The organism is Pseudomonas sp. ANT_J12, assembly GCF_008370045.1.
Classification (GTDB): domain Bacteria; phylum Pseudomonadota; class Gammaproteobacteria; order Pseudomonadales; family Pseudomonadaceae; genus Aquipseudomonas.
In genome coordinates, this window is the sequence record NZ_VOBN01000007.1 from 57,672 (window position 1) to 173,014 (window position 115,343).

94 protein-coding genes and 1 tRNA gene (2 of these 95 cut by a window edge) are annotated in these 115,343 nt (G+C 60.5%); 52 read left to right on the top strand and 43 right to left on the bottom strand.

What is annotated here, in order from left to right; genetic code table 11:
• The 4 genes from FQ192_RS16780 to FQ192_RS16795 form a co-directional block, all read left to right on the top strand.
• Positions 1-2,752: the 3' portion of a bifunctional diguanylate cyclase/phosphodiesterase gene (locus FQ192_RS16780; RefSeq protein WP_149659579.1), read on the top strand. 995 nt of this gene lie to the left of the window's left edge; the window shows 2,752 of its 3,747 coding nt (coding positions 996-3,747); its start codon lies off the left edge, out of view; it ends in the stop codon at positions 2,750-2,752.
• A gap of 15 nt (positions 2,753-2,767) precedes the next feature.
• A tRNA-Ile gene (locus FQ192_RS16785) sits at positions 2,768-2,844 on the top strand.
• On the top strand, positions 2,833-3,378 hold the full coding sequence (locus FQ192_RS16790) for a DUF4258 domain-containing protein (protein WP_149659580.1): 546 nt from the start codon (positions 2,833-2,835) through the stop codon (positions 3,376-3,378). Before FQ192_RS16785 ends, FQ192_RS16790 begins: the two co-directional genes overlap by 12 nt.
• Positions 3,379-3,383: 5 nt before the next feature.
• Positions 3,384-3,818 (top strand): transcriptional regulator, encoded by a 435-nt coding sequence (locus tag FQ192_RS16795; protein WP_149659581.1) that lies wholly within the window; start codon positions 3,384-3,386, stop codon positions 3,816-3,818.
• 62 nt (positions 3,819-3,880) lie between these two features.
• Here FQ192_RS16795 and FQ192_RS16800 read toward each other — a convergent pair whose 3' ends face one another.
• The gene (locus FQ192_RS16800; protein WP_149659582.1) at positions 3,881-6,235 is read right to left on the bottom strand and encodes a glucose/quinate/shikimate family membrane-bound PQQ-dependent dehydrogenase; all 2,355 of its coding nucleotides are present in this window, start codon (positions 6,233-6,235) and stop codon (positions 3,881-3,883) included.
• A 174-nt stretch (positions 6,236-6,409) separates the two neighbouring features.
• Between FQ192_RS16800 and FQ192_RS16805 the strand changes: the two genes are divergently transcribed.
• The 10 genes from FQ192_RS16805 to FQ192_RS16850 all read left to right on the top strand — a co-directional run bounded on the left by FQ192_RS16805 (position 6,410) and on the right by FQ192_RS16850 (position 17,355).
• Positions 6,410-6,871 (top strand): Lrp/AsnC family transcriptional regulator, encoded by a 462-nt coding sequence (locus FQ192_RS16805; protein ID WP_007980298.1) that lies wholly within the window; start codon positions 6,410-6,412, stop codon positions 6,869-6,871.
• Between the two features lie 222 nt (positions 6,872-7,093).
• Positions 7,094-8,776: an NAD(P)/FAD-dependent oxidoreductase gene (locus FQ192_RS16810; RefSeq protein WP_149659583.1), complete on the top strand. Its 1,683-nt coding sequence runs from the start codon at positions 7,094-7,096 to the stop codon at positions 8,774-8,776.
• Positions 8,777-8,788: 12 nt separating this feature from the next.
• Positions 8,789-9,583: a carbon-nitrogen hydrolase family protein gene (locus FQ192_RS16815; protein ID WP_149659584.1), complete on the top strand. Its 795-nt coding sequence runs from the start codon at positions 8,789-8,791 to the stop codon at positions 9,581-9,583.
• A 48-nt stretch (positions 9,584-9,631) separates the two neighbouring features.
• Complete coding sequence (gene pqqF, locus FQ192_RS16820) at positions 9,632-12,049, top strand: pyrroloquinoline quinone biosynthesis protein PqqF (RefSeq protein WP_149659585.1); 2,418 nt, start codon at positions 9,632-9,634, stop codon at positions 12,047-12,049.
• A 157-nt stretch (positions 12,050-12,206) separates the two neighbouring features.
• Positions 12,207-12,281, top strand: coding sequence for a pyrroloquinoline quinone precursor peptide PqqA (gene pqqA, locus FQ192_RS16825; RefSeq protein WP_009045898.1), 75 nt, complete (start codon positions 12,207-12,209; stop codon positions 12,279-12,281).
• Between the two features lie 72 nt (positions 12,282-12,353).
• On the top strand, positions 12,354-13,265 hold the full coding sequence (pqqB, locus tag FQ192_RS16830; protein WP_149659586.1) for a pyrroloquinoline quinone biosynthesis protein PqqB: 912 nt from the start codon (positions 12,354-12,356) through the stop codon (positions 13,263-13,265).
• A gap of 129 nt (positions 13,266-13,394) precedes the next feature.
• On the top strand, positions 13,395-14,147 hold the full coding sequence (pqqC, locus tag FQ192_RS16835) for a pyrroloquinoline-quinone synthase PqqC (protein ID WP_123410558.1): 753 nt from the start codon (positions 13,395-13,397) through the stop codon (positions 14,145-14,147).
• Positions 14,144-14,419, top strand: coding sequence for a pyrroloquinoline quinone biosynthesis peptide chaperone PqqD (gene pqqD / locus FQ192_RS16840; RefSeq protein WP_149659587.1), 276 nt, complete (start codon positions 14,144-14,146; stop codon positions 14,417-14,419). The genes pqqC and pqqD overlap by 4 nt, the downstream gene beginning before the upstream one ends.
• A 4-nt stretch (positions 14,420-14,423) precedes the next feature.
• The gene (gene pqqE / locus FQ192_RS16845; RefSeq protein ID WP_178129146.1) at positions 14,424-15,566 is read left to right on the top strand and encodes a pyrroloquinoline quinone biosynthesis protein PqqE; all 1,143 of its coding nucleotides are present in this window, start codon (positions 14,424-14,426) and stop codon (positions 15,564-15,566) included.
• Positions 15,532-17,355, top strand: a complete 1,824-nt coding sequence (locus FQ192_RS16850) for a S9 family peptidase (protein ID WP_149659589.1) — start codon at positions 15,532-15,534, stop codon at positions 17,353-17,355. Before pqqE ends, FQ192_RS16850 begins: the two co-directional genes overlap by 35 nt.
• 71 nt (positions 17,356-17,426) lie before the next feature.
• Here FQ192_RS16850 and FQ192_RS16855 read toward each other — a convergent pair whose 3' ends face one another.
• Together FQ192_RS16855 and FQ192_RS16860 are read right to left on the bottom strand one after the other, a co-directional pair.
• On the bottom strand, positions 17,427-17,585 hold the full coding sequence (locus tag FQ192_RS16855) for a YqaE/Pmp3 family membrane protein (protein WP_007904205.1): 159 nt from the start codon (positions 17,583-17,585) through the stop codon (positions 17,427-17,429).
• Between the two features lie 197 nt (positions 17,586-17,782).
• Positions 17,783-19,066, bottom strand: a complete 1,284-nt coding sequence (locus FQ192_RS16860; RefSeq protein WP_149659590.1) for an aspartate aminotransferase family protein — start codon at positions 19,064-19,066, stop codon at positions 17,783-17,785.
• 169 nt (positions 19,067-19,235) lie between these two features.
• Between FQ192_RS16860 and FQ192_RS16865 the strand changes: the two genes are divergently transcribed.
• Positions 19,236-20,156 (top strand): LysR family transcriptional regulator, encoded by a 921-nt coding sequence (locus FQ192_RS16865; RefSeq protein ID WP_149659591.1) that lies wholly within the window; start codon positions 19,236-19,238, stop codon positions 20,154-20,156.
• A 227-nt stretch (positions 20,157-20,383) separates the two neighbouring features.
• Here FQ192_RS16865 and FQ192_RS16870 read toward each other — a convergent pair whose 3' ends face one another.
• From FQ192_RS16870 to FQ192_RS16885, 4 genes are all read right to left on the bottom strand, one after another.
• Positions 20,384-22,162, bottom strand: coding sequence for an acyl-CoA dehydrogenase C-terminal domain-containing protein (locus tag FQ192_RS16870; protein ID WP_149659592.1), 1,779 nt, complete (start codon positions 22,160-22,162; stop codon positions 20,384-20,386).
• Positions 22,163-22,415: 253 nt separating this feature from the next.
• On the bottom strand, positions 22,416-24,212 hold the full coding sequence (locus FQ192_RS16875; protein ID WP_149659593.1) for an acyl-CoA dehydrogenase C-terminal domain-containing protein: 1,797 nt from the start codon (positions 24,210-24,212) through the stop codon (positions 22,416-22,418).
• Positions 24,213-24,302: 90 nt separating this feature from the next.
• Positions 24,303-25,589, bottom strand: coding sequence for a GGDEF domain-containing protein (locus FQ192_RS16880; protein ID WP_149659594.1), 1,287 nt, complete (start codon positions 25,587-25,589; stop codon positions 24,303-24,305).
• 221 nt (positions 25,590-25,810) lie between these two features.
• Positions 25,811-27,889, bottom strand: coding sequence for a cytochrome-c peroxidase (locus FQ192_RS16885; RefSeq protein ID WP_372242349.1), 2,079 nt, complete (start codon positions 27,887-27,889; stop codon positions 25,811-25,813).
• A 1,132-nt stretch (positions 27,890-29,021) separates the two neighbouring features.
• On the opposite strand from FQ192_RS16885, the gene FQ192_RS16890 reads away from it, so the two are divergent.
• Positions 29,022-30,776 (top strand): hypothetical protein, encoded by a 1,755-nt coding sequence (locus FQ192_RS16890; protein ID WP_149659595.1) that lies wholly within the window; start codon positions 29,022-29,024, stop codon positions 30,774-30,776.
• Between the two features lie 84 nt (positions 30,777-30,860).
• On the opposite strand, the gene FQ192_RS16895 is transcribed toward FQ192_RS16890, so the two are convergent.
• Positions 30,861-32,666: a phenylacyl-CoA dehydrogenase gene (locus tag FQ192_RS16895; protein ID WP_149659596.1), complete on the bottom strand. Its 1,806-nt coding sequence runs from the start codon at positions 32,664-32,666 to the stop codon at positions 30,861-30,863.
• 419 nt (positions 32,667-33,085) lie between these two features.
• Here FQ192_RS16895 and FQ192_RS16900 point away from each other — a divergent pair, with 419 nt between their 5' ends.
• Positions 33,086-34,366, top strand: coding sequence for a hypothetical protein (locus FQ192_RS16900; protein WP_149659597.1), 1,281 nt, complete (start codon positions 33,086-33,088; stop codon positions 34,364-34,366).
• Between the two features lie 56 nt (positions 34,367-34,422).
• Here FQ192_RS16900 and FQ192_RS16905 read toward each other — a convergent pair whose 3' ends face one another.
• The 6 genes from FQ192_RS16905 to bioB all read right to left on the bottom strand — a co-directional run bounded on the left by FQ192_RS16905 (position 34,423) and on the right by bioB (position 39,400).
• On the bottom strand, positions 34,423-34,719 hold the full coding sequence (locus FQ192_RS16905) for a pyrroloquinoline quinone biosynthesis protein PqqE (RefSeq protein WP_149659598.1): 297 nt from the start codon (positions 34,717-34,719) through the stop codon (positions 34,423-34,425).
• A 109-nt stretch (positions 34,720-34,828) separates the two neighbouring features.
• Positions 34,829-35,509, bottom strand: a complete 681-nt coding sequence (gene bioD, locus FQ192_RS16910; RefSeq protein WP_149659599.1) for a dethiobiotin synthase — start codon at positions 35,507-35,509, stop codon at positions 34,829-34,831.
• Entirely contained in the window at positions 35,506-36,318 is an 813-nt protein-coding gene (gene bioC, locus FQ192_RS16915; protein ID WP_149659600.1) for a malonyl-ACP O-methyltransferase BioC, read from the bottom strand. Before bioC ends, bioD begins: the two co-directional genes overlap by 4 nt.
• Positions 36,311-37,042: an alpha/beta fold hydrolase gene (locus FQ192_RS16920; RefSeq protein ID WP_149659601.1), complete on the bottom strand. Its 732-nt coding sequence runs from the start codon at positions 37,040-37,042 to the stop codon at positions 36,311-36,313. The genes bioC and FQ192_RS16920 overlap by 8 nt, the downstream gene beginning before the upstream one ends.
• Positions 37,035-38,213 carry an 8-amino-7-oxononanoate synthase gene (bioF, locus tag FQ192_RS16925; RefSeq protein ID WP_149659602.1) on the bottom strand — a complete coding sequence of 393 codons (1,179 nt, stop codon included), beginning with the start codon at positions 38,211-38,213 and terminating at the stop codon, positions 37,035-37,037. The genes FQ192_RS16920 and bioF overlap by 8 nt, the downstream gene beginning before the upstream one ends.
• Before the next feature lie 131 nt (positions 38,214-38,344).
• On the bottom strand, positions 38,345-39,400 hold the full coding sequence (bioB, locus tag FQ192_RS16930) for a biotin synthase BioB (protein ID WP_123513110.1): 1,056 nt from the start codon (positions 39,398-39,400) through the stop codon (positions 38,345-38,347).
• A gap of 93 nt (positions 39,401-39,493) precedes the next feature.
• On the opposite strand from bioB, the gene FQ192_RS16935 reads away from it, so the two are divergent.
• The 5 genes from FQ192_RS16935 to rarD all read left to right on the top strand — a co-directional run bounded on the left by FQ192_RS16935 (position 39,494) and on the right by rarD (position 45,266).
• Positions 39,494-40,228 (top strand): ComF family protein, encoded by a 735-nt coding sequence (locus FQ192_RS16935; protein ID WP_149659603.1) that lies wholly within the window; start codon positions 39,494-39,496, stop codon positions 40,226-40,228.
• Positions 40,229-40,295: 67 nt separating this feature from the next.
• Positions 40,296-41,060, top strand: coding sequence for a TOBE domain-containing protein (locus tag FQ192_RS16940; protein WP_149659604.1), 765 nt, complete (start codon positions 40,296-40,298; stop codon positions 41,058-41,060).
• Between the two features lie 58 nt (positions 41,061-41,118).
• On the top strand, positions 41,119-43,020 hold the full coding sequence (locus FQ192_RS16945) for a PhoX family phosphatase (RefSeq protein ID WP_149659605.1): 1,902 nt from the start codon (positions 41,119-41,121) through the stop codon (positions 43,018-43,020).
• A gap of 220 nt (positions 43,021-43,240) precedes the next feature.
• On the top strand, positions 43,241-44,215 hold the full coding sequence (locus tag FQ192_RS16950) for a serine/threonine protein kinase (protein WP_054616850.1): 975 nt from the start codon (positions 43,241-43,243) through the stop codon (positions 44,213-44,215).
• A gap of 163 nt (positions 44,216-44,378) precedes the next feature.
• Complete coding sequence (rarD, locus tag FQ192_RS16955; RefSeq protein ID WP_149659606.1) at positions 44,379-45,266, top strand: EamA family transporter RarD; 888 nt, start codon at positions 44,379-44,381, stop codon at positions 45,264-45,266.
• A 217-nt stretch (positions 45,267-45,483) separates the two neighbouring features.
• Here the strand turns inward: rarD and FQ192_RS16960 are convergent, their stop codons facing one another.
• Positions 45,484-46,002: a glycine cleavage system protein R gene (locus FQ192_RS16960; protein ID WP_123410579.1), complete on the bottom strand. Its 519-nt coding sequence runs from the start codon at positions 46,000-46,002 to the stop codon at positions 45,484-45,486.
• A gap of 539 nt (positions 46,003-46,541) precedes the next feature.
• Between FQ192_RS16960 and FQ192_RS16965 the strand changes: the two genes are divergently transcribed.
• Positions 46,542-48,719: a malate synthase G gene (locus FQ192_RS16965; protein ID WP_149659607.1), complete on the top strand. Its 2,178-nt coding sequence runs from the start codon at positions 46,542-46,544 to the stop codon at positions 48,717-48,719.
• 227 nt (positions 48,720-48,946) lie between these two features.
• On the opposite strand, the gene FQ192_RS16970 is transcribed toward FQ192_RS16965, so the two are convergent.
• Positions 48,947-49,393, bottom strand: coding sequence for a response regulator (locus tag FQ192_RS16970; protein ID WP_149659608.1), 447 nt, complete (start codon positions 49,391-49,393; stop codon positions 48,947-48,949).
• Positions 49,394-49,652: 259 nt separating this feature from the next.
• Here FQ192_RS16970 and FQ192_RS16975 point away from each other — a divergent pair, with 259 nt between their 5' ends.
• The 8 genes from FQ192_RS16975 to FQ192_RS17010 all read left to right on the top strand — a co-directional run bounded on the left by FQ192_RS16975 (position 49,653) and on the right by FQ192_RS17010 (position 58,762).
• Positions 49,653-51,587: a putative nucleotidyltransferase substrate binding domain-containing protein gene (locus FQ192_RS16975; protein ID WP_149659609.1), complete on the top strand. Its 1,935-nt coding sequence runs from the start codon at positions 49,653-49,655 to the stop codon at positions 51,585-51,587.
• Positions 51,584-52,291 (top strand): PolC-type DNA polymerase III, encoded by a 708-nt coding sequence (locus FQ192_RS16980; protein WP_149659610.1) that lies wholly within the window; start codon positions 51,584-51,586, stop codon positions 52,289-52,291. Before FQ192_RS16975 ends, FQ192_RS16980 begins: the two co-directional genes overlap by 4 nt.
• 243 nt (positions 52,292-52,534) lie before the next feature.
• Positions 52,535-53,053 carry an RNA polymerase sigma factor gene (locus tag FQ192_RS16985; protein ID WP_149659611.1) on the top strand — a complete coding sequence of 173 codons (519 nt, stop codon included), beginning with the start codon at positions 52,535-52,537 and terminating at the stop codon, positions 53,051-53,053.
• A complete protein-coding gene (locus FQ192_RS16990; protein ID WP_149659612.1) occupies positions 53,050-54,021 on the top strand; it encodes a FecR domain-containing protein in 972 nt (323 codons plus the stop codon). Before FQ192_RS16985 ends, FQ192_RS16990 begins: the two co-directional genes overlap by 4 nt.
• Before the next feature lie 235 nt (positions 54,022-54,256).
• Positions 54,257-56,683, top strand: coding sequence for a TonB-dependent siderophore receptor (locus tag FQ192_RS16995; RefSeq protein ID WP_149659613.1), 2,427 nt, complete (start codon positions 54,257-54,259; stop codon positions 56,681-56,683).
• Between the two features lie 71 nt (positions 56,684-56,754).
• Entirely contained in the window at positions 56,755-57,885 is a 1,131-nt protein-coding gene (locus FQ192_RS17000; protein WP_149659614.1) for a PepSY domain-containing protein, read from the top strand.
• Positions 57,882-58,061, top strand: coding sequence for a hypothetical protein (locus tag FQ192_RS17005; RefSeq protein WP_149659615.1), 180 nt, complete (start codon positions 57,882-57,884; stop codon positions 58,059-58,061). The genes FQ192_RS17000 and FQ192_RS17005 overlap by 4 nt, the downstream gene beginning before the upstream one ends.
• 71 nt (positions 58,062-58,132) lie before the next feature.
• Complete coding sequence (locus FQ192_RS17010; RefSeq protein ID WP_149659616.1) at positions 58,133-58,762, top strand: glutathione S-transferase N-terminal domain-containing protein; 630 nt, start codon at positions 58,133-58,135, stop codon at positions 58,760-58,762.
• Between the two features lie 180 nt (positions 58,763-58,942).
• On the opposite strand, the gene creD is transcribed toward FQ192_RS17010, so the two are convergent.
• The 4 genes from creD to FQ192_RS17040 form a co-directional block, all read right to left on the bottom strand.
• Positions 58,943-60,313: a cell envelope integrity protein CreD gene (gene creD, locus FQ192_RS17020; RefSeq protein WP_149659618.1), complete on the bottom strand. Its 1,371-nt coding sequence runs from the start codon at positions 60,311-60,313 to the stop codon at positions 58,943-58,945.
• A gap of 258 nt (positions 60,314-60,571) precedes the next feature.
• A complete protein-coding gene (creC, locus tag FQ192_RS17030) occupies positions 60,572-61,990 on the bottom strand; it encodes a two-component system sensor histidine kinase CreC (protein WP_149659619.1) in 1,419 nt (472 codons plus the stop codon).
• Positions 61,990-62,670 (bottom strand): two-component system response regulator CreB, encoded by a 681-nt coding sequence (gene creB, locus FQ192_RS17035; protein ID WP_149659620.1) that lies wholly within the window; start codon positions 62,668-62,670, stop codon positions 61,990-61,992. The genes creC and creB overlap by 1 nt, the downstream gene beginning before the upstream one ends.
• Positions 62,671-62,729: 59 nt before the next feature.
• A complete protein-coding gene (locus tag FQ192_RS17040; protein ID WP_169372764.1) occupies positions 62,730-63,236 on the bottom strand; it encodes an ATP-dependent zinc protease in 507 nt (168 codons plus the stop codon).
• A gap of 342 nt (positions 63,237-63,578) precedes the next feature.
• On the opposite strand from FQ192_RS17040, the gene FQ192_RS17045 reads away from it, so the two are divergent.
• Entirely contained in the window at positions 63,579-64,466 is an 888-nt protein-coding gene (locus tag FQ192_RS17045) for an acyltransferase (RefSeq protein ID WP_149659622.1), read from the top strand.
• Position 64,467: 1 nt separating this feature from the next.
• Here the strand turns inward: FQ192_RS17045 and FQ192_RS17050 are convergent, their stop codons facing one another.
• The gene (locus FQ192_RS17050) at positions 64,468-65,022 is read right to left on the bottom strand and encodes a DUF2780 domain-containing protein (protein ID WP_149659623.1); all 555 of its coding nucleotides are present in this window, start codon (positions 65,020-65,022) and stop codon (positions 64,468-64,470) included.
• Positions 65,023-65,361: 339 nt separating this feature from the next.
• Between FQ192_RS17050 and FQ192_RS17060 the strand changes: the two genes are divergently transcribed.
• The 3 genes from FQ192_RS17060 to FQ192_RS17070 are packed head-to-tail and all read left to right on the top strand — an operon-like array spanning position 65,362 to position 67,326.
• Positions 65,362-65,955, top strand: coding sequence for a fasciclin domain-containing protein (locus tag FQ192_RS17060; protein ID WP_149659624.1), 594 nt, complete (start codon positions 65,362-65,364; stop codon positions 65,953-65,955).
• A 55-nt stretch (positions 65,956-66,010) separates the two neighbouring features.
• Entirely contained in the window at positions 66,011-66,655 is a 645-nt protein-coding gene (locus FQ192_RS17065; RefSeq protein WP_149659625.1) for a sigma-70 family RNA polymerase sigma factor, read from the top strand.
• Complete coding sequence (locus FQ192_RS17070) at positions 66,652-67,326, top strand: anti-sigma factor domain-containing protein (protein WP_149659626.1); 675 nt, start codon at positions 66,652-66,654, stop codon at positions 67,324-67,326. Before FQ192_RS17065 ends, FQ192_RS17070 begins: the two co-directional genes overlap by 4 nt.
• Positions 67,327-67,972: 646 nt before the next feature.
• Here FQ192_RS17070 and fdhA read toward each other — a convergent pair.
• The 8 genes from fdhA to FQ192_RS17110 form a co-directional block, all read right to left on the bottom strand.
• Positions 67,973-69,172: a formaldehyde dehydrogenase, glutathione-independent gene (fdhA, locus tag FQ192_RS17075; protein WP_007947729.1), complete on the bottom strand. Its 1,200-nt coding sequence runs from the start codon at positions 69,170-69,172 to the stop codon at positions 67,973-67,975.
• A gap of 205 nt (positions 69,173-69,377) precedes the next feature.
• Entirely contained in the window at positions 69,378-70,235 is an 858-nt protein-coding gene (purU, locus tag FQ192_RS17080) for a formyltetrahydrofolate deformylase (protein ID WP_123513155.1), read from the bottom strand.
• A gap of 126 nt (positions 70,236-70,361) precedes the next feature.
• Positions 70,362-70,994, bottom strand: a complete 633-nt coding sequence (locus FQ192_RS17085; RefSeq protein ID WP_149659627.1) for a sarcosine oxidase subunit gamma — start codon at positions 70,992-70,994, stop codon at positions 70,362-70,364.
• Between the two features lie 134 nt (positions 70,995-71,128).
• Complete coding sequence (locus FQ192_RS17090; protein ID WP_149659628.1) at positions 71,129-74,146, bottom strand: sarcosine oxidase subunit alpha; 3,018 nt, start codon at positions 74,144-74,146, stop codon at positions 71,129-71,131.
• Positions 74,143-74,472 carry a sarcosine oxidase subunit delta gene (locus FQ192_RS17095; RefSeq protein ID WP_123410389.1) on the bottom strand — a complete coding sequence of 110 codons (330 nt, stop codon included), beginning with the start codon at positions 74,470-74,472 and terminating at the stop codon, positions 74,143-74,145. Before FQ192_RS17095 ends, FQ192_RS17090 begins: the two co-directional genes overlap by 4 nt.
• Positions 74,473-74,486: 14 nt before the next feature.
• Positions 74,487-75,737, bottom strand: coding sequence for a sarcosine oxidase subunit beta (locus FQ192_RS17100; RefSeq protein WP_123410388.1), 1,251 nt, complete (start codon positions 75,735-75,737; stop codon positions 74,487-74,489).
• A gap of 23 nt (positions 75,738-75,760) precedes the next feature.
• Positions 75,761-77,014, bottom strand: a complete 1,254-nt coding sequence (glyA, locus tag FQ192_RS17105) for a serine hydroxymethyltransferase (RefSeq protein WP_149659736.1) — start codon at positions 77,012-77,014, stop codon at positions 75,761-75,763.
• 322 nt (positions 77,015-77,336) lie between these two features.
• Positions 77,337-78,053 (bottom strand): TraX family protein, encoded by a 717-nt coding sequence (locus FQ192_RS17110; RefSeq protein ID WP_149659629.1) that lies wholly within the window; start codon positions 78,051-78,053, stop codon positions 77,337-77,339.
• Between the two features lie 131 nt (positions 78,054-78,184).
• Between FQ192_RS17110 and FQ192_RS17115 the strand changes: the two genes are divergently transcribed.
• The 3 genes from FQ192_RS17115 to FQ192_RS17130 all read left to right on the top strand — a co-directional run bounded on the left by FQ192_RS17115 (position 78,185) and on the right by FQ192_RS17130 (position 81,049).
• Complete coding sequence (locus FQ192_RS17115) at positions 78,185-79,225, top strand: low specificity L-threonine aldolase (RefSeq protein ID WP_149659630.1); 1,041 nt, start codon at positions 78,185-78,187, stop codon at positions 79,223-79,225.
• Positions 79,226-79,476: 251 nt separating this feature from the next.
• Positions 79,477-80,010 (top strand): transposase, encoded by a 534-nt coding sequence (locus FQ192_RS17125; RefSeq protein ID WP_149659631.1) that lies wholly within the window; start codon positions 79,477-79,479, stop codon positions 80,008-80,010.
• A gap of 214 nt (positions 80,011-80,224) precedes the next feature.
• Positions 80,225-81,049, top strand: coding sequence for an NAD(P)-dependent oxidoreductase (locus FQ192_RS17130; RefSeq protein ID WP_149659632.1), 825 nt, complete (start codon positions 80,225-80,227; stop codon positions 81,047-81,049).
• Positions 81,050-81,166: 117 nt separating this feature from the next.
• Here the strand turns inward: FQ192_RS17130 and gbcB are convergent, their stop codons facing one another.
• Positions 81,167-82,267: a glycine-betaine demethylase subunit GbcB gene (gene gbcB / locus FQ192_RS17135; RefSeq protein ID WP_149659633.1), complete on the bottom strand. Its 1,101-nt coding sequence runs from the start codon at positions 82,265-82,267 to the stop codon at positions 81,167-81,169.
• 282 nt (positions 82,268-82,549) lie between these two features.
• Between gbcB and gbcA the strand changes: the two genes are divergently transcribed.
• The gene (gbcA, locus tag FQ192_RS17145; protein ID WP_149659635.1) at positions 82,550-83,845 is read left to right on the top strand and encodes a glycine-betaine demethylase subunit GbcA; all 1,296 of its coding nucleotides are present in this window, start codon (positions 82,550-82,552) and stop codon (positions 83,843-83,845) included.
• Positions 83,846-83,963: 118 nt separating this feature from the next.
• On the opposite strand, the gene FQ192_RS17150 is transcribed toward gbcA, so the two are convergent.
• The 10 genes from FQ192_RS17150 to FQ192_RS17200 all read right to left on the bottom strand — a co-directional run bounded on the left by FQ192_RS17150 (position 83,964) and on the right by FQ192_RS17200 (position 100,408).
• Positions 83,964-85,211, bottom strand: coding sequence for a metallophosphoesterase (locus tag FQ192_RS17150; protein WP_149659636.1), 1,248 nt, complete (start codon positions 85,209-85,211; stop codon positions 83,964-83,966).
• Between the two features lie 27 nt (positions 85,212-85,238).
• Positions 85,239-87,098: a hypothetical protein gene (locus FQ192_RS17155; RefSeq protein WP_149659637.1), complete on the bottom strand. Its 1,860-nt coding sequence runs from the start codon at positions 87,096-87,098 to the stop codon at positions 85,239-85,241.
• 141 nt (positions 87,099-87,239) lie between these two features.
• Positions 87,240-90,692 carry a GMC family oxidoreductase N-terminal domain-containing protein gene (locus tag FQ192_RS17160; RefSeq protein WP_149659638.1) on the bottom strand — a complete coding sequence of 1,151 codons (3,453 nt, stop codon included), beginning with the start codon at positions 90,690-90,692 and terminating at the stop codon, positions 87,240-87,242.
• A gap of 1,332 nt (positions 90,693-92,024) precedes the next feature.
• On the bottom strand, positions 92,025-92,591 hold the full coding sequence (locus FQ192_RS17170; RefSeq protein WP_149659639.1) for a GNAT family N-acetyltransferase: 567 nt from the start codon (positions 92,589-92,591) through the stop codon (positions 92,025-92,027).
• A gap of 88 nt (positions 92,592-92,679) precedes the next feature.
• Positions 92,680-93,450: an electron transfer flavoprotein subunit beta gene (locus FQ192_RS17175; RefSeq protein ID WP_149659640.1), complete on the bottom strand. Its 771-nt coding sequence runs from the start codon at positions 93,448-93,450 to the stop codon at positions 92,680-92,682.
• A 15-nt stretch (positions 93,451-93,465) separates the two neighbouring features.
• On the bottom strand, positions 93,466-94,686 hold the full coding sequence (locus tag FQ192_RS17180; RefSeq protein WP_149659641.1) for an electron transfer flavoprotein subunit alpha/FixB family protein: 1,221 nt from the start codon (positions 94,684-94,686) through the stop codon (positions 93,466-93,468).
• A complete protein-coding gene (dgcB, locus tag FQ192_RS17185) occupies positions 94,686-96,635 on the bottom strand; it encodes a dimethylglycine demethylation protein DgcB (RefSeq protein ID WP_149659642.1) in 1,950 nt (649 codons plus the stop codon). Before dgcB ends, FQ192_RS17180 begins: the two co-directional genes overlap by 1 nt.
• A gap of 111 nt (positions 96,636-96,746) precedes the next feature.
• Positions 96,747-98,807, bottom strand: a complete 2,061-nt coding sequence (gene dgcA, locus FQ192_RS17190; protein ID WP_149659643.1) for a dimethylglycine demethylation protein DgcA — start codon at positions 98,805-98,807, stop codon at positions 96,747-96,749.
• Between the two features lie 15 nt (positions 98,808-98,822).
• A complete protein-coding gene (locus FQ192_RS17195; RefSeq protein ID WP_008083165.1) occupies positions 98,823-99,353 on the bottom strand; it encodes a DUF5943 domain-containing protein in 531 nt (176 codons plus the stop codon).
• Between the two features lie 77 nt (positions 99,354-99,430).
• A complete protein-coding gene (locus tag FQ192_RS17200) occupies positions 99,431-100,408 on the bottom strand; it encodes a dipeptidase (RefSeq protein WP_008033250.1) in 978 nt (325 codons plus the stop codon).
• Between the two features lie 234 nt (positions 100,409-100,642).
• Between FQ192_RS17200 and FQ192_RS17210 the strand changes: the two genes are divergently transcribed.
• The 4 genes from FQ192_RS17210 to FQ192_RS17225 all read left to right on the top strand — a co-directional run bounded on the left by FQ192_RS17210 (position 100,643) and on the right by FQ192_RS17225 (position 102,268).
• Entirely contained in the window at positions 100,643-101,044 is a 402-nt protein-coding gene (locus tag FQ192_RS17210) for a lysozyme inhibitor LprI family protein (RefSeq protein WP_149659645.1), read from the top strand.
• Between the two features lie 213 nt (positions 101,045-101,257).
• Positions 101,258-101,512 (top strand): type II toxin-antitoxin system RelE/ParE family toxin, encoded by a 255-nt coding sequence (locus FQ192_RS17215; protein WP_149659646.1) that lies wholly within the window; start codon positions 101,258-101,260, stop codon positions 101,510-101,512.
• Positions 101,496-101,819 (top strand): helix-turn-helix domain-containing protein, encoded by a 324-nt coding sequence (locus tag FQ192_RS17220; protein ID WP_149659647.1) that lies wholly within the window; start codon positions 101,496-101,498, stop codon positions 101,817-101,819. The genes FQ192_RS17215 and FQ192_RS17220 overlap by 17 nt, the downstream gene beginning before the upstream one ends.
• Positions 101,820-101,851: 32 nt before the next feature.
• Positions 101,852-102,268 (top strand): DUF3010 family protein, encoded by a 417-nt coding sequence (locus tag FQ192_RS17225; RefSeq protein ID WP_149659648.1) that lies wholly within the window; start codon positions 101,852-101,854, stop codon positions 102,266-102,268.
• 121 nt (positions 102,269-102,389) lie between these two features.
• Here the strand turns inward: FQ192_RS17225 and FQ192_RS17230 are convergent, their stop codons facing one another.
• A complete protein-coding gene (locus FQ192_RS17230; RefSeq protein WP_149659649.1) occupies positions 102,390-103,334 on the bottom strand; it encodes a GlxA family transcriptional regulator in 945 nt (314 codons plus the stop codon).
• 209 nt (positions 103,335-103,543) lie between these two features.
• Here FQ192_RS17230 and choX point away from each other — a divergent pair, with 209 nt between their 5' ends.
• The 6 genes from choX to FQ192_RS17270 all read left to right on the top strand — a co-directional run bounded on the left by choX (position 103,544) and on the right by FQ192_RS17270 (position 109,081).
• Positions 103,544-104,488 (top strand): choline ABC transporter substrate-binding protein, encoded by a 945-nt coding sequence (gene choX, locus FQ192_RS17235; protein WP_149659650.1) that lies wholly within the window; start codon positions 103,544-103,546, stop codon positions 104,486-104,488.
• 88 nt (positions 104,489-104,576) lie between these two features.
• Positions 104,577-105,464: a 3-keto-5-aminohexanoate cleavage protein gene (locus FQ192_RS17240; protein WP_149659651.1), complete on the top strand. Its 888-nt coding sequence runs from the start codon at positions 104,577-104,579 to the stop codon at positions 105,462-105,464.
• A 214-nt stretch (positions 105,465-105,678) separates the two neighbouring features.
• A complete protein-coding gene (locus tag FQ192_RS17250; RefSeq protein ID WP_149659652.1) occupies positions 105,679-106,644 on the top strand; it encodes an L-carnitine dehydrogenase in 966 nt (321 codons plus the stop codon).
• A gap of 147 nt (positions 106,645-106,791) precedes the next feature.
• Positions 106,792-107,268: a thioesterase family protein gene (locus tag FQ192_RS17260; protein WP_149659654.1), complete on the top strand. Its 477-nt coding sequence runs from the start codon at positions 106,792-106,794 to the stop codon at positions 107,266-107,268.
• Between the two features lie 13 nt (positions 107,269-107,281).
• Entirely contained in the window at positions 107,282-108,445 is a 1,164-nt protein-coding gene (locus FQ192_RS17265) for a gamma-butyrobetaine dioxygenase (protein WP_149659655.1), read from the top strand.
• 372 nt (positions 108,446-108,817) lie between these two features.
• Positions 108,818-109,081, top strand: coding sequence for a hypothetical protein (locus FQ192_RS17270; RefSeq protein WP_149659656.1), 264 nt, complete (start codon positions 108,818-108,820; stop codon positions 109,079-109,081).
• 169 nt (positions 109,082-109,250) lie between these two features.
• Here FQ192_RS17270 and FQ192_RS17280 read toward each other — a convergent pair whose 3' ends face one another.
• Positions 109,251-110,354 (bottom strand): GlxA family transcriptional regulator, encoded by a 1,104-nt coding sequence (locus tag FQ192_RS17280; protein WP_123513212.1) that lies wholly within the window; start codon positions 110,352-110,354, stop codon positions 109,251-109,253.
• A 524-nt stretch (positions 110,355-110,878) separates the two neighbouring features.
• Complete coding sequence (locus FQ192_RS17285) at positions 110,879-112,255, bottom strand: L-serine ammonia-lyase (RefSeq protein WP_149659657.1); 1,377 nt, start codon at positions 112,253-112,255, stop codon at positions 110,879-110,881.
• A 435-nt stretch (positions 112,256-112,690) separates the two neighbouring features.
• On the opposite strand from FQ192_RS17285, the gene FQ192_RS17290 reads away from it, so the two are divergent.
• The 3 genes from FQ192_RS17290 to choV all read left to right on the top strand — a co-directional run.
• Positions 112,691-113,638 carry a choline ABC transporter substrate-binding protein gene (locus FQ192_RS17290; RefSeq protein WP_149659658.1) on the top strand — a complete coding sequence of 316 codons (948 nt, stop codon included), beginning with the start codon at positions 112,691-112,693 and terminating at the stop codon, positions 113,636-113,638.
• A 66-nt stretch (positions 113,639-113,704) separates the two neighbouring features.
• Positions 113,705-114,550 carry a choline ABC transporter permease subunit gene (gene choW / locus FQ192_RS17295; protein WP_123404334.1) on the top strand — a complete coding sequence of 282 codons (846 nt, stop codon included), beginning with the start codon at positions 113,705-113,707 and terminating at the stop codon, positions 114,548-114,550.
• Positions 114,547-115,343 carry the 5' portion of a choline ABC transporter ATP-binding protein gene (gene choV / locus FQ192_RS17300; protein ID WP_149659659.1) on the top strand. The gene runs 382 nt beyond the window's last position, so the window shows 797 of its 1,179 coding nt (coding positions 1-797); it begins with the start codon at positions 114,547-114,549; its stop codon lies off the right edge, out of view. The genes choW and choV overlap by 4 nt, the downstream gene beginning before the upstream one ends.

Sequence of the window (115,343 nt, forward strand, 5' to 3'; positions counted from 1 at the left end):
TTTCACCTACAGCTACGTGTCGCCCCACGCCGAGGATCTGCTCGGCTATCCCCTGTCCCATTGGCTGATTCCGGGGTTCTGGCGCAACATCATCCACCCCGCGGACCTGACCCGCGCCCAGACCTTTTGCGACCATGAAGTGCTGGCCGGACGCGATCACAGCGTCGATTACCGGGTCATCACGGCCGATGGCCGCTGCCTGTGGGTGCGCGATATCGTCAGCCTGATCGAGCACGGCCATGAACCGGTGCTGCGCGGGCTGATGATCGACATCAGCGACGCCAAGCGTACGGAAGAGGCGCTGCGCCTGTCGGAACAGAAGTTCGCCTCGGTGTTCCAGCAATGCCCGGACATCCTGGTGATCGCGCGGCTGTCCGATGGCTGCCTGCTGGAGGTCAACGAAGCCTTTGAAGAGCAGATTGGCCTCAAGGCCCGGGACGTCATCGGCCAGACTGCCACCGATTTGAACATCTGGGGCATTCCGGGGGTTGGGCCGGGCTTGCTGCAACGGTTGCAGGCCGGCAGCATCCGCAATCTGGAGATGCCCTTTCGCCGCAACAACGGCCAGGTGTTCACCGGCCTTATTTCCGCCGAGCCGTTCGATCTCGATACGACGCCCGCACTGGTGGTCGTGGTGCGGGACATCAGTCAGCTCAAGGAAACCCAGCAACAGCTGCAAACCTCCGAAGAAAAGTTCGCCAAGGCCTTCCACGCCTCGCCTGACGGCTTGTTGCTGTCGCGGCAGAGCGATGGCCTGCTGCTGGAGGTCAACGAGGGTTTCAGCCGCATTACGGGCTTCAACAGCGCGATGTCAGTGGATCGTTCGGCGCTGGACTTGGGGATCTGGGTCAATCTGAACGAACGCAAACAGATGCTCGACTTGCTGCATCGGGATGGCTTTGTCCGGGATTTCAGCTGCCACATCCGCCGCAATGACGGGCAGATCCGCCTCTGCGAAGTGTCCAGCCGGCCGCTGCCGATCGGCGATGAAGATTGCATGCTGACCATCGCCCGGGACATCACCGAGCGCCACCTGATGCAGGAGAAACTGCAACAGGCCGCCACGGTATTCGAGAGCACCGCCGAAGGCGTGTTGATCACCGACACCCAGCAGCACATCAGCGCGGTCAATCGCGCTTTCACCGAAATCACCGGTTACAGCGAGAGCGAAGCACTGGGCCACACCCCTCGCCTGCTCGCTTCGGGCCTGCATGACAGCGCGTTCTACGCGGCGATGTGGCATCAATTGACCGACGAGGGCCATTGGCAGGGCGAGATCTCCAACCGGCGCAAGAACGGCGAACTGTACCCGAGCTGGCTGACCATCAGCGCCGTGCGCAACCGCGACAAGTTCATCACGCACTTTGTCGCCGTGTTCGCGGACATCTCCAGCCTCAAGCACGCCCAGGCCAAGCTCGATTACCAGGCGCACCACGACCCGCTCACCGGCCTGCCGAACCGCACGCTGTTCGAAAGCCGACTGCTGACCGCGCTCAACAACCAGCAGGAAAACGGCGGCCAAGGCGCGGTATTGTTCCTCGACCTCGACCGCTTCAAGCACATCAATGACAGCCTCGGCCACCCGGTCGGCGACCTGCTCCTCAAAGGCATCGCCGTGCGCCTCAAGGAGCAGCTGCGGGACATCGACACGGTCGCGCGCCTGGGCGGCGACGAGTTCATCATTCTGCTGCCCGGCTTGCAGCAAGCCAGCGATGCCGACCACATCGCCACCAAACTGCTCAACTGCTTCTGCGCACCGTTCCAGGCCGGTGAACACGAGTTCTTCATCAGCGCCAGCATCGGCACCAGTCTTTATCCGAAGGACGGTTGTGACGTCGCCACGCTGGTCAAAAACGCCGATGCGGCGATGTACCGCTCCAAGGCCAAGGGGCGCAACCGGGTCGAAAGCTACACCCGCGACCTCACGGCCCAGGCCAGCGAGCGCATAGCGCTGGAACACGAACTGCGGCGCGCCATCGAGCGCAATGAATTGCACCTGTACTACCAACCGAAGATCAGCCTCGACGACCATCGCCTGGTGGGCGCCGAAGCGCTTATACGCTGGCGCCACCCGACCTTCGGTGACGTGCCCCCTGAGCACTTCATTCCCCTGGCTGAAGAAAACGGCATGATCCTGCAGATCGGCGATTGGGTACTCGAGACCGCGTGCCGGCAGATGTTTGAATGGAACCAGCTCTACGAAAGCCTCGGCCCACTGTCGGTCAACCTCGCCGGCGCACAACTGCGCCAGCCGAACCTGCTCGGCCGCATCGAACAACTGCTCAAGGACAACCGCCTCAAGCCCGGATTTCTGCAACTGGAAATTACCGAAAACTTCATCATGAGCCAGGCTGAAGAAGCGCTGGCCGTGCTGCACCAACTCAAACACCTGGGCGTACAACTGGCGATCGACGACTTCGGCACCGGTTATTCGTCCCTCAGTTACCTCAAGCGCCTGCCGCTGGACATCCTCAAGATCGACCAGTCCTTCGTCCGCGGACTGCCGGATGACCCCCACGACGCGGCCATTGTGCGAGCCATCATCGCCCTCGGCCGCAGCATGCAATTCACCATCATCGCCGAGGGCGTCGAAACCCAGGCCCAGCAAGAATTCCTCGCCCTCGAAGGCTGCGAACAGATCCAGGGCTACATCGTCAGCCTGCCCTTACCGCCTGAAGAATTCGCCGCGACGTTTCTTCGTATAGCCGTATCGGATTTTTCGGATAGCACAGCCGAGAAACCATCGCTATAATCCGCGGCCTACTGAGGGCCTATAGCTCAGTTGGTTAGAGCAGAGGACTCATAATCCTTTGGTCCACGGTTCAAGTCCGTGTGGGCCCACCAAACAAAAAAGCCGCGCTGATGCGCGGCTTTTTCGTGTCTGGCATTCTGGTTTTTCAGATGAGTTTTGCTTCAATAAAGCAGCGGAAATGTCCACAAAGTGTCCACATCGATTTCCAGCGACACGAAGTCATCCGTAGACACAAATTTGAAATTGACAAACCGACCTTGAACTTTAGGACGGCTCAACCTATAAATACTATAGAAAAACACATGAGCCCTCTTCTTCCTTTTCCACTGCCAAAAAAGAAAGCGCTTGAAATTATTCGTGAGCTTTCAGAGGTATCGGAACGCATCTTCTACTCCCCACACGCTAAGGCGCGGATGATTGAACGAGGCGTGAACATGCCGGACGTGATGGACTGTCTGGGTAAAGGGCAGATCACCGAGGGGCCGTTTCAGCAACCGGGAGGTGATTGGAGATTTACTATTTCCTGGTTCAAAGCTGGGTCACCTCTCCAGGTCGTCGGGGCAATCGACATCGATGACGACGGGACATTTCTCGTCATAGTGACCACGATACAAAAGAAGGGATGAATTTTATGTACCACTACGTAGAAAGCGGCCTACCGAACGTATGGCTTAGCAATGGCTTCGTGGTGAAGGAGACCGCCTATGGCGAGTCTGTCGCCATCACGGATGTGAAGGGCCTCCATGACGTAATCGGCAAAGCCATCGCGGAGAAACCTTCAGTACTAACAGGTGCTGAGTTCAGATTTTTGAGGAAGGAGCTTGGCCTGTCCCAGGAAAGCCTCGCCGAGATTGTTGGTTTGACAAGTCAGGCTGTAGCGATCTGGGAAAAAACCGACAAGATCCCGATGGTAAACGACCGTTACTTGCGAGGCCTTTATCTTGAAGCCAAAACGGGTGAAGCGGATCTGATGGCGGCTATCAATACCATCAACAAAATGGACCACGAACTCTACAAACTGAATCTGGAGTTTGAAGGCGAATGGCACAACCAAGCATGCGCTTGAGTCTGAATGTTCTGTAAAGCCCGGCAAAAAATGCCGGGCTTTTTCTTCACCTGCGACTCCCCTTACTCAGGCAACGCATAAGCAATCACATAATCCCCGCGATCCGATGACTGTCGCGCCCCACCCACCGTCAGCAAGATGTATTGCTTGCCAGTCTTCGGTGAAACGTAAGTCATCGGCCCGGACTGACTGCCCACCGGCAAGCGCGACTTCCAGATCTCATTGCCATTACCGGTATCAAACGCCCGCAGATAGAAATCCTGAGTGCCGGCAAAGAACAACAACCCCGACTGAGTCGCCAGCGAAGCGCCCAGCGTCGGCATGCCAATCGGGATCTGCAAGTGCATGCGAATGCCCAGCGGCCCCGTGTCTTGCACGGTGCCGACCGGAACCTGCCACATCAGTTTGTGGGTCTTGAGGTCGATGGCGGACATCGTGCCAAACGGTGGTTTCTGGCACGGGATACCGGCCGCCGAGAGGAAACGTTCGCGCATGGCGCCGAATGGCGTGCCTTCCTGTGGCACAACGCCCATTTCAATGCCGCTGGCCCCCGCGGCGATTTTGTTGCGCGGGATCATGTAGTTGGCCAGGCCCAGGCGCATGTCGTTGACGAACATGTAATTCGTGTTCGGATCAACCGACACGCTGCCCCAGTTCATGCCGCCCAGGGAGCCCGGGAATTGCAGTGCGCGATCAAGGCCCGGCGGGGTGTAGACGCCTTGGTGGCGCATGCCTTTGAACTGGATGCGGCACATCAATTGGTCGAACGGGGTGGCACCCCACATGTCGGATTCGGTCAGTGTCTGGTTGCCGATTGACGGCATGTCCACCGAGAACGGCTGGGTCGGCGAATAACGTTCGCCGGGGACGTTGCCTTGCGGTACCGGGCGTTCTTCGACGCGGGCGATGGGCACGCCGGTTTCGCGGTTGAGCAGGAAGATCTCGCCCTGTTTGGTGACTTGCGCCAAGGCTGGCTGAGTGCCGCCCTTGTCGTCCGGCACATCGTAGAGCAGCGGTTGCGCCGGCAGGTCGAAGTCCCAGAGGTCGTGGTGGGTGGTCTGGAAGTGCCAGCGCACCTGACCAGTCTTCACGTCGATGGCGACGATGGATGAGTTCCACTTGTCATCGAAGGCCGTGCGTTGGCCACCGAAGAAGTCAGGCGTAGCGTTGCCGGTTGGCAGGTAGACCAGACCGAGCTTGGCGTCGTAGGACATGGCCGACCAGACGTTGGGCGTACCACGGGTATAGGTCTCGCCGGCCGGCGGGCGCTTGGTGGTGTTCGGGTTGCCCGGATCCCACGCCCACACCAGTTCACCACTGCGCACGTCGTAGGCACGGACCACGCCTGGTGGTTCACCGGTGGAATAGTTGTCGGCCACGCGTCCGCCGACGATCACCACATTGCCCGCGACCAGCGGGGTCGAGGTTTGCTGGTAGTAACCCGGTTTGACTTCGCCCATGTCGGTTTTCAGGTCGACGGTGCCTTTGTCGCCAAAGTCCTCGCACGGCTTGCCGGTATCGGCATTGATGGCGATCAGACGGGCATCGCCGGTCGGCAGAAACAGACGTTTCGCACAGGCCGTTGGCTGGTTATCCGACGACACAGGGGTTTCGGAATAACCCAGGCCACGGCAACGCTGCCAGTTCGGCGCGGTGCCTTGAGGGTCGAACTTCCAGCGCTGGGTGCCGGTGTCGGCGTCCAGGGCGAAGACTTTGCCGTAGGCGGTGCAGGTGTAGACCGTGTCCCCGATTTGCAGCGGGGTGTTCTGGTCTTCGGCGCCGGCGCCGGTGCTTTGCGGGATGTCGCCGGTGTGGAAGGTCCACGCCACCTGCAACTTGTCGATGTTGCCTTTGTTGATCTGGTCCAGCGCGGCGAAACGATTGCCCGCGGTGGTGTTGCCCCAGTGGGCCCAGTCTTTCTGTTCGGTGCCCGGTTTCACCGGGGTCACCGCAGGTTCAATGCTGGCCGTGACCACGTGGGTCGGCACAAACATGTAGGCCAACGTGGCGACGACGCCCACCCCCAGAATGCCTGCCAGACCGTAGGCGCCGCGCCCAGCATGAGCGCCGGAAGCACGCACCAGTGTGGGATAAATCAGCGCGACAACCAGGCCGATCACGGCAAACGTCAGTACCCGCGAAACCAGCGGCCAGTAATCGAAACCGCTGTCCCACATCGCCCAGATCGCCGTCAGAATCAGCGCCAGAGCGTACAGCCACGCTCCTTGCGGCTTACGACGGGCAATCATCAGCCCGGACACCAGCATCGCCAGGCCCATCAGCAGGAAGTACCAACTCCCTCCCAACGCAATTAGGTAACCACCGCCACCGGCCAGACCGAGCCCGATCAACGCAATCAGGACACCCAGCCCCCACAGCAACCATTTGCTGCCGGCGGCAGCCCCAGAATTATTCATGTCGGAAGTTTTCCCCATTTGTGACAAGCACGAAATGATGTACTACCTAGTTACTTATGGCAATTTGTCGCAGATGAAAAAGTTCTGAACGGTCCTGAGGCCAGATCAAACCTCCGCCGGGCAAGCCGTGCTGTAACATGCCAACCCACCGATTTATGTTGCTGGAGACGACCTTTGCCTGACACCCGCCCACCCGTGCTCGACGAAATCGACCGCCAGTTGATCGCGGCCTTGCAGATCAACGCCCGTGAAAGCGTGGCCATGCTCGCGCGGCAATTGGGCATCGCGCGCACCACGGTCACTTCGCGGTTGGCACGGCTGGAGAAGGCCAAGGTCATCACCGGTTACGGCGTGCGCTTGGGTCAGCGGGTGGTGGATGGCGGGTTGCAGGCGTATGTCGGCATCACGGTGCAGCCGCGCTCCGGCAAGGAAGTGTTGCGCCGGCTCAGTGCGATGGCTCAGGTGCAGCAGCTGTGCGCGGTGAGTGGTGAATTTGATTACGTGGCGTGGTTGCGTACGGATTCGCCGGAGCAACTGGATCAGTTGCTGGATCAGATTGGCAGCGTGGATGGGGTGGAGAAGACGACCACTTCAATCATCTTGAGCAGCAAGATTGATCGGGGGCAGCCGGTTTGAGTTTTGGACTGGTTGTTTTGTAGTGTCTTTGAGGGCCTCTTCGCGGGCAAGCCTTGCTCCTACAGGGTCGATGTGTAGCGATAGATCGTCATATTGATCTATAAGATGGCAAAACGACGACACATTGCGTCTTATTAACGTGTTCTACGCTCTCTAGAATGGCTGCCATCTTTTCCTATACTCAGACGCGCATCCCGCGTCGGGTCGCCAGCAAGGTCAGCCATGAACAAGAATAATCGCCATCCTGCAGACGGTAAAAAACCAGTCACCATTTTCGGCCCGGATTTTCCGTTCGCCTTCGACGACTGGATCGAGCACCCGGCCGGCCTGGGCAGTATTCCCGAGCACAACCACGGTGCCGAAGTGGCAATCGTCGGTGGCGGGATTGCCGGTCTGGTGGCGGCCTACGAGTTGATGAAACTGGGCCTCAAACCGGTCGTCTATGAAGCCTCGAAGATGGGCGGCCGTCTGCGCTCCCAGGCGTTCAATGGCGCCGAAGGCATCGTCGCCGAGCTCGGCGGCATGCGCTTCCCGGTGTCGTCCACTGCGTTTTATCACTACGTCGACAAACTCGGCCTGGAGACCAAACCGTTCCCGAACCCGCTGACACCGGCGTCGGGCAGCACGGTGATCGACCTGGAAGGCCAGACCCATTACGCACAGAAGCTGTCGGATCTTCCTGCACTGTTCCAGGAAGTGGCTGACGCCTGGGCCGATGCGCTGGAAGACGGCTCGCGCTTCAAAGAGATCCAGCAAGCGATCCGCGACCGCGATGTACCGCGCCTCAAAGAACTGTGGAACACCCTGGTGCCGCTGTGGGACGACCGCACCTTCTACGATTTCGTCGCCACCTCCAAAGCCTTCGCCAAGCTGTCATTCCATCACCGCGAAGTGTTCGGCCAGGTCGGTTTCGGCACCGGCGGCTGGGACTCGGACTTCCCCAACTCGATGCTGGAAATCTTCCGCGTGGTGATGACCAACTGCGACGATCACCAACACCTGGTGGTCGGCGGCGTCGAGCAAGTGCCGCTGGGCATCTGGCGTCATGTGCCGGAGCGCTGCGTGCATTGGCCGGCAGGCACCAGTCTCAGTTCGTTGCACCGTGGCGCCCCGCGTTCCGGGGTGAAGAAAATCGCTCACGCGCCGAACGGCCGTTTCACCGTCACCGACAACTATGGCGATAGCCGCGAATACGCTGCCGTCCTGACCACCTGCCAGAGCTGGCTGCTGACCACCCAGATCGAATGCGATGAAACCCTGTTCTCGCAAAAGATGTGGATGGCCCTCGACCGCACTCGCTACATGCAATCGTCGAAGACCTTCGTGATGGTCGACCGCCCGTTCTGGAAGGACAAGGATCCGGAAACCGGCCGCGACCTGATGAGCATGACCCTCACCGATCGCCTGACCCGTGGCACTTACCTGTTCGATAACGGCGACGACAAGCCGGGGGTGATTTGCCTGTCGTACTCATGGATGAGCGACGCGCTGAAAATGCTGCCGCACCCGGTGGAAAAACGCGTGAAGCTGGCGCTGGATGCGTTGAAAAAGATCTACCCGAAAGTCGACATTGCCGCGCGCATCATTGGCGATCCGATCACTGTGTCGTGGGAATCCGACCCGCACTTCCTCGGCGCTTTCAAAGGCGCCCTGCCCGGCCACTATCGCTACAACCAGCGCATGTACGCGCACTTCATGCAGGACGACATGCCGGCCGAGCAACGCGGGATTTTCATCGCCGGCGACGATGTTTCGTGGACGCCAGCCTGGGTCGAAGGCGCGGTACAGACCTCGCTCAACGCGGTGTGGGGCATCATGAAACACTTCGGCGGTGAAACTCACGCCGAGAACCCGGGTCCAGGAGATGTGTTCAACGAGATCGGTCCGATCGCCCTGCCCGAGTAAGAGGAATCCGAAATGCGCGTAGCCCTTTACCAATGTCCACCACTGCCCCTGGACGTCGCCGGCAATTTGCAACGTCTGCATCAATTGGCGCTGGAGGCCAAAGGCGCCGATGTGCTGGTGCTGCCGGAGATGTTCCTGACCGGCTACAACATCGGCGTCGATGCGGTCAGCGTCCTCGCCGAGGTGCACAACGGTGAATCGGCGCAGCAGATTGCGCGCATCGCGAAGACGGCCGGGATTGCCATTCTTTATGGTTACCCCGAGCGCACCGAAGACGGCCAGATTTACAACTCGGTGCAACTGATCGACGCCCATGGCGAACGCCTGTGCAACTACCGCAAGACTCATCTGTTCGGCGACCTCGATCACTCGATGTTCAGTGCCGGCGGGGATGATTTCCCGATTGTTGAGCTCAACGGCTGGAAGCTTGGATTCCTGATCTGCTACGACATGGAATTCCCGGAAAACGCCCGGCGCCTGGCCCTGGCCGGTGCCGAGCTGATCCTGGTGCCGACGGCGAACATGATTCCCTTCGACTTTGTCGCCGACATCACCGTTCGCGCCCGGGCCTTCGAAAACCAATGTTATGTGGCTTACGCCAACTATTGCGGCCACGAAGGCGATATCCAGTACTGCGGCCAAAGCAGCATCGCCGCGCCGGATGGCAGCCGTATCGCCCAGGCCGGTCTGGATGAAGCGTTGATTGTCGGTGAGCTGGATCGGCAGTTGATGGTCGATTCCCGCGCCGCCAATCGCTACCTCATTGATCGCCGTCCGGAGCTGTATGGCGAGCTGAACAAGCGCTGAGTTACCGTTATCCGCTAGCATTAGCGCTTCTCTGCTCTGGAAGTGCTCATGCCTGCGTTGAATCCCCCCCGCCCTCACACTGAAACCCTGGCCAACGGCCTGCGGGTGACGCTGCGCCATGCCCCGGATTTGAAGCGCAGCGCTGCGGCGTTGCGGGTCGCGGCCGGCAGTCATGACGTGCCATTGGCCTGGCCCGGACTGGCGCACTTTCTTGAGCATTTGCTGTTTCTCGGCACCGAGCGCTTTCCTACCGGCGAAGGGCTGATGGCCTACGTCCAGGGGCATGGCGGGCAGGTGAATGCGCGCACCAGTGAACGCACCACGGACTTCTTTTTTGAGTTGCCGCCTCAGGCATTTGGCGGTGGGCTGGAGCGTCTGTCAGACATGCTCGCTCACCCGTGTATGAATCTGGACGATCAGTTGCGGGAACGGGAGGTGTTGCAGGCGGAATTTGTGGCCTGGTCCCAGGACGCTGCCGCGCAACAGCAACTGGCCTTGTTTGATGGGCTATCCGGGGCGCACCCATTGCGGGCGTTTCATGCGGGCAACCGAGATAGCCTGCCGGTGCCGCAGCCTGAGTTTCAGCAGGCGTTGAAAGACTTTTATCAGCGGTTCTATCAGACCGGGCAGATGACGTTGAGTCTGGCAGGGCCGCAAAGTCTTGATGAGTTGAGGGCGATGGCCGAAGCGTTCGGCGCCGTCATGACCCTGGGTGAAAAAGCTCTACAGCAATCGCCGCTTCCACTGATGGACGCTTCCGACAAAAGTTATCAACAGGCCGGCGAACGTCGGCTGGATCTGCTGTTTACCTTCGAAGCGCTTCCCGGCTCGTCAGCCCAAGCGCTGGAGTTCCTGTGCCATTGGCTGAACGCCGCGAAACCCGGTGGGCTGCTGGCCAAGCTGCAAGACAACGGGTGCGCCAACAGCCTGAAAGCCACCCCGCTTTACCAGTTCGCCGGGCAAGCCGTGCTGCATATCGAATTCAAGCTGCCCACCCAGACAACAGGAATCCGTGAACAACTGATGGATTGGCTCGGGTTCTTCACCGCCCAACAAGACTGGAACGGGCTGCGCGACGAATACGCGGCCCTGCAACTACGCCAACAGCAGGTCAGCAGCGCCCTGCAACGGGCCCAACGGGACAGTGAACAACTCGAACCCCGGCTGTCCGAACAGGGCGTGGCCGCCCTCAAGGACATCCTGAAACAAATCGGAGCTGTGGATAACTTCACCGGCCAATGGCAACTGCCGGCGCCTAACCCGTTTTTGCGCGCTGAAGAACCGCTCGCCAATGCCGGACTGATCCGTGGCCAGACCAGCGCCCACCGTGGTTTGCGCACCTTTGCCCAGGATCGGTCCCGTGGTCGTCGTGAACGCTCGCCGATGCAGTTCAGCCAAGCGTTACCGGGGAACACTGATGAAGGTGCGATTTACGTGCGCTGGCGGCTGGAGTCGAAGCCTGAGAGCGGCCTTCAGTCAGGCATGGAACACAGCCTGCAACCCTTGCGCGAAGACGCCCGCCAGGCCGGTGTCGATTTTTCCTTCAGTGCCACGGGCAATGAATGGCTGCTGAAAATGACCGGTCTGCAAGAGCCGATGCCAATCGTCCTGGAGCACGCGCTAACCGTTCTGACAAAACCGAATGCCGATTTCCCACAAGCCGAAACGACAAACCCTGGGTTGATGCCGATCCGGCAACTGCTCAAAGCCTTGCCCGAACATTGCCTTGAACACGCCACCGTCTCAGCCGATCTGCAACAACTCTGGTTGAGCGCCCGTTGGGATGGTCTCGCCGTAGGCCTGTCCGCCCAGACCCAAGCCGCCATGGGCGTTGCCCTGAGTCGTATCCCGGGTGTTGCGGACACTCAACTGACACCACCGCCCTCGATCAACTCGCAGCACCTGTGGCACACCGTCGACACCGATTCAAGCGAACACGCGTTGCTGCTGTTCTGTCCGACAGCCACCCAGGAAATCTCTGACGAGGCCGCTTGGCACCTGCTGGCGCACCTGTGCCAGATGCCGTTCTACCAACGCCTGCGGGTCGAGCTTCAATTGGGTTACGCCGTGTTCAGCGGTCTGCGCCAGATAAACGGCCAGACCGGGCTGCTGTTGGGTGTGCAATCACCCAATGTCGCTACTGCCGAATTGCTGAAACACATCGAACACTTCCTGAACGGACTGGCCGACGGCATCGAGGCATCCACTTACCTCGCCCAACGCCAAGCCCTCGCCGATCAATTCGACAGCACCACGTTGCCCACCCTCCAGGCCGCCGAATGGCTGTGGCAGGCCAAGCTTGCAGGCCACTCGTCGGATTACCTGACGCAACTTCCTGAAGCAATTTTAAAGATCGACCGACAAGCACTGCTCGCCGCCGCCCGACGCCTGAACAACGCCGAAGGCGGTTGGCGCTGCCTGGCCAACACCGCTTGCCCTGGCGCACCCTGGCAAGCGGCAAAATGATCATTACGAACGCCGCAATTAGCTTTCTCAAAGTTTCACGGGCAAGCGCTCGGTAATTTTGAGTAACATAGCCACCTAACTATCTGAACATCTCCGACTGGAGGTGGACTATATGTATAGGTCTCAACTGTCCCTACCACCTGAAAGGAGCACTCCCATGTCCTGGTCCAAACCTGCTTACACCGACCTGCGTATCGGCTTTGAAGTCACCATGTACTTCGCAAGCCGCTAAGTTTGTATCGTTGTGCAACGCCTCGGTCTGCCGAGGCGTTTTTATTTTCAGCGTTGAAATGATGGAGCGCCCATGTTTGTCCAGATTCTAGGTTCCGCTGCCGGCGGCGGTTTCCCGCAGTGGAATTGCAACTGCGTGAACTGCGCCGGTTTTCGCGACGGCAGCCTGAACGCCAAGGCGCGGACCCAGTCGTCCATCGCGATTTCCGATGACGGCGTGAACTGGGTGCTGTGCAACGCCTCGCCGGACATCCGCGCCCAACTCCAGGGCTTCAGCCCGATGCAACCGGGCCGGGCCCTGCGCGACACCGGGATTAGCGCGATTATCCTGATGGACAGCCAGATCGACCACACCACCGGCCTGCTCAGCCTGCGCGAAGGTTGCCCGCATCAAGTCTGGTGCACCGACATGGTCCACGAAGACCTGAGCACCGGTTTTCCGCTGTTCACCATGCTGACCCACTGGAACGGCGGGCTGAACTGGAACCGCATCGAACTCGACCAGAGTTTCACAGTACCGGCCTGCCCGAACCTGCGGTTCACCCCGCTGCCCCTGCGCAGCGCCGCCCCGCCTTACTCACCACACCGCTTCGACCCGCACCCGGGCGACAACATCGGCCTGATCGTCGAAGACCTCAGCACCGGTGGCAAGCTGTTCTATGCGCCCGGCCTGGGCAAGGTCGACGCACCTTTGCTGGAAATCATGGCCGGCAGCGATTGCCTGCTGGTAGACGGCACGATGTGGGACGACGATGAAATGCAGCGTCGTGGAGTTGGCACCCGCACGGGTCGGGAAATGGGTCACTTGGCGCAGAACGGCCCCGGCGGCATGCTGGAAGTGCTGGAACAATTGCCCGAGCAGCGCAAAGTGCTTATCCACATCAACAACACCAACCCCATTCTCGATGAAAATTCGCCGGAGCGGGCGGAGCTGAATCGGCGTGGGGTTGAAGTGGCGTATGACGGGATGGGTATTGTGTTGTAGCCAATGGCCCCTTCGCGGGCAAGCCTCGCTCCTACAGGTTGATCGCTATCCCTTGTAGGAGCGAGGCTTGCCCGCGAAGACGTCAGACCCGACACCAAAGAACCCACCGGTCCTACCCGGAGAACCGAAATGACTGACACCGCAATGTCCCCCACCGAGTTCGAAGCCGCCCTGCGCGCCAAGGGCGCCTACTACCACATCTACCACCCGTATCACGTGGCGATGTACGAAGGCCGGGCGACCCGCGAGCAGATCCAGGGCTGGGTCGCCAACCGCTTCTACTATCAGGTGAACATCCCCCTGAAGGACGCCGCGATCCTAGCCAACTGCCCGGACCGCGAGATTCGCCGCGAGTGGATTCAGCGCCTGCTCGACCACGACGGCGCCCCCGGTGAAGACGGCGGCATTGAAGCCTGGCTGCGCCTCGGTCAAGCCGTCGGCCTCGACCCGGATCAATTGCGCTCCCAGGAACTGGTGCTGCCCGGCGTGCGTTTCGCCGTGGACGCCTACGTCAACTTCGCCCGCCGTGCCAGTTGGCAGGAAGCCGCCAGCAGCTCGCTGACTGAACTGTTCGCGCCGCAGATCCACCAATCGCGCCTCGACAGCTGGCCCCAGCATTACCCGTGGATCGACCCGGCCGGCTACGAGTATTTCCGCACTCGCCTGGGTCAGGCCCGTCGTGACGTCGAGCACGGTCTGGCGATTACCTTGCAGCACTACACGACGCGGGAAGGCCAGGAACGCATGCTGGAAATTCTCCAGTTCAAACTGGACATTCTTTGGAGCATGCTCGATGCCATGACGATGGCCTACGAGCTGAATCGCCCGCCTTATCACAGCGTGACCGAGCAACGGGTCTGGCATAAAGGAATCACCTTATGAGTTTTGATCGCAGCAAGATCCCGACCTGGCGTCAGGGCTACCGCTACCAGTACGAACCCGCGCAAAAAGGCCACGTGCTGCTGTACCCCGAAGGCATGATCAAACTCAATGAAAGCGCCGCGCTGATCGGTGGTTTGATCGACGGCGAGCGTGACGTTGCAGCGATCATTGCCGAGCTGGACGCGCAGTTCCCCGGCGTGCCTGAACTCGGTGAAGACATCGAGCAATTCATGGAGGTCGCCCGTGCTGAGCACTGGATCGAACTTGCCTGATTCCGTGTCGGACAAGTTACCGCCCAAACCGGACATCGGCCTGCCGCTGTGGCTGCTGGCCGAATTGACCTACCGCTGCCCGCTGCAATGCCCGTACTGCTCCAATCCGCTGGATTTCGCCGAGCAGGGCAAAGAGCTGAGCACCGAGCAGTGGATCAAGGTGTTCCGCGAAGCCCGGGAGATGGGCGCGGCGCAGCTGGGTTTCTCCGGCGGTGAACCACTGGTGCGCCAAGACCTCGCCGAGCTGATCGCCGAGGCGCGCAAGCTGGGTTTCTACACCAACCTGATCACCTCCGGCATAGGCCTTACCGAGCAGAAAATCCGCGACTTCAAGAAGGCTGGTCTGGACCATATCCAGATCAGTTTCCAGGCCAGCGACGAACAGGTGAACAACCTGCTGGCCGGCTCGAAAAAAGCTTTCGCTCAGAAGCTGGAAATGGCCCGTGCGGTGAAGGCACACGGTTATCCGATGGTGCTGAACTTCGTGACCCATCGGCACAACATTGACAAGATCGACCGCATCATTGAGTTGTGCATCGCCCTCGAAGCGGACTTCGTCGAGCTCGCCACCTGCCAGTTCTACGGTTGGGCCCAGCTCAATCGTGTCGGCTTGTTACCGACCAAGGAACAACTGGTCCGCGCCGAACGCATCACCAACGAATACCGCGCCAAGCTGGAAGCCGAAGGGCATCCGTGCAAGCTGATTTTCGTCACCCCGGACTACTACGAAGAACGCCCGAAAGCCTGCATGAATGGCTGGGGCAGTATTTTTCTGACAGTGACGCCGGACGGAACCGCCCTGCCCTGTCACGGTGCCCGACAGATGCCGGTGCAATTTCCCAACGTGCGCGACCACAGCATGCAGCACATCTGGTACGACTCGTTTGGCTTCAACCGCTTTCGCGGTTACGACTGGATGCCTGAGCCTTGCCGTTCGTGCGATGAAAAAGAGAAGGACTTCGGCGGTTGCCGTTGCCAAGCGTTCATGCTCACGGGCGATGCCAGCAATGCCGATCCGGTGTGCAGCAAATCGGAACATCACGGCGTGATTCTCAAGGCCCGCGAAGAAGCCGAGCACGCGACCCAAACCATCGAACAACTGGCCTTTCGCAATGAACGAAACTCACGCCTCATCGCCAAAAGCTGAACCCTTCAGCGCCATCCGGGCCGTCGCGGCCGGTATCGACTTCGCCGAGTTGCAACTCGGCCGCCATGGCTTGTTCTGGAACGAGTACCGGCCCGAGGATGCCGCGTGCCGAATCTGGCATTGGCACGAAGGCCAGGCGCAATGCCTGACGCCGCTGGGGTTTAGTGTGCGCAGTCGGGTGTACGAATATGGCGGTGGGGCGTTTTGTCTGACGGATGACGGGATTGTTTTCGTCAACGAGGCGAACCAGCAGTTGTATCGGCAATCGTTGAGCGGTGAGACGCCTGAGGTGCTGACGTCGGCTGAGTGCCGTTATGGCGATCTGCAGTTTGCCAATGGCCAGGTGTTGGCGGTTGAAGAACATCACGATCAGCATCGATTGGTGGCCATCGACCTGGCGGACGGTGTGCGTCATTTGCTGGCCGAGGGCGCGGATTTTTATGCCGCGCCGACGCTGAGTCCTGACACAAAACGTTTGGCCTGGATCGAGTGGAGCCGGCCGGACCAGCCATGGACCGCGACCCGGTTGATGGTTGCCGAACGCCAGAACGAGGGCTTTGGTCCGCCGCGTTGTGTGGCCGGCGATGGTGCTGAAGAGTCGCTGCAACAACCCCGTTTCGATGCCACGGGCCGCTTGTATTGCCTGACTGATCGCGGCGGCTACTGGCAGCCATGGATGGAATCCGTAGAAGGACTGACCCCGCTGGCCAGCGCCGCGGCTGATCACGGACCCGCGCCGTGGCAGCTCGGTGGCAGCACTTGGTTACCGCTTGGCGAAAACGCTTATCTGGCGAGCTGGACCGAAGGCGGCTTTGGCCGACTGGGTCTGTGCGGCGACGCCCCTGAGGATTTCACCGGGAACTACAGCCGTTTCCGAAGTCTCGCACTGGATACGCAGTTTATTTACTGCATCGCCGCCTCGCCCATCAGCTCCTCGGCGGTGCTTGCGATCGACCGCAACACCCGGCAAGTCAACGTCCTCGCCGGCGGCATTGCCCCCTTGCCCGCCGAGCAGATCAGCCGTGCGCAAACCCTGCGCTACCCGAGCGGTTCGGGGGAGGCCCATGGCTTCTTCTATCCGGCGATGACCGGCGCTGCGAAACCGCCGCTGGTGGTGTTCATCCATGGCGGCCCGACTTCGGCCTGCTACCCGATGCTCGACCCGCGCATCCAGTATTGGGCGCAACGCGGCTTCGCCGTGGCCGACCTCAACTACCGTGGCAGCAGCGGCTATGGCCGGGATTATCGGCAGGCGCTGCACCTGAGTTGGGGCGATGTGGATGTGGAAGATGCCTGTGCCGTGGTCACTTACCTCGCCGAACGCGGGCTGATCGATGGCGACAAGGCCTTCATCCGCGGCGGCAGTGCCGGCGGTTACACCACCCTCTGCGCGCTGGCGTTTCACAAGGTCTTTCGCGCAGGGGCCAGCCTGTATGGCGTCAGTGATCCGGTTGCACTGGGCAAGGCAACCCACAAGTTCGAAGGCGACTATCTGGATTGGTTGATTGGCGATCCGCGTCAGGACGCCGAACGTTATGCCGCGCGAACACCGCTATTGCATGCGCGCAACATCGCAGTGCCGGTGATTTTCTTTCAGGGTGAGCTGGATGCCGTGGTGGTGCCACAGCAGACCCGCGACATGGTCACGGCGCTGGAGGACAACGGCATTCTGGTCGAGGCCCACTACTACGCTGATGAGCGTCATGGATTTCGCAAGGCGGGGAATCAGGCCCATGCGCTGGAACAGGAGTGGTTGTTTTATCGGCGGGTGATGGAATTGGCCGATTGAAACCGCGGCGCGCCCTTCGCGGGCAAGTCGGAACGCCGCCCGCGAACGCTATCTACCTGACACCGAAAATGTCAGCGCTTGGCAATGATGTACACCGCATGCACGATCCCCGGAATATACCCGCACAACGTCAGCAGAATATTCAGCCAGAACGCCCCGGCGAAACCGACTTGCAGAAACACACCCAGGGGCGGCAACAGAATGGCAATGATGATTCGAATAAAGTCCATGGGTCAGCTCCTGATTTGAAGTTGGCTCGTACGAGCCACACAACCAATCGACCTGCTCCGTTCGTCAGGGTTCAGTGCGGTTCTTCAGACCAACATTTCGCCGAGACAAAAAAAACGCCCCACACCAAAAGAATCAGGCATGGGGCGATGCGTTATTACCGCGAGACGGTTCGGGAATTCGTGTAGGACGGCTCTGATCAGACGGCAATCCCTTTGCGGCACTGCAATTGCGCGGTGCGCACTCGGGAGAACGCTCGGGTCAGGCGCAGCAGCATTTCGTCGATGTTGGCTTTGCTGACGGTGAGGGCCGGGGTGAAGCGCAGGCAATCGGGTTGTGGCGCGTTGAGGAGCAAGCCTTCGTGGAGTGCCGCTTTGACTACCGCGTCTGCTGAATCGTCGGACAGGCTCAGCCCCCAAAGCAGGCCTTGCCCGCGCAATTCGCCGTGGCCGTAGCGATGGGACAGGCGCCGGAGGCCTTCGCGAAGGTGTTGACCGGTCTGGCGTACATGATCGAGAAATCCGTGGTCCTGCACGCTGCCCAACACGGCGAGGCCAGCCGCGGTCATCAGCGCATTGCCGTGATGGGTGCCGGTCATTTCACCGAGGTCGAAACAGCACGCCTTGCCCCGGGCCAGCAACGCCGCCAACGGCACGCCGCCGCCCAGGCCTTTGCCGAGCACAACGATATCCGCTCGTACGCCGTAGGATTGTTCCGCGAGCAAGGTGCCGCAGCGGCCAATCCCGGTTTGCACTTCGTCGAGAATCAGCAGGATGCCCAGTTCGCGGCACAAACGCTCGACACCCTTGAGGTAATGCTCGTCGGCCGGAATCACCCCGGCCTCACTCTGAATTGGCTCGAGCATGATCGCCACAGTCCGGGCGTCTACCGCGGCATGCAACGCTGGCAGGTCATTGAACGGGACATGACTGAAACCGGGCAACTGCGGCTCGAATCGGTTGGTCAGGTTCGAACTGTCCGACGCCGAAATCGTCCCGAGACTACGACCATGGCAACCCTTGTTGGCGACGATGATCCGCGAAGCGCCGCCACGATGCAGTTGGCCCCACTTGCGAGCCAACTTGATCGCCGCATCGCAAGCTTCACTGCCACTGTTGAGCAGGTAGGCCTGGTCGCTGCCGGTACTGGCGCAGAGGCGTTCGGCGAGGTTGAGCATGCCGCGGTTATGCAGGCCGAAACCGGGGTTGATCAGTGCCCGGGCCTGATCCGAAATGGCGTTGACCAGCACGGATGGGCTGTGGCCCAAGCTGTTGGCGCCGCCGCCCTGAGTGAAATCCAGATAAGCGCGATCATCGCTGTCCCACAACCACGAGCCCTGGCCCCGGACAAAAATCTGTTGTGGTCGCTCGACGCTGGGCATCAGGCACTCGCTGGAAAGGTTGTCACTGTGAGAGGGCAATGAAACGCCCAGAACCAAGTCATCCAGGCTGGGTGGGTTACGTCGCAAATTAAACAGATTCATCGCAAAAAGCCCCGTTTGAGGTTTTTTGTCTTTCCTATGTAAACACCATCGCTGCAAACGGTATTCATTGCTCGTTCTGGCCCTGTAAGCCTTATGAATGCGGTTAGACTAGGCTCAGGCACGGCGCTGAGCCATTTCGATTTCACAGCATTTTCGATAAGTATTACTTATGGATTTCAAACAACTGCGTTATTTCGTCGCGGTCTACGAAGAAGGCCATGTAGGCCGGGCGGCGGAGCGACTGTCCATCTCCCAACCGGCGCTGTCGCAACAGATCCGTCACCTCGAACAGAACCTCGATGTGAGCCTGTTCGAGCGCAGCAGCAAACGCCTGTTGCCGACTCTGGCGGCGCACACGTTGTACAACCACGCCTTGCCCCTGCTCGATGGTCTGCAACGGGCACGGGAAGCGCTAGGCAACTTCAAAGGGCAGGCACTGCGCACCCTGGCCATTGGCGTGTTGCAGACTGTGCACAGCAGCCTGGTGCCGCAGATGCTCGAACGGGTACGCAAGGCGCAGCCGCATCTGGTGGTGCAGATTTATGAGTTGACCGGCCTAGAGATCGAACGGCGCTTGCTCAACGGTTCCCTGGACATCGGCATCAGCTATTTGCCGCCGCGTCAGCCAGGGCTGCATGGCGTGATGCTGTACGAAGATGAACTGACCCTTGTCATCCCGGCGGATCATCCGCTGCGGGAATTCAAGAAAGTTTCCATGAGCCAGGCCGCGGAATTGCCGATGCTGCTGTTGGGCGAAGAGTTTCAGCTACGACAGATCTGGCAGACGCAATTGGCCAACCTGGGCCGGCGTCCGCAAGTGCAAGCTGAGCTGAATAACATGGCGGGGATTCTCGACAGCCTGCCCCATACCCGACTGGCCACGGTGCTGCCCGGGCGCTCGCAAAAAGCCCTCGGCAACCATGAACTGCTGTGGAAACCACTGACCGAGCCGCGCGTACCGCTGAAAGTCGGCTTGGTGTGTCGAGATGTGCAACGGCAACAAGCCTCGCTGGCGCTGTTGCAGACATTGCTGGAAGAAGTACTGAATGGGCCCGATGACCGCTTGAACGGCCCGGTGACAATGACCTGAGCACTTTTCTGCAGGTAAAAGAAAACCCCGCCGAAGCGGGGCTTTGCAGACTGTTTCCCTGACATCCATTTCACTCCGCCGTCCTGGCAGAATCCTACGTGTCCGTGTTGTTGCTTTGCGCTTCCTGCGCGACGTCCATGTGAAGTAGATTAGCTCTGGATCCAATCGGCGCATATGGGAAAACAGCAGCACGTCATGTAAGAGAATGCTTACATGACGTTACATCGTCAGAACTGCGAGGCGTCCAGCAGGAACAACGATTCGCTACCGGCCTTCACCGACGCGCTCAACGAGTGAATCCGCGGCAGCAGACGGGCGAAATAGAACCGCGCGGTGCCAAGTTTGCTCGCGTAGAAATCGTCCTGCGCCTCTTTGCCGAAGGCCGCCTTGGCCATCAATGCCCACATGTAGGCATAGGCAACGTATCCAAATACTTGCAGATACTCGACCGACGCCGCGCCGATTTCATTCGGGTTGTTTTTCGCCCGGTCCAGCAGCCACGAAGTCAGCTCATCGAGGGTAGTCACCGCGTCGTTCAACGGCTTGGTGAACTCCGCCAGATCAGCGCTGGCGGTCGCGGTGAAGTGACGAATCTCGTCGGCGAACAGGTTGTAGAACGCCCCGCCGCTGCCAACGATCTTGCGTCCTACAAGGTCCAGCGCCTGAATACCGTTGGTGCCTTCGTAGATCTGGGTGATACGTACGTCGCGAACCAGTTGTTCCTGGCCCCATTCACGGATGTAACCGTGGCCGCCGAACACTTGCTGGCCATGCACGGTGGTTTCCAGACCCAGATCGGTCAGGAAGGCCTTGGCCACTGGCGTCAGCAGAGCAACCAGATCTTCCGCACGCTTGCGGGTGGTCGGGTCTTCGCTGAACTTGGCGGTGTCCAACTGCATCGCCACGTACGTCGAGAACGCACGGCCACCTTCGTTCGAGGCTTTCATGGTCAGCAGCATGCGACGCACGTCCGGGTGGACGATGATCGGGTCAGCGACTTTGTCTTTGTTTTGCGCGCCGGTCGGCGAACGGCTTTGCAGACGATCGCGGGCGTATTCGACGGCGTTCTGATACGAGCGTTCGCCGGTGGCCAGGCCCTGGATACCGACGCCCAGACGTTCGTAGTTCATCATGGTGAACATCGCCGCCAGGCCTTTGTTCGGCTCGCCGACCAGGTAACCCACGGCTTCGTCGAAGTTCATCACGCAGGTCGCGGACGCCTGGATGCCCATTTTGTGTTCGATCGAACCGCAGTTCGCCGGGTTACGCGCGCCCAGGCTGCCATCGGCATTGACCATGAACTTCGGCACCAGGAACAGCGAGATGCCCTTCGGACCGGCCGGTGCGTCCGGCAGTTTGGCCAGCACCAAGTGGATGATGTTTTCGGTGAGGTCGTGTTCGCCACCCGTGATGAAAATCTTGGTGCCGCTGACTTTGTAGGAACCGTCGGCCTGAGGTTCGGCCTTGGTGCGGATGATCCCCAGGTCTGTACCGGCGTGCGGCTCGGTCAGGCACATGGAACCGGCCCAGACGCCGGCGTACATGTTCGGCAGGTACGCGGCTTTCAGCTCGTCGCTGGCGTGGGCGTTGATCGACAGGCAGGCGCCAGCGGTCAGCATCGGGTACAGACCGAACGACAGGCTGGAGGAGTTGACCATCTCTTCGACCTGGGCCGACACAGCCTTGGGCATGCCCATGCCGCCGTAGGCCGGATCGCCACCAACACCGACCCAACCGCCTTCAGCGTAAGTCTGATAAGCCTGTGGGAAACCTGCCGGCGTGGTGACGGCACCGTCCGCCCAATGGCAACCTTCTTCGTCAGCCGCACGGCTCAGGGGCGCGATGCTTTTGCTGGTGACCTTGCCGGCTTCTTCGAGAATGGCTTCGACGGTTTCGGCATCGACGGTATCCGCCAGCGCCGGCAGCTCGGCCCAGAGTTTGGCGACCTCAAAAACTTCATTGAGGACGAAGCGCATATCGCGCAGGGGCGCTTTGTAGTCAGCCATGGCAAACCTCGCAGGATCTAAACGGGTGATTCGTAGGAATTGTGCTTTCGTTGGGTTCGAGTGTAACCCAACAACTTTTACGACACATAGGGTCAGCTCATGACTGATTTGTAATGTTTAGTCATCAGCGTGTATCTGACAAAACGCATTCGCGGGCAAGCCTCGCTCCTACAGGTTCTCTATCGTTCGCGAAGTCTGCGCACGGCGAGGATCTGTAGGAGCGAGGCTTGCCCGCGAAGCTCTTAAAAAACGACTACAGCGCAAACAACTCCGCCGGCAACTTCATCAGGCAATCACTCCCCGCCTCGATCGCCGCCCGATGTGCAGCAGTGCGTGGCAGCAATCGCTTGAAATAGAACTCGCAGGTCGCCAGTTTGCCGCGCATATAATCCGCATCACCGCTGCCCGCGTCCAACTGCGCTTGAGCCACCAGCGCCATACGCAGCCACAGATAGCCGAGGATGATGTAACCGCTGTACATCAAGTAATCCACCGACGCCGCGCCGACTTCATCCGCATTCTTCATCGCAGCCATGCCGATTTTCGTCGTCACCTCGCCCCACTGCTGATTCAACTCGTTGAGCTGCGCCACGAAGCTACCCAACTGCGGATGCTCGGCGTTGGCCGCGCAGAACTTGTGGACGATTTTAGTGAAACCGCGCAGCAGCTTGCCCTGGCTGCCGAGGACTTTGCGCCCCAGCAGGTCCAGTGCCTGAATGCCGTTGGTGCCCTCGTAGATCGGCGCAATCCGGCAGTCGCGTACCAGCTGCTCCATGCCCCACTCGCGGATAAAACCGTGGCCGCCAAACACCTGCATGCCGTGGTTGGTCACTTCCAGGCCGGTGTCGGTCATGAAGGCTTTGCAGATCGGCGTCAGGAACGCCAGCAAGTCCTCGGCCTCCTGGCGCGCCGTGGCGTCCGCACTCAGGTGGGCGATATCCAGCAACTGTGCGGTGAAATAGGTCAGCGCCCGGTTGCCTTCGTTGAAGGCCTTCATCGTCAGCAACATCCGTCGTACGTCCGGGTGCACGATGATCGGGTCAGCGACTTTTTCCGGGGCTTTCGGGCCGGTCAGCGAACGCATTTGCAGGCGGTCGTTGGCGTATTTGATCGCACCCTGGAAGCTCGCTTCACCCAGACACAAGCCCTGCATGCCGGTGCCCAGGCGCGCATGGTTCATCATGGTGAACATGCAGTTCAGGCCCTTGTTCGCTTCACCAATCAAATAGCCCTTGGCGTCGTCGAAATTGAGCACGCAGGTGGCCGAAGCCTTGATGCCCATTTTGTGTTCGATGGAGCCGCAGGAAACGCCGTTGCGCTCGCCCGCTTCGCCGTCAGCATCGGGTAGGAATTTGGGCACGATAAACAGCGAAATGCCCTTGGTCCCGGCCGGCGCGTCCGGCAACTTGGCCAACACCAAATGAATGATGTTGTCGCTCATGTCGTGTTCGCCGGCCGAGATGAAGATCTTGCTGCCGGAGATCGCATAACTGCCGTCGGCTTGGGGCACCGCGCGGGTCTTGATGATGCCCAGGTCGGTGCCGCAATGGGCTTCGGTCAGGCACATGGTGCCGGTCCACTGGCCGGCGGTGAGTTTGCTCAGGTAGGTGTGTTTTTGTTCCTCGGTGCCATGGGCGTGGATCGCTGACATTGCACCGTGGGTCAGGCCAGGGTACATGCCCCAGGAGGTGTTGCTGGAGGCGACCATCTCACTGATGACCAGGCCCAGTGAGCTAGGCAAGCCTTGACCGCCGTAAACCGGATCAGCCGCCAGGCCGTGCCAGCCCGCCTCGACATAGTGTGCGAAGGCTTGCTTGAAGCCTGTAGGCGTTGTCACCACGCCGTTGTCGAAATGGCAGCCTTCTTCGTCACCGCTGCGATTAAGCGGTGCCAGAACGTTCTCACAGAATTTCGCGCCTTCTTCGAGGATCGCGTTGACCATGTCCGGGCTGGCATCGGTAGCGCCCAGCGCGGCGTAGTTGCTGTGAAAGTCGAAGACGTGGTCGATCAGGAAGCGCATGTCGCGCAGGGGAGCTTTGTACTCGGGCATGGTCGTTTCTCCGGCGGCAGATTCTTCAAACCTACTGCCGCGCACCATGCCTCACAATCACAGTCCAGACGCTGAATGCGCCGTCATCACTCAACCCGCAGCGGCGTCCATGCGCACCGCGCCACGGCGGCTTTGACCGAACGCCACCACGCAGTTGCGCCCGGCGCCCTTGGCGCTGTAGAGCGCCTCGTCAGCGGACTTGAGCACTTGTTCGGGGGTGCGCTGCTCCAGGCGCTCGGCGACACCGATGCTGACCGTCACCGACACACTCGAAGCGCCGGAGCCGGCCCGGCGCTGGCGACCTTGCTGGTCGTCCTGGGGACGATCCGGATTGCGCAGTTGAATGTTGTAGGACGCAATCGACTCGCGAATGACTTCCAGATGCGGCATACACTCTTCCAGCGTCTTGCCCGCGAACACCAGGGCAAATTCCTCGCCACCGTAGCGATACGCCCTACCGCCGCCGCTGATTTTCGACAGCTTGCTCGCGACCAGTCGCAGCACCTGATCGCCGACATCGTGGCCGTGGGTGTCGTTGAATTTCTTGAAGTGATCGACGTCGCTCATCGCAAGCACGTAATTGCGCCCCAGGCGCTGCATGCGTTCGTTCAACGCGCGGCGCCCCGGCAGGCCGGTGAGTTCGTCGCGGAAGGCCATTTGATAGGCTTCGTGGGCCACAGCCGCGGCAATCATCAGCATCACCTGGCTGCACATGATGTTCAGGGTGAACGGCAGGATGAAGGTTTTCGGCAACATCCAGAACAGTCCCAACAATCCCACCAACTGCGCGGCGTGCAGAGGTCGCGGGTTGCGCCAGTATTGCCAGGCCAGAAGCAGGAACGAGGCGATAAAGACCGGGTAGGACAACTGGATCAGGCTCATCCAGGCGCCATGCAAGGCAGGCCAGCGAATCTCCGACAGCCACATCAACAACGCCTGTGGGTAACTTTGCTCAATGCCCAGTGCCACGCTGCCGAACGCCAGCAACACGGCGAAGCGCGCCACCATGTCCTGGAACAGGTGAGTACGCTCTTGCCACGCCGCGAACAGGCCGAACAGCAAGGGCAGCAGCAAACAACAGAGATGGAACACCACCGCCGCGTCTTCGCGAACCTTGCCGTTGTCGCGGTAATAATCGGTCTGGGTGTCGAGCAGGAAATAGGCGATGTACACCGTGACCATCAGGAACAGTTCACGCTGGCGTCGGTAAACCGCGCAGTACGCGCCGCCGAGCAGCAGCACCAGGGTGGGCAGTACGTTGAACAGCGACGTGAAGAAGACGTTGAGATCCTTGATGTACGCAGCCGAAAGCCCAGCGAGCAATAGCAGTAGTGAGGGCAAGAAATGACTGAAACGTACAGCGGAAGAACGCGGCAAGGGTAAAGCTCCGACCCGGCATAGCAATTGATGGCATTGTGCCTGCAATGCGCACGATTAAGCACACGAAATGTGATGCAGGTCACGTGAACGTCTCTTTAACGGCAGAAATGCCGAGTATCTGAGTCAATTGCCGAGGTTTTTTAATGCAACACACATGTTGTGGAGAGGGAGCTTGCTCCCGCTCCACAAAAGCCCCCTCGCCATCAATACCCGATGCTTCAGAGATCGTTGTAGAACGGCTGTAAAGGCCCCTCGGTGGCGGTGCGCCCTTCCGCACCAATAGGCTTGAGCGCAATCGGTGCATCCAGCGCCTGCCGGGTCGAAATCTTCGGACTCACAGGCCGTGCCGTTACCGCATTCTCATCACCGACGTGACCTTGGGGAATAACCAGCGACGGATGATCGAACGGCGCCTGCTCCCAGGCCACGCGCGGATCGGTCAACCCGACTTCCATGAATTTGACCAGCGCATCGACTTCCTCAGGAGTCAGGTTCAACGCGGTCATGTCCGGATCAAGGTTCGAGGCGTTGTGCTGATTCGCCGACGGATGCTCGAACCCGCTGGTGTTGCTTGCATCCTCACCGCGCCGGTCGCCGCCGCGGTTGTAGAACTCCATCACCTGTTTGAGCGTCGCCCGGCTGCCATTGTGGAAATACGGCCCGGTCAAGGCGATGTTGCGCAGTGTCGGCGTCTTGAAAGCACCATCCACGGAATCACGGAAACCGACATTCGGTTTAAGCGTCGCATCACACGGCAACGCTGCACTCAATGGCGCTTCGAATGTGCAAACGTCGACATCCAGCGGGTCAGGCACGTTACCGCCCTGCAACAGGGTGTTGTACTGACGTGTGAAGGACCAAGGGTTACCCCACGCGTCCGAACCACCTAGCGCCAAATCTTCTGACGTCGGCCGCACGCCAGTGTTGTAGAAGCCGTTGTCATAGAGCGTGGTGAGGTTGTCGGCCATCACCATGCGCTCGATGCGTTCACGCGGATGGAACAGCAAGCGGCTACCGGCGTTGGTCAGTTCCGCGCCACCATGGCAACTGACGCATTTGCCCTTGCCCAGGAACAGGTTCATGCCTTCGACCTGCTGGGCATTCATGGCCGAATGATCGCCCTGCAAGTAAGCGTCCAGCGGTGCCTTATCCGAGATCAGGGTGGATTCGTACATCTGGATCGCCAGGCCGAAGAACAGCGGGAAATTGGCCTCCATCTGAGTGTACGGCGCATCGCCCAACAGCACCTGCTGCGTGGCATTCCACAAACGTGGCTGGAACGCAGCCTTGATCAGTTCACGGTAAGTCGGCCGGCGCGCACCGGAAACGGAGGCCAGCACCGAATCAGTCGAGGAAATCCGTTGCTGCTTGAGCATCAGGGTGTCGAGCATGCGCCGGCCGATATCGGCAAAGGTGCGCCCGCCACAGGACATTTCCACCGGGCTGCCGGGAGGTCCCACCGCTTGCGAGGCCGCCGAGGCATCCTTGAGCGCCAGTCGCACTTTGGTGGCTACGCCGCCGCGATCACCGGTGACGAAAATCCCGGCATCGGGATCGCGATTGCCGAACGGCGAGAAGCCGTTGAACACGTTGTTCGCCCGGCCATCCCAGAAATTTCGCACATTGAACGCGGCGTTGATCACCGTCGGCGCGTTACGCCCGGTGCTGCGACGGACATTGATGCCGCCTACCTGGAATATGCCGTCTGGCTGCGCCGTGCACTTGTCGAAACGCGCTTGGTGTGGCTTGACGAAGTTGGCGTCGAACACGCCTTGGGAGCCAATCACATCGTCGGTGGAATAGAGAATCGGCGAATTGCGATCCAGTGGATCGGCCAGCACATGGGTCGGGAAGTCGGTTTTCTTCAGCGTGTAGTTCGGGCCGCCCTTGCCGCCGGATTTGGTCAAGTAGGAAGCGACGTCGCCCGGAATGTCGGACGCTACAAACGGCTTGTTGAAGATCGAAGAAACGTTTGAGTTGGTGTTCGCCTGGCCAGGATTGATCTGGTTGGTGATGCGGTGATCGACACCCGCGTGGAAGTGGCAGGAGGCGCATGCGGTGGAACCGTCACTGCCGATCTCCATGTCCCAGAACAGCGCCTTGCCCAACAGAATCGCCGCTGAGCGGTTGAGGACGTAGTCGGTCATCAGGTCGACTTTGCGTCCGCCTTCGGTTCCAGAAGGGTCGGGTGGCGTCATGCCGTGCAACGACTGCAAGCTGGGGACGTCTACCACGGGTGTGACAACCTCTGGCGGGGACGCAGCGATGGCGCTCTCGCAAGCCAGACCGACAGCGATCAGGCCACCTGTGATCGAACAGGCCCAGCGGATAATACGAAGGATGCTCAAGGACTTCACCATGATGACATTCTCGATTCAGTACGGAGTAGCCAGGCTCCGGGATTATCCTGTTACGAGAGGAACTCATCACCAGGGATATTGCCGCTCGCACGACTAAACGCACCCACTGGAAGTTGGCCGATGCGAAACGAGGCCTAACTGGCAAAGTACTCTCTTGGCTCAGGCTTAATTGAAACGTTGCTTTTGTCGCGCCGTGAGGAGCGCTTAACTCAACTCTAGCTGTAACAAATAATTTCAACAAAAAAATTTAGTATTTTTTATCTCGACTGACCAACGCCTCAGTTAATAGCCATCGGTCGGGAAGCCCATCCATGGTAACTGCAAGCACCCACTCCATTAGGGTGAACATCCCCCCCATTCTTGGGTGCCATTCCCCAACCACAATTGACAAGCGACAAAATACCCATATTTCACAACATGTTAAGTCTTAGCCATCAGAAAAATAATATTGGCAAAGTAATTGCTAATTCATAACTCGTAAGATAACCAGCACAGTCTTTGCAATTTTAGAGATCCGACACCTGGTTGAATGAGCCGTCACTAATCAAAAACAATACTTGTGCGCTAGTTGCACTGCGCGAGCTATTGTTTAATTTTTATATGGGTGCAAAAAAACAATTATTTCATAGACCTCTCTATATTCCACTTGCCATTCGATTGGTGTTAAGTGTATCTATAGACAACGGTTCTCAATTACCTGCTTATAACTGCCCGAAGGGTAATTAGTTCAGCACTCCCAAACGTGGGCGCCTAGCCCCCCCTACTTCGGTGCCATTCATATAAATATTGTTGCGTGCAATACCACAACATCCGCGCAGCCCGCATTTATTGCTGGCAAACAACCGTTGGCGTCAATTCGGCACGACTAGTGCTTTACACGTTCCAGGCTCAAGGAATGTCTCTCGCGATTGTGTCCGGAACCGGCCAACGCATCGCCGATTGAATGCATCTGAAGGCTGAGTGCCAGGTATGTCGAAACCATGCTCAGACACTTGCCCTCTGGATCGAGCCCCAACTCGACGCGAGTCGATTGGCCGGCAACAGGTCCCGCAAGATTGTGGAGAGAACCATGAGCTTATCCCTACACGCAAAAGCGCTGGCATCAGCGCCGTTCCTCAAGCGACTCAACGGCACCTCAGGTCACCACGCACTGCTGGCCGGCGCTGTCGCCGTCGCACTCGCCATTGGAGGCGCAGGTGATGCACTTGCCCAAGGCGGCGGGACGGCCAAGCCAGTCAAGGGCGCACCCTCCCCGTTCTCGACCCCCACTTTGCCTAATCCGGTGTTTACCAATCCGGATGCGATTCATGGCTTTGACGTCACGGGTTTTATCCAGAGCATGACCCTGGATCCCACCAATGCGAATTGCCCCGGCACCAGCGATCCTGGTCGATTTGGCGGGACCGTCCAACTGAACGGCGTCACGATTACCGTCCCGTGCAATACGATTTTGCAAATGCCGGCCAATACCCTGACCTGGGCGGATTTTGTCAGGGGCGGGTCGCTGGCGCTCAACAAAGGACCGACTTCATACCCCTCTTTCGAGATCCACGTGGTGGGCAATACCGTCTCCAACAAGCAAATAGCCGGGCTGATCTTTGTCTCGCAGCAAGCGGCGAATGCCGGCAGCGGCTACATCACTCGGATCGACTACACCAACGGCAACCTCGAAGTGGATAGCGGCACGCCTCTGCAACCGACAATCATCCAGATCAACGACCCAAGCGGACGCTTTGGTCGTGCTCAAAGCCCCGATCCCCGGTTCTCCGTGGATGACGCCAACCCGACTATCCACGCTGCCACCGGTTACCCGATGTGCGTACCCCGCACCATTTCCGGGGACGATGCTCTCTGCCCTCAGAAAAACCGGCCAAAAGTCGTGACCCCGACCACCACAAATAACTGCCGTAACTTCAGCCAGGCAGGGGTCATCCCTCCGGCCAGCGGAGAGCTGTCCCCTCCGGTTCTGGGCCAGGTTTATTGCAGTCAGTTCGTCATGAAGCGCTTCAGCGATGCTTCGCGCACAGCGACCGACCCCGACCCGATGCAACAGGCACCGTTCGAAGTCGGCGACTTCATCAGCTACGCGGGTACGCTGTTCAAATCGGCCACAGCGGGTACTCCGGACTTTATCTCCGCCCACACGATTGAGGCCAACATCGGGATCTATACCCAACCCGGTACACAACCCAGCTATCTGGCTATCGGGGAATTCGGTATCGGTACCGCCGACCCCTCGGCAACGGCCATCAACGGCGTAGCGCAGGAAACGCAGGACCGGATATTCCTGGAAGCATCGACAACCGACGTGAAAACACCCGTCGATATCTATCTGATAGATGTGAACCCTTCGACGGGCATACAAACCAATCGCTGGGTTACGCCTTATGAGATGACAGGTGAATGCAACCCTGCACAGTCCCTTCCCGCCAGTTGCTTTGGTGTCTCGGGTGGCATCACGAGCCAGAACATCGGCCCTCAACCACAACGCGCGAGGATTCGCGCGACCAAGGCACCGACCGGGCTTCTCAGCCAGCCGACCCGCACTTTGCGCGTTGTTGTGCGGTCACTTTGTGTTCCACAACTGACCGCTTCCCAGACCGCCGTGGACAGTTGCATTCAAAATGCCGGCCGGTTGACGGTGGCCAATGGTCTGATCGCTGGACAGTACGTGGCGCCGGTGTTTGAGTTCATCTTTCCGGAAGGCGTCAAGCCTGGCGACCCGGTGGTCCCGAACGACTTCTGGCACCTGCCGTTCCTGCGTAACGGAGAAGGCGCAGGCACTCCGACCGGCGTCGGCCCTCTGGACCCGACCCCTTGGTAGGTAATGTCTGAGCAGTCAGGAAGAAGCAAAAAAAAACCGCCGCTCCCAAAAGAGCGGCGGTTTTTTTTAGAACCGCGCGAAGGCTTAGTAACCCAGAGCGAAGTCTTCTTCTTTCATGTCCATCAGGTTGTTGGCGCCCGACAGCATGGTCACTACGTGAGTGCGGGTACGCGGCAGGATGCGCTGGAAGTAGAAGCGCGCAGTCTGCAGCTTGGCGGTGTAGAACGCGGTTTCGGTGGTGCCGGCAGCCAATTTCTCGGCAGCCAGGCGCGCCATGTCAGCCCAGAAGTAGGCCAGGCAGGCGTAACCGGAGTACATCAGGTAGTCCACCGAAGCGGCGCCGACTTCTTCGCGATCTTTCATGGCGGCCATACCGACCTTCATGGTCAACTCGCCCCACTCTTTGTTCAGCGCGGCCAATGGCTCGACGAACTCTTTGACGGCTTCGTTGCCTTCGTTGGTCTGGCAGAACTTGTGGACGATCTTGGTAAAGCCTTTCAGAGCCTCGCCTTGGGTCATCAGCACTTTACGGCCCAGCAGGTCGAGTGCCTGGATACCGGTGGTGCCTTCGTACAGCATCGAAATACGGCTGTCGCGAACGTTCTGCTCCATGCCCCACTCGGCGATGAAACCGTGACCGCCGTAGATTTGCACGCCGTGGTTGGCAGATTCGAAGCCGACTTCAGTCATGAAGGCTTTGGCGATCGGAGTCATGAAGGCCAGCAGTGCGTCGGCTTTCTTCTTCTCTTCTTCGTCCACGCCGTATTTGACGATGTCGACTTGCTTGGCGGTGAAGTAGACCATCGCGCGGTTGCCTTCGGCGAACGCCTTCATGGTCAACAGCATGCGACGTACGTCAGGGTGCACGATGATTGGGTCAGCGGCTTTTTCCGGCGCTTTCGGGCCAGTCAGGGAGCGCATTTGCAGACGATCGCGAGCGTATTTCAGGCCGCCCTGGAAGCCGATCTCGGCGTGGGCCAGGCCTTGCAGCGCGGTGCCCAGGCGAGCGGTGTTCATAAAGGTGAACATGCAGTTCAGGCCTTTGTTCGCCGGGCCGATCAGGTAACCGGTGGCCGCGTCGAAGTTCATCACGCAAGTGGCGTTGCCGTGGATGCCCATTTTGTGTTCCAGGGAACCACAGGTCACGGCGTTGCGTGCGCCGATCGAACCGTCTTCATTCGGCATGAACTTCGGCACGATGAACAGCGAGATGCCTTTGGTGCCAGCCGGTGCGTCCGGCAGGCGGGCCAGCACGATGTGGACGATGTTGTCGGCCATGTCGTGTTCACCGGCCGAGATGAAAATCTTGGTGCCGGAAACTTTGTAGGAACCGTCGGCCTGAGGTTCGGCCTTGGTGCGCAACATGCCCAGGTCGGTGCCGCAGTGCGGTTCGGTCAGGCACATGGTGCCGGTCCATTCGCCGGAGACCAGTTTGGTCAGGTAGGCGTCTTGCTGCTCAGGCGTACCGTGCTCGGAAATGGTGTTCATCGCGCCATGGGACAGGCCTGGGTACATGCCCCACGACCAGTTGGCTTCGCCAACCATTTCGCTGACGGCCAGACCCAGGGACTCCGGCAGGCCTTGGCCACCGTGCTCCACGTCGTGAGCCAGGCTTGGCCAGCCGCCTTCAACGAATTGTTTGTAGGCTTCTTTGAAGCCAGTCGGGGTTTTAACGCCGGACTCGCTCCAGGTGCAGCCTTCGGTGTCACCCACGCGGTTCAGCGGAGCCAGCACCTGCTCACAAAACTTGGCGCCTTCTTCGAGAATGGCGTCAACCATGTCCGGAGTTGCGTCTGCGCAAGCCGGAAGGCTCTGATAGTGCGCTTCGTAGCCGAGCAGTTCGTCACGAACGAAGCGAATATCACGCAAGGGGGCCTTGTAGTCAGGCATAGCGATAAACCTCTGCTGATGTAACCGGGAATGAACGACCGTGTTGATTTGTTGTGACGGTCAAACAGTTGTTTGAAACATACGTTTACGCCCAAATCTTGTCAAGCACCGAGCCGATACCATTTGTCATCGAGCCTCTGTCGCTGAAACGGTAGCCCTACGCAATTCTCGATAAAAGCTCGCCGCTCACCACTTAGCGTAGTGAAGTTGAAAAACGCGGCTGAACAGGTCGAGGTGACCCTGGACGCTTTATGCCCGATATACCTGAAAAAACGTGAAAAACACTTTAATAGCTATAAAAAACTGTCACATCTGACAGTTACTGCGGAGGCAAAAAACACTTTCAATGTGACGAACGATAGCTTCGCGAACCTGCAATGAAGCTTCGAATTTGAACGTGCGTACTCGAGGAGAATGTCATGCCCCCTTCAACAAACGCTCAATCGCGCCAGGCTGGCGACATAGACACGAGCTTTGGCACCGATGGATATCTTGATACCGGCGGCTTCAGTGAATTAGGCAGGACACTGACGATGGCCCTGTCCAAAAACGGCGTCATTACTCATGCGACAGAACTTTACGGAAAGATGTCGATTGACCGCGCACTGATCGATGGAACAAAGGACGCGGGTTTCAACGCACAAAGATGGAATTTCGAGGAGGGTGACAACTCCCGTCCCAATCGTCTGCTTTTACAAAAGCTCACCGATAATGAACAAGACGAAAGGATTGTCATCGTTGGCGAGTCCTTAGTCAGGGATGAGCCAACGGGAATGCCTCGCTATCGACCTGCCGTTATGCGCTTGCTTGCAAACGGCAGTCCGGATCTGGTGTTCGGCCGCAGAATCCTGCCGCAACCGGACAATTCACATCCTGAATATGGTTTCGCCAGACCCACCAGCGATGGCTGCTTACAGCAAGATGGCAAAATTCTTATTACGGCGACTTACCTTACTGGCAACCTGTACGAAAGCAACAGCAGGCTGTACTGCGTCACGAGAACCGGTGAGCTGGACAATCAATTTGGTCAGGGCGGTTTTGTTGAGATCCGGCTTCATGACAAACCATCACACGTTTGTGCCGTGCAGATTCAGAGCAATGGCAACATAGTCGTAGCGGGATACGACTCTGGCAATGTGACACTTGCCCGTTACTCACCTTCCGGGGTACTCGACAACTCCTTCGGGGATGACGGCTTTATTGATATACCCACCGAACCGACATCCGAAAAAGTCAGTGCCCCAACGACTTTAATCAATCTCCCGTCCCGGCTCCTTGTAATGGATGACAACCGAATAGTTTTCACGGGCTTCAGAAACACCTCCGGTAGAGACCAGGGTTTGATAATGCGACTGACCGCGGACGGTCGACCCGATTCGAGTTTCAACGGTGGCGAACTGGTGTATTTCGAGCGCGACTCGATGGACGTTGAGTTGACGACCGTTGCAATACAACCCGATCGAAAAATCGTAGTTGCAGGCAGAGGAGTCAACCGTGAACTCCCCTTGAATCAAATCTATGGTCATAAATGGCGGTTGCTCGAAAATGGCAGTCTCGACCCGACATTCAACAGCGAATCACTCAGGGGTGAATTTGCCGATATTGCCATCCAGACTAACGGACGCATTCTTCTCGCCGGCAGCAGCGGCTTCGCCTGGTCCTCACGCTTTCCGAAAATCACAGCGCTTACGGGTCAGTGAAAACCCCAGACAAAAAAAATGCGCTCATCCGAGCGCATTTTTTGCAGGGGACAACTTCACGCGTACGTATCAATCAACGTCCCCAGCATTTCATCGGAAGCCTTGGCCACTTTCGCGCCGAGCTCAACCTGAAACTTGCCTTGGGACATCTCGACCACATTGCTGGCGAGGTCGGCTTCCTGACTGCGATCAACCGAACGCAAACGATCGACCTGAGACTCGGAAGACTGGCTGGACTGCGAACGTTCAATGACGGTGCTGGCGATCTGGCCGGCAGCCTGATCGACACGGTTCTGCCCGGTCTGAATAGTGCTCAGACCGGCATAAAAAGCGGTGTTACCTGAGATTTCCATGGGAGAACTCGTCCTTATGAAGGATCAACAGCGGCCATTGAAGCAGACACCCACGCAAAACACCCGACAAAAACACTAATGGCACAGTGCCTTGCCATAGGCAAAAACATTAATCCAGCAGATCCAGCTGGAGATGCTCAGCCACCGCCTGCGCCGTCACCGACTTGAGTTTCGGCACCCGGCCCAGGCACGGCGCGGGTATCCGCTCGGCCAACGTGGCGAGGTTCTCCTCCAGGCGCGAAGTCTTCGGCTCAATGATGTTGGCCACCCATCCCGCCAACTGCAGCCCATCGTTGGCAATCGCCTCAGCCGTCAGCAATGCATGGTTGATGCAACCCAGGCGCACGCCGACCACCAGGATGACCGGCAGATCCAGGGCCATCGCCAGATCCGAAAGATTATCCTGATCCGCCAACGGCACGCGCCAGCCACCCGCACCTTCTATCAAGGTGAAGTCCGCGTTGAGGTCCAGGATTTCGCGCATCGGCGTCAATAAGGATTGCACCGTCAGCGCGATGCCCGCCTCTCGCGCCGCCAGGTGCGGGGCGATCGCTGGCTCGAACGCCACCGGATTGACCTGTGCATACGTCAGCGGCACCGAACATTGCGCCAGCAACGCCAGTGCATCGGCGTTGCGCAATCCTTTGGGGGTCACCTCACAGCCGGAAGCGACCGGTTTGCCCGCCGCCGTACTCAGGCCCGCCAAGCGTGCGGCATGCAGCAAACCCGCCGCCACGGTGGTCTTGCCGACATCGGTGTCAGTGCCGGTGATGAAATACGCTGCGCTCATAAGGGTTTCTCCAACACGGCGTAAACCACTTGATAAGTCGCCGGCAGTCCCTGTGCCTGACGAAACTGCTCATACGCCTCGATCAAGCCGAGAATCCTTGCCCGGCCAGTCAAACCGCCAGGCCGACCGGGGTTCAGGTTATGCGCGCCCAACGCCTTGAGCTCGTGGGTCAAGCTGCGCACATCCGGGTAATGCAACACATGTGGACGGGTTTGCAGGCTGGCGACGTTCAAGCCACTGGCCGCGCACAGCTGTTGATATGTCTCGAATTCGCGGAAACGGTTGACGTGCACCATGCCATCCACCTGACGCCAACTGTCACGCAATTCGTACAACGTGCCGACACACAGGCTAGCAAACGCGAAAATTCCGCCCGGTTTCAATGCCCGATGCGCCTCGCTGAGCACGCCAGCAAAGTCCGAACACCACTGCACCGCGAGGCTGGAGAAGATCAGGTCACAGGTCGAATCCCGCAACGGCAACCGTTCGGCATCGCCGGCGATGAAATGCGTGGCACCGCCCAATGGCCGGGCGTGATTGAGCATACCTTCGGCGATGTCCAGCGCCACCCCGTGACTCGCCGCAAAACGCTCACCCAGCGCACGGCTGAAATGCCCGGTGCCGCAGCCCAGGTCCAGCCAGCGACCGGGCACAAAATCATCGGGTAACCGGCGCAACAACTCGCTGCCGACATCGCGCTGCAACTGCGCCACGCTGTCGTAGCTGGCCGCCGCACGGGAAAAGGACGCTGCCACCTGGCGCTTGTCGGGCAAGCCGCCGGGCAGGTTGGGAAGGGATAAATCAGTCATCGCCGGACTCATGCAAAAAAGCCTGGATCGCCCCCGCCACACCGTGGGGGTCTTCCAGAAGAAACGCGTGGCTGGCCTGTTCGATCAGGCCGATTTCGACATCCGGCAACAACGCCAGCAAGTCCCCCGCCGCTTCGGCCGGGACCAGCCCATCAAGGCCGGCGAACAGGTGCAGTTGCGGGCCACGAAAGGCCTGCAACGCTTGCCGGGTATCCAGTTGCGCGAGCACTTCCAGGCCGCTCATCAACACCTGGGCCGACGTATGCGGCGCGCCGCCGAGCAACAATCGCGACAAACCGCGCGGGTCTTCGGCGCCTTGGGCGCAAAGCAGCGAGAACCGTTTCAAGGTCATGCGTGGATCGGCGCCACAACCCGCCAGAAACGCATCAAACGTTTCGCCGGGCATCGCGCTCGGCCATTGCTCATGGGCGACAAACGAAGGATTGCTCGCCAGGGTCAGCAAGCCGCAGCAACGATCACCGCGCCGCGCCGCCAATTCCGAGGCGAGCATCCCGCCCAACGACCAACCACCGAGCCAAGTGTCCTGAGGCACGGTCGAGTCCAGCTCATCGAGCCACTCTTCAAGATCGCCGGACTCCAGCTCCGGCAACGGCTCGATCTCGACCCGCAGGTGTTCATCCAGTCCCTGCAACGCTGCCGCCAGCGGTTCCAGCGGCGAAACCCCGAGACCCCAACCGGGCAGCAGAATCAGTCGATCACGCATGGCTTGGCTCCGGTCCCAGTTGTGCAAAACAATCGGCCAGTCCATTTAACAATAGCTGCACCTGTGCCTCGCTGTGGGCGGCGGTCAGGGTCACCCGCAGGCGGGCGCTGCCGGCCGGCACGGTCGGTGGGCGGATCGCGGTGACCATCAGGCCACGCTCGCGCAGCATCTGCGACAGTCGAACCGCGCGGCCGGCGTTGCCGATCATGATCGGTTGAATCGGGGTAAAGCTGTCCATGAGTTCCAGGCCGATCTGCTCGGCCCCTCGACGAAATTGACGGATCAGCACCTTAAGGTGCTCGCGCCGCCAATGCTCGCTGCGCAGTAATTCAAGGCTTTTCAGCGTCGCACAGGCCAGGGCCGGCGGTTGGCTGGTGGTGTAGATGTAGGGACGGGCGAACTGGATCAGGCTTTCGACCAACTCTTCGCTGCCCGCCACAAACGCACCGGCCGTGCCGAACGCCTTGCCGAGGGTGCCGACCAACACCGGCACATCTTCCTGACTCAAACCAAAATGCTCGACGATCCCTGCGCCATTGGCGCCCAGCGGGCCAAAGCCGTGGGCGTCATCCACCATCAGCCACGCGCCTTTGGCCTTGGTTTCCCGGGCCAGCGCCGGCAGGTCGGCGAGATCGCCATCCATGCTGAACACGCCGTCGGTGACCACCAGCGTGTTGCCGGTGGCTTTCTCCAGGCGCTTGGCCAGGCTGCCCGCGTCGTTGTGCAGATAACGATTGAACCGCGCACCGGACAACAGGCCGGCATCGAGCAACGACGCGTGATTGAGCCGGTCTTCCAGCACCGTATCGCCCTGCCCGACCAGCGCAGTGACCGCGCCGAGGTTGGCCATGTAACCGGTGGTGAACAGCAGCGCCCGCGGACGACCGGTCAGGTCGGCCAGGGCTTCTTCCAGCTCATGATGCGGCGTGCTGTGACCAATGACCAAGTGCGACGCCCCACCGCCGACGCCCCACCGCGCCGCGCCGGCGCGCCAGGCTTCGATCACTTGCGGGTGATTGGCTAAACCCAGGTAATCGTTGTTACAGAACGCCAGCAATGGCTGACCGTCGACCACCACTTCCGGGCCTTGAGGGCTTTCGAGCAGTGGGCGTTGGCGATAGAGATTTTCGGCACGACGGGCAATAAGACGCGCGCTGAGATCGAAAGACATGCAGACCTCGCGAGTAGGAAAGAGGTATAGCCCCTGTAGGAGCGAGGCTTGCCCGCGAAGGCATCACCGCGGTCATTCAGATAGACCTAGGTGTCTCATTCGCGGGCAAGCCTCGCTCCTACAGAAAGCGGTCAAACAGCGGCGTTATAGAACTGCTCGCTGCTCTTCTGCTCGACCAATGCCTGCTCGATGGCCGCTTGATGCACTTCATCGGCGTGCTCTTCGCGCGCTTCCGGCAGGATCCCCAGGCGCCCGAACAGTTGCATGTCCTTGTCAGCCTGGGGGTTGGCGGTGGTCAGCAGTTTGTCGCCGTAGAAAATCGAGTTGGCGCCGGCGAAGAAGGCCAGGGCCTGCATCTGCTCGTTCATCGCTTCGCGGCCGGCGGACAGGCGCACGTGGGATTGCGGCATCAGGATGCGGGCGACAGCGAGCATACGGATGAAGTCGAACGGGTCGATGTCATCGGCGTTTTCCAGCGGCGTACCAGCGACTTTCACCAGCATGTTGATCGGCACCGACTCCGGATGCTCCGGCAGGTTGGCCAACTGGATCAGCAGGTTGGCGCGGTCGTCGAGGGACTCGCCCATGCCGAGGATGCCGCCGGAGCAGATCTTCATCCCCGATTCCCGCACGTAGGCCAGGGTTTGCAGCCGCTCACCGTAGGTGCGGGTGGTGATGATGCTGCCGTAGAACTCCGGCGAGGTGTCGAGGTTGTGGTTGTAGTAGTCGAGGCCGGCGTCGGCCAGCGCAACGGTCTGGTCCTGGTCGAGGCGACCGAGGGTCATGCAGGTTTCAAGGCCCATGGCTTTCACGCCCTTGACCATCTCCAGCACGTACGGCATGTCTTTGGCCGACGGATGTTTCCACGCCGCGCCCATGCAGAAACGGGTCGAACCGATGGCCTTGGCGCGAGCGGCCTCTTCGAGGACCTTCTGCACTTCCATCAGCTTTTCTTTTTCCAGGCCGGTGTTGTAGTGACCGGACTGCGGACAATATTTGCAATCTTCCGGGCAGGCGCCGGTTTTGATCGACAGCAGCGTCGAAACCTGGACCCGATTGGCGTCGAAATGCGCGCGATGCACCGTCTGGGCCTGGAACAACAGGTCATTGAATGGCTGAACGAAGAGTGCTTTGACTTCGGCCAAAGACCAGTCATGACGCAGGGTTGCAGAGGTACTGGCGCTCATGGGCGTTTCCTTTGTTTTATGCTTGGCAAGCGGCCGGGGGAATGGAATACCCACAGGCGCGACACGGATGTTCGGCATATTTAAGGAAGAGCGATGCGCTGTCAACCACGTTACGATGGACCGGTTTACATCTGGTTAAAAAACAAACAATCCTGCCTGCTCTGTTCAGAGCATGCCGACCACACCACGCCCCTGTGCATCGCCTGCGAAACCGAACTGCCCTGGCTCGGCGATCACTGCCAGACCTGCGCCCTGCCCTTGCCGGCTTCCGGCCTGACGTGCGGCCAATGCCTGCAACAGCCGCCGGCCTTCGAGCGAGTGGCGGCGCCCTGGACCTACAGCTTTCCGCTGGACACGCTGATTACACGTTTCAAACACAACGCCAAGTGGCCACTTGGCCGCTTGCTCGGCGAACTGCTTGCCCAATTCCTGCAACATCGCTTCGATGAAGACCTGGAGCGACCCGATGCGCTGATCCCCGTGCCGCTGGCCACCCGGCGTCTGCGCCAACGCGGCTTCAACCAGGCGGCGATGCTCGCGCGCTGGCTTAGTGAAAGCCTGACTATTCCTTGCGATGAAACGTTGTTGCTGAGAACTCAGGACACCAGCGCCCAACAGGACCTGAATGCCCAGGCGCGCAAACGCAACCTGCGCCACGCCTTCACCCTGGCGCCCGGCGCAGCGGTCGCGGGCCGGCATCTGGCCTTGATCGATGACGTGCTGACCACCGGCGCTACCGCGCAAACCCTGGCTCGCTTGCTGATGGACGCCGGTGCCGCCCGGGTCGATGTCTATTGCCTGGCCCGCACCCCCAAACCCGGCGAGTGACCCGACTTGACTCCCGAGCCCCAAGTCGCCAACGTCCTCTCATTGCCACCGCCCAAAGCACCTCGCCATGTCCTTGCCTACGTTGTTGTCCCAACACATTGTCCGTCGCCCGCAGCGCATCGCCCTGCTGCAACACATCGCCGAACAGGGCTCGATCACCCGCGCCGCGAAAAGCGCGGGCCTGAGTTACAAAGCGGCGTGGGATGCCATCGACGAACTGAACAACCTCGCACAAAAACCCCTGGTGGAACGCAGTGTCGGCGGCAAGGGTGGCGGTGGCGCGAAGTTGTCCGAAGAGGGTCAACGGGTCCTGCGCCTGTATCAAAAGCTGCAAGTGTTGCAGGCCCAGGTGCTGGAAGCGGCCGAAGACGCCAGCGATCTCGACCTGCTGGGTCGGCTGATGTTGCGCACCAGCGCGCGCAATCAACTGCACGGCAAAGTCGTGGCGATCGAGTCCCAGGGGCGTAATGACCGCATTCGTCTTGAGCTGGCTGAAGGCCTGAGCATCGACGCGCAGATCACTCACGACAGCACCCTGCGCCTGGAGCTGCAAAGCGGCACCGAGGTCGTAGCTCTGATCAAGGCCGGATGGCTGGAACTGCTGGCCATCGAGCAGACTGCAACACCTGGCAACAATTGCCTGAACGGCATTATCGAGGAGATTCTCGATGCCGAAGACGGCCCCAGCGAAGTGCGCATCGGCCTGCCCAATGGCCAGACACTCTGCGCCCTGGCCGAGCCACTGCATTTGAGAACCTCCGGCCTTGGCGTCGACCGACCGGTGCGGGTGCAGTTTGCGCCGTCCAACGTCCTGCTCGGCACGCCGCTCTGAAACAAAACCTTCACTGACGCTCATTAAGGTGACTGCAAAAACCCGCAGGGAGCCTGATGTGAGCCTATTAGAAGAAAACCAACCCACCGACCTGGAAAAAATGGTCGGCCTCAGCCGTCGTGGCTTCATCAGCGCCGGCGCCCTCTGCGGTGCGGCGATGTTCCTCGGCGGCAACCTGCTGAGCCGCAGCGTGCTGGCCGCTAGTGTCAGCGCCGGCTCCAGCAAACTGCTGGGCTTCAACAGCATCGCCGCCGCCACGACCGACACCATCACCCTGCCACCAGGTTACAAATCCTCGGTGTTGATCAGTTGGGGCCAGCCGCTGCAAAAGAACGGTCCGGCCTTCGATCCCAGCGGCAACGGCACCGCCCAGGCCCAGGAAGTCCAGTTCGGCGACAACAACGACGGCATGAGCCTGTTTGAGTTTCCCGGCGACAAAGACCGGGCGCTGATGGCGATCAACAACGAATACACCAACTACCGCTACCTCTACCCCCACGGCGGCATGCCGCAATCGGCGGAAGATGTGCGTAAAGCACTGGCCTGTGAAGGTGTTTCGGTGATTGAAGTGCAGCGTCGCCGTGGCCAGTGGGAGTTTGTTCAGGGCTCGCGCTACAACCGGCGCATCCACGGTAACTCGCCACTGCGCTTGAGCGGCCCGGCCGCCGGTCACGATCTGCTGAAAACCAGCGCTGACAAGCACGGCAAGAAAGTCCTCGGCACCTTCCAGAACTGCGCCAACGGCAAGACGCCATGGGGCACCTACCTGACCTGCGAAGAAAACTTCACTGATTGCTTCGGCAGCAGCAATGCCGAGCAAAAATTCGATGCCGCGCAAAAACGCTACGGCGCCGTGGCCGCCAGTAAAGAAATCAACTGGCACCCGCACGACCCGCGTTTCGATCTGGCGAAGAACCCCAACGAACTCAACCGTCACGGCTGGGTGGTGGAAATCGACCCGTTCGACCCGCAATCGACCCCGGTCAAACGCACCGCCCTGGGTCGCTTCAAGCATGAAAACGCCGCCCTGGCCGAAACCAGTGACGGGCGCGCCGTGGTCTACATGGGCGACGATGAGCGCGGCGAGTTCATCTACAAATTCGTCAGCCGCGACAAGATCAATCACCGCAACCCCAAGGCCAACCGCGACCTGCTGGACCACGGCACGTTATACGTCGCGCGTTTCGACGCGGGTGACGGCAATGCCGATCACCCGAAAGGCCAGGGCCAGTGGATCGAGCTGACCCACGGCAAAAACGGCATCGACGCCAGCAGCGGCTTTGCCGATCAGGCCGAAGTGCTGATTCACGCGCGCCTCGCCGCCAGCGTGGTCAACGCCACGCGCATGGACCGCCCGGAATGGATCGTCGTCAGCCCCAAGGATGGCCAGGTTTATTGCACCCTGACCAACAACGCCAAGCGCGGCGAAGAAGGCCAACCGGTCGGCGGGCCAAATCCACGGGAGAAGAACGTCTACGGGCAGATCCTGCGCTGGCGCACCGACCGTGACGATCACGGCTCGAAAAGCTTTGCCTGGGATCTGTTTGTGGTCGCCGGTAATCCGGGGGTGCACGCCGGCACGCCGAAGGGCGGGTCGTCGAACATCACCCCGCAGAACATGTTCAACAGCCCGGACGGTTTGGGCTTCGACAAGGCCGGGCGCTTGTGGATTCTCACCGATGGCGATTCGAGCAATGCCGGAGACTTCGCGGGCATGGGCAATAACCAGATGCTCTGCGCCGACCCGGTGACCGGGGAAATCCGTCGGTTCATGGTCGGGCCGATTGGTTGCGAAGTGACGGGGATCAGCTTTTCGCCGGACCAGAAAACCCTGTTCGTCGGGATTCAGCATCCGGGGGAAAACGGTGGGTCGACGTTCCCTGAGCATTTGCCCAATGGCAAGCCGCGGTCTTCGGTGATGGCCATTTCTCGGGAAGATGGCGGGGTCGTCGGCGCCTGATAGGCCTCTTCGCGGGCAAGCCTCGCGCCTACAGGTCGTCATGATCGCTCCCACGCTCTGCGTGGGAATGCAGCCCGGGACGCTCCGCGTCCCACAAGCGGACGCGGAGCGTCCGGTGAGGCATTCCCACCCAGAGCGTGGGAACGATCCCACTATAGAAGCCCCGTCTGCGCTACCATGCTTGGCCGGACGCGGCAGCCTGCTGCGCGCAGGAGTCAGCATGGCCCACCCGTTTGCAACCCTCACCCCAGACCTCGTCCTCGATGCCGTCGAAAGCATCGGCTTTCTCAGCGACGCGCGCATTCTGGCGCTCAACAGCTACGAAAACCGCGTCTATCAAGTCGGCATCGAAGACTCCGAGCCGCTGATCGCCAAGTTCTACCGCCCGCAACGCTGGACCAACGAAGCGATCCTCGAAGAACACCAATTCACCTTCGAACTCGCCGAATGCGATGTGCCGGTGGTCGCGCCAATGATTCACAACGGCGCCAGCCTGCACGAACACGCAGGGTTCCGCTTCACCCTGTTCCCCCGCCGTGGCGGCCGCGCGCCGGAGCCGGGCAATCTGGATCAACTGTATCGCCTGGGCCAATTGCTCGGGCGCCTGCACGCCGTGGGCGCGACCAAGCCGTTCGAGCACCGCGAAGCACTGGGCGTGAAGAACTTCGGCCACGATTCGCTGAACACTTTGCTTGAAGGCAATTTCGTCCCCAAAAGTCTGCTGCCGGCCTACGAGTCCGTGGCCCGCGACCTGCTCAAGCGAGTCGAAGAGGTCTACAAGGCGACGCCACACCAGAACATCCGCATGCACGGCGACTGCCACCCCGGCAACATGATGTGCCGCGACGAAATGTTCCACATCGTCGACCTCGACGACTGCCGCATGGGCCCGGCGGTGCAGGACATCTGGATGATGCTCGCCGGGGATCGTCAGGAATGCCTTGGGCAATTGTCGGAATTGATGGACGGCTACAACGAGTTTCACGACTTCGACCCGCGGGAATTGGCGCTCATCGAACCGTTGCGGGCATTGCGCCTGATGCACTACAGCGCCTGGCTGGCCCGGCGCTGGGACGACCCGGCGTTCCCCCACAGCTTTCCGTGGTTTGGTAGCGAGCGGTATTGGGGCGATCAGGTACTGGCGTTGCGTGAGCAGTTGTCGGCGCTCAACGAAGAACCCCTGAAACTCTTCTAAACGCCGCAACCCCTGTAGGAGCGAGGCTTGCCCGCGAAGAACGATAACGCGATACATCAGACAGACCGCGTCATCGTTCTTCGCGGGCAAGCCTCGCTCCTACAAAAAACAAAACACATCTATACAATCCCCCCTTTGTTAGCTGCCTAAGCAAGGACTCTGCATGCAAGCCGCCAACCCGCGTCGCGGGTACATCCTGGGCCTGAGTGCCTACATCATCTGGGGACTTTTCCCGCTCTACTTCAAAGCCATCGCCTCGGTGCCGGCTGTAGAAATCATCATCCACCGGGTGCTCTGGTCCGCACTGTTTGGCGGTTTGCTGCTGATGGTCTGGAAGCATCCGGGCTGGTGGCAGGAGCTGCGCAACAACCCCAAACGCCTCGCGGTCCTGGCCCTGAGCGGCACGCTGATCGCCGCCAACTGGCTGACTTACGTGTGGTCGGTAAACAACGGTCGCATGCTCGAAGCCAGCCTCGGTTACTACATCAACCCGCTGGTGAACGTGTTGCTGGGGATGCTGATCCTCGGCGAGCGCTTGCGGCGCATGCAATGGCTGGCGGTGGGTCTGGCGGCGGTAGGCGTGGCGCAGCAGGTGTGGCAAGTCGGCAGTTTGCCGTGGGTGTCGCTGGTGCTGGCGCTGACCTTCGGCTTCTACGGACTGATCCGCAAACAGGCGCCAGTGAAGGCATTGCCGGGGCTGGTGGTGGAAACCTGGATGCTGGTGCCGATTGCGGTCGCGTGGTTGCTGTTCAACCCGGCGGCGGCCAGTGCGCAACCGGCGTTCTGGACCACGTCCGAGGCCTGGTGGCTGGTGGCCGCCGGCCCGGTAACGCTGGTGCCGCTGGTGTGTTTCAACGCCGCCGCACGGCATTTGCCCTACACCACGTTGGGATTTCTCCAGTACCTGGCGCCCACGCTGGTGTTGCTGCAAGCCGTGCTGCTGTTTGACGAACACTTGTCGTCCAGCACCCTGGTGGCATTTATCTTTATCTGGGCCGGCCTGGCGATTTACAGCGTCGATGCCGTGATCAGCATGCGCCGTCGCAGCTGATCAGAAAACGCACAAACCTCTACAGGCCATGTTCTGCGTGGCCTGCATCAATCCTTCCCAAGGTTATCCACAGCGTGATCCCCGCCGTTTGTGCGCAACTTGTTGAAACTGATGGTTTTTTGATCAGAACCTGAAAAGCCCCGGCCGGCGTGGCCTGGCGGGGTGTCTCTACAGGTTATCCACAGGCAGGTGCACGTATAACTTGGATAACCCTGTGTCAGGGTTCGCTGCGCAGCACCAATTCAACCATCAAGTCGTCGGCCAGGGTTTCCAGCCGCGATTGCAGCACGTCCAGAGACAGGGTCAGCGGCACCGCGAGAATGGCTTCGGCGTGAAACAGCGGCTCGCTGCTCATTGGCGCCGGACGTACTTCCGTGACCAGACGTTCCAGGTTCACCCCCTGCTCGCTCAACAAACGCGTGATATCGCGCACAATCCCCGGCCGATCATTGCCCACCAGCTCCATCGCTATCGGCTTCCAGGTGCAGGATTGCTCAATACCGCTTTCCGCGATCAATACGCGAATGCCATGGGCCGACAACGCCTGTAGGGCATCGACCAATTCGTCGTAGGCTTCCGCCGGCACACCCACCCGAAGAATCCCGGCGAACTGCCCGGCCATGCGCGACATGCGGCTTTCCAGCCAGTTACCGCCGTGCTCGGCGATGCATTGGGCAATGCGCTCGACCTGCCCTGCCTTGTCCGGTGCGAATACGGTGAGTACGAGGTGGTCCATGGCGCAGTCCTCTTTTGTTATTGAAAAAGAAGTATAGGCAAGGGCTGGTTCTGCGCTGAATGGGCTGACGCCTTCGCGGGCAAGCCTCGCTCCTACAGGGATCGCGCAAAACCTTGTAGGAGCGAAGCTTGCCCGCGAATGGCCCACTACCAATGAGCCTGCGAAAAACAAATCGTGTACAAGTTTTTATATTTAACTGGAACAATCCAATACTTTTTTGAGAACATCCCGTTCCCCGACATGACTGCAATGCGTCATGGGGTCGCAGAACGACGTAATTAGTCTAATTTTCACAAGCGCAATTCATCATGTAGTATGCCGCAGCGCGCACTACATAACGTTGGATCGATGTCTGCCACCGGCATACTCGCAACCCTGAAAGCCCCGTCAGCAAGGCCTCCAAGCCGTTGATTGGACCGAACCCAGCCGCCCGCAAGGGCATGTACTGGCGGACGGGTTTGTGGTTTAAATGGCCAGAGGCTTCATTGTCAAAATTGAAGAGCTGAAAAGCGAAATAGCTGAGCAGAGTGAGGCAAGCAATGACTGAACACGTTCAAGTCGGTGGCCTGCAGGTCGCCAAAGTCCTGTTCGACTTCGTGAACAACGAAGCCATTCCCGGTACCGGCCTCACCGCCGATAAGTTCTGGGCCGGTGCCGACAAGGTCATTCATGACCTGGCGCCGAAGAACAAAGCCCTACTCGCCAAACGCGATGATTTCCAGGCTCGTATCGACGGCTGGCACCAGGCCCGTGCCGGTCAGGCCCACGACGCCGTGGCTTATAAAGCCTTCTTGCAAGACATCGGTTATCTGCTGCCAGAAGCGGCCGATTTCCAGGCAACGACGAAAAACGTCGATGACGAAATCGCCCGCATGGCCGGCCCGCAACTCGTGGTGCCGGTGATGAACGCGCGCTTCGCGCTCAACGCCTCGAACGCCCGCTGGGGTTCGCTGTACGACGCGCTCTACGGCACCGACGCGATCAGCGAAGCGGACGGCGCGGAAAAAGGCAAAGGCTACAACAAGGTGCGCGGCGACAAGGTCATCGCCTTCGCCCGTGCCTTCCTCGACGAAGCGGCGCCTTTGGCGGCCGGCACTCACGTCGACTCCACCGCCTACAAAATCATCGACGGCAAACTGGTGGTTACCCTTAAAGGTGGCAGCAACACCGGCCTGCGCAACGATGCCCAGTTGATCGGCTTCCACGGCGAGGCCTCGGCCCCGACCGCGATCCTGCTGAAGAACAACGGCCTGCATTTCGAAATCCAGGTCGACGCCAGCACCCCGGTCGGCCAGACCGACGCAGCCGGCGTCAAAGACATCCTGATGGAAGCCGCGCTGACCACCATCATGGACTGCGAAGACTCCGTCGCCGCCGTCGATGCCGATGACAAAGTGGTGATCTACCGCAACTGGCTCGGCCTGATGAAGGGCGACCTGTCGGAAGAAGTCTCCAAGGGCGGCAAGACCTTTACCCGCACCATGAACGCCGATCGCACTTACACCGGTGTCGACGGTAAAGAATTGAGCCTGCACGGTCGTTCACTGTTGTTCGTGCGTAACGTTGGCCACTTGATGACCATCGACGCAATCCTCGACAGCCAGGGCAACGAAGTGCCGGAAGGCATTCTCGATGGCTTGGTGACGTCGCTGGCGGCGATCCACAGCCTCAACGGCCACAACTCGCGCAAGAACAGCCGCACGGGCTCGGTCTATATCGTGAAGCCGAAGATGCACGGCCCGGAAGAAGCGGCGTTCACCAACGAGCTGTTCGGGCGCATCGAAGACGTGCTCGACCTGCCGCGCAACACGCTGAAAGTCGGGATCATGGACGAGGAGCGCCGTACCACGGTCAACCTCAAGGCCTGCATCAAGGCCGCCAGCGAGCGCGTGGTGTTCATCAACACCGGTTTCCTCGACCGCACCGGCGATGAAATCCACACCTCCATGGAAGCCGGCCCGATGGTGCGCAAGGCTGACATGAAAGCCGAGAAGTGGATCGGCGCCTACGAAAACTGGAACGTCGATATCGGCTTGAGCACCGGCCTGCAAGGTCGCGCCCAGATCGGTAAAGGCATGTGGGCCATGCCCGACCTGATGGCGGCGATGCTCGAACAGAAAATCGCTCACCCACTGGCCGGCGCCAACACCGCTTGGGTGCCCTCGCCGACCGCCGCTGCGTTGCACGCGCTGCACTACCACAAGGTTGACGTGTTCGCCCGTCAGGCCGAACTGGCCAAACGTGCCCGCGCTTCGGTGGACGACATCCTGACCATCCCGCTGGCCGTCAATCCGAACTGGACGCCCGAGCAGATCAAGAACGAACTGGACAACAACGCCCAGGGCATTCTCGGTTATGTGGTGCGCTGGATCGACCAGGGCGTGGGTTGTTCGAAAGTGCCGGACATCAATGACGTCGGCCTGATGGAAGACCGCGCAACGCTGCGCATTTCCAGCCAGCACATCGCCAACTGGCTGCGTCATGGCATCGTGACTGAAGATCAGGTGATGGAAAGCCTCAAGCGCATGGCGCCGGTGGTTGACCGTCAAAACGCCAACGATGCGCTGTACCGTCCGCTGGCACCGAACTTCGACAGCAACATCGCCTTCCAGGCCGCGGTCGAACTGGTGATCGAAGGCACGAAGCAGCCGAACGGCTATACCGAGCCAGTGCTGCACCGTCGTCGTCGCGAGTTCAAGGCTGCCAATGGCTTGTAACTGAGCGTTGATGCCGCACAAAAAAAGGCCCTGATCTTTCGATCAGGGCCTTTTTTCATGGGCGAGCGCAATCTCCTGTGGCGAGGGAGCTTGCTCCCGCTCGGCTGCGCAGCAGTCGTAAAACCAGAAAACGAGGTGTGTCAGGAGTGCCGGAATTGGGGCTGCTTCGCAGCCCAGCGGGAGCAAGCTCCCTCGCTACAAAATGCGCCTCAATCCTGAAGCCTGTGTCAGGGCTCCATCCCCAACTCATGCTTGACCAACACCAGCAACTTGCCGGTATCAATTGGCTTGAGCAGGAAGTCCACCACGCTCAAATGCATAGCGGCAATCGCGTCTTTCACGTCGGCATCGCCGGAGACGATGATGATCGGCATCGCCGCCCGGACCGATTCACGCACCTGGCGGATCAGGTCCAGGCCATCCACATGCCCCATCCGCAGATCAGTGATTACCAGGCCAATCGAGGGGGTCGTGTCCAACAGTTTGAGCGCAGACTCGCCACTGGCGGCGGTCATGCAACGTACGCCATCCAGCGCAAGGATCTCCGATAACAGCTCACGAGCGTCTTTGTCGTCATCAACGATCAACACCCGCTGCGGCGGTAGATCAGGTTCCAGCATGATCGCACTGAGCGCCTCGCGCTCGGCGTCACTCAAAATATCGTGGTCGGACATGGCTTTCTCTACGTTTTCAATTCAATCCCCTAGCACAGTGGTCAGACATCGCTAAGCAGAGCTTCAATGTGCACTTCGTCGGATATTTTGCCTAGAGGAAAAATGAGACGTTTTCCCACTATGGGTGTAGGGCATATCCCAAATTTAGCCAAAAGCACCGACTACCTAGACTTACGTCCAATGGGCACCCCGCGCACGGGGGCCGACCATGGCTGAACGATCCGACAACAACAATTCAAAAAAGACTGCGGTAATAGTTATGAGTAAAGCGGATGCCTTCACCCAGGCAGGGAAAACCGCGGTATTGCAGAACATCCAGGGCACTCTGCAATTCCTCCAGCGCTTCCCGCCCTTCAATCAGATGGAACACGCCCACCTGGCCTACCTGGTGGAGCAATGCCAGCTGCGTTTCTACGGTCCCGGCGAGAGCATCATCAAGCCTGCCGACGGCCCGGTTGAACACTTCTACATCGTCAAACAGGGCCGGGTCGTCGGGGAACGCCCGCACACGGCCAAGGGCGGCACCGAAACCACCTTCGAGATCACCACCGGCGAGTGCTTCCCTCTCGCCGCGTTGCTGGGGGAACGGGCGACCCGCACCGAGCACCTCGCCGCCGAAGATACGTTCTGCCTGCAACTGAACAAACTGGCCTTCATCAAGCTGTTCGCCCTCTCCAACACGTTCCGCGACTTCGCCCTGCGCGGGGTCAGCAGCCTGCTGGATCAGGTCAACCAGCAAGTCCAGCAAAAAGCCGTGGAAACCCTCGGCACGCAATATTCCCTGAACACCCGACTCGGCGAACTGGCAATGCGTCACCCGGTGACGTGCAGCCCGACTACCCCGCTGCGCGAAGCCGTGACCCTGATGCATGAGCAGCAGGTCGGCAGCATCGTGATCGTCGACGAACACAAGGCGCCGCTGGGGATTTTCACCCTGCGCGATTTACGCCATGTGGTGGCCCAAGGCACCAACGATTTCAACGAAGTCATCGAACGGCACATGACCCGGGCACCCTTTTTCCTGACCCCGGACCACAGCGCCTTCGACGCGGCGATCGCCATGACCGAACGGCACATCGCCCACGTCTGCCTGGTCAAGGAGCAGCGCCTGTGCGGCGTGGTGTCCGAGCGGGATCTGTTTTCCCTGCAACGGGTCGATCTGGTGCATCTGGCGCGGACCATCCGTAGCGCACAGAAAGTCGACAACCTGGTGGCGATGCGCGGCGAGATCGGCCAATTGGTGGAGCGCATGCTCGCCCACGGCGCGTCCTCAACCCAGATCACCCACATCATTACCCTGCTCAACGACCACACCGTGTCTCGCGTAATCGAGTTGACCCTCGCCGAGAAAGGCGACCCCGGCATTCCATTCAGTTGGCTGTGCTTCGGCAGCGAAGGCCGCCGCGAGCAGACCCTGCACACCGATCAGGACAACGGCATTCTGTTCGAAGCCCGGGACGCGGCGCATGCCGCCGAGATTCGCGGCAAGCTGTTGCCCATCGCCCAGCAGATCAACCACAGCCTGGCGCTGTGCGGCTTTACCCTGTGCAAGGGCAACATCATGGCCGGCAACCCCGAGCTGTGTTTGTCCCGGGCCGAATGGGCGCGGCGCTTTGCGGCGTTCATCCGCGAGGCGACGCCGGAGAATCTGTTGGGTTCGAGCATCTACTTCGACTTGCGGGTGGTCTGGGGCGACGAGCAAGGCTGCGAGCAACTGCGTCGAGGGATTCTCGATCAGGTGGCGGACAACCGTTTGTTCCAGCGGATGATGGCCGAGAATGCGTTGCGCAACCGTCCGCCCGTAGGACGATTCCGCGAGTTCGTGCTGGCGCGCAAGAATGGCGAGAAAGCCACGCTGGACCTGAAAGTCCAGGGCCTCACGCCTTTCGTCGACGGCGCCCGCTTGCTGGCTCTGGCCAATGGCATCGAAGCCAACAACACCCAGGAGCGCTTCCGGCAACTGGTGGAAAAAGAAGTCATCGATCGGCTGGACGGCGCAGCGTACGAAGAGGCCTATCACTTCATTCAGCAAACCCGCATGCAGCAACATCAGCTACAGACCCGGGAGAACTTGCCCTACTCCAACCGCGTCGATCCCGACAGCCTCAATCATCTGGACCGCCGTATCCTGCGTGAATCCCTGCGCCAGGCCCAACGCCTGCAAAGCAGCCTGACGTTGCGGTATCAGCTATGAGCCTGTTTTCATGGTTGCGTCCGGCAACCCCGCTGCTGGCCGAGGACCTGCAACAACGTCTGCAACGCTTGCCGGCCGGCGCTGAGCTACGTGAATGCAGCCTGCGCGAGCAGCGCTGGGTGGTGCTGGACCTGGAAACCACCGGGCTGAACCTGAACAAGGATCGGGTGCTGTCCATCGGCGCGGTGGTGATCGAGGACGGGGCGATCGATTTCAGCCAGCAGTTCGAACGCACCCTGCAATGCGTTGATATGAAATTGGCGCCGAGCATGTTGATCCACGGCCTGGGCCCGAGCGCGATTGCCGCTGGCAGCGACCCGGCCGAGGCGTTGCTGGAGTTCATGGAGTTCCTGGGGGACAGTCCGGTGCTGGCGTTTCATGCGCCGTTCGATCAGCACATGCTTGGGCGGGCGCTGAAAGATCATCTGGGCTACAAGTTGCAGCATCCGTTTCTGGATGTAGCCGACATCGCCCCGCTGCTCTGCCCCCAGGCGAATATCCGCGAGGCGGGGCTGGATGAGTGGATCGACTGGTTCAAGCTTGAAGTCTTTGAACGGCATAACGCCAGTGCCGATGCGTTGGCCACGGCGGAACTGGCGCTGATTTTGTTCAGCCGGGCGCGGCAGCAGCAGATTCATAGCCCGTTGAATCTGCAGCAGCGGATCAGCCAGTGGAAGCGGCGGCAGCGGGCGCCATCGTTCTGAATCGGCGGCGTCTGTTCTGGCGCCATCGCGGGCAAGCCTTGCTCCTACGGGTTCGAGTCGGACGCGAAATGGACGACGACACAAAACCTGTAGGAGCAAGGCTTGCCCGCGAAGAACGATAACGCGGTCTAACTGAATGCCCCGCTGCGGTCTCCCGACCAGCGTTAATTGCTTACGTCCCCCGCCTCTGCCACAATCGCGAACAATTCTCGTTAGTTAACACTTCCCAATCGGTGATGCTACGTGTCGTCAGTCCAAGGCCCCCACAGTGAGCTCGTTGGTGCGTTATATCGCGACCATCGCGGTTGGCTATTGGCCTGGCTGCGCCGCAATGTGGCCTGCCCGCAACGGGCCGAGGACCTGAGCCAGGACACCTTTGTCCGCCTGCTCGGTCGTGACGAACTCAAGGAACCGCGCGAACCCCGGGCGTTCCTGGTGGCCATCGCCAAGGGCCTGTTGTTCGACTATTTCCGTCGCGCCGCACTGGAACAGGCCTACCTCACCGAGTTGATGCTCATCCCCGAGGGCGAACAGCCGTCGGTGGAAGAGCAGCAAATGATCCTCGAAGACCTCAAGGCCATCGACCGCTTGCTCGGCAAACTGTCGAGCAAGGCCCGGGCCGCCTTCCTTTATAACCGCCTCGATGGCCTGACCCACGCCGAAATCGCCGAGAAACTCGGGGTCTCGGTGCCTCGTGTGCGGCAGTACCTGGCCCAGGGCATTCGCCAGTGCTACATCGCGCTGTACGGTGAGCCGGTATGAGCCCGGTCAGCTCCAAACCGGTGTCGGCCCAGGTGCTGGATGCGGCGATTGCCTGGCAGCTGTCCCTGGATTCCAGCAGCCCGATCGAGCGCGAAGAGTTCGCCAAATGGCACGCCGCCCACGAAGAACACGCCCGCGCCTGGCGCCAACTGGGCATGCTCGACCAGCGCTTCAGCGTCGCCAGCGGCCCGGCCCGCACCGCGTTGCTGCAATCGCGCGAAAGCATTCGGCGGCGGGTGCGCAAGCTCGGTAGCGGTTTGGCCAGCGTTATCGCGGTGATCGGTTTGGCGCTATTCGCCGGTGATCGCTACCTGCCTGTCGACTATTGGCTCGCCGACCAGCGCACCGCCACTGGCGAGCAGCGCACCCTGCGCCTGGCTGACGGCACGGTGATCAACCTCAACACCCACAGCGCCGTGGATGTGCGCTTCGATGAGAAGCAGCGGCGGATCATCCTTCAGGAAGGCGAGATCCTCGTCGAAACCGGCCACGGCGATGCCCGGCCGTTTATCGTTGAAACCCGCGAAGGCAGCATGCGCGCCTTGGGCACGCGGTTCCTGGTCAAGCGCGAAGAAGCAGGCACGCGGTTGAGCGTGTTGAAGTCGGCAGTGGCGGCGCATCCCGAGTCGAGCCCCGAAGAACAGATTTTGCGCGAAGGCCAGCAGGTGTTGATGCGCAGCAATGGCCTGGGCCCGATTGCCGCGCTCACCCTCGGCGCCGACGCCTGGACCCGGGGCATGCTGGTCGTCGACAACGCGCGCCTGGAAGACCTGGTGCATGAACTCGGCCGCTACCGCCATGGGCATCTGGGCGTGGCGCCGGAGATTGCCGATTTGCGCATCACCGGCAGCTTCCCGTTGCACGACATCGACAAGGCGTTGAGCGCGTTGTTGCCGACCTTGCCGGTGCAGATTGAACAGCACACGGCGTGGTGGGTGACGGTGGCGAAGGCTGACGTTAAGCCCTGAGATTTTTGGCGTCTGATCTGACGCCTTCGCGGGCAAGCCTCGCTCCTACAGGGGTTGTGTCGTTCGCAGTATTACCGGTCGACACAAAACCTGTAGGAGCGAGGCTTGCCCGCGAAGAGGCCAGCAGCCACACCAAAAATCCTGAATCGAAATAATTTTCATCCACCCCTATCACTTTTGCATTCTCGTCCGGCACCTAGGCAATTGAGAAATATTTCCATTCAGGAGCCGCTCTATGTCCCGTTCGCTCGACACCTTATTGCGCCCCAGTTTGCTGGCGGTTGCCATTACCCTTTGTGCCCCCCTGGCCAGCAGCCAACTGATCGCCGCTGAACAGGCGTCGAGCGTTCGCGCCTACAACCTGCCGGCCGCGCCATTGGCCAGCACCCTGAACCAGATCGCCAGTCAGGCCGGTCTGGCGCTGTCGCTGAATCCATCGCTGGCGGCGGGCAAGACCTCGGCACCGGTCAAAGGTCAGTTCGACGCGACCGCCGCCCTGCGTGAAGCCTTGCGCGGCACCGGCCTGCAACTGGAACAGAGCAGCACCGGCACCTACAGCCTGGTGGCCGTGCCCGAGGGCGTGATGGCGTTGCCGGAAACCGCCGTGATTGGTGTGGAAAATGCTGAAAGTGCCTGGGGCCCGGTCGATGGTTACGTCGCCACCCGCACCGCTGCCGGCACCAAGACCGACACCGCATTGGTTGAAGCACCGCGTTCGATTTCTGTCGCGACCCGTCAGCAGATGGATGACCGCAGCGTGCACAGTCTGGATGACGCCGTGCGCTACATGCCTGGCATCACCGCCAGCAGCTACGGCAGCGATACCCGAGCCGACTGGTTGCGGGTACGCGGTTTCGAGCCGACCCAGTTCCTCGACGGATTGCCGCTGCCAAAAGGCGTGTACGCCAACCCGAAACAGGAAACCTGGAACCTTGACCGCCTCACCCTGCTGCGTGGTCCGGCCTCTTCGGTTTACGGCCAGACCCCGCCGGGCGGCCTGCTGGACATGGTCAGCCGCCGTCCAAGCGACGTGACCAGCAGCGAAATCCAACTGCAATACGGCAGTGACAACCACCGTCAGATCAACTTCGCCAGCACCGGCAAGATCGACGACGCGGGCCAGTTCCTTTATGGCATCAGCGGCGTGGTACGTGACAGCGATACGCAGATCGACCACATCGAAAACAAGCGCTACAACATCGCGCCGAGCCTGACCTGGAACATCGACGAAGACACCAGGTTCACCCTGCTGTCCCAGTTCACTCGCGACGATACCGGCATCACTAGCCAGTTCCTGCCAATTCAAGGCACCAAGATCCGTTCCCCGCTCGGCGATATTTCCCATCACAAAAACCTCGGTGACCCGGACTGGGAATACTACGACCGCACTTATTACGCACTGGGCTATGCGTTTGAACACCGCATCAACGATGTCTGGCAGTTCAAGCAAAACCTGCGCTACACCAAATCCGACCTGTCCTTCCAGGCCCTCACCGTCGGTGCTTTTGAATTCAACCCTGTCGATGCCAATGGCAACGTTGGCCGCACCAGTACCTCTGTCGACGAAGACATCAGCCAATTCGCGGTGGATAACAACTTTCAGGCCGACTTCGCCACGGGCGATGTCCGCCATACCCTGCTGTTGGGTCTGGATCACCAACGCAGCAACACCAATTACACCTCGATTTTCGGCGACGGCCTGAAGACCAATGTCAACAACCCGATCTACGGCCAGCCGATCGTTCGTCCTGCACGCTCCACTGCGTTCTATGACTACGACCAGAAGACCTATCAAACCGGCCTGTACGTGCAGGACCAGATGGCGCTCGACCAATGGCGCCTGACCCTCGGCGGTCGTGAAGACTGGGTACACACCGGTACCCAATTCCTCAACAAGGCCGATGCGACCAACACCCAGCGCGACAAGAACTTCAGTGGCAACGCGGCCCTGAGCTACGTGTTTGATTCGGGCTTCGTACCGTACATTTCTTACGCCGAATCCTTCCAGCCCACGTCCGGCGCCGATGCCTCTTCCACGGGCTCGCTGAAACCGACCGAAGGCAAACAATGGGAAATGGGCGTCAAGTACCAGCCACCGGGCAGCAAGACCCTGCTTACCGCGGCAGTGTATGACCTGACCCAGAAGAACGTCGCCGTAACCACCACCGTCGGCAACACGCCGATCACCAGCCAGACCGGCGAAGTGAAAGTCAAAGGCCTGGAACTGGAAGCAGTTTCTGACCTTACCGACAACCTGAAAGTGATCGCCGCCTACACCCTGGCCAAGTCCGAAGTGCAAAAAGGCGATTTCAAAGGCAATCGCCTGCAACTGATGCCAAACCAGCAAGCCTCGCTGTGGACCGATTACACCTGGCACACCGGCGTGCTCGACGGCTTCGGTATCGGCGGCGGCGTGCGTTACACCGGCAACACTTACGGCGACCAGGCCAACACCTGGCTGGGCAAGGCGGATGCTTACACCGTATTCGATGCCGCCGTGCATTACGATTTGGGCCGTCTGGATAACAGCCTCAAGGGCGCGTCGCTGGCACTCAACGCCACTAACCTGTTCGACAAGGACTACATGTCCACCTGCGACAGTTACAACTGCTACTACGGCGACCAGCGCAGTGTCATCGCCAGCGCCACTTACAAGTGGTAATTGCCTGAGCTGATAGCTCCAAGACCAAGCCGTCCTTCAAGGACGGCTTTGGTATTTCTGAAGGCCATGAAATGAAAAGTAAAACAATTCGCCGCTGGTCCTGCATCCACACCTGGACCAGCCTGATTTGCACGGTGTTCCTGCTGATGCTCGCACTGACCGGCCTGCCGTTGATCTTCCACCACGAGATCGACCATTTGCTGGGGGATGCCGCCGAGTTGAAGGTCATGCCGGCGGACACCCCGCAGCTGAATTTGCAACAGTTGGTGGCCGCCGCCGAGCAGCATCGGCCAGGCGACGTCATGCAGTACTTTGGCTACGACGATGAAGACACCAACGGCGTGATCGCGATCATGGCGAAAACCGCCGGCACCGAGCCCAACTCGTCCCACACCTTCATGCTCGATGCCCGCACCGGCGAAGCGCTGGAGATGCCGTCGGCCAACGGTGGGCTGATGATGGTCATGCTGCGCCTGCACGTGGACATGTTCGCCGGGCTGCCGGGCAAATTGCTGCTGGCGTTCATGGGCATCATGTTTGTCGCGGCGATTGTGTCCGGCACGGTGCTGTATCTGCCGTTCATGCGCCGTTTGAAATTCGCCACCGTGCGCCAGGACAAATCCACCCGCCTGCGCTGGCTCGACCTGCACAACCTGATTGGCGTGGTGACCCTGACCTGGGCGTTGGTGGTTGGCGTGACCGGCGTGATCAGCGCCTGCGCCGACTTGCTGATCGCCGCCTGGCGCAACGATAGCCTGAGCGCGATGGTCGCGCCCTATCGCGATGCGCCGCCGCTGACGCAACTGGCACCCGCCACGCGACTGCTCGATATTGCCAAGGAAGTCGCGCCGGGCATGCAGCCGGACTTCATCGCCTTCCCCGGCACGCGTTTCTCCAGCGAACACCATTACGCGGTGTTCATGAAAGGCAGCACGCACCTGACCTCGCACCTGCTGACCCCGGTGCTGATCGACGCCAGCACCCTGCAAGTCACGGCCGTGGCCGAGCGTCCGTGGTACATGGACGCCATGGGCATGTCACAGCCGCTGCACTTCGGGGATTACGGCGGCATGCCGATGAAAATCCTCTGGGCGACCCTGGATGTGCTGACCATCATCGTGCTCGGCAGCGGGGTGTATTTGTGGGTGGTGCGGCGCAAAGCGGCGAAGCCAGTGCTCGATAAAGCGGAGCGTGCGGCATGAAGCCCCGACAGTCGAACTTCTGGAAAGTCTTCGCCACGCCGACGGTAATCGCATTGCTCAGCGCGGCCGGGTTGTTTTCCGCGCTGCTGGGGGATGGCGTGTGGGATGCGTTGAGCTGGCTGGGCCTGGGCATCCCTGCGGCCCTGGCCCTGCGCGGGTTGCTGCAACGGCAGTAAAAACCTTTCACCTTGAGCTATCGGGGCAACACGCTATGCTGCCCGGCATTGCCACCGATCGAGACGCTGCCATGTCCGCCCCGAGCATGACCCTGTTCCACAACCCCGCTTCGCCCTTTGTTCGCAAAGTCACGGTACTGCTGCACGAGACCGGCCAGACCGACCGCGTGGCCCTGCAACTCAGCCAGTTGACGCCGGTCAGCCCGGACCTGGCGCTGTGCGAAGACAACCCGCTGGGCAAGATCCCGGCCCTGCGCCTGGCCGATGGCAACGTCATCCATGACAGCCGGGTGATCCTCGATTACCTCGATCACCAGCACGTCGGCAATCCGCTGATCCCGCGTGACGGCCCGGCCCGCTGGCGGCGCCTGACCCTGGCCTCCCTGGCTGACGGGATCATGGACGCTGCGGTGATGATTCGTTACGAACAAGCCCTGCGCGCGCCGGAGAAACACTGGGAGCAATGGCTCGATGGCCAGCGCGAGAAGATTCGCCGTGCCTTGGCCGTGTTGGAAGCGGAGGCGATTGCCGAGCTGACCAGTCATTTCGATGTGGCGGCGATCAGCGTGGCGTGTGCCTTGGGCTACCTCGACCTGCGCCATCCCGATCTGGAATGGCGCGTGGCGAATCCGAAGCTGGGCGAGTGGTTTTTTGAGGTGAGTCAGCGGCCGTCCATGTTGGCCACGATGCCTAAGGCCTGATCTTTGCGGTGACTGATCTGCCGTCATCGCGGGCAAGCCTTGCCCCTACAGACCGCGTGTTCCTGTAGGAGCAAGGCTTGCCCGCGAAGGGATCACCCCCATCCAGAGGAAACAACCCGGCTATCCGCATCGCCAGTTGTTCGCCCAATCGCTGATCCTCCCGCAACCCCAACGACCGGCTCATTCCACCGCTCCCATATCAAATTCCAACGGCTTGGCGGTCTTCGCGCCGATGCCGTACCAGTCCAGTTTGCGGGTCAGCACCATGAACACACCCAACAGCCCGAACAGCAACAGCGAGCCCATCAACAGCGCGTAATCCTCGGCACTCAACAAGCCATAAAGCAAACCGTACAACGCCGCCAGTCCAGCCGAAAAACTCAAGCCGTGGCGCACGCTGCGCAACACGTGGCAGACGTAGAAGCCGATCAGCAGCACACAGCTACTCGCCGACAGCAGATACGCCAGGGCAAAGCCAATGTGCTCGGACAGCGACAGCAGCAACAGGTAGAAAAACGCCAGGGCCACGCCGACCAGCGCGTATTGCACCGGGTGCACCGCCAGGCTTTTCAGCACTTCGAAGAGGAAGAAGCCCGCGAAGGTCAGGACGATAAACAGCAAGGCATATTTGATCGCCCGGTCGCTTTTCAGGTACTGGTCCACCGGGTCGATGAAGCTCACGCCGAAGCTACGAGCGTTGAACGCTTCACAGCCCGCCCCGGACGCGCAACTGTTCAACGCTTCTTGCAAGTTGGTGGAGAAAAACGAGGTTTGCCAATTGGCGGTGAAACCCTGGTCGCTGACTTCGCGCTGGGTCGGCAGGTAGTTGCCGACAAAGCTTGGGTGCGGCCAGTTGGCGGCGAATGCGACTTTGCTGGTCTTGCCCACCGGCAGCACTTGCAACTGACCGGTGCCTTGCAAGCGCAGGTCGAAACCGAAGGCCAATTCCGTGGCCTGCTTCGCATCCAGTGCCGGCAGCATGACGTGCACACCCTCCCCCAAAAAGCCCACCTGGCTACCCGGGACGAAGTCCAGGCGCTGGCCATCGAGTTCCAGTTTCAGGGCATTCTCGATGCCACGAATGTCGCTGATGCCGACCGCCAGAAAGGGCTGGTCGAATTGGTAATCCGCAAAGTCTTCCTTGATGCCCAGTTGTTCCGGGATCGAAAAATGCCCGCTGATGCGGTTGTCGGCGTGGAACAGTCGCGCTTCATAAATGCCGCGCGAGCGCAGTTCGGTCTGGACCTGGCCATCCAGTTCAAAGCGTTCCGGGAGAAAGTACAAACGCCCGCGCTCTTCACCGACGTCCTGATAACGCTCGTTGGTTTTTTCGTTGAGTTTCCAGTTGCGCACTACCTTGCGATACGGCACCACCATCAGCGGCCCGCTCAATTGCTGGCTGAAGCTGGAACTGCGGGCGATGTCTTCCAACACACCATCGCGCAATTGCTGACGGTCCTGGATCACGCCGTTGATCATCAGCAATGGAATCAGCAATAACAGAATCAGTAGGGCAATCGCCCCGAGTTTTATGGCCAGGTTACGGTTCATGGGTTCTCTCCCTGTTCGAATGAGGGAGAGTTTGGTGTCGGCGTGTGAGAGTTTTGTGGGGGGAATGTGGAGAGTGTGTGGAGACTGCTCAAACTCGGCAAACACATAACCCTGTGGCGAGGGAGCTTGCTCCCGTTGGGCTGCGAAGCGGCCCCATATCCAAACTGCGAGTTGTTTCAGACTGACTGCATACGCCGGATGACGACTGCTGCGCAGCCGAACGGGAGCAAGCTCCCTCGCCACAAAGGCAGCGTGCATTCAGGGTAATTGAAGCGTGACCTCTACACCGCCCGACACATTGCCGACATGCATTCCGCCACCATGCAACTTGACCACTTCTTCAACGAAGTTAAGTCCCAACCCGGTGCTTTTGCGCCCACTGTCCGGTCGTGGCAGCGAGTAGAACCGTTCACTCAAGCGGGGTAACGCATAGTCAGGAATCGCCTCGGCCTGGTTGAACAGCCTGAACTCAATCCGCTCGCCCACACGCTCGGCGCTAAACCGCATGACACCCTGAACCGGGGTGAAATCCAGGGCGTTTTCCAGCAGATTGCCGAATGCCTGGCGCAACAGGAACGGCTCACCGATCAATGCCAGGCCAGGGGCAATCGTCTGTTCAACGCGCAATTGTTTGCTTTCGATACGTGCGGCCTGAGCGTCGAGCACTGCCTTAACCAATGCCGCCAACGGCACCTCGACACGTTCTTCCAACCCTTGCCGCTGCTCAACCTGCGCCAGGTTCAACAACCGCTCGATCAACTGCTGCATCCGCGCGCTTTCGCTGTGGATGTTGCTGACGAAACGCTGCTGCTGGGCCACGGGCATCTCGCCTTGTAACAGTTCCGCCGCGCCGCGAATCGCCGCCAGCGGGCTCTTCAACTCATGGGTCAAGGTGTGCACGTAGCGCTCGACGTAGGCTTTGCCTTCCAGTTGTGTGCGCATCTGCTCCACCGCCGTCGCCAGTTGCTCGAACTCGCCACCGCGATAATGCGGCACCTCGACCCGCCGCCCTTCGCTGACGGCTTGGGCGTAAGCGGTCAACCGCCGCAGCGCCGCGCTCAACCACCAGGACAGCACCGCGCCAAACAGTAAGCCGAGGCCGATCAACCCGGCGCCATAAGCGAACAAGCGTCTCTCGGTCCGGTCGACGTAAGGCTGCAATGAGCTGTTGGGCTTGGCCACGGTGACCACACCGATGATCTGACCGTTGTCACGGATCGGCGCGCCAACGTGCATCGCCGAGGTGCGGGCGTCATTGGGATCGGTGCGGGTCGAGCGGGCGCCGTATTCACCGCGCAGGGTCAGGTAGACGTCGTTCCAGCGCGAGTAGTCCTGGCCCACGGCGACGCCGCTGGAGTCCAGCACCACGATGCCTTTGGCGTCAGTGACGTAGATGCGGTGGCTGACCTGATTCTTCGGCAGGCCCCAGATGCTCGCCTTCGGCTGCCGTTCGCCGTAGGCCTTGAGCAGTTGCGGCCAGTGATTCTGGTTGAGGGTGCCGGCCTTGAAGTCATCGCGCAGGATCTCGGCCATCAGGTTGGCGGTGTCCACCAGGGTTTCTTCGGTGGACTGGCGCACGCCGGGACGGATTTCCTGGATCACGGTGTTGAGCACGAAATAACCGGTCAGGCCGATAAACAGCACGTAGACCAGGAAAATCCGGATCGCCAGTGACATCAGCTGTGTCCCGGGCTGTAGCTGTAGCCGAGGCCGCGATGGGTCTGGATCGGTTCGGCGTCGGCCCGCACCAGGCGCAGTTTGGCGCGCACGCTCTTGATGTGGCTGTCGATGCTGCGCTCGTAGCCGGCATCGGCGGGCACGCCCAGGGCGTCGAGCAATTGCTCGCGACTGAAGACACGCTCAGGTTGTTCGAGCAGGCATTGCAGCAGACGGAACTCATGGCGCGTCAGGCTCAGGGGCTGGCCGCGATAGCTGATCTGCACCCGTTCGCTGTCGATGCGGAACAGCGTCGAGGCCACTTCGGCTGAAGCACGCGGGGTCATGCGCTTGAGGATCGCCCGGACCCGCGCCGCCACTTCTCGCGGGCTGAACGGCTTGACCACGTAATCGTCGGCGCCGATTTCCAGGCCCACCACGCGGTCGATTTCCGCATCACGGGCACTAAGGAAGATCACCGGCACGTCGCTGAAACGCCGCAGTTGCTTGCAGGTTTCGAAGCCGCTGATGTCCGGCAGGCCGATGTCGAGGATGATCAGGTCGGCCGGGGTCTGGCGCTGATGTTCAAGCGCGGCGGCGCCAAGGCTCACCCACGTGGTGGTAAAGCCTTCGCCCTGCAAGGCAAAAATCAACGTATCGGCAATGGCCGCTTCGTCTTCGACAATCAGGATATGAGGCATGGCGTCCGGGCACGGCAGTTAAGTTGCGCAACGGTGGCCCAAGCCTCACATCCCGTCAATCAGCAGTCGGGTTTATCCGCGGTAAAACGTCGGGCCGGGTTCACCGCTGCGCCGAATTCACGCAAGGCCTTGGCGCCGATCAGCAGCGGGTAATTGAAGCTGCTGCGGTCGGTGAGGTTGACCTCGACCGTGCGCTTGACGTTGCCCAGGCACAGTTCCAGATCGACGACCGGACGCTTGGTGGGTGCGGCTTCGTCCTTCTCGTCCTCGTCTTCTTCGGAGCGGGTCTTGATCTTGCTGATCCGCGCGATCTTGTGCTCGTAGACCTTGTTGCTCGCGTCCTTGGTGGCGAGGCGGAAGCGCACCCAATCGTCGCCGTCGCGGGTGAACATTTCGATGTCCTTGGCCGACAGCGACGCGGTCAGGGCGCCGGTGTCCATCTTGGCCTTGAGGACTTCACCGCCGATTTCCGGCAGCGCGATGTATTCGTAACGCCCGTACAGGGTCGGCTCGGCGGCCATGACCGGCAGGGCCACGAGGGTCAGCAATGCAAGGAGGGATTTCACGTATTGGGCATCCATAAGGAGTGGGCAGCGGGATTTTAGACCTTTATCGGTTAGATCGTTCCCACGCTCTGCGTGGGAATGCCGCCATGGACGCTCTGCGTCCGCTTTGGGACGCGGAGCGTCCCGGGATGCATTCCCACGCAGAGCGTGGGAACGATCAGTACCGCGTGCGTCGGGTTGACGACTGCTTCGCAGCCGAAGCGGGAGCAAGCTCCCTCGCCACAGGGGATCTTCATGATTCTGAGCATATCGCTTCAAAGGTGAAACATTCGTCACCCCCGATTTGGCCTGCCGCCCGAAGCTGCTTATCATGGCGCGCCCAAATGCTTTCAAGAGTTACTTATGCGCCGCCTGCTCACCGGCTGTTTCGTTACCCTGCTGCTGTTGCTCAACACCCTGGTCCTGTTCGGGCCGCTGATGGTGTTTGCCCTGCTCAAACTGGTCCTGCCCGGCCGTTATCGCGATTACGCCTCGTGGTCGGTGATGTGGATCGCCGAGACCTGGGCCGAAATCGACAAGCTGATCTTCCGCCTGTGCATCCCCACCCAATGGGACATTCGCGGGGGCGCTGACCTGCGAGTTGATACGTCCTATCTGGTGATCAGCAACCACCAGTCCTGGGTGGATATCCCGGCGCTGATCCAGACCCTGAACCGGCGCACGCCGTTCTTCAAATTCTTCCTCAAGAAAGAGCTGATCTGGGTGCCGTTTCTGGGCCTGGCCTGGTGGGCGCTGGATTACCCGTTCATGAAGCGCTACACCAAGGCGTTCCTGGCGAAAAACCCTGAATTGGCCGGGCATGATCTGGAGATCACCAAGGCTGCGTGCGAGCTGTATAAGCGTCAGCCGGTGACGGTGGTCAATTACCTGGAAGGCACCCGGTTTACGGCGGCAAAAAGCACCGAGCAGCAATCACCCTTCACCCACCTGCTCAAGCCCAAGGCCGGCGGCGTGGCGTTTGTGCTGGCGGCGATGGGCGAACAGCTGGATGCGATTCTGGATGTGACGGTGGTGTATCCGCAGCAGGCGATTCCGGGGTTCTGGGATTTGATCAGCGGTAACGTGCCGAAGGTCATCATCGACATCCAGACCCGCGAACTGGACCCGGCGTTGTGGCAGGGGGATTACGAAAACGATCCGCTGTTTCGCGAAACGGTCCAGAACTGGGTCAACCAGCTCTGGATCGAGAAGGACAAGCGCATCGACACGTTGCGCACCGAGCGCCGCTGAATCAGCTACCGGAGCCGGCGCCCCAGATCCCGCCCAGGCTTTCCAGCAATGGACCTCCAACGCCCTGGCCACCGAGGTACTGGAGAATCACCGGAGCAAATTGGCCGATCATGCTGCTGTCCATGCCCAAGGCGCTGAATGCGCTGTTCAGGTCATTGGTGTTCTTCACATTGCCCAAGGCGTTTTCCAGGCCGGCCGATTTGCCGGACGAACCGAGCAAGCCGCTGAGGGCACCCAGCTCACCGCCACCCGACAGTTTGTCGATCCCCGGTACGCTTTTGGCCAACTCTGAGTAATCCGTCGAACTCAATTGATTTTTGGCCAGACCGAGCATCGCCCCGGTGCCGCCAACGGCTTGTTTCGGGGTCACGTTCAATTGGCTGAGCGCACTCAGCAGGCCGGCCGTCTGCGAGGTGGGCGCGGCTGCGGCGGCGGCGTTGTCGCCTTTCATGCCGGAGATGGCATTGGCCGCATCGTTCAGGTTGAACTGAGCAAACACCGGGCTGGCCGCGAGGGTCATGAGCGAAGCCAGTGCAAAACCGCGTGAAATCTTCATCGAGACAACCTCTATAGGCATAAACCGCCCACCCATGAGCGGCGCAAAACTGTGCGTTCGACTGGTATCGCGCAGGATTGTTCCCACCCCCTGTGGGAGCGGGCTTTTGTGGCGAGGGGGCTTGCCCCCGTTGGGTCGCGAAGCGGCCCCTGCATTTTCCAGGCAGACCGCATTCAACGGACTGACGACTGCTTCGCAGCCGAACGGGGGCAAGCCCCCTCGCCACATAAGGCCTCAGTCACAAAGAGTTTCTTGGTGGTGCATCCAGTCTAGACCCCGACGCGTATATCAAGCACGGACAGACACTCCTGGCCGATTCTCCCCACAAGGATCACCACCATGAACCGCACTTCGATCAAAACCCCGTTGATTGCCAGCCTGCTGACCCTGGCCCTTGGCGGCGGACTCGCCCTCAATACCGTGCAAGCGGCAGACATGAGCCACGACAGCGTCATGGTCGGCGGCCAAAGCATGCTGCCGAGCAAGGACATCGTCGATAACGCGGTGAACTCCGCCGACCACACCACCCTGGTGGCTGCGGTAAAAGCCGCCGGCCTGGTCGACACCCTCAAAGGCAAAGGCCCGTTCACCGTGTTCGCCCCGGTCAACTCGGCGTTCACCGCCCTGCCCGCCGGCACGGTCGATACGCTGCTCAAACCCGAGAACAAAGGCACCCTGACCAAGCTCCTCACCTACCACGTCGTCGCCGGCAAACTCGACATGATGACCCTGGCCGCGAAGATCAAGGCGGGCGGCGGCAAAGCCGAACTCACCACCGTCGCGGGCGGCAAGCTGTGGGTGATGATGAACGGCCCGCACAACATCACGCTCAAGGATGAAAAGGGTGACGTCGCCGACATCACCACCTATGACGTGTACCAGTCCAACGGTGTGATTCAGGTCATCGACAAAGTGCTGATGCCCAAAGGTTGAGCAGTGCTCGCCGGCCCTGCGCATCGGGGCCGGCATTTTTCCGAGGTGCCCGTCCGTGAATGGAACAACCCCGCGCGGTGAACTAACCTCTGCCTGCAACCGGCACCGTACGCGGCCCATCGTCGCGAGCTCGATTGCCTGGAGAACCGTCATTTCCATCGCCGACACCGATCAGCTCCGACAGCTTCTGGCCCAGTGTTCACTGGGGGACCGCCGCGCGTTCGAGACGCTTTACCGTAGCGTCGGCCCGCGCTTGCACGGTATCGCCCTGCGTTTCATGGGCCGCCACGACCTGGCCGAAGAAGTGTTGCAGGAAAGCTTCGTGCGCATCTGGAACAACGCCTCGCGCTATGAATCGCACCTGTCGGCACCGCTGACCTGGATGATCAACATCACCCGCAATCAAGCCATCGACCAGTTGCGCAAACACCGCGACCGGCCGCTGACCGATCAGGAAGAACTGGCGCTGGTGGACGAAAGCCCCTCCGCCCACGAATTACTGAACGCCGCCCGCGAGGCCAATGCCTTGAACCGCTGCCTGGAAAGCCTCGAAGGCAGGCAGCGCCAATCGATTACCGTGGCGTACTTTCAGGGGCTGTCCTGCTCCGAATTGGCGGAGCATCTGGCCGCGCCGCTGGGCTCGGTCAAGTCCTGGATCCGCCGTGGCATGGAGCGCCTGCGCAGGTGCCTTGAATCATGAATTACCAAACTCCGACCCTGCGCCGCGCCCTCGCCGCCGACTACGCCATTGGCTTGATGCCCGCCGCGGCTCGCCGACGTTTTGAACAGTTGCTGCTGGAGGATGCGGCATTGCGCGCAGAACTGGCGCACTGGCAGGAAAGCCTCGCCAGCCTGACCGAAGCATTGCCCGAGCAACCGGTGCCAGAGCATGTGTGGCAGGGAATTACCGCACGGATCGAACCGCAGAGGCTGCACGTGCCCGAGAAGCGTTCCTTCTGGAACTGGATGCGGGTGACGGCGGCGCTGTGTTCGCTGGTGGTCGTCGTGTTCCTGAGCATGCTCTACAACCGCGACGATGCCCGCTACAGCGCCACTTTGCTCAGCGCCGACGCACAACCTGCGTTGAAAGTTGAAGCGCACGCGAACTTCCTGAACGTCGAGCCGCTGACACTGGCTGCGGTTGATCCAGGACGCAGCCTGGAGTTGTGGGCGATACCAGCGAACGGCAAACCGATCTCCCTCGGCGTGATTCCGGCGGGCGGCAAGGGCAAGGTTGAGTTGAGCGATGCGCAGAAGGCGTTGATCGGCAAACCGATTGCGTTGGCGGTGAGTCTTGAGCCCAAGGGTGGCTCGCCGACCGGACAGCCGACGGGGCCGGTGTTGTATCAAGGGGCGTTGGCGGCGTTGTGAGCAAACAGCAAGATCTTTTGATTCAAAAAAACGGCGACCCGAAGGTCGCCGTTTTACTTCGCTCAACACGAACCGACGCGTTGCAGAAACTAACAACTACCAACGGTTAACTTGCTATTACAGTTTGACAACTTCGCTACATCGCTCAATGGAACTGAAATTATGTTTTGTGCCCGATCCGTCGAACGACGAGTCCATCCAGCGGGACCATCAGTGAAGGTGCCTGTCCCAAAACACGTCTGATCCAGATTGCATGTGCCCGGAGGGTTCTGAGTTGTCACTGCGTTACCGCTACAAGTAGCGGCTGCTGAGCTGTTCATGAAAGCCTTCGCACACTGTTCATCGGCGAAACCCTGGGTACTGACCAACAGCAGTAATATCGAGGCGCACGGTAATCCTATTTTTTTAGCAATGTTCATTATCATCACTCCCTGAAAATAAAAGTCATTGGTACAAGAAGAACCTTGCGATTGACATAACGAATGTCACGACAAGTCCATCGTATTAACAACCCAGTGCACTTACACCTGTCATCTCTGACAGTTCTTTAGAAAAAAATGTAATTAGCGCCATCTGCCAACCAACGATTCTGCAATCAAAAAAAAACGGCGACCCGAAGGTCGCCGTTTTGCATTGCGGTAAAGTCTTACGCCGCGCTGAACAACTTGTGCGGGTCGATCACAAACTTCTTCGGTACGCCGGCATCGAACTCGCCATAGCCACGTGGTGCGTCGTCGAGGCTGATGACTTCCACGCCGACGATGTCGGCAATGTGGATGCGGTCCCACATGATCGCCTGCATCAGCTGGCGGTTGTACTTCATCACGGGCGTCTGGCCGGTGTGGAAGCTGTGGGATTTGGCCCAGCCCAGGCCGAAGCGGATGCTCAGGCTGCCCATTTTCGCGGCCGCATCCACAGCGCCCGGATCTTCCGTCACGTACAGGCCCGGAATACCGATTTTGCCCGCCACGCGAACCACGCCCATCAGCGAGTTGAGCACGGTAGCCGGAGCCTCGTGTTTCACGCCGTCATGCCCGTGACCGCGCGCTTCGAAGCCTACGGCGTCGACGGCGCAATCCACTTCCGGTTCGCCCAGCAGTGCAGCGATTTGTTCGTGCAGCGGGGTGTCGAGGGACAGGTCGGCGATTTCGAAACCCTGAGCCTTGGCGTGCGCCAGGCGCACGGTGTTGACGTCACCGATGATCACCACCGCCGCGCCCAACAGACGCGCGGAAGCCGCAGCGGCCAGACCGACTGGACCAGCGCCCGCGATGTACACGGTGCTGCCAGGGCCAACGCCGGCCGTCACGGCGCCGTGATAACCGGTCGGCAGGATGTCGGAGAGGCAGGTCAGGTCGCGGATTTTTTCCATCGCGCGATCACGGTCCGGCAGTTTCAGCAGGTTGAAGTCGGCGTACGGCACCATGGCGTATTCCGCCTGGCCGCCGGTCCAGTCGCCCATGTCCACATAACCGTAAGCACCGCCGGGACGGGCCGGGTTGACGCTCAGGCAGACACCGGTGTGCATCTCTTTGCAGGAACGGCAGCGCCCGCAAGCGACGTTGAACGGAACGGACACCAGGTCGCCGATTTGCAGGTTTTCGACGTCGCTGCCCTTCTCGATCACTTCACCGGTGATTTCGTGGCCCAGGACCAGGCCGGTTTGAGCGGTGGTACGACCGCGCACCATGTGCTGATCGGAACCACAGATGTTGGTGGAGACTACGCGCAGGATGACAGCGTGATTGATCTTCCTGCCGCGCGGGTCCTGCATTTTGGGATAGTCGATTTTCTGTATTTCGACCTTGCCGTTGCCGAGATACACGACACCACGATTACCAGACATGCTTTCACCTCGCTGTTGTTTTTATGTAGCGGTCGCGTCGCCAGACAGCGGCGGCGCGTTGATTGCTCGGGTTATTGCCTGTGTCTTTTTGCGTTGTTTGTGAGGGCCTCTTCGCGGGCAAGCCTCGCTCCTACGCGATTGAAGTAGCCCCATTTTCACGAGCAACCCCAATCCTGTAGGAGCGAGGCTTGCCCGCGAAGGCGATCTAAAGAACGACGGTTCTGTTCGCGTTGAGGAAAACCCTGCGCTCAATGTGATACCCCACGGCCCGCGCCAGGGTCAGCCCTTCAATATCCCGCCCCTTGGCGATCAAATCTTCCGGGTAATGACTGTGGTCAACGACCTCCACGCCCTGGGCGATGATCGGGCCTTCGTCCAGGTCGTTGTTGATGTAGTGCGCGGTAGCGCCAACCAGTTTCACGCCCTTGTTGTAGGCCTGGTGATAGGGCTTGGCGCCCTTGAAACCCGGCAGCAGGGAGTGGTGAATGTTGATCGCCTTGCCGTCGAGTTTGCGACACAGCTCCGGCGACAACACCTGCATGTAACGGGCAAGAATCACCAGTTCGGCGCCGGACTCCTCGATCACCTGCAACACCTGACGCTCTTGCGAAGGCTTGTCGTTCGGGTCCAGGGGGAAGTGGTAGTACGGAATCTGGTGCCAGTCGGCCAGCGGCTTGAGGTCCGGGTGGTTGGAGACCACGGCGGCCACGTCCATGGACAACTGGCCGATGCGCTGGCGGTAGAGCAAATCGTTGAGGCAGTGATCGGCCTTGGAGACCATGATCACCACTTTCGGGCGGTAGTTCGGCGGGGTCAGCTCGAAGATCATGCCGAAGGCCTGGCCACGCTCTTCGAGGCCGGCGCGGAAGGCTTGTTCGTCGAAGCCGTCAGGCTGGCGGAATTCCACACGAATGAAGAAACGACCCGAGAGCCGGTCATCGAAGGAATGGTGCTCGGTGACGTAGCAGCCCTGCTCGAACAGAAAGCGGGTCACCGCATCCACGGTGCCGAGGACGCTTGGGCAGTCGGCGGTCAGAATCCATGTGTCTGGGGCGCGGCTCATAGTGCGGTGACTCCTATCTGATCGTTCCCATGCTCTGCGTGGGAACGCCGCCATGGACGCTCTGCGTCCGCTTTGGGACGCGGAGCGTCCCGGGATGCATTCCCACGCAGAGCGTGGGAACGATCATTACGCCTGGACGCTAAGCCCGTATTCGGCGGCCGCATCCTGCAACCACAACCACCAGTAATCCGAGAAGCTGCGACGGATCAGCAGTTCCCAGGTGTCTTCAGCGGTGTGGCGAATCACCAGTTGCGACTTGGCGAACACCGTGCCGACGGCCTTGCCCACCGGGAAGCTGTTCGGATGCACGTCGTAGCTGGTGGATTTCATCAGCACCTGGCGCACGTTCGGGCCGCTCAGTTCGAGGATCTGCTGGCCGCCGCTGACGTTGACGATCTGGATGTGCAGGTCGCCCAACGCTTCACGCAGCTTTTGCTCGGCGGCAAATTCTTCGCCGCTCGGCACGATCAGCAGCCACTCATCCGGCCCCATCCATTGCAGGCTGGTTTCGCCTTTGACGATGACGCTCAACGCGCCGGGCAACTCGATGCCCAGAGCCTTGTGCACGCCGGCGCTGAACGCGGCATCGTGGCCATCACCACGAAGGGTCAGGTGGCCGAGGAGTTTTTTCTCACGCACGATCACGCCGGCGCTTTTACGGCCCTTGCCCACGAGGCTGGCGAGGTCGGCGTGATGCAGCGACGACTCGGCCTTGGCCCCGGTGGTTGGGCGTTGTTGGTAAACATTGGCTGCGGTCATAAAGCACCTTTCCTGAATTCTTGCATCTCACCTGTGGGAGCGTGGCTTGCCCGCGATGGGAACAACTCGGTCTGCCTGAGGCACCGCGTTATCGTTCATCGCGGGCAAGCCACGCTCCCACAGGTACTGTGGTGTCAGATGTTCTGGCGATCACCCTTCGGATCGAAGAACACCGAAGAAACAATCTCCGCCTCGATCACGCTGCCATCCGCCAGCGGTGCGAACACCCGCTCGCCGATGCGCTTCAACCCACCCTTGACCACGCCCATGGCAAACGAATAACCGAGGGAGTTGTGCAGGTAGCTGGAGGTCACGTGACCGACCATGGTCATCGGGATGGTTTGCTTGGTGTTGAACACCAGTTGCGCCCCTTCCGGCAGCCATTTGGTCGGATCGATCGGCTTCAGGCCCACCAGTTGCTTGCGCTGATCACGCACGCAGTCTTCGCGATTCATCCCGCGCTGGCCGATCCACGAGAACGGTTTGGTGCGACCGACACACCAGCCCATGTTCAAGTCGTCCGGGGTCATCGAACCGTCGGTGTCCTGGCCGACAATGATGAAACCTTTCTCGGCCCGCAGGATGTGCATGGTCTCGGTGCCATACGGCGTCAGGTTGTACTGCTTGCCGGCCTCGGCGATTTTTTCGAGCACGCCCATGGCGTAGTCGGCCTGCACGTTGACTTCGTACGACAGCTCACCGGTAAACGAGATCCGGAACACCCGCGCCGGCACGCCGCCGACCAGGCCTTCTTTCCAGGTCATGAACGGGAAGGCTTCGTTGCTCAGGTCGATGTCGGTGACTTCGCTGAGCAGCTTGCGGCTGTTCGGCCCGGACAGGGTCATGGTTGCCCAGTGATCGGTCACGGACGTGAAGTACACCTTCAGGTCTGGCCATTCGGTCTGTTGGTAGATTTCCAGCCATTGCAGCACGCGCGCCGCGCCGCCGGTGGTGGTGGTCATCACGAAATGGTTGTCGGCGAGGCAAGCGGTTACGCCGTCGTCGAAGACCATGCCGTCTTCTTTGCACATCAGACCGTAGCGCGCCTTGCCCACATCGAGCTTGGTCCAGGCGTTGGTGTAGATGCGGTTCAGGAACTCACGGGCATCCGGGCCTTGAATGTCGATCTTGCCCAGGGTCGAAGCGTCCAGCAGGCCGACGCTATCGCGCACGGCTTTGCATTCGCGTTTGACGGCGGCATGCAGGTCTTCGCCATTTTTCGGGAAGTACCAAGGACGTTTCCACTGACCGACGTCTTCAAACTCGGCGCCGTTTTTCACGTGCCAGTGATGCAGCGCGGTGAAACGCACCGGTTCGAAGATGTGCCCACAGTGACGACCGGCCACGGCGCCGAAGGTCACCGGCGTGTAGTTCGGGCGGAACATGGTGGTGCCCATCTGCGGGATGGTCACGTTCAGCGAACGGGCGGCAATCGCCAGGCCGTTGACGTTGCCGAGCTTGCCCTGATCTGTACCGAAGCCCAGCGCGGTGTAGCGTTTGACGTGCTCGACCGACTCGAAGCCTTCGCGGGTTGCCAGTTCGATGGCGGCGGCGGTGACGTCGTTTTGCAGGTCGACGAATTGCTTCGGCGCCCGTGCGGTGTTCTTTTCGTGGGGCACCTGGAACAGCGCCAGGGTCGGCTCTTCGAGGCGGCTCAGGGCTTTGGGCAAGGAACCTTCGACCACACCGAAACCGGCTTCACTGGCTGCGCGGGCGCCGCCTTCAAAACCATCGGCCAGGGAATCGCCGAGGCCGTAGACGCCGTTGATACCACCGACGCACACGCGTTTCTGCGGTGCTTCGCCCGGTACGAAACCGAGGATGTCTTCACGCCAGGTCGGCTTGCCGCCCAGGTGCGAAGCCAGGTGAACCACCGGGCTGTAACCGCCGGAAGTGGCAACCAGATCGCAATCGAGCCATTCGCCAGGACTGGTCACGGCGTGGGCCTTCACATCAATCGCGGCGATGCGCGCAGCGGTCACGCGCTTGGTGCCACGGGCCTCGATCACGGCGCTGCCGGTGAGGATGCGGATGCCTTTGGCGCGGGCTTCTTCAACCAAAGCGCCACGCGGATTGCTGCGAGCGTCGGCGATGGCCACGACTTGCAGGCTGGCGTCGAGCCAATCCAGCGCCACGCGGTAGGCGTGATCGTTGTTGGTCGACAGCACCAGTTTCTTGCCCGGCGCCACGCCGTAGCGGCGCACGTAAGTCGAGACAGCGCCGGCGAGCATGTTGCCCGGCACGTCGTTGTTGCCGTAAACCAATGGACGCTCGCAAGCGCCGGTCGCCAGGACCACACGCTTGGCGCGAACCCGGTGGATGCGCTGGCGCACCTGGCCAATCGGGGCGCGGTCGCCGAGGTGATCGGTCAGACGCTCGTGAATGGTCAGGAAGTTATGGTCGTGGTAACCGTTGACCGTGGCGCGGGGCAACAGCAGCACGTCCGGGGTGTTTTTCAGTTCTTCGATGACACTGGCGACCCATTCGGTCGCCGGTTTGCCGTCGAGGCTTTCCCGGGAGTCGAGCAGGCTGCCGCCGAACTCTTCCTGCTCATCGGCCAGGATCACGCGAGCACCGCTGCGCGCAGCGGCCAATGCAGCGGCCAGGCCAGCAGGGCCGGCGCCGACGATCAGCACGTCGCAGTGCTGGTTCATGTAGTCGTAGGTGTCCGGATCGTTCTCGGTCGGCGAGCGGCCCAGACCGGCAGCCTTACGAATGTACTTCTCGTAAGTCATCCAGAACGATTGCGGGTACATGAAGGTTTTGTAGTAGAAACCCGGCGGCATCAGCTTGCCGCCGACTTTGCCGAGAATCCCCATCATGTCGTTGTTCACGCTCGGCCAGCCGTTGGTGCTGGTGGCGACCAAACCCTGGTACAGCGCTTGTTGCGTGGCGCGCACGTTCGGGATTTGCGTAGCTTCGGTGGCGCCAATCTGCAGCACCGCGTTCGGCTCTTCGGCACCGGCGGCGAAGATGCCGCGCGGACGGGAATATTTGAAGCTGCGACCGATGATATCCACGCCGTTGGCCAACAAGGCTGCGGCCAGGGAATCGCCTTCAAAGCCTTTGTAGACCTGGCCGTTGAAGGTGAAGCTCAGCACTTTGTTGCGGTCGATCCGTCCGCCGTTGGACAGGCGATTGGTCTGGCTCATACCTTCTCTCCCAGAGCCGTGCTCGCCGCTTTCGGGCTATCGGTCTTGTCGGTGAATTGGGGCTTGGTGCCGATCTTGTAGGTTTCGAGAATCTCGTAGGTCACGGTGTCGCGGGTCGCGTTGAAGTACTGGCGGCAACCGGCGGCGTGAATCCACAACTCATGGTGCAAACCGCGAGGGTTATCGCGGAAGAACATGTAGTCGCCCCACTCCTCGTCGGTGCAGGCATTAGGATCCAGTGGACGCGGGATGTGCGCCTGGCCGGATGCATGGAATTCCTCTTCAGAGCGCAGCTCGCCGCAGTGAGGACAGAAGATATGCAACATGGGGATTTCTCCTGTTAGTGGGCAACCGCAGCAGCGCCGTGTTCATCGATCAACGCACCGTTGTGGAAACGGTCGATGGAGAAAGGTGCGGCCAATGGGTGCATTTCACCCTTGGCCAGGCTCGCGGCAAATACGTTGCCCGAGCCAGGTGTGGCCTTGAAGCCACCGGTGCCCCAACCGCAGTTGAAAAACATGTTCGGGACCGGCGTCTTGGAGATGATCGGGCACGCATCCGGCGTGGTGTCGACGATGCCGCCCCACTGCCGGTTCATTCGTACGCGGGACAGCACCGGGAACATCTCGACGATGGCCTGGATGGTGTGCTCGATCACCGGGTACGAACCACGCTGGCCGTAGCCGTTGTAGCCGTCGATACCGGCGCCGATCACCAGGTCGCCCTTGTCGGACTGGCTGATGTAACCGTGCACGGCGTTGGACATGATCACGCTGTCGATAATCGGTTTGATCGGCTCGGACACCAGCGCTTGCAGCGGGTGGGATTCGATCGGCAGACGGAAACCGGCGAGCTTGGCCATGTGCCCAGAGTTACCGGCAGTCACCACACCGACGCGCTTGGCGCCGATGAAGCCCTTGTTGGTTTCAACGCCGATGCACACACCGTTTTCCTTGCGGAAACCGATCACTTCGGTCTGTTGGATCAGGTCCACGCCGAGTGCGTCCGCGGCCCGGGCAAAGCCCCAGGCCACGGCATCGTGACGGGCCACGCCGCCGCGACGCTGGACGGTCGCGCCCAGCACCGGGTAGCGGGTGTTCTTCGAGCAGTCGAGGTACGGAATCTCATCGGCCACTTGCTTGGCATCCAGCAGTTCGCCGTCCACGCCGTTGAGGCGGTTGGCGCTGACCCGACGCTCGGAATCACGGATGTCCTGCAGGGTGTGGCACAGGTTGTAGACGCCGCGCTGGGAGAACATCACGTTGTAGTTCAGGTCCTGGGACAGGCCTTCCCACAGTTTCATCGCGTGTTCATACAGGTGCGCCGACTCGTCCCACAGGTAGTTGGAGCGAACGATGGTGGTGTTGCGCGCGGTGTTACCGCCGCCCAGCCAGCCTTTCTCGACCACAGCCACGTTGGTGATGCCGTGTTCCTTGGCCAGGTAGTAAGCCGTGGCGAGACCATGCCCGCCACCACCGACGATGACCACGTCATAGACCTTTTTCGGGGTCGGCGTGCGCCACATTTTCTGCCAGTTTTCGTGATGGCTGAGGGAGTGTTTGAAGAGGCCGAAGCCCGAATAGCGTTGCATAGTCATTTACTCCAAAACCGCGCTCAGCGATAAACCGGGAAGTCCGCGCACAGGGCTGCCACTTGCTGCGCCACATTCGCTTCAACGTCGGCATCGCCGAGGTTGTCGAGGATGTCGCAGATCCAGCCGGCCAGCGTCACGCACTGGGTGACTTTGAAGCCGCGCGTGGTCACCGCCGGGGTGCCGATGCGCAGGCCAGAGGTCACGAACGGCGACTGTGGATCGTTCGGCACAGCGTTCTTGTTCACGGTGATGTGGGCGCGACCGAGGGCGGCGTCCGCATCTTTACCGGTGAGGCCCTGACGGATCAGGCTGACCAGGAACAGGTGATTGTCAGTACCGCCGGACACTACATCGTAGCCGCGTTTGATAAACACGCCGGCCATGGCCTGGGCGTTGTCGATCACTTGTTGTTGGTAAGCCTTGAAACCAGGCTCCAGCGCTTCCTTGAAGCACACCGCTTTACCGGCGATGACGTGCATCAGCGGGCCGCCTTGGGCGCCGGGGAATACGGCGGAGTTGAGCTTTTTCTCGATTTCTTCGTTGGCCTTGCACAGGATCAGGCCGCCACGTGGACCGCGCAGGGTCTTGTGGGTAGTGGTGGTGACCACGTCGGCGTACGGCAGCGGGTTCGGGTACAGGCCAGCGGCGACCAGACCGGCCACGTGGGCCATGTCGACGAACAGCAGCGCACCGACCTTATCGGCGATCTGACGGAAGCGCGGGAAGTCGAGGGTCTTGGAGTAAGCCGAGAACCCGGCGACGATCATTTTCGGCTTGCACTCGACGGCCAGGCGTTCGACTTCGTCGTAGTCGATCAGACCGGTCTTGGTGTCGATACCGTACTGCACGGCGTTGTAGAGCTTGCCCGAGGACGACACTTTGGCGCCGTGGGTCAGGTGACCGCCGTGGGCCAGGCTCATGCCGAGGATGGTGTCGCCCGGCTGGATCAGGGCCAGGTACACGGCGCTGTTGGCGGAGGAACCGGAGTGCGGCTGGACGTTGGCGTAATCGGCGCCGAACAGTTGCTTGGCGCGTTCGATGGCCAGGGCCTCGACCTTGTCCACGTGCTCACAGCCACCGTAGTAGCGCTTGCCCGGATAACCTTCGGCGTATTTGTTGGTCAGGCCACTGCCTTGCGCTTCCATGACGCGTTTGCTGGTGTAGTTCTCTGACGCGATCAGCTCGATGTGATCTTCCTGGCGTTGCTCCTCGGCATTCATCGCCGCCAGCAGTGCATCGTCGTAGCCCTTGATCTGGTCTTGCTTGCTGAACATCGCGTCTCTCCCAGCGGCGGCTTGTGCGCCTTTCGTCTCGGTGAGGCACGTACCTTTCGGCAGTGCCCTTTGGATGCGATGGTATGACCGGCGCAGACAGGTCAAATGCCTATGGACGCCACGCAAAGGTGCGTTTACGACATGGATCAAAATGGCTGCGTCCTGTGGCGAGGGAGCTTGCTTGTGGCGAGGGGGCTTGCCCCCGTTCGGCTGCGCAGCAGTCGTAAAAAACCCGGGACTGCAATGTCTTGATCTGGGGCCGCTTCGCAGCCCAACGGGGGCAAGCCCCCTCGCCACAAAAGCCCCATCCACAGAAACGGCATCAGGCAATGAGTTGGCGTAACGCCAACAGGGCGAGGAAGTGCGCGGGATAGAGCGCGTACGCCCAACGACGCATGGGCGGTGGCTTGAGGCTACGAGCGTGTTGCAGTAGCAATACACCGATCAGTGGCGCAATCAGACAAGCGGCAATACCGAAAATCGCCGCGCTGTTCCCCATCCGCGCCGCGCCATACAGCACCTGCCATTGATTCGCCGCCAGGCACACCAGCCCCGGCAACAGGCTGAAATACCAGGGCCGGCGGATCACCAGCAGCATCGCCAGCGGCAACAGCACGCCGAAGAAACCGAACATCAGTCGCTCCGGGAACACCAGCGCAAGCAACACCGCGCCGATCGCCAGCCATCGCGATTGAAGTGTCGGCTGCTGCCAGCCCCGCGCCACCAGCAAGCCGAGTACCAGCGTGGGCATCACATTGAAGGTGTCGGGATCGGGAATGTAGATCCGGTAGGGAATTTCGCTGATGGCGCTGAATACGATCAACCACCCCAAGTAACGCCACTGACCCGTTGCAGTGGCTGCACGCGCCCGCGCCAGATTCGTCGCCATTGCCAGACAAAACCACGGAAACGCCAACCGCCCCGGCACATACAGAAAATCGACGGAGTAACCGACATATCGCAGGTGATCGAGCACCATGCTCAGCAGCGCCAGCCACTTGAGCAGATCCAGCGCGCCGTCCCGTGGCGTCATGTGCATAATTGCCCGTCAACTGTGTACATTTCTGACAGCATCACTGCGTGTGCTCCCCGGACGATCTTCGGTAAAGTGCGCACCATCATTGACCACAAGTCCCTTCACCATAAGGGCCTTGAACACGGAATCAGGCCATGACCGATAAGAGCCAACAATTTGCCAGCGACAACTATTCCGGTATCTGCCCTGAAGCCTGGGCAGCCATGGAACAGGCCAACCACGGCCACCAGCGCGCCTATGGCGACGACGAATGGACCGCCCGCGCGTCCGACGATTTCCGCAAATTGTTTGAAACCGACTGCGAAGTGTTCTTCGCGTTCAACGGCACTGCCGCTAACTCTTTGGCCCTGTCGTCGCTGTGCCAGAGTTACCACAGCGTGATCTGCTCGGAAACCGCCCACGTCGAAACCGACGAATGCGGCGCCCCGGAGTTTTTCTCCAACGGTTCCAAATTGCTGGTCGCGCGCACTGAAAACGGCAAGCTGACCCCGGAATCGATCCGCGAAGTCGCGCTCAAGCGCCAGGACATCCACTACCCGAAACCCCGCGTCGTGACCCTGACCCAGGCGACCGAAGTCGGCAGCGTCTACACCCCGGAAGAAATCCGCGCCATCAGCGTCACCTGCAAAGAGCTGGGCCTGAACCTGCACATGGACGGCGCGCGCTTCTCCAACGCCTGCGCCTTCCTCGGTTGCACCCCGGCGGACCTGACCTGGAAGGCCGGCGTCGATGTGTTGTGCTTCGGCGGCACGAAAAACGGCATGGCCGTGGGCGAGGCGATCCTGTTCTTCAACCACAAACTGGCGGAAGACTTCGACTACCGCTGCAAACAGGCCGGGCAACTGGCCTCGAAGATGCGTTTCCTCTCGGCCCCGTGGGTCGGCATCCTGGAAAACGACGCCTGGCTCAAATACGCCCAACACGCCAACCGCTGCGCGCAACTGCTGGCGGAACTGGTCAGCGACATCCAGGGCGTGGAACTGATGCTCCCGGTACAGGCCAACGGTGTGTTCCTGCAACTCTCGGAACCCGCCATCGCCGCCCTGACCGCCAAGGGCTGGCGCTTCTACACCTTCATCGGCAACGGCGGCGCGCGCTTCATGTGCTCGTGGGACACCGAAGAAGAGCGCGTACGCGAACTCGCAACGGACATCCGCGAAGTCATGTCCCGCTAAGCCCCGACACCGATCGTTCCCACGCTCCGCGTGGGAATGCAGCCCGTGACGCTCCGCGTCACAAGCGGAGTCTGGCCTTGCGCTGGCGGTGAAGCTGGAACGCGGAGCGTCCCTGGAGGCATTCCCACGCGGAGCGTGGGAACGATCAGTGGAGGCGCGTCGCCATTTCCCACGCGCTTCGCGGCGCCGTCCGCTAGCCTGACGTCAAAACCCGGCTCACCCTAGTCATCCCTTCGCAATGGAATGCACCTATGGGCCGAAGCCGCTACACCATCACCGAACCTGACAAACCCCACTTCCTCACCTGCACCCTCCTGGAATGGCTCCCGCTGTTCATCCGGCCTTATATCGTCGATCACCTGCTCAATTGCTGGCGTTATCAGCAAACGCATCAGGATTTAAAGCTGTATGGCTATGTGGTCCTGGAAAACCATCTGCACTTCGTCGCACAAGCTCCAGACCTGAGTAAATGCCTCCACCAGTTCAAATCCTTCACTGCCCGACAAATCCTGGACGATTTGCAAAGCAAAGGGGCTGAACGCGCATTGCAGCGTCTGCGGTTCAGTAAACGGGCGCACAAGAAGGATCGCGTTTATCAGCTGTGGCAGGAGGGTTCACATGCCGAGATGGTGCTCAGCGAAACAGTGATGCGCCAGAAGCTGGATTACATCCATTACAACCCGGTGAAGCGTGGGTATGTGGACTTACCGGAACAGTGGAGGTACTCAAGCGCCCGAGATTACGCAGGTCAGGAAGGACTGATCGAAATACAGCGGTGGTACTGACACGTTGATCGTTCCCACGCTCCGCGTGGGAATGCAGCCCGTGACGCTCCGCGTCACAAGCGGAGTCTGGCCTTGCGCTGGCGGTGAAGCTGGAACGCGGAGCGTCCCTGGAGGCATTCCCACGCGGAGCGGGGGAACGATCATCGTCGATCATCGCGGCACGCGTCTTGGACTACATTGAATCGCTCAGACAATAACAATCAGGAGCGCCCCCATGTCCCTTCAAGGCAAAACCCTGTTCATCACCGGCGCCAGCCGTGGCATCGGGCGCGAGATTGCGCTGCGGGCCGCGCGGGACGGGGCCAATATTGTGATTGCGGCTAAAAGTGCCGAGGCGCATGCCAAGTTGCCGGGGACGATTTTCAGCGTGGCGCAGGAAGTTGAAGCGGCGGGTGGCCAGGCGTTGGCGTTGCAGGTGGATGTGCGCGATGAAGTCGCGGTGCGGGAGGCCTTGGCCCGGGCCAATGAACATTTCGGCGGGATTGATGCGCTGGTCAACAATGCCGGGGCGATCAAGTTGACCGGGGTTCAGCACATCGAACTCAAGCGCTTCGACCTGATGCACCAGATCAACACCCGCGCCGTGCTGCTGTGCAGCCAGGCGGCCCTGCCCTATCTGAAAAAATCCAATGGCCACATCCTCAACCTGTCGCCGCCGCTGAACCTGGCGACGAAATGGTTCGCGCAATACAGTCCCTACACCGTGACCAAGTACGGCATGAGCATGCTGACGCTGGGAATGAGCGAGGAATTTGCCAATTACGGCATTAGCGTCAACTCGCTATGGCCGCAAACCATGATCGCCACGGCGGCCATCGAGTTTCAGCTCGGCTCGCGAGAATCGTTCAAACACGCACGAACGCCGGCGATCATGGCGGACGCCGCGCACATCATTCTGGACAGCAGCGGTCGCAGCATGACCGGGCGGTTGTTGATTGATGAGGAGGTTTTGCGCGAAAGCGGAGTGACGGAGTTCGAGGGGTATCGGTTTGAACCGGGCTCCATCGACAAACTGATGCCGGATCTGTTTGTCGACTGAAAAGCGAACCCTGGAGCTGCCGGAGGCTGCGATTTTTTGATCTTGATCCTGAAAACAAGATCAAAAGATCGCAGCCTCGTTTCACTCGACAGCTCCTACAAGGTTATTGCGCGAGCTTCAAAAATCGATCCGCACGTCGCCCTTCGGCACGCTGCAGCACGACAGGATGTAACCCTCGGCCTCGTCTTCCTCGGTGATCCCGCCGTTGTGGTCCATTTCGACCTCGCCCCCCAGCTTCATTACCTTGCATGTCCCGCAGATCCCCATCCCGCACGCCTTTGGAATCAGCAAGCCCAGCTTGGCCGCCGCCGCATGCACGGTTTCACCCGGGGCCACCCGAATGCTCTTGCCGGACGAGATAAATTCGACTTGATGCAGGTCCGCCAAATCGACTTCCGGCGCGTCGGCAGCAATTTCCGCCTGCTCTACCGCATCGGCACGGGCTTCCGCTGGCGTGGCGCCGAAGGATTCCTCGTGATAACGGCTCATGTCGAAACCGGCCGCCTCGAGCATACGTTTGACCGCGTTCATGTACGGCGTCGGGCCGCAACAGAACACTTCGCGCTCCATGAAGTCCGGCGCCATCAGTTCCAGCATCTTGTGGTTCAGGTAGCCGCGATAACCGGCCCATGGCTCGCCCAGACCGTGCTTCTCGCAGATCAGGTGCAGGCTGAAGTTATCGATCCGCGACGCCATGTGTTCCAGCTCGCGGTGATAGATGATGTCTTTGGGCGAACGGGCGCTGTGGATAAACACCATGTCGACGTTGCCGTTGGTGTCGTAGAACCAGCGCGCCATGGACATGACCGGCGTGATCCCGACGCCACCGCTGAGGTAGAGCACCTTCGGCGCGGTGAAGTCCATGGCGTTGAACAGCCCGACCGGCCCGTGCACCGCCAGCTCCTGGCCTTCGTGCAGGGTGTCGTGCAACCAGTTGGAGACCTTGCCCCCCGGCACGCGCTTGATGGTCACCGAAAAGCTGTACGGCACCGACGGCGAACTGGAAATGGTGTAGGAACGCATGATCGGCACGCCGTCGATTTCCAGCTCCAGGGTCACGAACTGCCCGGGCTTGAAGAAGAACAGGATTGGCTGATCGGCCATAAAGCAGAAGGTGCGCACGTCCCAGGTTTCCTGGATGACTTTGACGCAACGGACGATGTGTCGACCATTGGCCCAGGTCTGGGTGGTTACCGGATTCAGGAAGCTGTTGGACATGCTGTTCTCCACCGCCGATGGTCGGCCTTATGTTGGCGATTCTGCGTATAGCGCGAGCCACCCATTTACCTATCTGCGACATTCACATACTTATCGCGACCAGCCCCCAACTACCGGGGGTTGCGCGTCGGGAACAGATTGGGCCATGTCGCCCATGGATAAGGTTCAGGGATGCGCCGGCCCCACACTCGCTCCACACAACTACAGTTTCTTTACGCCTTGCGATGTAACCGTATCAGCCACTTTCGCCGGCCTCACAGAAAGGCCTTGAGGATCAAATCGATGGACGTCACCGCAAAAATCAGCCTGGGCGATCCGCTGGAACCCGCACGCAAGGCCACCGCGCAGATGCTGCAAGAGCGCGAGCGCACTTTCTCGCTGCCACAGCCGTTTTACTCTGACGAACGGCTGTTTGATATCGATATGCAGGAGATCTTCCAGAAAGAGTGGTTGATCGCCGGCATGACCTGCGAAATCCCGGCCAAGGGCAACTACCTGACCCTGCAAGTCGGCAAGAACCCGATCATCGTGATCCGCGGCGCCGACGGCGTGGTGCACGCATTCCACAACGTCTGCCGCCACCGTGGCTCGCGGCTGTGCACCAGTGAAAAAGGCAAAGTCGCCAAGCTGGTCTGCCACTACCACCAGTGGACCTACGAGCTGGACGGTCGCCTGCTGTTCGCCGGCACCGAAATGGGCGCCGACTTCGACATGAAGCAGTACGGCCTCAAACCGGTGAGCGTGAAGACCGCTGGCGGCTACATCTTTATCAGCCTGTCGGAAAACCCGCCGGCCATTGATGACTTCCTGTCGACGCTGAACCATTACATGGAACCGTACGACATGGAGAACACCAAGGTGGCGATCCAGACCACCTTGTTCGAAAAGGCCAACTGGAAACTGGTGCTGGAAAACAACCGCGAGTGCTACCACTGCAACGCGTCGCACCCGGAACTGTTGAAAACCCTGCTGGAATGGGACGACGTCACCGACCCGCGCGCCGACCAGGCGTTCAAGGACCACGTCGCCGCCTCCGCCGCTGCCTGGGAAGCCGAGAAGATCCCTTACGCCCACGCCAGTTTCGGCCTGCGTAACCGCATCGTGCGCATGCCGCTGCTCAAGGGCACCGTGTCGATGACCCTCGATGGCAAACAGGGCTGCGCCAAACTCATGGGCCGGATCAAGAACCCGGACCTCGGCTCGATGCGCATCCTGCACCTGCCGCACTCGTGGAACCACTGCATGGGCGACCACATCATCGTGTTCACCGTGTGGCCAATCAGCGCACAGGAAACCATGGTCACCACCAAGTGGATCGTGCACAAGGATGCCGTCGAAGGCGTGGATTACGACGTCGAGCGCATGCGCAAAGTCTGGGATGCGACCAACGACCAGGACCGGCGCCTGGCGGAAGAGAACCAGCGCGGGATCAACTCCACGGCTTACCAGCCTGGGCCTTACTCCAAGACTTATGAGTTTGGCGTGGTGAATTTTGTGGATTGGTACAGCGAGCGGTTGTTGAACAACCTCGGGGCGGAGCCTGCGCCTTACCTCAAAGGCGTGCCGGTTCAGGGCTGACCTGAGCATGATCGTTCCCACGCTCCGCGTGGGAACGCAGCCCGGGACGCTCCGCGTCCCAAGAGCCGAACGCGGAGCGTCCGAAGAGGCATTCCCACGCAGAGCGTGGGAACGATCATCATCTAAGGGAAGACCACCGCACCGACCCATCCTCGCCAATAAACGTCTCCTCGATGTTCTCCCCCACCAGCCGCACTTTCACGTAACCGTTCAACACCCGATCCGGGTATTCCTCGTCCCGCGCATTCTCGGTTTCCGACCACAACACCCGCGAATGCCCGTTCAGCTCGCTGGCATTGCCATACGGAATCGCCCCATGCCCGGCGCACCGCGCATGTAGCCCGCCCTGGGCGGCGTAGCAGATGCCGTTGTGCAAATGCCCCCAATACCAGTAATCCGGCTCACGCCCCAAGGCATCGCACACTGGTTGATACAGCGCCGTCTTGTTGTGCCCGGAAATATCGAAGCCCTGGTGGTGGCTGAGCACCATGATCTTCTTGCGCTGAGGCAGCTGTTTCATCCAGGCGATCTGCTCTTTGTTTAGCGTGCCGTCCATGTACAGGTTGATCGCGTCCGAGGCGTAGGCCGTGTCGAGCCCGACCACCAGCCAGTCATCGTTGTACAACGCGAAATAACTGGTGCCCTGCTGCGTCGGGAAGCGCTTGGCCAGTTCCTTGTAGTAGCCATGGGCGCCGCTGTACATCTCGTGATTGGAATTGAGGGTGAACGAGCCGTGCTTGCCCATGGGCCAGCCGACCATGTCGACGTCTTCCTGGGAGTGAGTGCCGGCGTAATACACGTCCCCCAAGTGAATGGTGAAATCGGCCTGGGCCAGTTGCATCTGGTTGGCCACCGCCACCGCCGGGGCATGGCTGTCGAACGGCCCGGTGCCCCAGTCGCCGGCAATCGCCAGAATCACGTCGCTGTCCATTTTCATCAGCGCCGGGGTGGTGGCGAACGGCGCGTGATGGCGCAGGTTTTCGATCCACTTCAGCAACGCCTCGCTCCACAGCAAGTCCAGCAGTTCCCACTTGCGACAACCGAGCAGACTGCCGTCCTTGAGCACCCGGGTTTGCAACTCGTCGGTGGATTGCGGCAACGGGGTGGCGTTGCCGATGTGCAGGATCGACAAGCCGTGGGACAACTCCCACGGCACGCTCGGTTCATCGTCCGGCAAGTCGCCGTGCTTGAGCACGTATTGCGCCTGGTCGTGACCGCGCTGCAGCAGCGCGACAATGGCCTCGAACTCTTGCGGCTCCAGCTCGCTGACGAGTTTCTTCCACGACATTTCCAGCCGCGTGAACAGCCCGTGCAGGCGCAGCTTGACCTTGTCGTACTCATGTTCCCAATGACTGACTAATGACATGTTGGCCTTCCTCCATCCGTAGTGGGATCACAGGGTTTTCATGAATTCGATGAGCGCCCGTTTATCGACATCCGACAGCTGCGTGCCATACAGGTGGCCGCTGTTGTGGTTGCCTTCCAGTCGTGTGTCGTATTTGAAGCCCCCCGGGATTTGGGTGGTGGTGACGAAGCCGACCTTCTGCTGGTCGTAGACGTCGGAACCGGTGAAGAACACCGGCGGCCGCTGTTCCGGTGGTTGCAGCAAATCCCACAGGGTCGGCACCGAACCGTTGTGCAGGTAAGGCGCGCGCATCCAGATGCCGTCGGTCGGGGTGTTGCTGTAGCTCTGGGTCTTGCGATAGGCGTTGAAGTCGAACGGCGGTTTCTTGAAGCCGTGGAACGCGGTCACCAGACCGGTGGTGAACGAGTCCAGGCGATGGGGATCGGTGCCCAGTTCATCGATGTTGGTGGTGACCTGGCCGGTGTCGGTGCGGCCGAACTCATGGCACCCGGCGCAGTTCTTGTCCCACACCGGTTTGCCCTGGGCAACCTTGGCCTGATCCAGCGCCCACGGCCACTTCGGTGGCTGGGTGCCGAGCAGCCAATTGGTCACGCGGTTGAAGCTTTCCGGCAGCACCGATTCCGGCGTCGCGCCCACGGCCATGGCCGCCGCGTAGTTGCGCTCGTGGATGTCGTTGTTGTTGCCGTCCCAGTGCAGGTACAGCGACTCCCGGGGTTTCTGGTTCCAGACTTGCGGCAGGTCGACGGTGCCGATGGTCGAGTCATCCGGGAAGCCGAACACCACCATTTTGGTCGGGTTGAAGGTGTCGGTGCGCCCCGGTCCTTGAGGTGGGCGCAGCTTCTGCCAGGCGTACGCCTGTTTCTGCGCGAGCAACGCGCTCTTGGCCATCGGGATGATCAGGTAGCGGTTGTAAATCCGCTCGAAAAAGCCGAGCTGGAACTTGCTGTTGATCGCCGTCATCACCGCGTCGGTGGTGAATTTCGGATCGCTCGCGCAATCGTAGGCGAACCATTGGAAGGCCTGGAGTTGCAAGGTGTTGGCCGGCGCGGTGGCCACCGTTTTGGCGACGTCGCTGGCATTCGCGCGGTAGGAACCGGTGTGGCACAGGGCGCAGTTCGGCTCCACGGTCGGGTAGCCGATCTGCCGCTTGGCCATCCCGACGGGCAGGTCCTTGCCGTTTTCGTAGAGGAAGCCGAAGACTTCATAGCCGCCGGGTTTCGGCAGTTTCTCCGGGCACATCTGCGGCAGTACGGCGAACAGGTAATACGGGATGCGTGCTTCGATACCGAGGCCGATGGCGGCGTATTTGTAGTGGTCTTCATCCGAGGCGTATTTCTCTGCCGGCACCACTCGCAGCATTTGGTACCAGGTTTCGTAGCCGATAAACCCCAGCAGCAGCACCACTACCAGCGTCCCGACCTTGAAGCCGTGGCTTTGCCAGCGCAGCGCCCATCCGGCGCGCCACTCCCGCCAGCCGTCGCACAGCAGCGCCAACGGCCGAGTGGCCGGCGTGGTGCCGAGGTACAGCAGGATCCCGAGGATCAGGAACATGCTCAAGTCGCCGAGGAACATCGGCACGAACACCGTGGCCTGGTTGCTGGTGTTGATCAGGTAGATCCAGAACGCCACGGCGATCAGCCGCGACAACACGCACAACCAGGAATGCACCACAAACCGTGGCGCGTTGAAGCCCGACGGCATGTAGAACACGCTGATCCCCACCAGCAACATGCCGGCGTTTTCCAGCCAGGGATCGGAGAGTTGCGGCGGCAGGCCGAGCATCGACGTCAGCAGCGCCGGGGCAAACAGGGCTGGCAGCGCGAAGAACATGTTCATCACGATGCCTAGCCAGATGAAGCGTTGAAACCAGCGGATGTAACTGTCCATATCATCCATTTCCTTGTGCAAGACCCGCAGAGGTGTAGCGCCTGGTAAATCGCCTTCGCGGGCAAGCCTCGCTCCTACAGGTTTCGCGTCGCTTTTGTAGGAGCGAGGCTTGCCCGCGAAGGGGTCGCCTCGGTCTACCGCCTAGCCGATAGCGGTTTTCTCCAGGTGTTGCAGGATGATCGGGTACACATCCACCACCGCGTCCTTGCCGAACATGCAGTCGATGTGGCCATACCCCGGCACCACGTGCCGGCTGTAGCGCTCCGGCCCGTGGGCCTTGCACACCCGCTCGAAGGTCTTGAGCGTGCTTTGCGGCAGGTAACACTGGTTGTCCGCGCCGCTGATGAAACAGATCGGCATGCTCAGCCGATCGAAGTGCGACATGTACACGTCTTCACCCTTGAAGTTCACCAGATGACCTTTGCGCACAATCAGCGCCAGGTGCTCGAAGGTGTGCATGTTCGACTCGCCGAACAGTTCGTGCAGGTTGTCGTGCAGGGTTTCGTTGAGGGTGTCGTGGCGGTACAGCGACGCATACATGAAGGTGATGCGGTGGCACACCGGGTTGGTGCAATAGCCCTGGGCCTCGATCCGCGCGTAGCCGTTGAGGGCTTTGTCGTAGAGTTTGTTGAACCAGTTTTCCTTGTTGTCGGCGTAGGCGGTGAGGGATTTCACACCCATCGCATCGAGCATCCCCGGCAGGTGCAAACCGGCCTTCAGCCCCGTCGCCGTCGCTACCACGGTATCCGCCGCAATCTGCGAACAAACCACCGAGCGCACCCCTTGCAACCCGGCCAGCAGCGACATGAAGAAGGTCGTCGCGCCGTAGCAATGCACCACGCATTGCACATCTTTCGCCTGAGTCGCCTGCCGGATCTGCGCGATGGCCGCTTTGAAGTCGTACTCGGCGATCTGGTCGCCGTTCCATTCCTGCTTGCTCGCCGGCAGCAGGATGCTCACCCGCAGATCCAGCAGCCACACGTCGTATTCGTGCTTGCACAGGAATTCCAGCAGGTTGGTCTGGATGGTGTCGGTGGAGAAAATGTTCGAGCCCACGCCCAACCCATGCACCAGCATCACCGGGCCTTTAGTGCCGCCCTGATAACGGGTCAGGCGCAGCTCCACGTTGTCCTCGGTCTGGAAGAAATGCACGCTCGGTGGCGGCGCATCCAGCGGTCGTTTCAGCCGCGGCGGCGCGTCCGGGTTGAAGTAGATGTCGCCAGCAAACACTCCGCCGTAACTCTCCCAGAGAATCCCGGCGAAGAACTTGCCGAACCGCGCCAGGCCTTCGATGCGCTCGCGTTCGTTGCGCGCATTCAGCACTTTCATGGTGGTCATTTGCTTGGCGAAGTCGGTCGGGTGGATGTGCATCACCCCGGAGCCAATCACCGCGCCAGTCTTGTCCGGCCCGTTGTACAGCGTGACGTAGAGGGTGCTGGTGTCGTGCCAGATATTCAGCACGCCGTTGTCTTCGGGCACGGTTTTGAAGGCGCTGAAGAAATAGTCGTGACCGTCCTCGGCGGTCAGTTTCATGTCGTATTTCATGTGGCGTACGCCGACCTGTTCCTCGAACTGCTCGAACAGGTTGAACACGCCGTTGCTGGCGGTCAGTGGCTGCGGCGACAGGCCCGGAGCATTCAGCGTGCCGACCAGGGTCGCGGCATGTTCCGGTTCCTTGATCATGCGGTTGAGGTCGTTGGCGGTGATGGTCAGGGTGAACTCGATGGGCGAGTTTTCCGCTTCGCCACGGGTGGCCGCCGCTTCATACAGCTTGAGGTCGGTGCCTTGGGCCTGGGTGAAATCCTTGGAGAAGTAGCCCTTCATGGTTTCGGTGAACTGCACGCCGAGCGTCGGCGGCGCCACCTGTTTACGCGGCGCTGACGGCAGCGTGTAGTCGATCTGCCAACCGCGATCCGCCGCCAGCAGGCCCATGTTGCGCTCGCTCACCGCCGAGATGGTCAGCAGCGGATTGACCGCCAGGGACGTCGGGATCACCGCGCCGTCGGTCACGTACAAACCGGCGTACACGTCAGTGCCACTCGCACCGCTGAACACCTGGCCCTTGTGGTTGACCACGCCCTGCCCCGCGTCCTCGCCCATCACGCAGCCGCCCAACGGGTGGACAGAAACGATGCTGTGCTTGAGCAGTTTGGTCCAGATCGGGTTCTCGACCCAGATCCCGCCCAGCGCCTTGGTGCTCAGGTGCAGGCGCTCGTTGCCGATTTTGACGTTCTCCTGCTCGCCGACGCCCGGCCAATCGATACGCAGTTGATCCTTGCTGTCGAGCACCATCCGGCCTTTGCCATCGTCGTGGCTCATGATCAGGTAGGTCTGCATGTTGTGCAGCGCGCCGTAATACGGGCCACGCAGGAAGCTTTCGGCCTCGCGCTCCTTGTATTTCAGCTTGCCGCTGAAGCTGTCGTCAGTGGCTTTGCCGATCAGTTCAGCGAACCCGGCCATGCTCGGCACCATCGGCCGGCCGAGGGCGCCGGGGATCGAGCCTTCTTCGATGACCATGCGGCTGCGCCAGTCGCCTTCGGTGCGCATGTCGATGATCGAGGTGATGCACGGACCGACTGGCTGCAGTTCCTTGGCCGGATGGGCGCCGAAACCGATGCCGTTGATCGGCTGTTCGCAGTTGTGGCCGAAGCCGAGGATGTCACCGTTGCCGCTCATGTTTTCGCCGAGCTGGTTGGACGTGGACAAACCTTTGTCCCTAGAGCGCAGGAGGATTTCGGTGGAGCCCAGGGTGCCGGCGGAAACGACCACGATGTCGGCTTTGACGAACAGCGTTGGCGCCGAGAATTTCTCACGGCCGCTGTCCAGGTACTGGAAGTGCACGATCCAGCCATCGCCGTCGCGCTCCAGATGCCGCACTTCGGCCTGGCAGAAAATCTCCGCGCCGTGGTTCCAGGCGTCCGGCAGGTAGTTCATCAACGTGGTGTTCTTGGCCTTGTTATTACAGCCCGAGACGCAATCGCCGCAGTGGTTGCACGGCAGTTGTTCGACGCCGACGTGGTTGAGGTTGTTCGGCAGTTTGTCGAAGGTCACGTTGATCGGCGGCCGGTAGAAGTGCGCGCCTTGCTTGAGGTAATCCGCCGATTTCTTGTTGGCTTCCAGTTTCGGCAACACCGGGGAGGTGCTGGGATAAGGCGTCGGTTTGAGCATTTCCCGAGCCCGGGCGTAACCGTCCTTGAGCAAGGTGTCGCGATGTTCACGCACCGCCAGCGGCCAGCGCGGATCGTCGAACACGCCAGGCTCCGGTTCCAGGGCCACGTTGGCGTTGATCAGCGACGTACCGCCCAAACCGCAACCGACCACCACGTTCTGCTGGGCGTTGACGTGCAGATCGAACAACCCGGTGCGCGAGCCGATGTGGCCGTCCGGGTCATGCACCTGCAATTCCTCGGTGGCCGCGATCATGGTGTTCGGGTATTCCCCAGGCTGCATCTCCCGCCCGCGCTCCAGCAGGCACACCCGCTTGCCCGCCCGGGACAGGCGTGAAGCCGCGATCCCGCCGCCATAGCCGGAGCCGATGACGATCACGTCGTAGTGTTCCTTGATGTCGCTGATGGGCGTAGCGATCCGGGTCATGGTTCTTTTCCTCTCAGGCTGATGGGGCAACTCTGCGGTTGCCTGCAATCAATGGGCGAACGAACACCTGGCCACCGGGCGAACCCGGCGGCAGCAAGCTGTGTCAGTGCAAAGGTCTGGCGCTATAGACGCGCACGCTGATTGACGGCCCGGCGATGGATTCGCTTGCGCAGCGAAGTCACGGCGGCCGGGACGCAGGTCGTGCAGGGAATGGGGTGCGAGCGGTGTGGCTGGCTATCCATCACGCGTTCTCCCTGAACCAGATGTGGATAAGTGGCGGCTGTCCTTTTGTAACTGGTTAGTGAAGACACGCGGCAGTTTGAAGTCAAGGAAGTGCCTTAGAACTGTATGAAATCTGATCTATAGCGTTCGGGCCTATGAACGGCGTGGCTTGCAGGGTTTAGCGAACAAGTTATCCACACCTTCGCCCACAGCAAATGGGGACAACTATGGGTTTCCCTGGAATTAGCCTGATAAATACTGAAGAAAAACCGTGACTTATCCAGAAGCAGGGTTTGCAGAGGTGATTGGGTGTTTTTTGATCAAAAGCCTGGAGGGCACGTTGTGTATGGCGTGTAGCGGATGGCGAACACCTTATCCACAGAAGCGCCAACAGACTTTGGGGGCAACTTTGGCGGATCTGTGGAAAACCGCTGATAGCTTCGATAAATCGGGGTTCGCAGGCGGTTTAACGAGTTAAAACGATGAATTGGGTGTTTTTTGATCAGTCGCTCGATAGGCCCGGTTTATATAGCCTGTAGCGGACAGCGAACATCTTATCCACAGAAGCGCCAACAGAGATTGGGGGCAAGTATTGGTTCCTGGGCAAAGTTATCCTCGGGAAAAAGCCCGAAAAAACCGTAGGTTAGGCTGGTTGTTTTTTGTACGGAGGGTTGCAGGGCCCGGTTTGTATGGGGTGTAGCGAGGGGCGAACATGTTATCCACAGAAGCGCTAACAGGGATTGTGCATAAATCCTGAAAATCCCCTTGTAGGAGCAAAGCTTGCTCGCGATAGCAGTGGATCAGACAACATCGATGTTGGATGTGACGGCCTCTTCGCGAGCAAGCTTTGCTCCTACAGAGGGTTGGCTTAGGCCCCCACGACCTGTAGGAGCAGAGCTTGCTCGCGAAAGCGGTGGGTCAGGCGACATCGATGTTGGATGTGATGGCCTCTTCGCGAGCAAGCTTTGCTCCTACAGAGAGTTGGCTTGGGCTCCCGCGACCTGTAGGAGCAGAGCTTGCTCGCGAAAGCGGTGGGTCAGGCGACATCGATGTTGGATGGGATGGCCTCTTCGCGAGCAAGCTTTGCTCCTACAGGGGTTGGCTTGGGCCTTATGGCCGGTACATCAGATAGGCCTCACCGGTGACCCGAATCATCGGATGCGGCGTGATCTGGCAGGTATCAACAATCCGAAACCCATGCCGCTCATAAAACCGCCGGGCGCCGGTGTTCACCGCGTAATCGATCAAACTCAAGCCGTTGAGCCCCAATTGATTGGCGCGGTCGTAAGCGTAAGCGAGGAATTGTTGGCCCAAGCCCTGATTGCGCCAGCCTTCGTGCAGCGCCAGGCTCGAAATGTAGAGGGTGTCGGGGATTTCCATCGTGGCGTACGGCGCCAGGACGGGATCGGTAACCGGCGCGGCCTGCGGATCGTGACGCATCACGTAGCTGTGCAACATGCCGACAACCTCGCCCCCGGCCTCTGCGATCAGGCAGTTCTGGTAAGAGAAATCGACGTCGTCACGGGCATAGCGACTGGCGCCGACGTCCAGCAGATCCTGGCCGGGCCGGGCCAGTTGGCTCCAGATGTAATCCGCCGCGCCTTCCGATGAAATCTGAAACAGACGAGCAATCTCCCGCGCATCCGAGCGCAGGGCCGAACGAAATTCAACGGGCATTATTTTCTCCGACAGGATGGCGAGCTCAGGCGGCAAAGAGGGACGCAGAGCGCCCCGGGCGGCATTCCCACGCAGAGCGTGGGAACGATCAGCGGACGACGCCTTCTTCGATCAACAGTTTGAGGATGGCTTCTGCGCCGGCTTGCGCCGTCACGCCTTTAAGCACTTGCCCACCGCCACCGCTGGCCTTGGCCGTCGCGGCTTTCATGCGGTCGGCACCGCTTTTGGCTTTGATCACTTTCAGGCGTTTAGGCCGTGGCTTGGCCGGTTGCAAAGTGGCGACCGCCAGCAGTTCATCGTCGATGACTTCGACTTGATCCGCCTGCAACACCCCACGCCGAGCCGGGCCGTAGGCGCTTTGCCGAGGCTTCGGCGCGGCGTTATCCACAGTCGCCAGGAACGGCAGCCGCACTTTCAAACGACGACGCTGGCCCCGGGGCAAGGCTTGCAGGACCAAGGCCGAATTGCCGTCGATGGATTCCACCTGAGCCAACCCCACCACCAGCGGCCAGCCGAGGCTTTCGGCCAACAGGAACGGCAACATGCCCGAACCTTCACCGGTTTCCGCCTGGCTGCCTGTCAGCACCACTTGTGCCCCGGCATCACGCAAATAAGCGGTCAACGCGGGCAGCGCATCGGCGCCCGACGGTTGTTCCAGCACGTGCAGTTGTTCGAGTCCCATGCCCAGATAGGCGCGCAACGCCGGTTCTGCAACATCGCCGGCATGCAGCACTTGCAGGTTATCCCCAGCCAGTTGCAGGCCCAGCTCCACGGCGCGCGCGTCCTGCTCGGCGCGGCGGGGCCGGCCAGAAGTCGGGTGGGCGCCGATGGACACCAGGCTGATGACTTTTGTACTCATGACCCTTTCCTTCCCTTAAGCCGCATCGCGCTTGGCGTCGTTGCGATAAGCCGCTATCGCATCGATCAAGGCTTGAAGAATCTCGGCGCTCTCGCCGATCACCGACAGGTCGGCCCGTTTGATCATGTCGCAGCCAGGGTCGAGGTTGATCGCCACCACCTTGTCGCAGGCACCGATACCTTGCAGGTGCTGGATCGCCCCGGAAATCCCCACGGCCACGTAGACCCGCGCGGTGACCCAGGTGCCGGACGCGCCGACCTGACGGTCGCGAGCCATGAACCCATCGTCCACCGCCACCCGCGACGCACCTTCGGTCGCGCCCAAGGCTTCGGCGGTCCTGTGGAAAAGTCCCCAGTCCTTGACCCCGTTGCCGCCAGAGAAGATGAACTCGGCTTCGGCCATCGGAATCGCCGCCGGATCCACCGCCACCGCGCCCAGATCTTCGATACGCGACAGACTGCGCACTACGGCTGTGGGTAACTCCACCGGCAGGGCTTCGTGACGGGTTTCACTGACCGGTTCGGCGCATTCGACGGCGGCCAGAATCAGGCGTGCAACCGGACGCGCAAGGTCTTGCAGGCCTGCACCGGCGCGGCCGATACACTCCTGATCCTTGACCTGCCAGACCCGCGTGGCCGGGCGTTCGCCCAAAGCAGCGGCAAAGCGCCGACCGAGTTCACCACCACCGCTGCGGCTGTCCGGCAGCAACCAGTGGCGCGGGCTGAACTGGTTATCCACAGACCGCAGGCCCTGGACTCGTTGTTCCGGTGCATAACCGCTGAATTCATCGCCATCCAGTACCAGCAAGCGATCGACGCCCGCAGTAGCGAAGGCGTTTTCCTTGTGTTCGCCGAAGACCACGGCCAACACCGCGCCATCCTTGCCGGCCAGTTGATGGGCGAGGCCGAGCAAATCGCGGTCGTGGCTGCTCAAACGGCCACCGACCATGTCCGGAACGACGCTGATGTAGAACGCCGGGGCCGGCACTTGATGCAGCGGCAGTTGCACTTCCACGGCGGCTGAACGTTTGGTCGCCCCGCCCTGCTGCGCGCCGCTGCGGTCGATGCGTTTGATGCCGTTCGGCCCGATAAATCCGATGCCATGCAGATTCTTGCGGATGACGCCGTTGGGCCCCATCCAACTGTGTTGCGCCGGTTGCATCGCCGCGTGCAGCGGGTGCAGGCGGTTACGGGCAATCCATTCGGCGCGGGGGTCGCGGCGGATAATGTCGCTCATCAGTGGGCCTCCGCAGGTTCACGTTTGGCCGGGGTGTTCGGCTTGCTCGGTGCCGCGTCTTCGAGCAACGCGTCCGCCACCAGTTCGGCGATGTCCTTGATCAGCGGACGGGGTTCGACCACGCCTTCGAGCATCGCCGTGCATTGCGGGCAACCCACGGCTACCAGTTCGGCACCGGTTTCGCGGATGTCGTCCATGCGCATGTCGGGAATCCGTTGCTTGCCCGGAATGTCAGTGATCGGCGCCCCGCCACCGCCGCCGCAGCAGCGCGAGCGGAAACCGGAGCGTTGCATTTCCTTCACTTCGATACCGAGGGCGCGCAGCACTTCGCGCGGCGCCTCGTATTCGCCGTTGTAGCGACCGAGGTAGCACGGGTCGTGATAGGTCACGCTGCTGCCTTTGTGCTGGCCGAGGTTCAGGGCGCCAGCGCCAATGATTTCGGCCATGTAGGTGCTGTGGTGCTGCACCAGGTAATTGCCGTCGAAGGCGCCGTATTCGTTTTTCAGCACGTGGAAGCTGTGCGGATCGCAGGTGACGATGCGGTTGAAGTTGTACTTCGCCAGGGTCTGGATATTGCGTTTAGCCAACAACTGGAAGGTCGCTTCGTCGCCCAGACGCCGGGCCACGTCACCGCTGTCGCGCTCTTCAAGCCCGAGCACTGCGAAGTCGACCTTGGCCGCTTTCAGCACTTTGACGAAGGCGCGCAAGGTGCGCTGGTTGCGCATGTCGAAGGCGCCGTCGCCGACCCAGAACAACACGTCGACCGACTTCTTCTCGCTCATCAGATTCAGGTTCAAATCCGCCGCCCAGTTCATCCGCCCGCCCGGCGCGAAGCCGCCCGGGTTGTCGGTGGCGATCAGGTTTTCCAGGACTTCGGCGCCCTTGTTTGGCGTGGCGCCGAGTTCCAGGGTCAGATGGCGGCGCATGTCGACGATGGCATCGACGTGCTCGATCATCATCGGGCATTCCTCGACGCAGGCGCGGCACGTAGTGCAGGACCACAGGGTTTCGGCGTCGACCAGACCGTTGACGATGGGTTGATGTGGATTGCCGGCGTGTACGCCAACCGCTTTGCCTGGATAGGGGCTACCGGCGAACTTAGCGTCGGTACCGCCAGCGAGGCCAACCACCATGTCTTGAATCAGTTTTTTCGGGTTCAGCGGCTGGCCGGCAGCGAAGGCCGGGCACGCCGCTTCGCACTTACCGCACTGCACGCAGGCGTCGAACCCGAGCAGTTGGTTCCAGGTGAAATCCTTGGGTTTTTCCACGCCCAGCGGCGCGGTCGGGTCGTTCAGGTCCAGGGGTTTCAAACCGGTGGACCGACCACCGCCGAAGCGTTCGGCGCGACGGTGCCAGGCCAGGTGCAGGGCACCGGCAAAGGCGTGCTTCATCGGGCCGCCCCAGGTCATGCCGAAGAACAGTTCGCTAACGCCCCACAGGACACCGACGCCGAGGACCGCAGCTACCACCCATCCACCGAAGTTTTCCGGGAGGATGCCAGCGACCGGCAGGGTCAACAGGAAGAAACTCGCCGAGAACGCCAGCAGGCTTTTCGGCAACCGCATCCACGGCCCTTTGGACAGGCGAGCCGGTGGATTGCGACGACGCAGGAACATGAAAATCGCCCCGCCAAACATCACCGCCGAAGCGATCAACAGGGCGAAACCGAGAATGCGACTGTGCAGGCCGAAACCGTGGACCAGGATCGCCAGCACAATCGACGCCACCGCCCCACCGGCCGTGGCTACGTGGGTGTTGGCAATGTATTTGTCCCGCGCGACGACGTGGTGCAAATCGACCATGTAACGCTTGGGCATGGCGAGCAGGCCGCCGATCAGGTCGACCTTCGAGGCCCGGCCCCGGCGCCACATATTCATCCGCCGCAACGCGCCCAGGACAGCCAGGCCCAGGGCAGCGAACAGCAGGATTGGAAGAAGGGTGTTCAACATCAGAGTCACCTCTAGCGAGGTGCAAGCTACAAGCTACAAGCTGCAAGAAAGACCAGCGGCGAGGCTGAGCTTTTACTTGCGACTTGCAGCTTACGGCTTGCAGCTGCGCCGTCAAAAATCCTTACAGAGCCGGAGTGCGTCATAAATGGCGGCGTGTGTGTTGCGCTGGGCCACGCAGTCGCCGATGCGGAACAGCAAGTAGCCGTCACCCGCCTGGCTCAGCGATGGCTGCGGCTTGATCGCGAACAAGGCTTCGATGTCCATCTGGCCCTTGTTGCGCGACGCTTCCTTCAGCGCGTAATAGATTTCTTCGTCCGGACGCACGCCGTTTTCGACGACGACCTGGTCCACCACCCGCTCCTCTTTGGCACCGGTGTATTCGTTTTCCAGTACCGCCACCAGCTTGTCGCCTTCGCGGTAGACCTTCTCCAGCATCATGTCGCCGGTCATGATCACTTCTTTCGGGTACATGCTGCGGTAGTAGGTCGGGAACGACGTACCGCCAATCGCCACGCCCGGCTTGATGTCGTCAGTGACGATCTCGACCTGGCTGCCCTTGTCCGCGAGGAAGTCTGCGGTGGACATCCCGGTGAACTCGCAAATGGTGTCGTAGACCAGCACGTTTTTGCCCGGCGCGACCTTGCCGTCGAGGATGTCCCAGCTGCTGACCACCAAGCCTTCCGCCGCGCCCCAGTGTTCGTTCTGTTCCAGGAATGGATGGCCACCGACGGCGAGCACCACCACGTCCGGGCGCAGGTCGAGAATGGTTGCAGCATCCGCCGCCACGCCCAAGCGCAGGTCGACTTTCAGACGCGCCAGCTCCAGTTGGAACCAGCGAGTGATACCGGCAATCTGGTCCCGTTGCGGGGCTTTCGAGGCGGTGGTGATTTGCCCGCCGATGAATTCTTTCTTTTCGAACAGGGTCACGTCGTGGCCCCGTTCGGCGGAGACGCGCGCCGCTTCCATCCCCGCAGGGCCAGCACCGACCACCACGACTTTGCGCTTCACACCGGTCGATTTCTCGATGATGTGCGGCACGCCCATGTATTCACGGGAGGTCGCGGCGTTCTGGATGCACAAAACGTCCAGGCCCTGGTACTGACGGTCGATGCAGTAGTTGGCGCCGACGCATTGTTTGATCTGGTCCACCTGGCCCATTTTGATCTTGGCGATCAGGTGCGGGTCGGCGATGTGGGCGCGGGTCATGCCGACCATGTCGACGTAGCCGCCTTCCAGAATACGGGTCGCCTGGTTCGGGTCCTTGATGTTCTGCGCGTGCAGGACCGGGGCCTTGACCACTTCCTTGATACCGGCGGCCAAGTGCAAAAATGGCTCCGGTGGATAACTCATGTTGGGGATAACGTTGGCCAGGGTGTTGTGGGTGTCGCAACCCGAGCCGACCACGCCGATGAAGTCGATCATGCCGGTGTCGTCGTAGTACTTGGCGATCTGCTTCATGTCTTCGTGGGACAAGCCGTCCGGGTGGAATTCATCACCGCACAGACGGATGCCGACGCAGAAATCCGGCCCGACTTCTGCGCGCACAGCCTTCAACACTTCCAGGCCGAAACGCATGCGGTTTTCGAAGCTGCCGCCCCATTCGTCGTTGCGTTTGTTGACGCGAGGGCTCCAGAACTGGTCGATCATGTGCTGGTGCACAGCCGACAGTTCTACGCCGTCGAGGCCACCGGCCTTCGCACGGCCAGCCGCCGTGGCGTAGTTGCCGATCACCCGCCAGATTTCTTCCGGTTCGATGGTTTTGCAGGTCGCGCGGTGCACCGGTTCCCGGATGCCCGACGGCGACAGCAGGGTTGGCCAGTGCTCGCCGTCCCAGCGGGAACGACGGCCCATGTGGGTAATCTGGATCATGATCTTGGCACCATGCTTGTGCATGGCATCGGCCAGGTTCTGGAAGTGCGGAATGATCCGGTCGTCGGCCAGGTTGACCGACTTCCACCAGCCTTGCGGGCTGTCGATGGCCACACTGGAGGAACCGCCGCAAATCGCCAGGCCGATCCCGCCCTTGGCTTTCTCTTCGTAATACTTGACGTACCGGTCGGTGGTCATGCCGCCGTCGGTGGCATACACCTCGGCGTGCGCGGTGCTGAGCACGCGGTTGCGGATGGTCAGTTTGCCGATCTGGATCGGCTGGAACATTGCTTCGAAAGCCATGGCGGGTTCCTCGACTTACAACGGCTTGACGGTGAACAAACCGTCGTCGTGGCCTTCTTCGGAGCCACCGTAGACTTGCTCGGCAACCGTACGGATCTTGCTGCCGCGCGCCTCAAGAATCTGGTCCATGGCGCCGGCAAACCAACCGGTGAACATGTAGTCGACTTTGCGCCCGACCTTGCCGTACACGTAGACGAACGCCGAGTGTTCGAGCTTGACGCTCGCGGTGCCTTTGTCGAGGTCGATGTCCTGGATCTTGAACAGGCCCCAGCCGCGCTGCGACAGGCGCTTCATGTAGTGCTCGAACACCGCGACGCCTTCCAGGCCGTGGCATTCAGCTTCTTTCTCACACCAGTGCCAGGCGGATTTGTAGCCGGCCTTGTAGAGGATTTCGGCGTAGGCTTCGGCGCCCAGCACTTCCTCGATGCCCATGTGGTTATTCACAAAGAAGTGACGTGGCACGTACAGCATCGGCAGGGCGTCGGAGGTCCAGACACCGGTTTCGCTGTCGACTTCGATTGGCAATTGCGGGGCGATCTTGGCCATGGAAACTTAACTCCAGAAAAATTGGGGTGTTGCCCCCGGCGCGGACGGCCGGGGGAAAGGATTCAGAACGCGGTGGCTTATTCGCCCCAGACGTCTTTCAAGACGTTGACCCAGTTCTCGCCCATGATCTTGCGCACGACTCGCTCGGAGTGGCCGCGCTTGAGCAGGGTTTCGGTCAGGTTCGGGAACTCGCCGACGGTGCGGATGCCCAGTGGGTTGATGATCTTGCCGAAGCTGGTCAGACGGCGGGCGTAGCCCTTGTCATGGGTCAGGTATTCGAAGAAGTCCTGGCCATGGCCCTGGGTGAAGTCGGTGCCAATGCCGATGGCGTCTTCGCCGACGATGTTCATGGTGTATTCGATGGCTTCGGCGTAGTCGTCGATGGTCGAATCGATGCCCTTGGCCAGGAACGGCGCGAACATGGTCACACCGACGAAACCGCCGTGGTCGGCGATGAACTTCAGTTCTTCATCGGATTTGTTGCGCGGGTGGATTTTCAGACCCGACGGCAGGCAGTGGGAGTAGCAGACCGGCTTCTTGGATTCGAGAATGACTTCTTCGGAGGTCTTGGAGCCGACGTGGGACAGGTCACACATAACGCCGACGCGGTTCATCTCGGCGACGATTTCACGACCGAAACCCGACAGGCCGCCATCGCGTTCGTAGCAACCGGTGCCCACCAGGTTCTGGGTGTTGTAGCACATCTGCACGATACCGACGCCCAGCTGCTTGAACACCTCGACATAGCCGATCTGGTCTTCAAACGCGTGAGCATTCTGGAAGCCGAAGAGGATGCCGGTCTTGCCCTGCTCCTTGGCCTTGCGGATATCGGCGGTGGTGCGCACTGGAATCACCAGGTCGCTGTTCTCGCGGATCAGCTTCTGGCTGGCGGCGATATTGTTGACGGTGGCCTGGAAGCCCTCCCACACCGACACGGTGCAGTTGGCCGCAGTCAGACCGCCCTTGCGCATGTCTTCAAACAGCTCGCGGTTCCACTTGGCGATAATCAGCCCGTCGATAACGATGCTGTCGGCGTGCAATTCGGCTGGGCTCATCAGGCTGTCCCCTATTAGCGATTCGTGCGCCGAATCGTGTGCCGGCGCTTTGGGGCCAGCATATGCCTGAGGACCGGGGCAGCCGGGTGCAAAAACGACAGAGGGTTTGCCGAAAGCGTCAATCTGCGACAAAGGGTCGTCGCCGGGCATGATCGCGTAGCTGTTCAAGGGCCTGCGCATGGGCCAGAATTCGCGGCATTACTGGAAATGCACTGAAAAAGGGGCGACGACGCAATGAAAACGATGTTCCTGGCTTTGGCACTCATAGCGACCGGCGTACAGGCGGCGGAAGAGTCCGACAACAACCCCTGCGATTCAGTCGAAAACGACGTCCAGACCCTGGAATGCTCGGCCTACAGCAGAACCACCGCCGAAGATCTGCTCAAGGAAAACTACCAGGGGCTGAACACGCGTTTGCAGTCGGTCTACGGCAAGAACAAGGCGCAATTGAGCGACATCACTGAAAAGCTCAAGGTTGCCCAGCAGCAGTGGCTGAAGAGCCGGGATGCCGATTGCGCCGTGGAAGCGTTTCCGGCGACGAGCGGTAGCAAGGCCTTCACCATTGCGCAGAATGATTGCGTGGCGCGGATGAGTGATGAGCGGTCGGAGTTTTTGGAGTCGATTTCGCAGGAGTGATCTTGAATTTCCGTCGGAAGCTGGCACCGGCGTCGGCTTTCGATCCTGAAGAGATGATGTTTCCTACAAACCTCGCTGACTAAACCTACAGCACTTCCAGTACCTCGCAGCAGACCCTATTGGCCGGGCAACATCCCGACATGCTTCGTTAATTGGCTGAGAGAGAATTATAAGTAAAGATTGGAAAATCTTATAAAAGACTTATATTCTCTCATGAACAGTATTCACTGGACTCGAAAGGCCGTTAAGCAGCTTCTGAAATTGCATTCCGTTCACCAGATCCAGGTCCGTGATGCCGTCGCGGTGCTGACTGACATGCCTGACATCAGCAATGTCAAAGCACTGGTCGGTCATGACTATGCCTATCGACTTCGAGTGGGTAATTATCGAGTCATGTTCGACTGGGATGGCGCAATCAAAGTGGTCAGTATTCAAGAGGTCAAAAAACGCGATGAACGCACCTACTGACGTTCAAATCATCAACGACGCGGAGGGCAATCCTGCTTTCGTGGTCATTCCCTACGCGCAATATGTGGCGCAGAAGATTGAGCCCGATCTGATTCCCCACGAAGTCGTCAGCCGCATTGTCGATGGCTCGACGCCGATTCGCGCCTGGCGCGAACACCTGAACCTTACTCAGGACGAAGTGGCCAAACGCATGGGTATTTCCCAACCGGCCTTCGCGCAGCAAGAGACGGTTGCGAAACCGCGCAAGGCCACCCGCGAGAAAATTGCCGCGGCGTTTGGCATCACGGCCAATCAACTTGAGTTGTAGGCTGCACACCACCATTTCTGAAAGGGATTTATATGAACATCTGCGGCATCGAAATCAAAGGCAGCGAAGCGATCATCGCCGTGGCCTCCCTCGACGGTCAGGCCTTGAGCCACGTCGCCCTGGCCACCAAGAAAATCGCCCTGGACGATGATGACGAGGCCGCCAACGTCAAGGTCTTCGCCGCTCAAGTGGCGTCGTTTGTGCGGGAGAATTCCATAGACCGGATTGCGATCAAGAAGCGCAGCAAGAAGGGTGAGTTTGCCGGGGGGCCGACGACGTTCAAGATCGAAGGGGTTTTTCAGCTGTTGGAGAGTTGCGAGGTGACGCTGCTGTCGCCGCAGACGATCAATGCCCAGGCCAAAAAGCACAACTTCGAACTGCCGGGAACGCTGAACAAGTATCAGCATGAGGCGTTTAAAGCGGCGTGTTCGGCCCTCATGAAAAAATAAAACCCTCCACTGATCGTTCCCACGCTCTGCGTGGGAATGCATCCCGTGACACTCTGCGTCACATCCCGAAGCGGAACGCGGAGCGTCCCTGGCGGCATTCCCACGCAGAGTGTGGGAACAATCATGCCTTGGCGGTTCGCCGGTCTTCCCGCGGACACCGCTCAAACCGCGCCCGATAACTGCGGGTGAAATACGACGGCGATTCAAACCCGCACGCAATGCTCACTTCCAGCACGCTCATGTCGGTCTGGCGCAATAACTGCCGCGCCTTTTCCAGCCGGAGCCGCAGGTAGAAATTGCTCGGTGTGTCGTTCAGGTGCAACCGAAACAACCGCTCCAACTGCCGCCGCGTCACTTTGATCGATTCCGCCAACGCCAGCGTACTCAGCGGCGGTTCGCTGTGCTGCTCCATCTCGCCGATCACCTGCACCAGTTTCTTGTTGCTGATGCCATAACGCGTGGCGACTTCCATGCGTTGGTGGTCTTTGCGCGGGCGGATGCGCCCGAGCACGAATTGTTCGCTGACCTGGATCGCCAGTTCCGGGCCGTGGGCCTGGCCGATGAGGTCGAGCATCAGGTCGATGGACGCGGTGCCGCCGGCGGAGGTGATGCGCCGGCGGTCGATCTCGAACAGTTCCTGGGTGACGCTGAGCTGTGGGTAGGATTCCTTGAAGGCGTCGATGGCTTCCCAGTGCAGGGTCAAGCGATGGCCGTCGAGCAAGCCGGCTTCGGCAAGGACGAAGCTGCCGGTGTCGATGGCGCCGAGGGTGACGCCCTCGTTGTCCAGTCGGCGCAGCCAGTGCTCCAGGGCCGGGGTGGCGAATTTCAGCGGTTCGAAACCGGCGACCACCAGCAGCGTCGCACCTTTCTTCAGCGGTTCCAGCGCCGCATCGGCGTTGACCGACATGCCGTTACTGGCCAACACCGCCCCGCCATCAGCACTTAATACATGCCAGCGATACAGCTCGCCGCGAAAGCGATTGGCGACCCGCAGCGGCTCGATGGCCGAGATAAAACCGATGGCCGAGAAACCCGGCATCAGCATGAAGTAGAAATCCTGGGACATGGAGCGCACTCGACTGGCAAGTAACGAGAGGGCGGGTAGCGTGTGGACGTTGATACGCCACTTGGCGATGGCATTCAAGAGCGCAGGTCGCTGCAGTGCAAGAGCTGGTCGCCGTAGTGCGTTTGGCCGGGGGCTTAGCTGCGTAACTTGGCATCACCGGCGCACGAAGATGCCGGGACCCACAATAACGACCTGCCGAGGAACCCACCATGAAACGACTGATCAGCAGCTGTGTTCTTGCACTCAGCGGTACCGCTTTCTTGAGCGCCAGTGTCATGGCCGCCGACCCTGCCTCGTGCCAGAACGTGCGCATGGGTGTAGTGAACTGGACCGATGTGATCGCCACCAGCGCCATGACTCAGGTATTGCTCGATGGCCTCGGCTACAACACCAAACAAACCAGTGCGTCCCAGCAAATCATCTTCGCCGGGATCCGCGACCAGCGCCTGGACCTGTTCCTGGGCTACTGGAACCCGCTGATGACCCAGACCATCACCCCGTTCGTCGCAGCCAATCAGGTCAAGGTGCTTGAGGCCCCAAGCCTGAAAGACGCCCGCGCCACCCTCGCCGTCCCGACCTACCTCGCTGACAAAGGCCTGAAAACCTTCGCCGACATCGCCAAGTTCGAAAAAGAACTGGGCGGCAAGATCTACGGCATCGAACCGGGCTCGGGCGCCAACACCCAGATCAAGGCGATGATCGCCAAGAATCAGTTTGGCCTCGGCAAGTTCCAGCTGGTCGAGTCCAGCGAGGCCGGCATGCTCGCCGCCGTGGACCGCGCCGTGCGCCGCAAGGAAGCCGTGGTGTTCTTCGGCTGGGCGCCGCACCCGATGAACGTCAACGTGAAGATGACTTACCTCACCGGCAGCGAAGATGCTCTGGGCCCGAACGAAGGCATGGCCACGGTCTGGACCGTCACCGCCCCGAAATACGCCGAACAATGCCCGAACGTCAGCCGTTTGCTGAGCAACCTGACCTACACCGCCGAAGATGAGAGCCGGATGATGCAGCCGTTGCTGGATCACAAGGACGCCTTCGAATCAGCCAAGCAATGGCTCAAGGATCACCCGCAAGACAAGCAACGCTGGCTCGAAGGTGTGACGACTTTCGATGGCAAACCAGCGGCTGAAAACCTGTCATTGACCAGCAAATAAACCCGATTGAACCACCGAATCGCAGCCTGCACGGGCTGCGAACGGAATCATCACGCCTGCCACACCCATAAAGAACAGGAATCGCCTAATGAACCACGACGTCATCATCACCTGCGCACTCACCGGTGCTGGCGACACGACCGCCAGAAGCCCACATGTGCCGGTCACCCCGAAACAAATTGCCGCTGCCGCCGTGGAAGCCGCCAAGGCCGGCGCCACCGTGGTCCACTGCCACGTCCGCGATCCCGAAACTGGCAAGTTCAGCCGTGACGTGGCGCTGTACCGCGAAGTGATGGAGCGCATCCGCGAGGCGGACGTGGACATCATCGTCAACCTCACCGCCGGCATGGGCGGCGACCTGGAAATCGGCGCGGGCGAGAACCCGATGGCGTTCGGCCCGAACACCGACCTGGTCGGCCCGCTGACCCGTCTGGCCCACGTTGAAGAGCTACTGCCGGAAATCTGCACCCTCGATTGCGGCACCCTGAACTTCGGCGATGGCGACACGATTTACGTTTCGACTCCGGCGCAACTGCGCGCTGGCGCCAAACGCATTCAAGAGCTGGGCGTGAAGGCCGAGCTGGAAATCTTCGACACCGGTCACCTGTGGTTCGCCAAGCAGATGATCAAGGAAGGCTTGCTCGACAACCCGCTGTTCCAGCTGTGCCTGGGCATCCCGTGGGGCGCGCCGGCCGACACCACCACCATGAAAGCCATGGTCGACAACCTGCCGGCCGACGCGGTCTGGGCCGGGTTCGGCATCGGCCGCATGCAAATGCCGATGGCGGCGCAAGCGGTGCTGCTGGGCGGCAACGTACGGGTCGGGCTGGAAGACAACCTGTGGCTGGACAAAGGCGTACTGGCGACCAACGGCCAACTGGTGGAACGCGCCAGCGAGATCCTCAGCCGCCTCGGCGCTCGCGTCCTGACGCCGGCCGAAGGCCGGGCAAAAATGGGCCTGACCAAGCGCGGTTAAACCACACCACACATTCAACCTGTGGGAGCGGGCTTGTGTGGCGAGGGGGCTTGCCCCCGTTCGGCTGCGAAGCAGTCGTAAACCATTGCATGCGGTATGCCTGGCATACCGCGGTTGCAGGTTTTGGGGCCGCTACGCGACCCAACGGGGGCAAGCCCCCTCGCCGCAAAGGTTCGGCCCACATGGGATCACTGAATTCATTTAGGAAGTCGCCATGAGCTTTATCACCGAAATCAAAACCTTCGCCGCGCTGGGCAGCGGTGTCATCGGCAGCGGCTGGGTCTCCCGCGCCCTCGCCCATGGCCTCGACGTGGTGGCCTGGGACCCGGCGCCCGGTGCCGAAGCGGCGCTGCGCAAGCGGGTCGCCAATGCCTGGGGCGCACTGGAGAAACAAGGCCTGGCCCCCGGCGCCTCGCAAGATCGCCTGCGCTTTGTCGCCACCATTGAAGAATGCGTGCGCGACGCGGATTTCATCCAGGAAAGCGCCCCGGAACGTCTGGAACTGAAACTGGAACTGCACGGCAAAATCAGCGCAGCGGCCAAGCCCAATGCATTGATCGGCTCCAGCACCTCGGGGCTGTTGCCGAGCGAATTCTACGAAGGCTCAACCCACCCGGAACGCTGCGTGGTCGGGCATCCGTTCAACCCGGTTTACCTGCTGCCATTGGTAGAAGTGGTCGGCGGCAAGAACACCGCGCCGGAAGCGATTCAAGCGGCGATCAAAGTCTACGAATCCCTAGGGATGCGCCCGCTGCATGTACGCAAGGAAGTGCCGGGGTTCATCGCCGATCGCTTGCTCGAAGCGCTGTGGCGCGAGGCGCTGCACCTGGTCAACGACGGCGTGGCGACTACCGGCGAAATCGACGATGCGATCCGCTTTGGCGCGGGTCTGCGCTGGTCGTTCATGGGCACGTTCCTGACCTACACCCTGGCGGGCGGCGATGCGGGCATGCGGCACTTTATGGCGCAATTCGGGCCGGCGTTGCAGTTGCCTTGGACCTATCTGCCGGCACCGGAGCTGACCGACAAGTTGATTGATGATGTGGTGGATGGGACCAGTGATCAGTTGGGCAGCCACAGCATTTCAGCGCTGGAACGCTATCGTGATGATTGCTTGCTGGCGGTGCTGGAGGCGGTGAAGACCACCAAAGAGAAGCATGGGATGGCGTTTGCCGACTAAACCCGCGTCCTGATCGTTCCCACGCTCTGCGTGGGAATGCAGCCCGGGACGCTCCGCGTCCCAAAGCGTGACGCAGAGCGTCACAAGAGGCATTCCCACGCGGAGCGTGGGAACGATCACAACCCAACCATTTTCGGATGTGACGACATGCCCACCCTCACCACCTACCAAACCAAAATCATCCCCGACTGGGTCGACTACAACGGCCACCTGCGCGACGCCTTCTACCTGCTGATCTTCAGCTACGCCACCGACGCGCTGATGGATCGCCTGGGCATGGACAGCAACAACCGCGAAGCCAGCGGCAACTCGCTGTTCACCCTCGAACTGCACCTCAACTACCTGCACGAAGTGAAGCTCGACGCCGACGTCGAAGTGCACACGCAAATCATCGCCCACGACAGCAAACGCCTGCACCTCTACCACAGCCTGCACCTGGTGGGCGGTGACAAGGAATTGGCCGGCAACGAGCAAATGCTGCTGCACGTCGACCTCGCCGGGCCGCGCTCCGCGCCGTTCAGCGAAGACACCCTGGGCAAGCTGCAAGCCATCGTCGCCGAACAAGCCGACCTGCCTGCCCCTGACTACATCGGCCGAGTGATCGCACTACCGCCAAAAAAATAACCAGGAGATCGCCATGAACACCGCCGCCGCTTTTGCCGACTTCCGCACCTACCCGTTGATCAGCGCATTAACCGCCGTGCACACCCTGGCGGACCGCGTCCAAGTGACCTGGGCCGATGGCCGCGTCAGCCCTTTTCATCACCAATGGCTGCGGGACAACTGCCCGTGTCCGTTGTGTGTCTATACCGTGACTCGCGAGCAGGTGCTGGAAATCGTCGATGTCGCGGAAGACCTGACACCCAGTGCCGCGCATCTCGAAGCCGACGGTTGCCTGCGCGTCGACTGGCAAGACGGCCACCTCAGCCGCTTCGATCCGGGCTGGTTGCGGGCCCATGCCTACGACGATGAATCCCGCACCGAGCGACGGGCGGGCAAACCGAAATCCAAATTGTGGACCAGCGATTTGCGGCTGCCGGTGTTCGACTATCAGGCATTAATGAACGACAACGACGCCCTGCTGCAATGGCTGCTGGCGGTGCGGGATATCGGCCTGACCCAGGTCCGTGGCGTGCCCACCGAACCCGGCTCGCTGAAGTTGATCGCCCAGCGCATCTCCTTCATCCGCGAGAGCAATTTCGGCGTGCTGTTCAACGTGCAATCCAAGGCCGACGCCGACAGCAACGCCTACACTGCTTTCAACCTGCCGCTGCACAGCGACCTGCCAACCCGGGAGTTGCAACCGGGGCTGCAATTCCTGCATTGCCTGGTGAATGATGCCGAGGGTGGCGAGAGTATTTTTGTCGACGGTTTTGCCATAGCCGAGGCGTTGCGGGTTGAGAGCCCAGAGTCGTTCCAGGCCTTGTGCGACATCCCCGTGGAGTTCCGCAACAAGGACCGCCACAGCGACTACCGCTGCCTGGCGCCGATCATCGCGCTGGATGCGTTGGGGCACGTGTCGGAGGTCCGCATGGCCAACTTCCTGCGCGGGCCGTTTGATGCGTCGATCGAGGACATGCCCAAGCTCTATCGGGCGTATCGGCGGTTTATTGCCATGACCCGCGAGGCGCGGTTTCGCCTGATGCAGCGGCTCAATCCCGGCGAATTGTGGTGTTTCGACAACCGCCGCACCCTCCACGCCCGCAACGCCTTCGACCCCGCCACCGGCGCCCGGCATTTCCAGGGGTGTTATGTGGATCGGGATGAGTTGTTGTCGCGCATCCTCGTGTTGCAGCGGTAGACCGCGTCATCGTTCTTCGCGGGCAAGCCTTGCTCCTACAGGGGATCGCATACCCCCTGTAGGAGCGAGGCTTGCCCGCGAAGACGTCAGCCCAAACAACACATCCCCACCTGATTCCCCAGACAAAAAAAAGCCCCGATCAAGCCGTGACAGGATCGGGGCACAAGGTACTGTTGAGGAGCCGTTGCGCGAGGGTGACCAAACCATCGTGAAGCCAGCTGAATCCAGTGTGCCTACTCCCCTCCCTGGCAAGTTAGCCGAAAACGACCTGTTCATAGGTATCGCGGCCATTGCGACAAATCGTCCTTGCCGACGCCCCGCCCCCCTACCAGAATCGAGCCACGACACCGTTCCCTGAAGAAGGATTGCGTCATGATGTACGCCGATTTGATTGACCAGGAAGACCTGTTGGGCCAGCTGAAATCGTTGGGCTTTCCAGTACCGAGCGGTGCCACCGCCGAGCAGGCTTGCGAGTGTGCGGTGCGGGGTTTGAACGATGAGCGGGCCATCGTGCTGCGCACCATGGTCAAGCAGATGTACACCAGCAGCGCGACCATCCTGCCGGCGGTGCGCCAGGCGATCGACAAGCAATTGTTGCCGGCGTTGGCGGAGTATCAGCAGAGTCGTAGCGCCTGATTGTCAGCACTGAGCGGCCTTTTGTGGCGAGGGAGCTTGCTCCCGCTCGACCGCGAAGCGGTCGCAAAAACAGCGAATGCGGTTTGTCAGAAAGACCGCATTCGCCGGTTTTGGGACTGCAGCGCAGCCCAGCGGGAGCAAGCTCCCTCGCCACAGTAGCCCGCGCGGTCTAGAGCCTAACGCTGGCGAAGGTTGACTCATTACGCGCCTGACTCAATGCCGACAACGGCCCGGACAACGGCGACAAGACCAGCGCTTGCGGCAGCGGCATCATCGCCACCTGTTGCGTGGTGTTCGACCCTACGCGCTCGTCACGCGGCGGAATGCCGAAGTATTCGCGGTAGCACTTGGAGAAGTGCGGCGTGGACACGAAACCGCACACCGACGCCACTTCGATGATCGACATCGGCGTTTGCTTGAGCAACTGCCGGGCGCGGATCAGGCGCAGCTTGAGGTAGTAGCGCGACGGAGAACAGTGCAGGTATTTCTGGAACAGCCGCTCCAGCTGACGTCGGGAAACGGCGACGTACACCGCCAGTTCGTCGAGGTCGATAGGCTCTTCCAGGTTGGCTTCCATCAGCGCAACGATTTCCTGCAACTTCGGCTGGTTGGTGCCGAGCATGTGCTTGAGCGGCACGCGCTGGTGATCCTGCTCGTTGCGGATGCGCTCGTAGACAAACATCTCCGAAATTGCCGCCGACAGTTCACGGCCGTGATCGCGGCTGATCAGGTGCAGCATCATGTCCAGCGGCGCCGTGCCGCCGGAGCTGGTGAAACGGTTGCGGTCGAGGGTAAACAAGCGGGTGCTCATGGCCACGCGCGGAAACGCTTCCTGCATAGCCGCCAGGCATTCCCAGTGCACGCTGCAATCGAAGCCATCCAGCAGACCGGCGCAAGCCAGGGCCCAGCTGCCGGTGCACACCGCGCCGAGGCGCTTGGACTGACGCGCCTGGCTTTGCAGCCAAGACACGTGTTCGCGGGTCACAGTGCGCTGGATGCCGATACCGCCGCAGACAATGATGGTGTCCATGGACGGCGCTTTGTGCATGGAGCAATCGGGGGTGATTTGCAGACCGTCACTGGCCCAGACCTGGCCGCCGTCGACGGTGAGGGTGGTCCAGCGATACAGCTCGCGGCCGGACAATTGGTTGGCCATGCGCAGGGGTTCTACTGCTGAGGCCAGAGAAATCAGCGTGAAATTGTCCAGCAGCAGAAAGCCGATGGATTGAGGCGCACGGTTCTGGGGTTGAGCCCCCGAGTTGAACGTCGTCATCGCGGTATCTCCTCACACAAAGCGGGTGATGGCCTCAGGCGGAGGCTCTTGTTATTGCCATCGTTCTCGCGTGGGAGACGGGCTTTGTAATGACAGAGCAAATGCCATGCCTAAAATTGAATGCGCGTTCAATAACTCCTGAAAACGACGTCGCGGCGTGTCTATATAAGCCGTGCGCAGAGTGGGGGTTATAAGTGCCATCAAGGCGGGCAAATGCGCAGTATTGCGGGGTGTGAGCAAATCGGTAGCACTTGTGGGAACAGGGGCTGCGAGGTGCTGGAGCAGAGTGTCACCACAAGCACAGGTGACAGGCGGTAATGGCCAGACTGGATCCCGGATCTCGGGAAGTGCGCTTGTCTGTAAGCGACGCGCTAAAAGGTGGCGCGGTTTTGGTGCGGTGTTCACTTAGCGCGCAGTTTTGACTGGTCTGACGCCTTCGCGGGCAAGCCTCGCTCCTACAGGTTTTGTATTGCCCTTGTAGGAGCGAGGCTTGCCCGCGAATGGCGCGACGCGGTCCTACTGAATCAACACTCCACCGCGCTCACCGCCAACCCACCCCGCGACGTTTCCTTGTATTTGTCATGCATATCGGCGCCGGTATCGCGCATGGTGCGGATCACCCGGTCCAGCGAGATAAAGTGCTGACCATCGCCGCGCAACGCCATCTGCGCGGCATTGATGGCTTTCACCGCAGCAATCGCATTGCGCTCGATGCACGGCACTTGCACCAACCCGCCCACCGGGTCGCAAGTCAGGCCGAGGTTGTGTTCCAGGCCAATCTCCGCCGCGTTGCACAACTGCTCCGGCGTGGCGCCGAGAATCTCCGCCAACCCCGCCGCCGCCATGGCGCAGGCCGAGCCGACTTCGCCCTGGCAACCGACTTCGGCGCCGGAGATGGAGGCGTTCTTCTTGCACAGAATCCCCACCGCTGCCGCACTGAGGAAATAGTCGACCACGTTGGCCTCGGTCACCACCTCGCTGAACTTCATAAAGTAGTGCAACACCGCCGGGATAATCCCCGCCGCGCCGTTGGTCGGCGCCGTGACCATGCGCCCACCGGCTGCGTTCTCTTCGTTGACCGCCAGGGCGAACAGGTTGACCCATTCCATAGCGCTCAACGTCGAGCCGATCACGTTGGGCTTGCCCAGCTCTTGCAGACTGCGATGCAACTTGGCGGCACGTCGGCGCACGTTCAGGCCGCCGGGCAGGATGCCTTCGTGCTTGAGGCCCTGGTCGACGCAGTCCTGCATGGCGCGCCAGAGTTTCATCAGGCCGGCGCGGATCTCTTCTTCACTGCGCCAGACCTTCTCGTTGGCCAGCATCAGCTCGGCCACGCGCAAGTTGTGCTTCTGGCACAACTCCAGCAGTTCCACCGCACTGGAGAAGTCATACGGCAACACGGTGCGATCCAGGTCCACCACGCCACTGGACGCTTGTGCCTCATCGACGACAAAACCGCCGCCAATCGAATAGTAGGTGTCGCGGTGCAGCTCCCCGTGATCGCCTTCTACAATTAAGGTCATGGCATTCGGGTGAAAAGGCAGGTTCTCGTCGATCAGGCGCATGTCACGAGCCCAGATGAACGGCACCGACAAACGACCGTCGAGCAACAAGGTGTGGGTTTCGCGCAGGGTTTCGATATGCAGGCCGATTTTCGACGGATCGATCGCGTCCGGCCACTCGCCCATCAGCCCCATGATCACGGCGTTATCGCTGCCGTGACCGATGCCGGTGGCCGATAACGAGCCGTAGAGCTGAACTTCGACACGCCTTACTTGTTCCAAAAGACCCTGCTCACGCAAACCTTGCACGAACAGCGCCGCCGCCCGCATCGGGCCGACGGTGTGCGAACTGGAAGGGCCAATGCCGATTTTGAACAGGTCGAAAACGCTGATAGCCATTACTGCCGAACTCCTGGATGTGCCAACTCCAGGCGCAAAAGCGCCCAGTGACGGAGCTGCTACGCTCAAGCTGCAATCCGCCGAGATGGCCGCATCATCAGGCTTTTGCGGTGTCGTTCGACGTCTCACACCGACGCACTCATGTCCAACAACGCCGCGGGTCGTCGACGCTGCGTTTTCGCCGTTTTTTTGCGGTTCAGAGCGGCAAACAGGGCAGAAAAAAGCTGTAAACGACGTCACTGACACTGGATGCGACCATCCCTGTACTGGTTACGACGCCCCCTGTAGGCGTCAGATTTTCACTGGTACATGATCGTATCGACTCGATTGCAAGGCGCCGTGGTAGAGCTGTCTTAAAAAACGCCACCAACCGCAACCTATAAGTGCGGTGGTCCAGTCGGAACACTGCCAAAAAAAACACCAAGGAGTCCACCCATGAAAGGTTCCCCGTCGTTGTTGTTGGCCGCCATGCTGAGTTTGCCGTTACTGGCTCAAGCCGCAGAACCCGCTCAGTGCAGCACCGTAAACTTCTCTGATGTCGGCTGGACCGACATCACCGCGACTACCGCGACCACCAGCGTTGTCCTCGACGCCCTGGGCTACAAAACCAAGACCACCATGATTTCCGTGCCCGTGACCTACAAGTCCCTGGCCGATGGCAAGAACATGGACGTGTTCCTCGGTAACTGGATGCCGACCATGGAAAACGACATCAAGGCCTACCGCGATGCCGGCACCGTGGACGTCGTTCGCACCAACCTCACCGGCGCCAAGTACACCCTCGCCGTTCCGCAAGCCCTGTACGACAAGGGGCTGCATGACTTCGCCGACATCGCCAAATTCAAGAAAGAACTCGACGGCAAGATCTACGGCATCGAGCCAGGCAACGACGGCAACCGCCTGATCCAGAGCATGATCGACAAGGATGCCTTCGGTCTCAAAACCGCCGGCTTCAAAGTGGTCGAGTCCAGCGAAGCGGGGATGCTGTCCCAGGTCGATCGCGCGCAGAAACGCGATACCGCCGTGGTCTTCCTCGGCTGGGCACCGCACCCGATGAACAAGCGCTTCAAGATTCAATACCTGACCGGTGGCGATGACTTCTTCGGTAAGGACTTCGGTGCCGCCACCGTGGCCACCAATACCCGCAAGGGCTACGTCCAGGAATGCAGCAACGTCGGTACTCTGCTGAAAAACCTGGAATTCACCGTAGACATGGAAAGCGCGCTGATGGGCAACATCCTGGACGACAAGATGAAGCCTGACGCGGCCGCCAAGGCCTGGCTGAAAAAGAATCCACAGGTCCTCGATACCTGGCTCGCTGGCGTGACCACCATTGACGGTAAACCAGGCCTGGAGGCCGTGAAAGCCAAGCTCGCGCAGTAATCGCTTACGCCGGACGGTTTCGGCCGTCCGGGCTGTTTATTTCCTTGCATGCGGACGTTCACTACCATGCTGATTGATCAGAAAATCCCCCTAGGCCAGTACATCGCGGGCTTCGTTGAATGGTTGACGCAACACGGCGCCAGCACCTTCGACGCAATCGCCGTGACACTGGAAACGATGATCCACGGCGTGACGTTTGCGCTGACCTGGTTCAACCCGCTGGCATTGATCGGCCTCATCGCGCTACTGGCACACTTCATTCAACGCAAGTGGGGGCTGACCGTTTTCGTCATCGCCTCCTTTCTGCTGATCCTCAATCTGGGGTACTGGCAGGAAACCATGGAAACCCTCGCCCAGGTGCTCTTCGCGACCCTGGTCTGCGTGGTCATCGGCGTGCCGCTGGGCATCGTCGCCGCGCACAAACCGATGTTCTACACACTGATGCGTCCGGTGCTCGATCTGATGCAGACCGTGCCGACCTTCGTCTACCTCATTCCAACCCTGACCCTCTTCGGGCTGGGTGTGGTCCCGGGCCTGATCTCGACGGTGGTGTTCGCGATTGCCGCGCCAATCCGCCTGACCTACCTGGGTATCCGTGATGTTCCCGCAGAACTGATGGACGCCGGCAAAGCCTTCGGCTGCTCGCGACGTCAACTGCTCGCACGCATCGAACTGCCCTACGCGATGCCCAGCATCGCGGCCGGTATCACCCAGTGCATCATGCTGTCGTTGTCGATGGTGGTGATCGCCGCACTGGTGGGCGCCGACGGCCTGGGCAAACCCGTGGTCAACGCACTGAACACCGCCGATATCGCCCTGGGCTTCGAAGCCGGGTTGGCAATCGTACTGCTGGCGATCATGCTCGACCGTATCTGCAAACAACCCGACGCTAAAGTAGGGGGTGACGCATGAGCATTATTCGCTTCGAAGACGTCGACGTAATCTTCTCCAAAGACCCGCGTGAGGCGCTCAAACTCCTCGACCAAGGCATGACCCGCGACCAGATCCTGAAGAAAACCGGGCAGATCGTCGGCGTTGAAAAAGCCAGCCTGGACGTCGAAAAAGGCGAAATCTGCGTGCTGATGGGCCTGTCCGGCTCCGGTAAATCCAGCCTGCTGCGTTGTATCAACGGTCTTAACACCGTCAGCCGTGGCAAGTTGTTCGTCGAGCACGAAGGCAAGCAGATCGATATCGCGTCCTGTACCCCGGCCGAACTGAAAATGATGCGCACCAAGCGCATCGCGATGGTGTTCCAGAAGTTCGCCCTGATGCCTTGGCTGACCGTGCGCGAGAACATCAGCTTCGGTCTGGAAATGCAGGGTCGCCCGGAAAAAGAACGGCGCAAGCTGGTGGACGACAAGCTTGAGCTGGTGGGCCTGACCCAGTGGCGCAACAAGAAGCCCGACGAACTCTCCGGCGGTATGCAGCAACGTGTGGGCCTGGCCCGTGCGCTGGCGATGGACGCCGACATTCTGCTGATGGACGAACCGTTCTCGGCCCTCGACCCGTTGATCCGCCAAGGCCTGCAAGACGAACTGCTGGAACTGCAAAGCAAGCTGAACAAGACCATCGTGTTCGTGAGCCATGACCTGGATGAAGCGCTGAAGCTCGGCAGCCGGATTGCGATCATGAAAGACGGGCGCATCGTGCAGTACAGCGTGCCGGAAGAGATCGTGTTGAACCCGGCGGACGATTACGTGCGCAC

Excerpts from the sequence above, each read along its gene's own strand:
- FQ192_RS17280 (WP_123513212.1), bottom strand. The coding sequence starts at position 110,354 with ATGACGACGTTCAACTCGGGGGCTCAACCCCAGAACCGTGCGCCTCAA.
- FQ192_RS16995 (WP_149659613.1), top strand. The coding sequence starts at position 54,257 with ATGTCCCGTTCGCTCGACACCTTATTGCGCCCCAGTTTGCTGGCGGTT.
- FQ192_RS16970 (WP_149659608.1), bottom strand. The coding sequence starts at position 49,393 with ATGTCCGACCACGATATTTTGAGTGACGCCGAGCGCGAGGCGCTCAGT.
- FQ192_RS16860 (WP_149659590.1), bottom strand. The coding sequence starts at position 19,066 with ATGAATCTGTTTAATTTGCGACGTAACCCACCCAGCCTGGATGACTTG.
- pqqB (WP_149659586.1), top strand. The coding sequence starts at position 12,354 with ATGTTTGTCCAGATTCTAGGTTCCGCTGCCGGCGGCGGTTTCCCGCAG.
- FQ192_RS17130 (WP_149659632.1), top strand. The coding sequence starts at position 80,225 with ATGTCCCTTCAAGGCAAAACCCTGTTCATCACCGGCGCCAGCCGTGGC.
- FQ192_RS16800 (WP_149659582.1), bottom strand. The coding sequence starts at position 6,235 with ATGAATAATTCTGGGGCTGCCGCCGGCAGCAAATGGTTGCTGTGGGGG.
- FQ192_RS16850 (WP_149659589.1), top strand. The coding sequence starts at position 15,532 with ATGAACGAAACTCACGCCTCATCGCCAAAAGCTGAACCCTTCAGCGCC.
- FQ192_RS17260 (WP_149659654.1), top strand. The coding sequence starts at position 106,792 with ATGCCCACCCTCACCACCTACCAAACCAAAATCATCCCCGACTGGGTC.
- FQ192_RS17045 (WP_149659622.1), top strand. The coding sequence starts at position 63,579 with ATGCGCCGCCTGCTCACCGGCTGTTTCGTTACCCTGCTGCTGTTGCTC.
- bioB (WP_123513110.1), bottom strand. The coding sequence starts at position 39,400 with ATGAGCGCCAGTACCTCTGCAACCCTGCGTCATGACTGGTCTTTGGCC.
- creD (WP_149659618.1), bottom strand. The coding sequence starts at position 60,313 with ATGAACCGTAACCTGGCCATAAAACTCGGGGCGATTGCCCTACTGATT.
- pqqC (WP_123410558.1), top strand. The coding sequence starts at position 13,395 with ATGACTGACACCGCAATGTCCCCCACCGAGTTCGAAGCCGCCCTGCGC.
- creB (WP_149659620.1), bottom strand. The coding sequence starts at position 62,670 with ATGCCTCATATCCTGATTGTCGAAGACGAAGCGGCCATTGCCGATACG.
- FQ192_RS17170 (WP_149659639.1), bottom strand. The coding sequence starts at position 92,591 with ATGCCCGTTGAATTTCGTTCGGCCCTGCGCTCGGATGCGCGGGAGATT.
- FQ192_RS17090 (WP_149659628.1), bottom strand. The coding sequence starts at position 74,146 with ATGAGCCAGACCAATCGCCTGTCCAACGGCGGACGGATCGACCGCAAC.
- FQ192_RS17175 (WP_149659640.1), bottom strand. The coding sequence starts at position 93,450 with ATGAGTACAAAAGTCATCAGCCTGGTGTCCATCGGCGCCCACCCGACT.
- FQ192_RS16815 (WP_149659584.1), top strand. The coding sequence starts at position 8,789 with ATGCGCGTAGCCCTTTACCAATGTCCACCACTGCCCCTGGACGTCGCC.
- FQ192_RS17220 (WP_149659647.1), top strand. The coding sequence starts at position 101,496 with ATGAACGCACCTACTGACGTTCAAATCATCAACGACGCGGAGGGCAAT.
- dgcB (WP_149659642.1), bottom strand. The coding sequence starts at position 96,635 with ATGTTGAACACCCTTCTTCCAATCCTGCTGTTCGCTGCCCTGGGCCTG.
- FQ192_RS17010 (WP_149659616.1), top strand. The coding sequence starts at position 58,133 with ATGTCCGCCCCGAGCATGACCCTGTTCCACAACCCCGCTTCGCCCTTT.
- FQ192_RS17150 (WP_149659636.1), bottom strand. The coding sequence starts at position 85,211 with ATGTCATTAGTCAGTCATTGGGAACATGAGTACGACAAGGTCAAGCTG.
- FQ192_RS17160 (WP_149659638.1), bottom strand. The coding sequence starts at position 90,692 with ATGACCCGGATCGCTACGCCCATCAGCGACATCAAGGAACACTACGAC.
- FQ192_RS16990 (WP_149659612.1), top strand. The coding sequence starts at position 53,050 with ATGAGCCCGGTCAGCTCCAAACCGGTGTCGGCCCAGGTGCTGGATGCG.
- FQ192_RS16890 (WP_149659595.1), top strand. The coding sequence starts at position 29,022 with ATGAGCTTATCCCTACACGCAAAAGCGCTGGCATCAGCGCCGTTCCTC.
- FQ192_RS17100 (WP_123410388.1), bottom strand. The coding sequence starts at position 75,737 with ATGCAACGCTATTCGGGCTTCGGCCTCTTCAAACACTCCCTCAGCCAT.
- FQ192_RS16900 (WP_149659597.1), top strand. The coding sequence starts at position 33,086 with ATGCCCCCTTCAACAAACGCTCAATCGCGCCAGGCTGGCGACATAGAC.
- rarD (WP_149659606.1), top strand. The coding sequence starts at position 44,379 with ATGCAAGCCGCCAACCCGCGTCGCGGGTACATCCTGGGCCTGAGTGCC.
- FQ192_RS17115 (WP_149659630.1), top strand. The coding sequence starts at position 78,185 with ATGACCGATAAGAGCCAACAATTTGCCAGCGACAACTATTCCGGTATC.
- bioF (WP_149659602.1), bottom strand. The coding sequence starts at position 38,213 with ATGTCTTTCGATCTCAGCGCGCGTCTTATTGCCCGTCGTGCCGAAAAT.
- choX (WP_149659650.1), top strand. The coding sequence starts at position 103,544 with ATGAAACGACTGATCAGCAGCTGTGTTCTTGCACTCAGCGGTACCGCT.
- FQ192_RS17200 (WP_008033250.1), bottom strand. The coding sequence starts at position 100,408 with ATGAGCCCAGCCGAATTGCACGCCGACAGCATCGTTATCGACGGGCTG.
- FQ192_RS17210 (WP_149659645.1), top strand. The coding sequence starts at position 100,643 with ATGAAAACGATGTTCCTGGCTTTGGCACTCATAGCGACCGGCGTACAG.
- FQ192_RS16935 (WP_149659603.1), top strand. The coding sequence starts at position 39,494 with ATGCGCTGTCAACCACGTTACGATGGACCGGTTTACATCTGGTTAAAA.
- purU (WP_123513155.1), bottom strand. The coding sequence starts at position 70,235 with ATGAGCCGCGCCCCAGACACATGGATTCTGACCGCCGACTGCCCAAGC.
- FQ192_RS16895 (WP_149659596.1), bottom strand. The coding sequence starts at position 32,666 with ATGCCTGACTACAAGGCCCCCTTGCGTGATATTCGCTTCGTTCGTGAC.
- FQ192_RS16810 (WP_149659583.1), top strand. The coding sequence starts at position 7,094 with ATGAACAAGAATAATCGCCATCCTGCAGACGGTAAAAAACCAGTCACC.
- FQ192_RS16905 (WP_149659598.1), bottom strand. The coding sequence starts at position 34,719 with ATGGAAATCTCAGGTAACACCGCTTTTTATGCCGGTCTGAGCACTATT.
- pqqD (WP_149659587.1), top strand. The coding sequence starts at position 14,144 with ATGAGTTTTGATCGCAGCAAGATCCCGACCTGGCGTCAGGGCTACCGC.
- FQ192_RS16795 (WP_149659581.1), top strand. The coding sequence starts at position 3,384 with ATGTACCACTACGTAGAAAGCGGCCTACCGAACGTATGGCTTAGCAAT.
- FQ192_RS16875 (WP_149659593.1), bottom strand. The coding sequence starts at position 24,212 with ATGCCCGAGTACAAAGCTCCCCTGCGCGACATGCGCTTCCTGATCGAC.
- FQ192_RS17180 (WP_149659641.1), bottom strand. The coding sequence starts at position 94,686 with ATGAGCGACATTATCCGCCGCGACCCCCGCGCCGAATGGATTGCCCGT.
- FQ192_RS16975 (WP_149659609.1), top strand. The coding sequence starts at position 49,653 with ATGAGTAAAGCGGATGCCTTCACCCAGGCAGGGAAAACCGCGGTATTG.
- FQ192_RS16920 (WP_149659601.1), bottom strand. The coding sequence starts at position 37,042 with ATGCGTGATCGACTGATTCTGCTGCCCGGTTGGGGTCTCGGGGTTTCG.
- FQ192_RS16980 (WP_149659610.1), top strand. The coding sequence starts at position 51,584 with ATGAGCCTGTTTTCATGGTTGCGTCCGGCAACCCCGCTGCTGGCCGAG.
- FQ192_RS17000 (WP_149659614.1), top strand. The coding sequence starts at position 56,755 with ATGAAAAGTAAAACAATTCGCCGCTGGTCCTGCATCCACACCTGGACC.
- FQ192_RS17270 (WP_149659656.1), top strand. The coding sequence starts at position 108,818 with ATGATGTACGCCGATTTGATTGACCAGGAAGACCTGTTGGGCCAGCTG.
- FQ192_RS17195 (WP_008083165.1), bottom strand. The coding sequence starts at position 99,353 with ATGGCCAAGATCGCCCCGCAATTGCCAATCGAAGTCGACAGCGAAACC.
- bioD (WP_149659599.1), bottom strand. The coding sequence starts at position 35,509 with ATGAGCGCAGCGTATTTCATCACCGGCACTGACACCGATGTCGGCAAG.
- FQ192_RS16940 (WP_149659604.1), top strand. The coding sequence starts at position 40,296 with ATGTCCTTGCCTACGTTGTTGTCCCAACACATTGTCCGTCGCCCGCAG.
- FQ192_RS17060 (WP_149659624.1), top strand. The coding sequence starts at position 65,362 with ATGAACCGCACTTCGATCAAAACCCCGTTGATTGCCAGCCTGCTGACC.
- gbcA (WP_149659635.1), top strand. The coding sequence starts at position 82,550 with ATGGACGTCACCGCAAAAATCAGCCTGGGCGATCCGCTGGAACCCGCA.
- FQ192_RS17085 (WP_149659627.1), bottom strand. The coding sequence starts at position 70,994 with ATGACCGCAGCCAATGTTTACCAACAACGCCCAACCACCGGGGCCAAG.
- gbcB (WP_149659633.1), bottom strand. The coding sequence starts at position 82,267 with ATGTCCAACAGCTTCCTGAATCCGGTAACCACCCAGACCTGGGCCAAT.
- FQ192_RS17265 (WP_149659655.1), top strand. The coding sequence starts at position 107,282 with ATGAACACCGCCGCCGCTTTTGCCGACTTCCGCACCTACCCGTTGATC.
- FQ192_RS17225 (WP_149659648.1), top strand. The coding sequence starts at position 101,852 with ATGAACATCTGCGGCATCGAAATCAAAGGCAGCGAAGCGATCATCGCC.
- glyA (WP_149659736.1), bottom strand. The coding sequence starts at position 77,014 with ATGTTCAGCAAGCAAGACCAGATCAAGGGCTACGACGATGCACTGCTG.
- fdhA (WP_007947729.1), bottom strand. The coding sequence starts at position 69,172 with ATGTCTGGTAATCGTGGTGTCGTGTATCTCGGCAACGGCAAGGTCGAA.
- FQ192_RS17095 (WP_123410389.1), bottom strand. The coding sequence starts at position 74,472 with ATGTTGCATATCTTCTGTCCTCACTGCGGCGAGCTGCGCTCTGAAGAG.
- FQ192_RS17215 (WP_149659646.1), top strand. The coding sequence starts at position 101,258 with ATGAACAGTATTCACTGGACTCGAAAGGCCGTTAAGCAGCTTCTGAAA.
- FQ192_RS17230 (WP_149659649.1), bottom strand. The coding sequence starts at position 103,334 with ATGTCCCAGGATTTCTACTTCATGCTGATGCCGGGTTTCTCGGCCATC.
- FQ192_RS16960 (WP_123410579.1), bottom strand. The coding sequence starts at position 46,002 with ATGGACCACCTCGTACTCACCGTATTCGCACCGGACAAGGCAGGGCAG.
- FQ192_RS16865 (WP_149659591.1), top strand. The coding sequence starts at position 19,236 with ATGGATTTCAAACAACTGCGTTATTTCGTCGCGGTCTACGAAGAAGGC.
- FQ192_RS16870 (WP_149659592.1), bottom strand. The coding sequence starts at position 22,162 with ATGGCTGACTACAAAGCGCCCCTGCGCGATATGCGCTTCGTCCTCAAT.
- FQ192_RS17290 (WP_149659658.1), top strand. The coding sequence starts at position 112,691 with ATGAAAGGTTCCCCGTCGTTGTTGTTGGCCGCCATGCTGAGTTTGCCG.
- FQ192_RS16965 (WP_149659607.1), top strand. The coding sequence starts at position 46,542 with ATGACTGAACACGTTCAAGTCGGTGGCCTGCAGGTCGCCAAAGTCCTG.
- FQ192_RS17050 (WP_149659623.1), bottom strand. The coding sequence starts at position 65,022 with ATGAAGATTTCACGCGGTTTTGCACTGGCTTCGCTCATGACCCTCGCG.
- choW (WP_123404334.1), top strand. The coding sequence starts at position 113,705 with ATGCTGATTGATCAGAAAATCCCCCTAGGCCAGTACATCGCGGGCTTC.
- creC (WP_149659619.1), bottom strand. The coding sequence starts at position 61,990 with ATGTCACTGGCGATCCGGATTTTCCTGGTCTACGTGCTGTTTATCGGC.
- pqqF (WP_149659585.1), top strand. The coding sequence starts at position 9,632 with ATGCCTGCGTTGAATCCCCCCCGCCCTCACACTGAAACCCTGGCCAAC.
- FQ192_RS17250 (WP_149659652.1), top strand. The coding sequence starts at position 105,679 with ATGAGCTTTATCACCGAAATCAAAACCTTCGCCGCGCTGGGCAGCGGT.
- FQ192_RS17285 (WP_149659657.1), bottom strand. The coding sequence starts at position 112,255 with ATGGCTATCAGCGTTTTCGACCTGTTCAAAATCGGCATTGGCCCTTCC.
- FQ192_RS16855 (WP_007904205.1), bottom strand. The coding sequence starts at position 17,585 with ATGGACTTTATTCGAATCATCATTGCCATTCTGTTGCCGCCCCTGGGT.
- FQ192_RS17240 (WP_149659651.1), top strand. The coding sequence starts at position 104,577 with ATGAACCACGACGTCATCATCACCTGCGCACTCACCGGTGCTGGCGAC.
- FQ192_RS16950 (WP_054616850.1), top strand. The coding sequence starts at position 43,241 with ATGGCCCACCCGTTTGCAACCCTCACCCCAGACCTCGTCCTCGATGCC.
- FQ192_RS17070 (WP_149659626.1), top strand. The coding sequence starts at position 66,652 with ATGAATTACCAAACTCCGACCCTGCGCCGCGCCCTCGCCGCCGACTAC.
- FQ192_RS17125 (WP_149659631.1), top strand. The coding sequence starts at position 79,477 with ATGGGCCGAAGCCGCTACACCATCACCGAACCTGACAAACCCCACTTC.
- bioC (WP_149659600.1), bottom strand. The coding sequence starts at position 36,318 with ATGACTGATTTATCCCTTCCCAACCTGCCCGGCGGCTTGCCCGACAAG.
- FQ192_RS17110 (WP_149659629.1), bottom strand. The coding sequence starts at position 78,053 with ATGCACATGACGCCACGGGACGGCGCGCTGGATCTGCTCAAGTGGCTG.
- dgcA (WP_149659643.1), bottom strand. The coding sequence starts at position 98,807 with ATGGCTTTCGAAGCAATGTTCCAGCCGATCCAGATCGGCAAACTGACC.
- FQ192_RS17155 (WP_149659637.1), bottom strand. The coding sequence starts at position 87,098 with ATGGACAGTTACATCCGCTGGTTTCAACGCTTCATCTGGCTAGGCATC.
- FQ192_RS17005 (WP_149659615.1), top strand. The coding sequence starts at position 57,882 with ATGAAGCCCCGACAGTCGAACTTCTGGAAAGTCTTCGCCACGCCGACG.